The 115,343-nt window shown below is 38.8% G+C and carries 103 protein-coding genes and 1 tRNA gene (2 of these 104 running past the window's edge); 35 read left to right on the top strand and 69 right to left on the bottom strand.

Going from position 1 to position 115,343, the window contains the following annotated elements; genetic code table 11:
• Positions 1-498, bottom strand: the 5' portion of a protein-coding gene (locus ADHAQ_RS26540; RefSeq protein WP_157433477.1) for a hypothetical protein. It extends 30 nt beyond the left edge of the window; only the first 498 of its 528 coding nucleotides appear in the window; it begins with the start codon at positions 496-498; the stop codon falls past the left edge of the window.
• Positions 499-976: 478 nt separating this feature from the next.
• Between ADHAQ_RS26540 and ADHAQ_RS0120720 the strand changes: the two genes are divergently transcribed.
• The 4 genes from ADHAQ_RS0120720 (at position 977) to ADHAQ_RS27410 (ending at position 7,766) form a co-directional block, all read left to right on the top strand.
• Positions 977-1,810: a prephenate dehydratase gene (locus ADHAQ_RS0120720; protein WP_026464564.1), complete on the top strand. Its 834-nt coding sequence runs from the start codon at positions 977-979 to the stop codon at positions 1,808-1,810.
• 1 nt (position 1,811) lies between these two features.
• On the top strand, positions 1,812-2,984 hold the full coding sequence (locus ADHAQ_RS0120715) for a pyridoxal phosphate-dependent aminotransferase (protein ID WP_034256970.1): 1,173 nt from the start codon (positions 1,812-1,814) through the stop codon (positions 2,982-2,984).
• A gap of 79 nt (positions 2,985-3,063) precedes the next feature.
• Positions 3,064-4,167 (top strand): chorismate mutase, encoded by a 1,104-nt coding sequence (locus tag ADHAQ_RS0120710; RefSeq protein WP_051360064.1) that lies wholly within the window; start codon positions 3,064-3,066, stop codon positions 4,165-4,167.
• A 350-nt stretch (positions 4,168-4,517) separates the two neighbouring features.
• Positions 4,518-7,766, top strand: coding sequence for a S8 family serine peptidase (locus ADHAQ_RS27410; protein ID WP_051360063.1), 3,249 nt, complete (start codon positions 4,518-4,520; stop codon positions 7,764-7,766).
• Positions 7,767-7,807: 41 nt separating this feature from the next.
• Here ADHAQ_RS27410 and ADHAQ_RS0120700 read toward each other — a convergent pair whose 3' ends face one another.
• Positions 7,808-9,421 carry an alpha-amylase family glycosyl hydrolase gene (locus tag ADHAQ_RS0120700; protein WP_026464561.1) on the bottom strand — a complete coding sequence of 538 codons (1,614 nt, stop codon included), beginning with the start codon at positions 9,419-9,421 and terminating at the stop codon, positions 7,808-7,810.
• Positions 9,422-9,662: 241 nt separating this feature from the next.
• Between ADHAQ_RS0120700 and ADHAQ_RS0120695 the strand changes: the two genes are divergently transcribed.
• The 5 genes from ADHAQ_RS0120695 to ADHAQ_RS26530 all read left to right on the top strand — a co-directional run bounded on the left by ADHAQ_RS0120695 (position 9,663) and on the right by ADHAQ_RS26530 (position 14,353).
• Complete coding sequence (locus tag ADHAQ_RS0120695; RefSeq protein ID WP_026464560.1) at positions 9,663-11,231, top strand: NAD(P)/FAD-dependent oxidoreductase; 1,569 nt, start codon at positions 9,663-9,665, stop codon at positions 11,229-11,231.
• Between the two features lie 77 nt (positions 11,232-11,308).
• Positions 11,309-11,671 carry a CoA-binding protein gene (locus tag ADHAQ_RS0120690; protein WP_026464559.1) on the top strand — a complete coding sequence of 121 codons (363 nt, stop codon included), beginning with the start codon at positions 11,309-11,311 and terminating at the stop codon, positions 11,669-11,671.
• 260 nt (positions 11,672-11,931) lie between these two features.
• A complete protein-coding gene (locus tag ADHAQ_RS0120685) occupies positions 11,932-12,465 on the top strand; it encodes an RNA polymerase sigma factor (protein ID WP_026464558.1) in 534 nt (177 codons plus the stop codon).
• A 3-nt stretch (positions 12,466-12,468) separates the two neighbouring features.
• Positions 12,469-13,239, top strand: a complete 771-nt coding sequence (locus ADHAQ_RS0120680; RefSeq protein ID WP_026464557.1) for a hypothetical protein — start codon at positions 12,469-12,471, stop codon at positions 13,237-13,239.
• 10 nt (positions 13,240-13,249) lie between these two features.
• Complete coding sequence (locus tag ADHAQ_RS26530) at positions 13,250-14,353, top strand: outer membrane beta-barrel protein (protein ID WP_051360062.1); 1,104 nt, start codon at positions 13,250-13,252, stop codon at positions 14,351-14,353.
• 46 nt (positions 14,354-14,399) lie between these two features.
• Here ADHAQ_RS26530 and ADHAQ_RS0120670 read toward each other — a convergent pair whose 3' ends face one another.
• On the bottom strand, positions 14,400-15,146 hold the full coding sequence (locus ADHAQ_RS0120670; protein ID WP_026464556.1) for a TrmH family RNA methyltransferase: 747 nt from the start codon (positions 15,144-15,146) through the stop codon (positions 14,400-14,402).
• 14 nt (positions 15,147-15,160) lie between these two features.
• Here ADHAQ_RS0120670 and tamL point away from each other — a divergent pair, with 14 nt between their 5' ends.
• From tamL to ADHAQ_RS0120655, 3 genes are all read left to right on the top strand, one after another.
• On the top strand, positions 15,161-17,611 hold the full coding sequence (tamL, locus tag ADHAQ_RS0120665) for a translocation and assembly module lipoprotein TamL (protein ID WP_026464555.1): 2,451 nt from the start codon (positions 15,161-15,163) through the stop codon (positions 17,609-17,611).
• A gap of 88 nt (positions 17,612-17,699) precedes the next feature.
• Positions 17,700-18,593: an oxygen-dependent coproporphyrinogen oxidase gene (gene hemF, locus ADHAQ_RS0120660; protein WP_034256967.1), complete on the top strand. Its 894-nt coding sequence runs from the start codon at positions 17,700-17,702 to the stop codon at positions 18,591-18,593.
• A 4-nt stretch (positions 18,594-18,597) separates the two neighbouring features.
• Positions 18,598-19,173: a phosphatase PAP2 family protein gene (locus tag ADHAQ_RS0120655; protein WP_026464553.1), complete on the top strand. Its 576-nt coding sequence runs from the start codon at positions 18,598-18,600 to the stop codon at positions 19,171-19,173.
• Between the two features lie 34 nt (positions 19,174-19,207).
• On the opposite strand, the gene ADHAQ_RS0120650 is transcribed toward ADHAQ_RS0120655, so the two are convergent.
• The gene (locus tag ADHAQ_RS0120650; RefSeq protein ID WP_026464552.1) at positions 19,208-19,795 is read right to left on the bottom strand and encodes a riboflavin synthase; all 588 of its coding nucleotides are present in this window, start codon (positions 19,793-19,795) and stop codon (positions 19,208-19,210) included.
• 433 nt (positions 19,796-20,228) lie between these two features.
• On the opposite strand from ADHAQ_RS0120650, the gene ADHAQ_RS0120645 reads away from it, so the two are divergent.
• The 3 genes from ADHAQ_RS0120645 to ADHAQ_RS0120635 all read left to right on the top strand — a co-directional run bounded on the left by ADHAQ_RS0120645 (position 20,229) and on the right by ADHAQ_RS0120635 (position 22,023).
• Positions 20,229-20,879 (top strand): protein-L-isoaspartate(D-aspartate) O-methyltransferase, encoded by a 651-nt coding sequence (locus ADHAQ_RS0120645; protein ID WP_026464551.1) that lies wholly within the window; start codon positions 20,229-20,231, stop codon positions 20,877-20,879.
• A 71-nt stretch (positions 20,880-20,950) separates the two neighbouring features.
• Positions 20,951-21,469, top strand: a complete 519-nt coding sequence (locus ADHAQ_RS0120640; protein WP_026464550.1) for an acyl-CoA thioesterase — start codon at positions 20,951-20,953, stop codon at positions 21,467-21,469.
• A 5-nt stretch (positions 21,470-21,474) separates the two neighbouring features.
• Positions 21,475-22,023 (top strand): hypothetical protein, encoded by a 549-nt coding sequence (locus ADHAQ_RS0120635; RefSeq protein ID WP_026464549.1) that lies wholly within the window; start codon positions 21,475-21,477, stop codon positions 22,021-22,023.
• Between the two features lie 50 nt (positions 22,024-22,073).
• On the opposite strand, the gene ADHAQ_RS0120630 is transcribed toward ADHAQ_RS0120635, so the two are convergent.
• The 11 genes from ADHAQ_RS0120630 to ADHAQ_RS0120580 form a co-directional block, all read right to left on the bottom strand.
• Positions 22,074-23,219 carry a tetratricopeptide repeat protein gene (locus ADHAQ_RS0120630; RefSeq protein ID WP_026464548.1) on the bottom strand — a complete coding sequence of 382 codons (1,146 nt, stop codon included), beginning with the start codon at positions 23,217-23,219 and terminating at the stop codon, positions 22,074-22,076.
• A gap of 45 nt (positions 23,220-23,264) precedes the next feature.
• Positions 23,265-25,817, bottom strand: coding sequence for a DNA gyrase subunit A (gene gyrA / locus ADHAQ_RS0120625; RefSeq protein ID WP_026464547.1), 2,553 nt, complete (start codon positions 25,815-25,817; stop codon positions 23,265-23,267).
• A gap of 78 nt (positions 25,818-25,895) precedes the next feature.
• Positions 25,896-26,150: a hypothetical protein gene (locus tag ADHAQ_RS0120620; protein ID WP_026464546.1), complete on the bottom strand. Its 255-nt coding sequence runs from the start codon at positions 26,148-26,150 to the stop codon at positions 25,896-25,898.
• Between the two features lie 195 nt (positions 26,151-26,345).
• Positions 26,346-26,729, bottom strand: a complete 384-nt coding sequence (locus tag ADHAQ_RS0120615) for a DUF3037 domain-containing protein (protein WP_026464545.1) — start codon at positions 26,727-26,729, stop codon at positions 26,346-26,348.
• A complete protein-coding gene (locus ADHAQ_RS0120610; protein WP_425393690.1) occupies positions 26,707-27,510 on the bottom strand; it encodes a HipA family kinase in 804 nt (267 codons plus the stop codon). The genes ADHAQ_RS0120615 and ADHAQ_RS0120610 overlap by 23 nt, the downstream gene beginning before the upstream one ends.
• A 73-nt stretch (positions 27,511-27,583) precedes the next feature.
• On the bottom strand, positions 27,584-28,567 hold the full coding sequence (locus tag ADHAQ_RS0120605; protein ID WP_026464543.1) for an ABC transporter ATP-binding protein: 984 nt from the start codon (positions 28,565-28,567) through the stop codon (positions 27,584-27,586).
• 199 nt (positions 28,568-28,766) lie between these two features.
• Complete coding sequence (locus ADHAQ_RS0120600; protein WP_026464542.1) at positions 28,767-29,237, bottom strand: ankyrin repeat domain-containing protein; 471 nt, start codon at positions 29,235-29,237, stop codon at positions 28,767-28,769.
• A gap of 84 nt (positions 29,238-29,321) precedes the next feature.
• On the bottom strand, positions 29,322-30,962 hold the full coding sequence (locus ADHAQ_RS0120595; protein ID WP_084523925.1) for a catalase: 1,641 nt from the start codon (positions 30,960-30,962) through the stop codon (positions 29,322-29,324).
• A gap of 255 nt (positions 30,963-31,217) precedes the next feature.
• Positions 31,218-31,520: an SH3 domain-containing protein gene (locus tag ADHAQ_RS0120590; protein WP_157433476.1), complete on the bottom strand. Its 303-nt coding sequence runs from the start codon at positions 31,518-31,520 to the stop codon at positions 31,218-31,220.
• A 685-nt stretch (positions 31,521-32,205) separates the two neighbouring features.
• Positions 32,206-33,051: a helix-turn-helix domain-containing protein gene (locus ADHAQ_RS0120585; RefSeq protein WP_026464539.1), complete on the bottom strand. Its 846-nt coding sequence runs from the start codon at positions 33,049-33,051 to the stop codon at positions 32,206-32,208.
• A gap of 268 nt (positions 33,052-33,319) precedes the next feature.
• The gene (locus ADHAQ_RS0120580) at positions 33,320-34,033 is read right to left on the bottom strand and encodes a dihydrofolate reductase family protein (RefSeq protein WP_026464538.1); all 714 of its coding nucleotides are present in this window, start codon (positions 34,031-34,033) and stop codon (positions 33,320-33,322) included.
• 520 nt (positions 34,034-34,553) lie between these two features.
• Between ADHAQ_RS0120580 and ADHAQ_RS0120570 the strand changes: the two genes are divergently transcribed.
• Complete coding sequence (locus ADHAQ_RS0120570; RefSeq protein WP_169728022.1) at positions 34,554-35,111, top strand: heme NO-binding domain-containing protein; 558 nt, start codon at positions 34,554-34,556, stop codon at positions 35,109-35,111.
• Positions 35,112-35,219: 108 nt separating this feature from the next.
• On the opposite strand, the gene ADHAQ_RS0120565 is transcribed toward ADHAQ_RS0120570, so the two are convergent.
• A complete protein-coding gene (locus tag ADHAQ_RS0120565) occupies positions 35,220-36,077 on the bottom strand; it encodes a prephenate dehydrogenase (RefSeq protein ID WP_026464536.1) in 858 nt (285 codons plus the stop codon).
• Between the two features lie 481 nt (positions 36,078-36,558).
• Between ADHAQ_RS0120565 and ADHAQ_RS0120560 the strand changes: the two genes are divergently transcribed.
• The 9 genes from ADHAQ_RS0120560 (at position 36,559) to argH (ending at position 46,175) form a co-directional block, all read left to right on the top strand.
• Positions 36,559-37,335 carry an N-acetyltransferase gene (locus tag ADHAQ_RS0120560; RefSeq protein ID WP_051360060.1) on the top strand — a complete coding sequence of 259 codons (777 nt, stop codon included), beginning with the start codon at positions 36,559-36,561 and terminating at the stop codon, positions 37,333-37,335.
• 90 nt (positions 37,336-37,425) lie between these two features.
• Positions 37,426-38,616, top strand: coding sequence for an argininosuccinate synthase (gene argG / locus ADHAQ_RS0120555; protein ID WP_026464534.1), 1,191 nt, complete (start codon positions 37,426-37,428; stop codon positions 38,614-38,616).
• On the top strand, positions 38,603-39,604 hold the full coding sequence (gene argC / locus ADHAQ_RS0120550) for an N-acetyl-gamma-glutamyl-phosphate reductase (RefSeq protein WP_026464533.1): 1,002 nt from the start codon (positions 38,603-38,605) through the stop codon (positions 39,602-39,604). The genes argG and argC overlap by 14 nt, the downstream gene beginning before the upstream one ends.
• 154 nt (positions 39,605-39,758) lie before the next feature.
• The gene (locus ADHAQ_RS0120545; protein ID WP_026464532.1) at positions 39,759-40,898 is read left to right on the top strand and encodes an aspartate aminotransferase family protein; all 1,140 of its coding nucleotides are present in this window, start codon (positions 39,759-39,761) and stop codon (positions 40,896-40,898) included.
• Positions 40,898-41,860 (top strand): Rossmann-fold NAD(P)-binding domain-containing protein, encoded by a 963-nt coding sequence (locus tag ADHAQ_RS0120540; RefSeq protein WP_026464531.1) that lies wholly within the window; start codon positions 40,898-40,900, stop codon positions 41,858-41,860. Before ADHAQ_RS0120545 ends, ADHAQ_RS0120540 begins: the two co-directional genes overlap by 1 nt.
• A complete protein-coding gene (gene argB, locus ADHAQ_RS0120535; protein ID WP_026464530.1) occupies positions 41,860-42,657 on the top strand; it encodes an acetylglutamate kinase in 798 nt (265 codons plus the stop codon). Before ADHAQ_RS0120540 ends, argB begins: the two co-directional genes overlap by 1 nt.
• A 23-nt stretch (positions 42,658-42,680) precedes the next feature.
• A complete protein-coding gene (gene proC, locus ADHAQ_RS0120530; protein WP_026464529.1) occupies positions 42,681-43,499 on the top strand; it encodes a pyrroline-5-carboxylate reductase in 819 nt (272 codons plus the stop codon).
• Positions 43,500-43,518: 19 nt separating this feature from the next.
• Positions 43,519-44,640, top strand: coding sequence for a M20 family metallo-hydrolase (locus tag ADHAQ_RS26525; protein WP_034256965.1), 1,122 nt, complete (start codon positions 43,519-43,521; stop codon positions 44,638-44,640).
• 200 nt (positions 44,641-44,840) lie between these two features.
• A complete protein-coding gene (gene argH / locus ADHAQ_RS0120520; RefSeq protein WP_026464528.1) occupies positions 44,841-46,175 on the top strand; it encodes an argininosuccinate lyase in 1,335 nt (444 codons plus the stop codon).
• Positions 46,176-46,402: 227 nt separating this feature from the next.
• Here argH and ADHAQ_RS0120515 read toward each other — a convergent pair whose 3' ends face one another.
• From ADHAQ_RS0120515 to ADHAQ_RS0120495, 5 genes are all read right to left on the bottom strand, one after another.
• Positions 46,403-47,056: an HD domain-containing protein gene (locus ADHAQ_RS0120515; protein ID WP_026464527.1), complete on the bottom strand. Its 654-nt coding sequence runs from the start codon at positions 47,054-47,056 to the stop codon at positions 46,403-46,405.
• Position 47,057: 1 nt separating this feature from the next.
• Positions 47,058-48,221: a hypothetical protein gene (locus tag ADHAQ_RS0120510; RefSeq protein WP_026464526.1), complete on the bottom strand. Its 1,164-nt coding sequence runs from the start codon at positions 48,219-48,221 to the stop codon at positions 47,058-47,060.
• A gap of 92 nt (positions 48,222-48,313) precedes the next feature.
• Positions 48,314-49,198 (bottom strand): DMT family transporter, encoded by an 885-nt coding sequence (locus ADHAQ_RS0120505; protein ID WP_026464525.1) that lies wholly within the window; start codon positions 49,196-49,198, stop codon positions 48,314-48,316.
• A 77-nt stretch (positions 49,199-49,275) separates the two neighbouring features.
• A complete protein-coding gene (locus tag ADHAQ_RS0120500; protein ID WP_026464524.1) occupies positions 49,276-51,849 on the bottom strand; it encodes a phosphoenolpyruvate carboxylase in 2,574 nt (857 codons plus the stop codon).
• A 407-nt stretch (positions 51,850-52,256) separates the two neighbouring features.
• Complete coding sequence (locus tag ADHAQ_RS0120495; RefSeq protein ID WP_026464523.1) at positions 52,257-52,730, bottom strand: hypothetical protein; 474 nt, start codon at positions 52,728-52,730, stop codon at positions 52,257-52,259.
• A gap of 389 nt (positions 52,731-53,119) precedes the next feature.
• Between ADHAQ_RS0120495 and ADHAQ_RS28225 the strand changes: the two genes are divergently transcribed.
• Together ADHAQ_RS28225 and ADHAQ_RS0120485 are read left to right on the top strand one after the other, a co-directional pair.
• Positions 53,120-53,278, top strand: coding sequence for a hypothetical protein (locus ADHAQ_RS28225; protein ID WP_157433475.1), 159 nt, complete (start codon positions 53,120-53,122; stop codon positions 53,276-53,278).
• A 518-nt stretch (positions 53,279-53,796) separates the two neighbouring features.
• Positions 53,797-53,949 carry a hypothetical protein gene (locus ADHAQ_RS0120485; RefSeq protein WP_157433474.1) on the top strand — a complete coding sequence of 51 codons (153 nt, stop codon included), beginning with the start codon at positions 53,797-53,799 and terminating at the stop codon, positions 53,947-53,949.
• Positions 53,950-54,083: 134 nt separating this feature from the next.
• On the opposite strand, the gene ADHAQ_RS0120480 is transcribed toward ADHAQ_RS0120485, so the two are convergent.
• The 7 genes from ADHAQ_RS0120480 to ADHAQ_RS0120450 all read right to left on the bottom strand — a co-directional run bounded on the left by ADHAQ_RS0120480 (position 54,084) and on the right by ADHAQ_RS0120450 (position 61,466).
• Entirely contained in the window at positions 54,084-55,253 is a 1,170-nt protein-coding gene (locus ADHAQ_RS0120480; protein WP_026464521.1) for a zinc ribbon domain-containing protein, read from the bottom strand.
• Between the two features lie 645 nt (positions 55,254-55,898).
• Positions 55,899-56,294 carry a phage holin family protein gene (locus tag ADHAQ_RS0120475; RefSeq protein WP_026464520.1) on the bottom strand — a complete coding sequence of 132 codons (396 nt, stop codon included), beginning with the start codon at positions 56,292-56,294 and terminating at the stop codon, positions 55,899-55,901.
• A gap of 82 nt (positions 56,295-56,376) precedes the next feature.
• A complete protein-coding gene (locus tag ADHAQ_RS27405) occupies positions 56,377-56,835 on the bottom strand; it encodes a hypothetical protein (protein ID WP_051360059.1) in 459 nt (152 codons plus the stop codon).
• Between the two features lie 6 nt (positions 56,836-56,841).
• Entirely contained in the window at positions 56,842-57,909 is a 1,068-nt protein-coding gene (locus ADHAQ_RS0120465; RefSeq protein WP_425393689.1) for a bile acid:sodium symporter family protein, read from the bottom strand.
• Positions 57,910-57,989: 80 nt separating this feature from the next.
• Complete coding sequence (locus tag ADHAQ_RS26515; RefSeq protein WP_034256963.1) at positions 57,990-59,264, bottom strand: carboxylate-amine ligase; 1,275 nt, start codon at positions 59,262-59,264, stop codon at positions 57,990-57,992.
• Positions 59,233-60,726 (bottom strand): RimK family protein, encoded by a 1,494-nt coding sequence (locus ADHAQ_RS0120455; protein WP_026464518.1) that lies wholly within the window; start codon positions 60,724-60,726, stop codon positions 59,233-59,235. Before ADHAQ_RS0120455 ends, ADHAQ_RS26515 begins: the two co-directional genes overlap by 32 nt.
• 20 nt (positions 60,727-60,746) lie before the next feature.
• The gene (locus ADHAQ_RS0120450; RefSeq protein ID WP_034256962.1) at positions 60,747-61,466 is read right to left on the bottom strand and encodes a cysteine peptidase family C39 domain-containing protein; all 720 of its coding nucleotides are present in this window, start codon (positions 61,464-61,466) and stop codon (positions 60,747-60,749) included.
• A 390-nt stretch (positions 61,467-61,856) separates the two neighbouring features.
• Between ADHAQ_RS0120450 and ADHAQ_RS0120445 the strand changes: the two genes are divergently transcribed.
• The 3 genes from ADHAQ_RS0120445 (at position 61,857) to ADHAQ_RS0120435 (ending at position 65,275) form a co-directional block, all read left to right on the top strand.
• Positions 61,857-63,338 carry a circularly permuted type 2 ATP-grasp protein gene (locus ADHAQ_RS0120445; protein ID WP_026464516.1) on the top strand — a complete coding sequence of 494 codons (1,482 nt, stop codon included), beginning with the start codon at positions 61,857-61,859 and terminating at the stop codon, positions 63,336-63,338.
• 105 nt (positions 63,339-63,443) lie between these two features.
• Complete coding sequence (locus ADHAQ_RS0120440) at positions 63,444-64,391, top strand: alpha-E domain-containing protein (protein ID WP_026464515.1); 948 nt, start codon at positions 63,444-63,446, stop codon at positions 64,389-64,391.
• Positions 64,392-64,411: 20 nt separating this feature from the next.
• Complete coding sequence (locus ADHAQ_RS0120435; RefSeq protein ID WP_026464514.1) at positions 64,412-65,275, top strand: transglutaminase domain-containing protein; 864 nt, start codon at positions 64,412-64,414, stop codon at positions 65,273-65,275.
• Positions 65,276-65,289: 14 nt separating this feature from the next.
• Here ADHAQ_RS0120435 and ADHAQ_RS0120430 read toward each other — a convergent pair whose 3' ends face one another.
• From ADHAQ_RS0120430 to hisG, 9 genes are all read right to left on the bottom strand, one after another.
• Positions 65,290-65,559 carry a hypothetical protein gene (locus ADHAQ_RS0120430; protein ID WP_026464513.1) on the bottom strand — a complete coding sequence of 90 codons (270 nt, stop codon included), beginning with the start codon at positions 65,557-65,559 and terminating at the stop codon, positions 65,290-65,292.
• A gap of 256 nt (positions 65,560-65,815) precedes the next feature.
• On the bottom strand, positions 65,816-66,427 hold the full coding sequence (hisIE, locus tag ADHAQ_RS0120425) for a bifunctional phosphoribosyl-AMP cyclohydrolase/phosphoribosyl-ATP diphosphatase HisIE (RefSeq protein WP_026464512.1): 612 nt from the start codon (positions 66,425-66,427) through the stop codon (positions 65,816-65,818).
• Positions 66,424-67,179, bottom strand: coding sequence for an imidazole glycerol phosphate synthase subunit HisF (gene hisF, locus ADHAQ_RS0120420; RefSeq protein WP_026464511.1), 756 nt, complete (start codon positions 67,177-67,179; stop codon positions 66,424-66,426). The genes hisIE and hisF overlap by 4 nt, the downstream gene beginning before the upstream one ends.
• Entirely contained in the window at positions 67,173-67,895 is a 723-nt protein-coding gene (hisA, locus tag ADHAQ_RS0120415) for a 1-(5-phosphoribosyl)-5-[(5-phosphoribosylamino)methylideneamino]imidazole-4-carboxamide isomerase (RefSeq protein ID WP_026464510.1), read from the bottom strand. The genes hisF and hisA overlap by 7 nt, the downstream gene beginning before the upstream one ends.
• On the bottom strand, positions 67,892-68,473 hold the full coding sequence (hisH, locus tag ADHAQ_RS0120410; RefSeq protein ID WP_026464509.1) for an imidazole glycerol phosphate synthase subunit HisH: 582 nt from the start codon (positions 68,471-68,473) through the stop codon (positions 67,892-67,894). Before hisH ends, hisA begins: the two co-directional genes overlap by 4 nt.
• Position 68,474: 1 nt before the next feature.
• Complete coding sequence (gene hisB, locus ADHAQ_RS0120405; protein ID WP_034256960.1) at positions 68,475-69,578, bottom strand: bifunctional histidinol-phosphatase/imidazoleglycerol-phosphate dehydratase HisB; 1,104 nt, start codon at positions 69,576-69,578, stop codon at positions 68,475-68,477.
• Positions 69,579-69,625: 47 nt separating this feature from the next.
• Complete coding sequence (gene hisC / locus ADHAQ_RS0120400) at positions 69,626-70,678, bottom strand: histidinol-phosphate transaminase (RefSeq protein ID WP_034256959.1); 1,053 nt, start codon at positions 70,676-70,678, stop codon at positions 69,626-69,628.
• Complete coding sequence (hisD, locus tag ADHAQ_RS0120395) at positions 70,671-71,969, bottom strand: histidinol dehydrogenase (protein WP_026464506.1); 1,299 nt, start codon at positions 71,967-71,969, stop codon at positions 70,671-70,673. The genes hisC and hisD overlap by 8 nt, the downstream gene beginning before the upstream one ends.
• Complete coding sequence (gene hisG, locus ADHAQ_RS0120390; RefSeq protein WP_026464505.1) at positions 71,969-72,820, bottom strand: ATP phosphoribosyltransferase; 852 nt, start codon at positions 72,818-72,820, stop codon at positions 71,969-71,971. The genes hisD and hisG overlap by 1 nt, the downstream gene beginning before the upstream one ends.
• Before the next feature lie 396 nt (positions 72,821-73,216).
• On the opposite strand from hisG, the gene ADHAQ_RS26510 reads away from it, so the two are divergent.
• Entirely contained in the window at positions 73,217-74,089 is an 873-nt protein-coding gene (locus ADHAQ_RS26510) for a DUF2911 domain-containing protein (RefSeq protein ID WP_034256958.1), read from the top strand.
• Here the strand turns inward: ADHAQ_RS26510 and ADHAQ_RS0120380 are convergent.
• From ADHAQ_RS0120380 to mnmA, 5 genes are read right to left on the bottom strand one after another with little or no spacing between them, the layout of a single operon-like run.
• Entirely contained in the window at positions 74,086-76,536 is a 2,451-nt protein-coding gene (locus ADHAQ_RS0120380) for a TonB-dependent receptor (protein WP_084523923.1), read from the bottom strand. The two genes, ADHAQ_RS26510 and ADHAQ_RS0120380, sit on opposite strands and share 4 nt — an antisense overlap.
• A gap of 14 nt (positions 76,537-76,550) precedes the next feature.
• Complete coding sequence (rpe, locus tag ADHAQ_RS0120375) at positions 76,551-77,207, bottom strand: ribulose-phosphate 3-epimerase (RefSeq protein ID WP_026464503.1); 657 nt, start codon at positions 77,205-77,207, stop codon at positions 76,551-76,553.
• 47 nt (positions 77,208-77,254) lie between these two features.
• On the bottom strand, positions 77,255-78,895 hold the full coding sequence (locus ADHAQ_RS26505) for a S8 family serine peptidase (RefSeq protein ID WP_034256955.1): 1,641 nt from the start codon (positions 78,893-78,895) through the stop codon (positions 77,255-77,257).
• 6 nt (positions 78,896-78,901) lie between these two features.
• Positions 78,902-79,591, bottom strand: a complete 690-nt coding sequence (locus tag ADHAQ_RS0120365; protein WP_026464502.1) for a hypothetical protein — start codon at positions 79,589-79,591, stop codon at positions 78,902-78,904.
• A gap of 3 nt (positions 79,592-79,594) precedes the next feature.
• Positions 79,595-80,704, bottom strand: coding sequence for a tRNA 2-thiouridine(34) synthase MnmA (gene mnmA, locus ADHAQ_RS0120360; RefSeq protein ID WP_026464501.1), 1,110 nt, complete (start codon positions 80,702-80,704; stop codon positions 79,595-79,597).
• 235 nt (positions 80,705-80,939) lie between these two features.
• Between mnmA and trpF the strand changes: the two genes are divergently transcribed.
• On the top strand, positions 80,940-81,560 hold the full coding sequence (trpF, locus tag ADHAQ_RS0120355) for a phosphoribosylanthranilate isomerase (RefSeq protein WP_026464500.1): 621 nt from the start codon (positions 80,940-80,942) through the stop codon (positions 81,558-81,560).
• A gap of 76 nt (positions 81,561-81,636) precedes the next feature.
• Here the strand turns inward: trpF and trmB are convergent, their stop codons facing one another.
• From trmB to holA, 9 genes are all read right to left on the bottom strand, one after another.
• Positions 81,637-82,293, bottom strand: a complete 657-nt coding sequence (trmB, locus tag ADHAQ_RS0120350) for a tRNA (guanosine(46)-N7)-methyltransferase TrmB (RefSeq protein WP_026464499.1) — start codon at positions 82,291-82,293, stop codon at positions 81,637-81,639.
• A gap of 3 nt (positions 82,294-82,296) precedes the next feature.
• Positions 82,297-83,589 carry a bifunctional folylpolyglutamate synthase/dihydrofolate synthase gene (locus tag ADHAQ_RS0120345; RefSeq protein ID WP_026464498.1) on the bottom strand — a complete coding sequence of 431 codons (1,293 nt, stop codon included), beginning with the start codon at positions 83,587-83,589 and terminating at the stop codon, positions 82,297-82,299.
• A gap of 12 nt (positions 83,590-83,601) precedes the next feature.
• Positions 83,602-84,468, bottom strand: coding sequence for an energy transducer TonB (locus tag ADHAQ_RS26500; protein WP_034256953.1), 867 nt, complete (start codon positions 84,466-84,468; stop codon positions 83,602-83,604).
• Position 84,469: 1 nt separating this feature from the next.
• Positions 84,470-84,871 (bottom strand): ExbD/TolR family protein, encoded by a 402-nt coding sequence (locus tag ADHAQ_RS0120335; protein WP_026464497.1) that lies wholly within the window; start codon positions 84,869-84,871, stop codon positions 84,470-84,472.
• A complete protein-coding gene (locus ADHAQ_RS0120330) occupies positions 84,871-85,572 on the bottom strand; it encodes a MotA/TolQ/ExbB proton channel family protein (RefSeq protein ID WP_034256951.1) in 702 nt (233 codons plus the stop codon). Before ADHAQ_RS0120330 ends, ADHAQ_RS0120335 begins: the two co-directional genes overlap by 1 nt.
• Before the next feature lies 1 nt (position 85,573).
• Positions 85,574-86,791: an HU domain-containing protein gene (locus tag ADHAQ_RS0120325; RefSeq protein ID WP_026464495.1), complete on the bottom strand. Its 1,218-nt coding sequence runs from the start codon at positions 86,789-86,791 to the stop codon at positions 85,574-85,576.
• 6 nt (positions 86,792-86,797) lie between these two features.
• Entirely contained in the window at positions 86,798-88,495 is a 1,698-nt protein-coding gene (locus ADHAQ_RS0120320) for a TonB-dependent receptor (RefSeq protein ID WP_026464494.1), read from the bottom strand.
• Between the two features lie 24 nt (positions 88,496-88,519).
• Entirely contained in the window at positions 88,520-91,570 is a 3,051-nt protein-coding gene (locus tag ADHAQ_RS26495; protein WP_084523921.1) for a tetratricopeptide repeat protein, read from the bottom strand.
• A gap of 176 nt (positions 91,571-91,746) precedes the next feature.
• Complete coding sequence (holA, locus tag ADHAQ_RS0120310) at positions 91,747-92,790, bottom strand: DNA polymerase III subunit delta (RefSeq protein ID WP_026464493.1); 1,044 nt, start codon at positions 92,788-92,790, stop codon at positions 91,747-91,749.
• A gap of 112 nt (positions 92,791-92,902) precedes the next feature.
• Here holA and tyrS point away from each other — a divergent pair, with 112 nt between their 5' ends.
• Positions 92,903-94,210, top strand: a complete 1,308-nt coding sequence (gene tyrS / locus ADHAQ_RS0120305) for a tyrosine--tRNA ligase (protein ID WP_026464492.1) — start codon at positions 92,903-92,905, stop codon at positions 94,208-94,210.
• A gap of 85 nt (positions 94,211-94,295) precedes the next feature.
• On the opposite strand, the gene ADHAQ_RS0120300 is transcribed toward tyrS, so the two are convergent.
• Positions 94,296-94,487 carry a hypothetical protein gene (locus ADHAQ_RS0120300; RefSeq protein ID WP_026464491.1) on the bottom strand — a complete coding sequence of 64 codons (192 nt, stop codon included), beginning with the start codon at positions 94,485-94,487 and terminating at the stop codon, positions 94,296-94,298.
• Positions 94,488-94,587: 100 nt separating this feature from the next.
• Positions 94,588-95,826 (bottom strand): aminotransferase class I/II-fold pyridoxal phosphate-dependent enzyme, encoded by a 1,239-nt coding sequence (locus ADHAQ_RS0120295; RefSeq protein WP_026464490.1) that lies wholly within the window; start codon positions 95,824-95,826, stop codon positions 94,588-94,590.
• Positions 95,827-96,035: 209 nt separating this feature from the next.
• On the opposite strand from ADHAQ_RS0120295, the gene accC reads away from it, so the two are divergent.
• Positions 96,036-97,532 carry an acetyl-CoA carboxylase biotin carboxylase subunit gene (gene accC, locus ADHAQ_RS0120290; protein WP_026464489.1) on the top strand — a complete coding sequence of 499 codons (1,497 nt, stop codon included), beginning with the start codon at positions 96,036-96,038 and terminating at the stop codon, positions 97,530-97,532.
• A gap of 9 nt (positions 97,533-97,541) precedes the next feature.
• Here the strand turns inward: accC and bshB1 are convergent, their stop codons facing one another.
• From bshB1 to ADHAQ_RS0120245, 8 genes are all read right to left on the bottom strand, one after another.
• Complete coding sequence (gene bshB1 / locus ADHAQ_RS0120285; protein ID WP_026464488.1) at positions 97,542-98,261, bottom strand: bacillithiol biosynthesis deacetylase BshB1; 720 nt, start codon at positions 98,259-98,261, stop codon at positions 97,542-97,544.
• 5 nt (positions 98,262-98,266) lie between these two features.
• On the bottom strand, positions 98,267-99,319 hold the full coding sequence (locus tag ADHAQ_RS0120280; RefSeq protein ID WP_026464487.1) for a M23 family metallopeptidase: 1,053 nt from the start codon (positions 99,317-99,319) through the stop codon (positions 98,267-98,269).
• Positions 99,320-99,480: 161 nt separating this feature from the next.
• Positions 99,481-100,419: a thioredoxin-disulfide reductase gene (trxB, locus tag ADHAQ_RS0120275; RefSeq protein WP_026464486.1), complete on the bottom strand. Its 939-nt coding sequence runs from the start codon at positions 100,417-100,419 to the stop codon at positions 99,481-99,483.
• A 260-nt stretch (positions 100,420-100,679) separates the two neighbouring features.
• Positions 100,680-101,543 carry a sigma-70 family RNA polymerase sigma factor gene (locus ADHAQ_RS0120270; protein WP_026464485.1) on the bottom strand — a complete coding sequence of 288 codons (864 nt, stop codon included), beginning with the start codon at positions 101,541-101,543 and terminating at the stop codon, positions 100,680-100,682.
• 169 nt (positions 101,544-101,712) lie between these two features.
• A complete protein-coding gene (gene pnp / locus ADHAQ_RS0120265; RefSeq protein ID WP_026464484.1) occupies positions 101,713-103,848 on the bottom strand; it encodes a polyribonucleotide nucleotidyltransferase in 2,136 nt (711 codons plus the stop codon).
• Between the two features lie 123 nt (positions 103,849-103,971).
• Positions 103,972-104,247, bottom strand: coding sequence for a 30S ribosomal protein S15 (gene rpsO / locus ADHAQ_RS0120255; RefSeq protein ID WP_026464483.1), 276 nt, complete (start codon positions 104,245-104,247; stop codon positions 103,972-103,974).
• Between the two features lie 132 nt (positions 104,248-104,379).
• On the bottom strand, positions 104,380-105,798 hold the full coding sequence (locus ADHAQ_RS0120250) for an LptF/LptG family permease (protein WP_026464482.1): 1,419 nt from the start codon (positions 105,796-105,798) through the stop codon (positions 104,380-104,382).
• 83 nt (positions 105,799-105,881) lie between these two features.
• Positions 105,882-106,277: an START-like domain-containing protein gene (locus ADHAQ_RS0120245; RefSeq protein WP_026464481.1), complete on the bottom strand. Its 396-nt coding sequence runs from the start codon at positions 106,275-106,277 to the stop codon at positions 105,882-105,884.
• A 112-nt stretch (positions 106,278-106,389) separates the two neighbouring features.
• On the opposite strand from ADHAQ_RS0120245, the gene ADHAQ_RS0120240 reads away from it, so the two are divergent.
• A tRNA-Met gene (locus tag ADHAQ_RS0120240) sits at positions 106,390-106,463 on the top strand.
• A gap of 443 nt (positions 106,464-106,906) precedes the next feature.
• On the opposite strand, the gene rplT is transcribed toward ADHAQ_RS0120240, so the two are convergent.
• The 8 genes from rplT to ADHAQ_RS0120200 form a co-directional block, all read right to left on the bottom strand.
• A complete protein-coding gene (gene rplT / locus ADHAQ_RS0120235) occupies positions 106,907-107,251 on the bottom strand; it encodes a 50S ribosomal protein L20 (RefSeq protein ID WP_034256950.1) in 345 nt (114 codons plus the stop codon).
• Between the two features lie 69 nt (positions 107,252-107,320).
• On the bottom strand, positions 107,321-107,515 hold the full coding sequence (gene rpmI, locus ADHAQ_RS0120230) for a 50S ribosomal protein L35 (RefSeq protein WP_026464479.1): 195 nt from the start codon (positions 107,513-107,515) through the stop codon (positions 107,321-107,323).
• 68 nt (positions 107,516-107,583) lie between these two features.
• Positions 107,584-108,114, bottom strand: a complete 531-nt coding sequence (infC, locus tag ADHAQ_RS0120225) for a translation initiation factor IF-3 (protein WP_026464478.1) — start codon at positions 108,112-108,114, stop codon at positions 107,584-107,586.
• A 105-nt stretch (positions 108,115-108,219) separates the two neighbouring features.
• Positions 108,220-110,160: a threonine--tRNA ligase gene (thrS, locus tag ADHAQ_RS0120220; protein ID WP_026464477.1), complete on the bottom strand. Its 1,941-nt coding sequence runs from the start codon at positions 110,158-110,160 to the stop codon at positions 108,220-108,222.
• Position 110,161: 1 nt separating this feature from the next.
• Positions 110,162-111,187 carry a tetratricopeptide repeat protein gene (locus ADHAQ_RS0120215; protein ID WP_169728021.1) on the bottom strand — a complete coding sequence of 342 codons (1,026 nt, stop codon included), beginning with the start codon at positions 111,185-111,187 and terminating at the stop codon, positions 110,162-110,164.
• Positions 111,188-111,624: 437 nt separating this feature from the next.
• The gene (locus ADHAQ_RS26490; RefSeq protein WP_051360058.1) at positions 111,625-112,407 is read right to left on the bottom strand and encodes a tetratricopeptide repeat protein; all 783 of its coding nucleotides are present in this window, start codon (positions 112,405-112,407) and stop codon (positions 111,625-111,627) included.
• A gap of 68 nt (positions 112,408-112,475) precedes the next feature.
• The gene (locus ADHAQ_RS0120205; protein ID WP_026464475.1) at positions 112,476-115,172 is read right to left on the bottom strand and encodes a DNA gyrase/topoisomerase IV subunit A; all 2,697 of its coding nucleotides are present in this window, start codon (positions 115,170-115,172) and stop codon (positions 112,476-112,478) included.
• On the bottom strand, positions 115,165-115,343 hold the end of the coding sequence (locus ADHAQ_RS0120200) for a DNA topoisomerase IV subunit B (protein ID WP_026464474.1). It continues 1,696 nt past the right edge of the window; 179 of the gene's 1,875 nt are visible here — the last part of the coding sequence; its start codon lies beyond the right edge, outside the window — the gene reads right to left on this strand; it ends in the stop codon at positions 115,165-115,167. Before ADHAQ_RS0120200 ends, ADHAQ_RS0120205 begins: the two co-directional genes overlap by 8 nt.

The following is a 115,343-nucleotide window of genomic DNA, read 5'->3' as shown; positions in this document are numbered from 1 at the left end:
AATTTGCAGCACCAATCGGCCATCATCTTCGGCAATATAGCTTAACGTATGTTTGTCGCTGCTTAAACCCAAAGACCAGGTACTATTGCGCGCTGCACCTAATAACTGTTTAGTGTAACCATCGGCCGGAAAAACCATCACATAGTTATTAGTTTCCTCCTCGTTTCGGCCACCATACATCGAAATTTCAGCTTGGGCTCCATCCGGTCTTTTATTTTCGTGCTGTAGCCAATAACCATTTTTATCCTTCCCAAAAATAAGCGTCCGGTAAATGTTATTTCCAACATGTACCGGAATTTCAAGTCTGTTGCGGGAAGTTTTATTGACTTCTACCCAAAGAGGTTCTCCCCGAAACGGAGCCTCCTCCCCGGCAGGAAATACAATATTGCCTGGGTACTTTTTACCGGAAAATTGTTCAACGGTTTCATAAAAAGTATCAGGTTTTTTCTTTATATAAATTTTGTTAGAACAACTAATCAGGATTAGGGAAGAAAGCAAACAGATGTAAAATATTCTTAACCCTAAGAAAGCAGGCCTTGTTGTGTAAAGTAAATCCAATTATTTATTTTTTTTTAAGGTGAATTGTTCTTTTTGCAAATAAGCCTTTTTAAAAGGCGAATTACACAATTTAGGTGAGAATCATAATATAATATAAAAAGTTTCCTGACTGAGTAAGTTCTTGTTTTTATCCTAGTCATGAAAAAGAAAGCCATAGTTTCTATTATCTATTTAAATTTACCTTAAAAAAAATATTTCTTCCGCTATCATAATTTTTCTTCTCAAACATTATGATATTAAAATAAACTTTCTTAAAATTGCCGCATCAAAAAACAAATAAAGTGAGAACAATTCCGAACGTAAACTTTTACTACTACTTCTATTTTAGTACCTCCCTGGGGTGTTAAGGAATAGTATTGCGTTTAGAAACAAAATATAAATCCAGAAGCCCCGAAAATTCGGGGCTTTTTTTATTACTATGAATCCAAACTTAAAAATAGCTATTCAGGGTGGTCCTGCTTCTTTCCATGATGTAGTGGCCCAGCAATATTTTGCTCCCCAAACCATTGACATTATTCCCTGCATGACCTTTCAACGGGTTTTTGCTTTGGTAAAAAATGGTGAAGCAGATTTTGGCGTAATTGCTATTGAAAATTATTTAGCTGGTAGTATACTGGGTAATTATACTTTGCTGCACGACTACCCGGTTTCTATTGTTGGAGAAGCTTATTTGCCTATTGAACAAAATTTGCTGGCTTTGCCCGGACAAACTTTGGAAGATATCCGCATTGTACGCTCCCATCCGATGGCTTTGCTGCAATGCACTAATTTTCTGGAAGAGCATTCGTATATGCAAGCCATTGAATCGGCGGATACTGCTGAAAGTGCCCGTGAAATCAGAGAAAATAATTTATCTGGTGTGGCAGCCATAGCCAGCAGAGCGGCAGCGGCATTATATGGATTGGATATAGTAGAGGAATGCATAGAGAACTATAAAGAGAATTACACCCGCTTTATGGTTATCTCAGGCAAGCCCTTAAAAGATGTATCGGGGGCCAATAAAGCTTCCGTAAATTTTCAGTTGCACCACCGGGCAGGCGAGTTGGCTAATATCCTGGATGTGTTCCGGGAATTACACATAAACTTATCCCTGATACAATCTATTCCTATAATAAGTGATCCTAATGAGTTTACTATTTTACTGGATCTGGAGTGGGAAGATTATAATGAGTTTACTGCGGCTATTGAAAAAATCAGGCCTATGGTAGTAGAAATTAAAATACTGGGTATCTATAAAAGAGGAGTTAAATAATATGATTATCCCAAAGGCAAATCGTTTAGACCATGTGCAGGAATATTACTTCGCCCGTAAATTAGCTGAAGTACGTAACCTGATGGCTCAGGGGCATGATGTGGTAAATTTAGGTATTGGTGACCCGGATTTACCGGCTTCGGATGAAACTGTAACCGCATTAACCCAATCAGCACAAAACCCAAAAAACCATGGTTACCAACCATACAGGTCTATTCTGGCTTTGCGCCAGGCTTTTGCAAACTGGTATAGCAGCACATACAATGTTACCTTAAACCCGGAAACAGAGGTATTGCCTTTGCTGGGATCAAAAGAAGGTATTTTTCATATTGCTATGGCTTTTTTAAATCCGGGAGATCAGGTTTTGGTACCTAATCCGGGGTATCCGGCTTATGCTGCCGTAGCCAAGTTAGTGAATGCCGAACCTGTGTTCTTTGACCTGACTGAGGATACCAACTGGTTACCAGATTTGGCTGCTTTAAGAGCTTTGGATACAAGCCGGGTTAAATTAATGTTCCTGAACTACCCGAACATGCCTACCGGCGCATTGGCTTCTGAGGCAGATTTTGAAAAGATAATTGAATTTGCCCGGGAACGTGAAATTTTAATCGTTCATGATAATCCTTATAGCCTGGTTTTGAACGAAAAAGCTCCAATTAGCATTTTACATGCAGCAGGTGCTATGGATTGTTGTGTAGAGTTAAACTCTATGAGTAAATCCTTTAACATGGCTGGTTGGCGTATTGGTATGGTAGCCGGACAGAAGGAATATATTGATGCCATTATTGCCGTGAAAAGTAACCTGGATTCCGGCATGTTTCTTCCTGTTCAGCATGCAGCGGTACAGGCTTTAAGTAATTCTGATAACTGGCACCAGGAGCGCAATGCGGTTTACCGGAAACGCCGGGAATTAGTTTATGAGTTACTGGATGTTTTGCATTGTAAATATTCGAAAGAAGCTACCGGAATGTTTGTTTGGGGCCGGGTTCCGGATGATGTGGAAGATGTAGAAGCATTTTTAGATCGTATTCTTTACCAGGCAAATGTATTTTTAACGCCCGGTAAAATATTTGGTTCCAACGGGGAACGGTACGTGCGGATTTCGGTTTGTGCAACTGAAGAGAATATCCGGAAAGCAATTAAAAATGTTAAAGCTTTATTAATTAATGCTTAATTTTTTAATTAATAGAAGATAATAAAAACAATATATAATTTATAATAAGTAACTTTGAACTTTAATCATATTATTTGTCATGAGTAAACCAAGTATCGACCTGTTGCCAACTTCGGCTTTAATTAATGAAGATGGGTCACCGCTTTTAATTGCCGGCCCTTGCAGCGCCGAATCGGAAGAGCAAGTTTTACAGACTGCTCATTTAATCAAGAACAACGTGCCAGGCGTAACCGTTTACCGGGCTGGTGTTTGGAAACCACGTACGCGTCCAAATAGCTTTGAAGGTGTTGGTATTCCTGCTCTAAAATGGTTAAAGCGTGTAAAACAAGAGACTGGTTTAAAAGTAGCGGTTGAAGTTGCTAATACCCAACACGTTTATGAGTCATTAAAGGCTGGTATCGATATTCTTTGGATAGGTGCCCGTACTACAGTAAACCCATTTACTGTACAGGAAATTGCTGATGCTTTACGCGGTGTTGATATTCCGGTTTTAGTTAAAAACCCGGTTAACCCGGATTTACAATTATGGTTAGGTGCTATTGAGCGTTTAAACCAGGCTGGTATACGCCAGTTAGGTGGAATTCACAGAGGTTTTTCTACTTTTGATAATGCGCCTTACCGGAACCAACCAAAATGGAATAGCGCTATTGAGTTCAAACGTTTAGTGCCAGAGTTGCCATTAATCTGCGATCCAAGCCACATTGCTGGTAGACGTGATTTATTGCAGCCAATTGCACAGAAAGCAATGGATTTAGCTATGGACGGTTTAATGATCGAAACACACATTGATCCATCAGTAGCTTTAAGTGATGCATCACAACAAGTAACACCTGCTGATTTACATAAATTATTATCAAGCATCCGTTTCACCAAAGAAGATGCAGACGGTGAAGATCACCACCTGTTGGAAGATATGCGTCGGAACATTGACCAGGTAGATAAAGAATTAATTGAGGTGCTTGCTCGTCGTACACGTTTATCCCGTACAATTGGTCAGTACAAAAAAGATCACAACATGACCATTTTACAGGTTAAACGTTGGGACCAAATGTTAGAAGATATTTTAAACAAAGGCATAAATGAAGGTCTGGACGAAAAATTTGTTCGTGCTATTTTCCAGACTATCCATACAAACTCTATCAATATTCAAACAGAGATTGTAAACGGTAAAGTGGAAGCATAATTCCTTTTTAGCTTTAAATTAAACCCTTCCTGCCCACTCATATATTTGAGAAAGCAGGAAGGGTTTTTTTATTAATATTATATTATAAAGGAACTCTCTAATATAAGCTGAGCTAAATTATTATTTGTTTAGTGCAAAACAAATTATTCCTTTTAGTAGCTGCATCAGACCTGTTTTAAAAATAAATTGCTTTAAATAAGTTTAATCACAGTATTTAAAGCCGGTAGTGTCTGTTTAATTATTTATCACCTGTTTTTGTTTCTTAGAAAAATTAAAAAATTTTAGTATTAGGAAACTAATATGACTAAAATAAAATTACTAAGACAATAACCAGGATTTAAATATTTTAAATGCATAAATTTTTACCTTTAATTCTTCCATTTTTCATTTTCTGTTTTTTCTTAAAGCAAGATGCCTTAGGCCAACAAGGACGGATTGCTGTTACAAATAAACAGGCTTTAGAAAACATAGCTAAAGAGCAGGAAGCAAAATATAAAGCCACCCGTACTAAAGCATTAGAGAAAGCTAAAAAGTATAAATGGATCATTAATGAAACCACTCCTACTGGTGCTTCCATTTCCTTGCAGGGCCTTACCTCAACTGGCCGTCCGGTGTATTATGCCACTCACCAAAATTTATTATCTGCAGTAACTACCAATACCTCGAATGTATGGGCTGGCGGAGCATCCGGATTCTCTTTAAGTGGCGCTAGTTCATTTCTATCCGGTAAATTAGGAATCTGGGATGGTGGCGCTGTCCGTCCTTCGCATCAGGAAATGGTTGGCCGGATTGTAAACCGGGATAATTATTTAAATAACAGTGACCATGCCACCCACGTTGCGGGAACAATGATCAACCAGGGAATATATCCTTTAGCCAAAGGTATGTCTTTTGCAGCCCCAAACTTACAGTCCTGGTATTTTGATAACGACCTTTCTGAAATTGCGGCGGCGGCTAAAGAACTGTTAGTGTCCAACCATTCTTACGGGTATATAGCCGGTTGGCAATACATGGGGGGAAACTGGTATTGGCTGGGTGATGTTGAGGTAAGCCAAACAGAGGACGTTTACTTTGGGTACTACGACTATTATGCTCAGATTTGGGATGATATTGCTTTCAAAGCGCCTTATTATTTAATGGTAAAAGCCGCTGGGAACAGTAATAATATGGCAGAACCAGCTGTGGGAACTCCTTATTATCGATATAACCCGACTCTTGGAACCTGGGAATTAATAGAAACTGGTCGTACGGCTGATATGCGGAGATATTCGGGTTACGATGTAATTCCGGATCATAGTGTAGCTAAAAATATTCTAACTGTAGGAGCTATAGCTGAAATAGCTAATGGTTATACTAGTCCCACCGATGTAAAGGGAGCATATTTTAGTAGTTGGGGCCCTACTGATGATGGCCGGATTAAACCAGATTTGGTAGGCAATGGTATTCGGGTTACCTCCAGTGGAGCGGGCTCGGATGAAACGTATTATAGTGGTTCAGGAACTTCCATGGCAGCCCCAAATATTGCTGGCTCTTTGTTTCTATTGCAAGAGCATTTCGGGAATTTAAATGATGGTAAGTTTATGCGGGCTGCTACCTTGAAAGGAGTAGCTATACATACTGCCAATGAAAGCGGTTCGGCCCCAGGACCTGATTATATATATGGCTGGGGAGTAATGGATACAGGGAAGGCTGCCAAGGTAATAGCCAATTCAGGGCAAAAACATGTACTTACCGAAACTACCCTAACCCAAGGGCAGACATTTACTAAAACTGTAGTAGCTGCTGGTACAGAACCTCTGCGCATCACTATTAGCTGGACCGATCCAGCCGGACCTGTTTTACCATTGGTGCCTACCACCTTAAATAACCGGACACCCAGTTTAGTAAATGATTTAGATGTCCGGGTAATCCATGGAAGTGAAACCCATATGCCCTGGATTTTAAATCCGGATGCTCCGGCTAATCCTGCAACCAGAGGAGATAATATCCGGGACAATGTAGAACAGATTTTAATTACTGATCCGGTACCCGGAGAGGCCTATACCATTACTATAAAACATAAAAAGGAATTAAGGAACAATGCCCAGGATTTTTCGCTGATTGCTTCAGGGATCATAAATAGCTGGGCAGGATTATCTACCAATTGGCAGGACCCGCAAAACTGGACCTCAGGTATTGTACCTGACGAAAATACGGCCATTACTATTCCAGCAGGATTATCGCACTATCCAGAAATACTTCATGTGCAAAATATTTCGGTAGGGCAAATAACTCTTCACGGCCAAATAAACCAGACAGGTGGTAATTTAATTATATCCGGCAAAATTACAGGTAACGGATCCTTTGTGCAAACGGCGGGTACACTAAAGATAGGAGGAAACCTGGAGGTAAGCCTGCTCTCCCAAGGAGGATCCATAACCCTAACTGGAAATGCCACGCAGGAAATTAGGAAAGGTATATTTCAGGATTTACAACTACAGAATAAGAGCGGGATTACTTTAAAAGACCCTATTCAGGTAAACGGAGCTCTCACCCTTACCAATGGAATCTTACATACAGGAAATTTTTCAGTTACATTAGGTGCCCATGCTTCCCTGGCCGAAAGTAGTACTGCTTATATAAATGGTCAAGTTAAAGCTTCTCATGATTTTACAAATGGGGCTTTAAATCATTCCTTTCAAAATATTGGCTTAACGCTTACCCTTCCAACTGCTCCTGGCTTGGTAGAAGTTACCAGGACAACCGGAGTAAACGGAACCAGTACGATAGCTTCTATCAACCGATATTTTGATATTCAGGTTGTATCTGGGCAAAATACGGGTTTAAATGCTACTATGACTTTTCAATATCTTCCTCATGAATTAAACGGGCAGGTAAAGAATTCGCTTTACTTATATAGATCAACCGATAAGGGCAATACCTGGACCTTGCAGACTAATTCTACGGCCGACCAGAGCGAGGAGGTATACCAGGTAAAGCAAAGCGGTATTGAAGGTTTTTCCAGGTGGACGGCTGCCGCTCCTAAAGAATATACTCCCTTGCCAATAACCTTATTATCATTCCAGGCATTTAAAAAAGGGCAAGAGACCTGGCTTACCTGGGAAACAGCTGCCGAAATAAATAATGCAGGAATAGAGGTTGAGGTTTCACAAAATGGAGAAGTATACAAAAAGCTTGGCTTTGTAGCGCCTAAAGTTTCCAAAACCATGGGTGTTAAGAGTTACCGGTTTATAGATCAGGAAAAAGGAAAATCGGGGACCCGCTACTACCGATTAAAACAAATGGATTTAGATGGCACTTCTCAGTATTACGGACCAAAAGTGGTTCGCTTTTCGGAACAATTTGCACCGGCTTCTGTTTATCCAAACCCTAATAAAGGATCCTTTATGGTAACGGTAGCTGCCGATAAATCGGAAGGAAAGATAAACCTGGAATTGAAAGATGTCGCTGGGAAAGTAGTTTTCCAGGATCAGAAGTTGCTGAAGCCTGGCACCAATAACCTTGCTATTCAATTACCAGCTGGTGTTTTACCTGGTATTTATTTACTTACCGGCCATAATGCCAGCCAAACTTTTACTTTAAAATTAGCCATTCAGTAGGTAAAAATCTGGCTTTATATATTCCGAAATTTAATTCCTAGCTATCTTGCGTCATGTAACCGGACAATTACTCCTTCATCGCCACTTAAGTTTATTACATTTTTAACCATTTTGCCTTCAGGCTCAGGGTAAGTGGCCAATTCTATTTTGCCGCTAAACCGAAAGTCTTTCGGTTTAAAGTAGCATGGCCGGTGAGTTAAATTTAATACTACTAGGAATTGGGTTTTGCCATACGTTCGTAAAAAAGCTAATTGTTGCTTATCGGCATAGACCTGGGTGTAGGAGCCTACCATAAGGGCTGGTTCTTTTTGCCGGAAGGATATAAGCCTCTTGTACAAGTTTAACATAGACAAGCGCCTTCCCTCCTGCACACTTACATTTAACCTTTTGTAGTTATCTGGTAGGCGAAGCCAGGGTTTATGAGGGGAAAAGCCAGCATACCGGTATTCGCTCCATTGCATGGGTGTTCGGGCTGGGTCCCGGCTTACGTTCAGCTCCGGCATATTAAGACCCTGTGGATCTTGTACTTCTTCTTCCGGAATAGGAACATCGTGCATACCTATTTCATCGCCATAATAAATAGTGGGCGTGCCGCGTAAGGTTAGCAGAAGCATGGCGGCTATTCGGGCCTGGGCCAGTCCTACTCGGCTGGCAATCCGTACCTGGTCATGGTTGCCAAGTACCCAATTGGGCCAGCCATTAGGTGGTAGGGCGGCTTCATATTGTGTTATACTGGCGGCAATTTTATCTGCCTCCCATGGCAGGGATAACAGTAGGAAATTAAAAGGTAGGTGCACGCCTTTGTTATGCTGCCCATAATATTTCATGAGTTTGTCTAAGGGTAAATAAATCTCCCCTATCAAAACACGATCTTTATGCACGTTAGTGAGCATGCGCATCCGCCTGACAACCTCTAACACATCTGGACCATCACTGTTGTTCACCTGGATGTATTTGTTAAAGGAGGGTTGGCCCGGTCGATAATCAGGATTCACAGGATTATCCCGAAATTCAGGATCTTTCATTAAATGCCATAAAACATCTATCCGAAACCCATCAATTCCTTTATTAAACCAAAAGCGCATCACATCCAGCATGGCATATTGTACATCCGGGTTCCGCCAATTTAAGTCGGGTTGCTCCTTCAAAAAGGAATGGTAGTAATATTGGCTTGTATTTCCATCCCATTGCCAGGCACTTCCGCCAAACATAGACTGCCAGTTATTAGGTTCAGAGCCATCTGGTTTTGGATCTTTCCAGATATACCAATCCCGCTTTGGGTTATTTCGGGAAGAACGGCTTTCTATAAACCAAGGGTGCTGATCGGAGGAATGATTGGGAACAAAATCCAGAATTAATTTCATATCCCGGGCATGTACTTCTTGTAGCAACTGGTCAAAATCATTCAGGTTGCCAAACAAAGGATGAATATTTTTATAATCTGAAATATCATAACCAAAATCGGCCATTGGGGAAGGAAAAACAGGGGAAACCCAGATAGCCTTGATGCCTAATTCTTTTATATAATCTAACCTGGATATAATACCTTTTAAATCGCCAACTCCATCAGCATTACTATCCTGGTAAGATCGGGGGTAAATCTGGTAAATAATGCCTTGCTGCCACCAAAGGTATTTATTGCTTTCCGTTTTCATACAAGCTGCTTTTTAAGCTTCTCTAATATACCATTTATTTAATATTATTATACCTGAGCTCTGCTATTACTCGGCAGGTTTCATTTGTTAGGCTTCCTCCTGTTACAATTTTCTTTTATTGGCAAGGCTTGATTATGAATTTTAGTAAAATCTTATTTGTTTTATGAAAAATATCCTTCCACGAGGAGTTTGAAATTTATCTGAAACAATCGATTTAAGGCTAACTCCCTTACCGAACGAAATGAAAAAAGAAATAGAACTGGTGGTAACACCAGAAGTAGCCTATAACTCAGAACTACTTCAAGAAGAAATTATCCGTGCCTCTAGTATTCCTGCTGAATCCGTAAAGTATATTCATAAACAAAAGCGCTCGATTGATGCCAGGGGGAAACAAGTTCTTCTGCGCATTAAAGCTGATGTTTATACAGCAACCCCTCCTACTGATATAATCCAGCAGAAGTTTCAGTACCCGGATGTAAAATCTAGCAAACCAGTAGTTATTGTAGGTGCTGGTCCGGCTGGCCTTTTTGCCGCCTTAAGGTGTATTGAATTAGGGTTAAAACCCATAGTACTGGAGCGGGGTAAAGATGTTAGAACCCGCCGGCGGGATTTGGCTGCTATCAATAAAGATCACGTAGTTAATCCTGATTCCAACTATTGTTTTGGCGAAGGTGGAGCCGGTACTTATTCAGATGGTAAGCTTTATACCCGTTCCAAAAAAAGAGGCGATATAAACCGGGTGCTGCAAATCTTGGTGCAACACGGAGCCACCCCTGATATTTTATTTGATGCGCACCCCCACATAGGTACCAATAAATTACCGGTTATTATTGCCAACATGCGGGAGACAATTCTTAACGCCGGCGGAGAAATCCATTTTGATACCCGGGTAACAGATTTTATGTTACAAGGTGAAACCATGAAGGGTATTATTACCCAACACGGTGATAAAATTGAAGGGGAAGCAGTTATTTTAGCTACTGGACATTCGGCCCGGGATATTTATGAATTGTTGTTCGCTAAAAATATTACCATAGAAGCCAAGCCTTTTGCTATGGGCGTTCGGGTAGAGCACCAGCAATCACTGATTGATCAGGTACAGTATAAATGTGATAATCGGGGGCCTTACCTGCCAGCTTCTTCCTATGCGTTAGTACATCAGGTAGTACTGGATAAAAAGCAACGGGGTATATTTTCGTTCTGTATGTGCCCGGGCGGCTTTATTGTACCTTCGGCCACCGCTCCTGGCGAAATAGTGGTAAACGGTATGTCTCCAAGCCGGCGAGATTCTAAATTTGCTAATTCAGGTATTGTAGTAGCCATTGATTTAGAAGATTTAGACGTTCAGAAATACGGGCCATTAGCCGGGCTCAAAATGCAACAGGCTTTAGAACAAAAAGCTTTCCAGATGGGCGGTGGCACCCAAGCTGCTCCGGCGCAGCGTTTACTAGATTTTACCCAACAAAAAACATCTTCCAGTCTTTTAGATACTTCCTATCAGCCGGGCTTGACTTCTGTTGATATGCATCAATTACTGCCAAAACATATTGGTTATCGGTTGCAGGAAGGGTTTAAGCAATTTGGTACTAAAATGAAAGGCTACCTGACCAACGATGCTCAAATTATTGGCGTGGAAAGCCGAACTTCTTCTCCCGTAAGAATTCCACGCGATAAAGAATCGCTGGAACACGTACAAATTAAAAAACTTTATCCGTGTGGCGAAGGAGCTGGTTATGCCGGCGGAATTGTTTCTGCCGCTATGGATGGCGAACGTTGTGCTGAAATGATTTTTGCCCAGGTTCGTAAATAAGTTTAAAAACAAAGTTGTTTAGGTTGATGCTGAATTAGGTTTTAGTAGCAACCTCTAACAGTTAAAGTTAATGGAAGATGAAAAAAACAGTTGTATTAGGTGCTACCGATAATCCTTCGCGATTTGCTTATTTAGCAGCAAATAAATTAAAAAGATTTGGCCATGAAGTAGTTCCGGTTGGTATCCGGGAAGGTGAAGTTGCCGGTGAGAAAATTATTACCGACCGGCAGAAGCCTATAGAAAACGTGGATACGGTTACCTTATATGTTGGCACCCGTAACTTACCAAACTGGTACGATTATATTCTTAGCTTAAAACCTAAACGAATAATTTTCAACCCGGGAACTGAAAATAGTGAATTGGAGGAATTGGCCCGGCAAGCCAGTATAGAACCCGTATATGGCTGTACATTAGTCATGCTATCATCAGGGGAGTATTAATACTCCCCTTTTTATTTCCATTTTTTTCTTTTTCCTGCCTGGCTCACCTTTTGTAATGAGGCCTATTATTTCTATTTTTTTATTTATTCAGTACAAAAGTCTATAATTTTTAGATTTACTTATTCCTTTGCAGCTTCCCGAATGCTTTAAAATTATCATTATTTTAAATTATTTTTTTACTCCAGGCAACCTGACTACTAATGATTGCATCTAGTTAATAAAAGCAGAATAAAGTACCGGATAGAAATTTTTACAATAGCGTGAGCGAACCCGAATTATTAAAAGCTTTACGGAAAGGCGAAGGCAAAGCACAAAAATACCTCTATGAGCATTATGCAGGTATTATGCTGGGTATTTGTATCCGCTACCTAAAAAATGAGATGGATGCCGAAGAAATCATGCTGAATGGTTTTGTGCGGATTTTTCAGAATATTCATCAGTTTGAAGAAAAAGGAAGTTTTGAAGGTTGGATGAAACGAATAGTTATTAATGAAGCCTTGGGATTTTTAAGAAAAAAAGAGCCATTGCACCTGGCTATTGAAAAAGAACATATTCAGTTACCTAATGATGCTACCGTGGAAAGCGCCCTGGCCGCAGAAGATTTACTAAAGCTGTTATACGATTTGCCGGCCGGATACCGGACCGTATTTAACTTATATGCCATTGAAGGTTATTCGCATAAAGAAATAGCTGAAATGCTGGATATAACTGAGGGTACTTCCAAATCACAGCTAAGTAAAGCCCGGGCTATGTTGCAGAAAAGATTAGTAGACAACGAAACAACCGTTTATTAAAAGATGAATCCAGAAGACATAGATAAATTATTTAAAGAAAAATTGGAGAGGCTGCCCGCCGCCCCCTCGGCTGATGCCTGGGCACGGTTGCAACAAAAAATGGAGCCGCCTAAGAAAAGAGAAAATACTTGGTTGTTGTATGTGGCGGCCAGTGTTTCGGTATTATTAATCATGGGGCTCCTGTATTTTAACAAGCTGGTGAAACCCGAAACAACTTTAGTTGCCCGTAACAACCCACCCGAACAAGTCAGTACTGCTTCCCCGGAGATTATAGAACAACCTGCAGTTATAGCTCAAAACAATATATTACAAGACCAGGTAAATGAAGAGGATGCTGCTCCTATGGCAGCTTTAGCCCACGATATAGATAACCCTGAATCTACAGTTGTAGCGGCCACACAAAAGAGATTGGTACCTGACAAAAATAAGGCTAAATATTATGGGTCTGATAATAAGGCAAATGAGCTAGTAAACTTAAACCAAAGCTCTCCTATTTCAGAAGCAGTGGCAACTATAGCAGCTGAAGAGTCGGCTGTAAATATTATAGAAGTAATAATAAAACGCGACGGCTCATCAGAGAATGAATACGGAAATTCAGCCGAAGAGCTACAGCCCAATTCTAAGAAAAGTCTGCTAAAGGCAATTTATAAGCAAGCTAGGAATTTGAAAAACGGGGAACGGGTGGAATTAGCAGCATTGGGAGTAAATACAGAAAAGATGAATGCGGAAGGCAAAAACATCAAAGAAAAAATATCAAAAGTAATCTCTTTATAATAGTAAATACATGAAACGCTCAGTACTTATTCCTATACTATTTTTATTTATAGGCTTTAGCTTTTCTCTGCATGTTAAAGCTAATTCTACCACCACACCTGCTCCTACTCCTACTCAGGATACTATACTGATTAAGTTGCCGAATGGAGTTACCATGACGCTTTATGTAAAAGATACCGAGCAATTAAAATCTTTGCGGGAGTATAAATTTGATTCTTTAATGGAGTTGATGAGTAAATATGCTGAACAAGCCGAAAGAGCCTCTACCGGTCAGCAACCTACATCTAAGACCATGGTGGTAAATACTACTAAAGAAATAAAAAAAGGCGATGGGCCGGAAAAGGTTAAAATAATGGTGGTATCCAGGAGCGAACAAGTAACCAATAGCCAGGGCAATAACAGGGTAAAAGTGATGGTGGAGTATGACGAAAAAATAATGAAAGACTCCATCAGGGTTACTAAGCAACAAAAAAATAAATTAAAAAGAACAAAATTTGAATCCACTTTAGATTTAGGCTTTAATACTTTTATAAAAGATCAGGGCGCTAATGGGGATGTGAATCCAGATAATCCAGGTCTTTATGATTTAAAACCAATGGGATCGCGGTATTTTAGTTTTACTCAATATCTGCAAACGCGTGTGGGAGGCGAAAAAAGCCCTTTTTACTTCCGTCCTGGGGTAGAAATAGCTTTTAATAACTTTATGTTCGATAGAAATCATTATATAGTAGATAATAACGGCGTAACGGAAATTGTAAAAGAAACCAACCGCTCATTTGAGAAAAGTAAATTAGCTACTTCCTTTTTAAATATACCTGTTATGGGCTTACTTAAATTTCATGACCGGAATGGTAAAGAAGGATTTAAATTAGGCTTTGGTGGTTTTGCCGGATACCGGTTAGGTACCCACTCTAAATTAAAATATGATCGCGAAGGAAAAACATATAAAGATAAAGAGCGCAATAGCTATAACGTAGATGATTTTCAATATGGCTTAAGCTTCTCTATTGGTTACCGGGATCTGGAGTTATTTGCTAAATACAATTTATCGGATTTATTTAAAGAAAACCGGGGCCCAAATTTTAATGTATTAAGTTTTGGCTTTCGTTTGTAACAAATAATCAGCGGTAAAAAAAGGAGCTTTAGGCTCCTTTATTATTTTATAAATTCCGGAAAAAATTATCGGTTATAATGCCCGTAGCAGCTGCCACATTTAAAGATTCGGCTTTACCAAAACCGGGAATCTTAATTAATTTATTTACCAACTGCCTAACTTCCGGAGTTAAACCATGCGATTCGCTGCCCATTACCAGAACCCCTTTAGGTTCTAAATTAAGTTTATGCAAATTTTCTCCTTCCAGGGCCGCACCATAAATATCGGATGTATGCTTTCTTTCGTTTAAAAATTGAACCAGGTTTACATAAGAAACCGTAATACGGCTAAAAGAACCCATAGTGGCAGAGATCACTTTAGGATTATAAAAATCAGCACAGGATTGAGAACACACTATATGATTGATCCCGTACCAATCGGCAATTCGGATAATGGTACCTAAATTTCCTGGATCTCTTACCTCATCCAGGGCAATGGTAAAAGGAGTTGCAGATGGATCAAATGCAGCGGCAGGTTTAATTCTTGCAATGGCCAGGGCAGCATTATTGGATGCAAAGGTACCAGCTTTCTCCAGCTCTTTTTCCGTTGTTATTTCGTACGGATAACCCGCCTTAGAAATGGAGGGATTATGTTGGTAAAAATCTTCTGTGATAAAAAGTCTTTCAATTTTATAATCAGATTGTAATAATTCTCGTACGCTTTTAGCGCCTTCTACCAAAAAGGCTTGGTGAATAGTACGATATTTTTTTATTTGCAGGGAGTTTATATATTTTAATATAGCTTTAGATAACATTTGCGCCATTTCATTTGAGACTTCGATTTTACATATTTGTCAGTTCAATAACAATTATATTTTTTGGAAGCTGTGTTCCCACCCGATACCTGGCAGAAAATGAGAATCTTCTATATAAAATACAACTAGAAGGGGTTGAGGCCAGTGATGCTGGTAAAATTACCTCATTGTATCAGCAAAGGCCTAATCGTAAAATATTTAGGAGTACTCCTTACCTATCCATTTATTATTTCGGTCGGAGATTTTATAACCCGGATAAAATAAAAGCCAGGATAGAGCAGAAAAGGCAAAAGTATGATCAGAAAATAGAGCATGCTGGAGAGGATTCGGTTAAAACAGCCAGGTTGTTATTAAAAAGAGAGCGTAAGTTAGCCCGCCTGAACCGCCATTTGGAAGAAGGTAATGTGTTGATGAGTTTTGGCGAACCTCCTGCTATTTATGATACAGTTAAAACAAAAGCTACGTTGCAGCAAATAACCACTTATTTAAATACCATAGGTTATTTTAATAATAAGGTAGGTCATACAACCGAAATCAATAATAAAAAGGTAAAGCTGCGGATAAATGTGGTGGAGAATGCTCCTTACACTTATTCCCAGATTACTTACTCTGTACCCGATACCGCCATTAAGGCCATCATTGACTCTACCAGAAGCCAATCAGTAGTAAAACTAGGCCAAAATTACAATGAAGAAAACCTGGTGGCTGAACGGGAACGCATTGAATCCTTACTTAAGAATTTAGGCTATTATGAATTTAATAGCCGGTACATTACGGCAGAAGTAGATACCAGTTTTGGTCATAACAGCACCAGGTTAAATATTATTATTGCGAACAACGCGGACAACCGACCACACCAGGCGTTCAGACTAAAAAAAGTAAACTTTATCGGGGATGCCAACTTTACCCGGTTTGGTTTAAAACGCGATACCATTTTATTTAACAGAATTTATTACCTGGCTTACGTTCATAAAATTTCACCCCGTATTCTGGATAAAAAAATCCAAATCCGCCCAGGACAGCTTTATAGTTTAAATAAAACGCTGGCTACCCAACGCCAATTAGGTGGTTTAGAAATGTTCCGGTTCCTGAACGTAACTTACCTGGCTGACGATACCACCAATGCCGGTTTACTAACGGCTAATATCAATGCTTCGCCGAGTAAAAGATTTCAGGAATCTACAGAAGGAGGGTTAAGTTACAGTGCTAATTTGCCTGGCCCCTTCGTCAACTTAAGGTATACTGCCCGAAATCTATTTAGAGGGGCCGAAATATTAGAACTTGGAGTAAGAGGTGGTATTGAAGGGCAATTTAGCGCTCTGGAAAGAAGAAGCAACCGCTTAAAAGGAATTTATGCCCGGCAGTTAAGTGGCAATATGGGTATTATCTTTCCGCAGTTTCTAGTACCATTTAACGCTAATAAATATTTTGCCAATTATAATCCCCGTACCCGTCTTAATTTTGTTTATACTTTAATCTGGCGGGAAGAATTTGACCGAACTAACCTGGAAGCAACTTATGATTACATTTGGCAAAAATCGCCACGCTTACAATTTGTTTTTACACCAATTGATATAAGTATTAACGATACCCGTAACCGGTCGCCTTTATTTGTGGAGAGTTTAAGGCAGGCCAGGTTAGATCCCAATAAAGAACAGGAGACGCTATACGAAAGAAGTTTAAGGCCAGCTTTTGTACCCAGTATAGATTTCTCTATTCTTTATAACAGCAATAATTATAACCATACCTTAGATGCCAGTTACCTGCGGGTTCATGTTGAAGAAGCGGGGTCATTAACAGAACCTTTACTAAGAAACCTGGCTGAAGATAAATTTAATTTAACTTTCTTCAAATACGGAAGAGTAAACCTGGATTATAGAAGATATTTGAAACTTAATTCCACCAATTTCTTTGTTTCGCGAGTAAATTTTGGCATTGCCAAATCCTGGCGGAACGATGATGTGTTGCCTTACGATAAGTATTTCTATGCTGGTGGAGGTACCAGTGTTCGGGCTTTTTTGCCGCGTAGGTTAGGTCCCGGAGCTTACAGTTCTCCCAGTACAATTGTTGCAGGAAGCAATCGCACCCTAACCCCCGAACAGCAAGGAGATTTATTGATGGAGGGGAGTTTAGAATATAGGTTTAATATTTATTCTTTAATGAATGGAGCTTTATTTTTAGATGCCGGTAATATCTGGTCGCTAGCATCCAATGAAGCTCGCCCCGGGGCTAAATTTGAGGTGAACCAATTTTATAAACAAATTGCCGTTGGTACAGGTATTGGGTTCCGCTTCGACTTTACTTTCCTGATTGCAAGGGTAGATTTTGCTACCAAAGTGTACGACCCGGCTATTGATTTAACCCAGCCACAAACCAGTAATTTTGTATTGGGTAAAGAAGGATTTGGTAAAATATTTTCGACCCGGTATTCTACCATAAATTTGGGTATCGGCTATCCTTTCTAAAAAGAGATTCTTTTCATAGCAAATCTTTTTATCCTAAATAAGGTATTCCTTCTGAAATTGAATAATTTTGCCCGGATTAAATAAATCTATGAAAGCAGAAATAGAAGCCTGGTTTAAAGCATTTCAGGATAATTTATGTAATGCGCTGGAAACTTGTGATGGCGGCGCGACCTTTAAAGAGGATGTGTGGCAACACCAGGAAAGTGGTGGTGGGAGAAGCCGAATTATTGAAAATGGTAAAGTACTGGAAAAAGGCGGCGTAAATTTTTCGGCGGTTAGTGGCTCTTTGCCAGATAAAGCTGCTGCAGCTTTGTTATTACCGGATAATCATTTTTTTGCCACTGGAGTGTCCGTTGTGATGCATCCACATAGCCCAATGGTACCCATTACGCACATGAACGTGCGGTATTTTGAAGCCGGTAATGGCATGGCCTGGTTTGGGGGTGGCATAGATTTAACACCAATTTACGTTGATACAGCACAGGCAAAAGCATTCCACGAAGCTTTAAAGGTCGTATGCGATAAGCATAACGTTACTTATTATCCGGAATTTAAAGATTGGGCGGATAACTATTTTTACATACCCCACCGGCAGGAAACTCGTGGCGTAGGTGGTATTTTTTTCGACCGCCTTCAGGAAACAGCTGAGATATCTATTCGGGACCGGTTTAACTTTGTAAAGGATGTAGCCCTCGCCTTCGCGCCTGTTTATACCCGTATAATAAACGAAAACCGAGACTTAAGTTTTAATGAAGCCCAGAAACAATGGCAATACCTAAGACGGGGCCGGTATGTTGAATTTAATCTGGTGAATGATAGAGGAACTAAATTTGGGTTAGAAACCAATGGCAGAACAGAATCTATTCTAATGAGTTTGCCTCCTCAGGCCTCGTGGATTTATAATTTTAAAACAGAAGAAAACAGTCCAGAAGCAACAACATTGCAATACCTGAAAAAAGGAATAGACTGGGTTAAAGCATAAAATAGTGTTGCAGTATTTATTAAACCTGGATAAAGATTTATTTCTTCAAATAAATGGCCAGCACCACCCTTTCTGGGATGTGGTTATGGTTTGGGTTTCCAATAAATTTTTTTGGATTCCATTTTATATTGGGCTGGCAGCTTTTCTTGTTTATTTATTCAGAAAAAAAAGTGCCGGCCTGGTGGCCATTATTGGTTTGGCTATTGCTTCCGCTGATTTATTCTCTTCTGCTTTTTTAAAGCCTTATGTGGGCCGGCTTCGTCCTTGCAAAGACGCTACCTTGGAGGGTTTAATTAATGTGGTGGATGTATGTGGTGGCAAGTATGGTTTTGTTTCTTCCCATGCCGCCAATAGCTTTGCTTTGGCCATGATTTTGGCTTTAGTACTGCACCCCAAATACACTTGGTTAAAAATACTTTTATTAATCTGGGCGGTGGTGGTTTCTTATAGCCGTGTTTATTTAGGTGTTCATTACCCCGGCGATATTTTAGGCGGGGCTTTACTAGGTAGTATGGTTGGCTATTTGTGGGCTTCTCTATTTAAAAAATTAATCATCAGAAAAAACACACCGGCCCTTTAGCTCCATAATAAAATAAATCAACCCATTACCTTGTTTATTTTTTATTTAAAAGCCGAGCTACGTATTTGCCAAAAATATCGAATTCCAGATTTACCAGATCGCCAGGTTTTACATTTTTCAGGTTTGTGTGTTCAAAGGTATAGGGTATAATGGCTACTGAAAATTTATTATCCTGAGAATTAACCACTGTTAAACTAATACCATTTACAGAAATAGAACCTTTCTCAACGGTAATATTTCCTATAGTGGCATCATAACTGAAGGTAAAAATCCAGCTCCCGTTCTGATCTAATACTTCTTCACAAAGTCCGGTCTGGTCTACGTGGCCTTGCACGACATGCCCGTCAAAACGGCCATTAGCCGACATGCATCTTTCGAGGTTAACAATATCGCCAACTTTTAAAGCATGTAAATTGGTCTTTTTTAATGTTTCGTTTATTGCTGTTACCGTATAACTTTCACCTGTTATTTCTACAACTGTTAAACACACCCCATTGTGGGCTAAACTTTGATCTATTTTAAGCTCCTCTAAAAATGGACAGGAAAGTTTGAAATGTTTATTGGTTCCTTCTTCCTGAACTGCCAACACTTTGCCTTGAGCCTCAATTATACCTGTAAACATAATGTAGATTTTGCTTAGTACTTATTTTTATGTAAAGGTACTACCTATCTTTTTAAATTTATTATTCTTATCACTTACCCAAAAGTAACGGATTATTTAGCCTTGAATATAGGTTAGGAGGAACAGTATTCAGATGGGCATTTAAAGTTTATAATTTCCCTTTTAAAAGTATGATAGTTAAAAACACCTGAAGTATAACCACGGGTGTATTATTATAATGATATTATATAATACTTCTTATACCTAATTTGCAAAGAATAGTAAAACCTGAATAAAAGAAAATAATATTTATTTTTCAAGCAGGTAAAATTGCTCCTATCTTTCTAATTTAGCAGATAAGTTAAATCAGGCTGCTATAAAAACTAATACAGTTTTAAAAATAAGTAAAGCGGAAGAAATTTAAGACTTAAAGCTTAATAATAAAAGTACAACAATGGAGGATAGTTATAAACACAAAGGAATGCGAAAGGGGCTTGTAAAATTGCTCCGTGAGAAAGGCATTCGCGATGAACGTGTGTTGAAAGCTATCGGTGAAATTCCCCGTCATTTCTTTTTCGATAAAGCCTTTTTAGAACATGCTTACCAGGATAAAGCTTTTCCCATTGGTGAAGGTCAAACTATTTCCCAACCCTATACTGTAGCCTACCAAACAGAATTATTAGACTTAAAACCTACTGATAAAGTATTAGAAATAGGAACCGGTTCCGGGTACCAATGTTGGGTTTTATTGACTATTACGTCACATGTTTTTACCATAGAATACAACAAAGTCTTATTTAATCGGGCTAATCAGATGTTTAAAGCCTTAAATCTAAAGCCTCAGACTTTTTTAGGCGATGGTTCATTGGGTTTACCGGCCTTTGCTCCTTACGATAAAATTTTGGTTACAGCTGGTGCACCGGTAGTACCTAAAAGTTTACTGGAGCAGCTAAAGATTGGCGGTATTTTAGTAATACCGGTGGGAGACGAAAATTTACAGAAAATGGTACGGATAGTAAGGGAAACCGAAACAGAGTTTACCCGCGAAGAATTTAATAATTTTAAATTTGTTCCTCTTTTAGGTAAATCTGGCTGGAACCTCTAAAGTCGATTTCACCTTTCCTTTCTTACTTATAGATTTAATCTTTTAACTTTACGTTAAAGAATAATTTATTCATGAAAAAACAGAAATACGTAAAGGATTCTTTCACTATTATGACGGAGCTAGTACTCCCGAATGACACCAACACGCTTAATAATTTGATGGGTGGCCGCATGATGCATTGGTTGGATATTGTATCGGCTATTGCGGCTCAGAAACACTCTAACCGAATTGTAGTTACTGCTTCCGTAGATAATGTTTCTTTTAAACAAAGTATAAAATTAGGTAGTGTAGTTACATTGGAGGCGCAGGTAACCAGAGCCTTTAATTCTTCTTTGGAAGTACACGTAAATGTTTGGGCCGAGGATATCCCTTCCGGAACCCGGATAAGGTCTAATGAAGCATTCCTTACTTTTGTTGCAGTAGATCAATCAGGCAACCCAATAGATGTGCCGGAGGCTATACCGGAAACCGAAGAAGAAATTAAACTATACGACGGCGCCTTACGCCGCCGACAATTACGACTAGTTTTAGCCGGACGCATGAAGCCACACGAGGCAAATGAATTAAGATCTATTTTTAATTTAGAATAATATAAGTGGAACCAGATTTATCTTTTTTTCAGCATTTTTTTACCGAAACCCTTTTTCTGGTACCTGAACAACAAACTACTACTGCCTCACTTCCCCCTTTGGAGGCGGTGCCAAAGCCTACTCCCCTTACCGAAGTTATTACCGGAGATACGCCCAAGCCTAGGCAGTACCAGGTAGTAGGTGAAAATAAAAAAGGGTTAATAATAGTAGTATCGTTATCGGAACAGGATTTTAGAAGCTTGCCTAATAACGTATTTTTATCTAAGGTTTTAGGGGCTATTCAGCATGGCCCCGGAGATGTAGGGTTTGTAAATATATCGCGCGGCCAGCGGTTAAGCATTTATGATTTATCTAAAGAAAATAACGTTAAGCACCTAATTGCTTTTGGGCCGGGGCTGCTAGACCTGTCTGCAGATTCTAAAGTAAATTTATATAAACCTGCAGCAATTGGTCAGTATCCTTTGTTGGTTGCTGAGCCCTTGGAAAATATTGAAAATGATATTACCAAGAAAAAGTTGTTATGGAATGGGTTACAAACTATATTTTTAAAATAAAAAAAGGGAAGTAATTTACTTCCCTTTTTTTATTTTAAAAATACTTAAAACTATTTGTTTAAAGCATCCGCTTTTTTATTCATGGCTTCTGCGTCTTTAGTACGACCTACCTGAATGTAAACCTTTGCTAAAGTTTCAATAGTAGAAGCATCTTGTGGGTTAGCCCGGTGAGCAGCTTCAAAGTAAGGTAAAGCATTATTGAAATGCTTTTTAATATCCGCTGTCATTTTTGCACCTGAAGATTTTTGAGCAGCAGAACTCATGGCATTAAATTTACGACTTAATTCGGCTGCACTGTTGTAATGAATAACACCTAAGTTAAAATTAGCATCAAAATTATTTGCTTCTACTTTCAAAGCTCTTTCATAAGATTGTCTGGCTAAATCTCTTTTACCAGCCTGATCGTGTAAAGAACCTAAAACATTGTAAAGGTTTACATTATTTGGATCTGCTTCAATTGCTTTTTCTAATTTAGCAATTGCCTCAGGGCCTTTGCCAGAAGCCACAGCATTGTTTAAATCCTCTAACATGAACTCTTTGTTGTTTGGATATGCAGCAATGGCCTGAGATAAGATTTCTTGTGCTTTGGCATTATCTTTTGCTTCTTTAGCAAAATGATATAAACGCTGATAAGCAATCATTGGCTTGTTACCAGGAATATTGGCTTGTAATAACTTGTTATAATGCGTAGCTGCCGTTGCAAAATCTTGTTTTCCTTCTGCCGAGAAAGCCGCATATAAATAACCAGTGGTATCAGTTGGCGCTAATTCCTGTGCTAAAGAAAACGCAGTAATGGCTTCATCAAAGCTTTTGGCTTCAAAAGCTTTTGCACCTGCGTTTATAGCATTGCCATAAAGCGCTTGTTTTTTCTCAGTAGCCTGTGTAGCAAACTGCCCACCTGGCTTGTCTAAAGAAATAGCTTTGTTATAAGACTCAACTGCTTCTTTTATTGGATTGTCAGATAATTTGCCAAAGATTGGATTATCAATCATGGTAGCATAAACATCACCTCTTACAGACCAGGCTTTGGCACTATTAGCTGTTTTTTCGTGTACTACAGCTTTATCAATTTCAGTTTTAGCTTTGTCCAGGGTACCGTTTTTTAAATGTACGGCCGCATTGGTTACAGCTGAATTTTGAGCAAAAGCCAACTGCATGCCAAGAGCTGCAACTGCTGTTAACATTAACTTTTTCATAAACAGTTTTTGTTTGTTTGGATTTTAAGTTAAAAGTAAAAAGAATTAATTTTCATTTATCAAATCCGGATCGGTTAAGTCCGGATTAAGGGATTCATCAGCGGGTAGTTCTGACTGAACCAATACTATTTCTTCCGCAATCTCATCGGCTTTTTCTTCATTTTCAATTTTTGCCACCGAAGAAATTTCATCCCCATCGTTTAGTTTAATTAACCGAACACCTTGCGTTGCCCGACCAATTACCCTTAAATCTGCTACCCGTAGGCGAATGGTAATACCAGATTTATTAATAATCATTAAATCATCGGTATCTACTACTCCATGAATAGCAACTAAATGACCGGTTTTTTCCGTGATATTTAAAGTTTTAACACCTTTACCACCCCGGTTAGTTATACGGTATTCTTCTATAGCAGATTTCTTGCCAAATCCTTTTTCCGATACCACCAGCAGGTTCATATTTTCATCATGCAGACAAACCATGCCCACTACCTTGTCTTCTTCATCTGCCAGGGTAACGCCGCGTACACCCGCTGCATTCCGTCCCATAGACCGAACTTTTTCTTCATTAAACCGCACCGCCCGGCCAGATTTCAAGGCTAAAACAATATCGTTAGAACCATTGGTTAACTGTACATCTAATAAACGATCCCCTTCATTAATGGTAATAGCATTAATACCATTTAAACGCGGACGTGAATAAGCTTCTAAAGGAGTTTTCTTAATGATACCTTTTTCAGTACAGAATATCAGGTAATTGTTCAGCACATAATCCGGATTTTTCAGGTCCTGGACATTAATAACCGCCCGAACTTTATCTTCTTTTTCTATTTGAATCAGGTTTTGGATAGCTCTTCCTTTGGCTGTTTTGCCTCCTTCCGGAATTTCATAAACCTTGAGCCAAAATACCCGACCCAGTTCTGTAAAGAACAACATGTAGTTGTGGGTATTGGCAATAAATAAATGCTCGGTAAAATCTTCCTGTTTGCCTGCTGAAGCCCCACGGGAGCCAACTCCACCCCTGCCTTGGCTGCGATATTCCGTTAAAGCTGTCCGCTTTATGTACCCTTCGTGCGAAATGGTAATAACCATGGTCTCATCCGGAATCATATCTTCCATAGAGAAATCACTGGCTGACATTTCTATGTCAGTACGGCGCTCATCGCCATAGCGGCTTCTTACCTCGTTCAGCTCATCTTTAATAATTTGCATCCGAAGTTCTTCGCTGGCTAATATGGCTTGTAATCGGGAAATCAACGCTTGAATTTCTTCGTATTCTTTTATAATTTTATCCCGCTCCAGACCTGTTAAACGCTGCAGACGCATATCCAGAATTGCTCGCGCCTGAATATCAGATAAATTAAAGCGCTCAATTAAACCGGCACGGGCTATTTCCGGATCCCGGGAAGAACGGATTAAGTTGATAACTTCGTCCAGGTTATCTAAAGCAATTAATAATCCTTCTAATATATGAGCTCTTTTCTTAGCTTCTTCTAATTCGTATTCAGTACGGCGAACGATTACTTCGTGCCGGTGATTTACGAAATGCATAATCAAATCCTTCAGGTTAAGTGTTTCTGGCCGGCCATGTACCAGCGCCACATTATTTACCCCGAAAGAAGATTGTAATTGTGTGTATTTATAAAGATTGTTCAATACCACGTTTGGCATGGCATCACGTTTCAGATCATACACAATGCGCAAACCATCCCGGTCCGATTCATCGCGCAAATCTGAAATTCCTTCTATTTTCTTTTCATTAATTAAAGCAGCCGTTTTTTCAATCATTGCTGCTTTGTTTACCATATAAGGAATCTCCGTAACAATAATTTGTTCTTTACCAGATGGGGTAACCTCAAAGGTTGCTTTTGCCCGAACAATTACCCGACCCCGGCCTGTTTCGTAAGCCGATCTTACCCCCTCATATCCATAAATGGTACCACCAGTCGGGAAATCCGGAGCAGTAATAAACTCCATTAATTCAGCTATGGTAATTTCATTATTATCAATGTAGGCAATAATGCCGTTTATTACTTCAGTTAAGTTATGCGGAGCCATATTGGTGGCCATACCTACTGCAATACCCGAAGTACCATTTACTAATAAATTAGGTATTTTGGCTGGTAATACACTTGGCTCGCTTAGAGAGTCATCAAAGTTAGGAACAAAATTAACGGTGTTTTTTTCTAAGTCAGCAAGTAGTTCATCCGCAATACGCTTTAACCGGGCTTCGGTATAACGCATAGCAGCTGGGGAGTCGCCATCAATTGAACCAAAGTTCCCCTGCCCGTCTACTAATGGATAACGCAATGACCAATCCTGAGCCATCCGTACCATGGTGTCATACACAGAGGCATCACCGTGCGGGTGATATTTCCCTAATACCTCCCCTACAATTCTTGCTGATTTCTTGTACGCTTTGTTATAGGAAACACCCAACTCCGACATACCATAAAGTACCCGGCGGTGCACAGGCTTTAAACCGTCACGTACGTCCGGTAAAGCTCTCGAAACGATAACGGACATCGAATAATCGATGTACGCGCCACGCATTTCATCTTCAATATTTATGGGAATTATTTTTTCGCCTTCAGCCATACTTGGTCTGTAAAAACTATATATTGTTTATTCGCTATAAAGCCGCAAGTTACGCAATTTTCACCTTTTCCCCTAGTATTATTTCTTCTTCCGGAGCTCTTTTTGCTGGGTAGCCTGGTTATCCTGAGGCATTTTTTTTGGCATTTTCTCACCAATGTGTGGGTTTTGTTTTTTCCAGATTGGCTGACCCCGGAATTCTTTTCCTCCGTGAATATGTACCTTTCTGGTATGGCAGGAAAAAATTGGGCAAGCTGGTTTACAGGATGTGAAACTTATTATTATCAGAAAGCAAAAAAGAAAATAGTGTTTTAACATACCCCTATAAGGCTCCATTTTTTTATTCTTACAGTAAAGTACTGGTTAAATTTCTTTTAACGCCCAAACATACTAAATTATTTTACGAGCAGTAAAATGTAGCTTATCTTTTGGACTAAATGAACTGTATATTATTCCACTGGCAGTTGAAGTTATTTATGGCCTGCTAAGCGAGTAGTTTATTAGGTTATATAGTAAAAACATTTAAAAGTATCAATAAACTAACTGCTTAAACAACCGGTCTAAGGTTGCTTTGGCATCACTGCATAAACCCGGGTGCACGGCAGAGGTTTGCACTACTGTGCTTCTGGCAGAGGTTAACCACCTAAACCGTGAAGCTATGGGTAATTGGCCTATCACACCTCCTTCCTGTCGTCCGGCACAAATGCGATTAAAGGCTTGCAGTCGTTCCTGTAGTTCTTCCATGTCTAGTTTAGAAGAGAAGGCCTTTAACCGGTCTTCATTCAGGTGGCAAGCGGTTTGCAAAAATCCCTGAGAGGCACAGTAAAGTATTACCCCCACATTTAAAAACTCCTCGCGTTCTACACACGGAACCACGCGGATTACGGCATACTCAAACAATTGCTTTTCTGGCATGTTGTGCTTCATTAACAAAGGTTTCAGCATTAGCTATGCGTATTTCTAAAAACCGGGCATACACTTGCCGGTATTCTTCTGCCGTGGCAAAAGGCGAATCTGCGGTTAAAAGCCATTCATCCGGAATTAAACTTACAACAGCCTGTATTTTGTCGGGAGTAAGGATTTCCTTAAATTTTGTATTAATTATATCTAATTCGGTGGCTCGGGGTAATAACACGTGATCTTTTATTTGCGGGAATGGCCGTTTAGCCTGTTCTTCCCAATTTTGCCAGTTATGATGAAAATAAAATGCGGCTCCATGGTCAATCAGCCACAGTTCCTTGTGCCACATGAGCATATTGGTATTGCGGGCCGTTCTATCTACATTGGTAATGAGGCAATCGAGCCAGACAATTTTAGAAGCCAGTTTAGCATCTACAGAATTAACAAGAGCATCATATGTAATGGCCCCGGAAAGATAATGCAATCCTAAATTTAATCCTTCACTGGCTCGCAATAAGTCCTGAATTTCCTCATCCCCTTCTGTTCTGCCAAAGGCTTCATTTAGTTCGGCAAAAACAATCTCCGGCATCTTAAAACCTAATAATCGAGCTAATTCTCCTGCAATTAGTTCGGCAATAAGTGCTTTTACGCCTTGTCCGGCACCTCTAAATTTAATTACATACAAGAAATGGTCGTCGGCTTCCACAATAGCCGGTAGCGAACCGCCTTCGCGCAATGGCGTTACGTATCGGATTACTTCCACCGTCCGGAGTTCGGGTGGGTTATAATTAATCATAGACCTTTGCTTTTAAATTTTTACAGCTATACGAAAAAGGTTTAAAATATTTATGGAAGCAATTTTTTGACCGTCAAACATACCAAACGGCTTCTTTAGCGAGTGTTATATTAACGGAATCATTCACTTTAAAATAATTCTGATTGGTTCGGGCCAAGATACAGGTGCCATTTAGGGTAATTTCAATTTCGTAAAAGCTACCATAGTAGTTTACCTGGGTTACTTTTCCCGGTATTCCTGGTTCTGTTCCAGTAGCAAACTTCAAGTCTTCGGGGCGGATCACCATGTTTTTATAGCTTTCCTCTACATTCAGAAATTGGGTTATTATTTTAGATTGCTCTGGGGTAAGCAGGTTGTAATTACCAAACAGGCCGGCTATATAGGTGGTAGCTGGTTGCTGATAAATTTCCTTAGGTGTTCCTTTTTGAATAATCTGCCCGTCGTGCATTACCATTATTTGGTCGGCCCAAGAAAGCGAATCCAACGGGTCATGCGAAATTAAAATAAGGGAAATTTCTAGTTCTTCGGTTATATCACGGATGACTGATTTTAAAATTTGCTTGTGCGTCATGTCCAGATTAGAAAATGGCTCATCCAGCATTAAAAGCTTTGGTGCAGTAAGCAACAACCGGGCTAAAGCTATGCGTTGGGTTTCTCCCCCTGATAAATGATCGGTGCGGCGTTTTAGTAAATGATTTATGCGGCAAACGCTATAAAGCATTTCAGCTTCCTCCCCGGGTAGGGTATTTGCATACCGCAATGCCTGTTCAACCCTTAAGAACTTGGGCAGTTCAAATTGTTGCGACAAATAAGCAACGCCCGGATGGCCAGGTATTAACTGATCCTGCGGGCCTTTTACTTTTTTTCCAGCGAATTTTATTAATCCCGCATCAGGCTGGATAAGACCTGCAATGGTTTTTAATAAAGTGCTTTTTCCGGAACCGGTTTCCCCGGCAATGGCCACTTTCTGAAAAGCCTGTTGGGTAAAGTTTATATTTTTTAAAACAAATTTTCCTTCTTCCTCAATAGATAAGCCGGCTACTTCCAATAAATCCATCAAATCAGAAAGTTTTCTTTATGATATTCATGCAAACAATTCTTCTTGAAAACAAAAGTAAACTTTATTTCCGGGAAGTTTAATAGTATAATTTTATTATCCGGTCAGGCAACTACAAGTTATTTACTTTAGGTAAAGATTGCCTTCATAAAAAAAGCTTTCCTATTAGGGAAAGCTTCTGAATTTTTTTATTCGTTGTTTATTGCAATAACACTACCGCTTCTACATTTCCTTGCTGAACCGCTAAGTCCAGTGCGGTGAGTCCGCGTTGTTCTCTGATTTCTTTATCGGCGCCGTATTTTAAAACTGTTTCAATTAAATTATTTCGGCCAAACATAGTGGCAAACATCAAGGCTGTTCCGCCATTACCGTGCTGCAAGTTTAAGTCTGCTCCATTGGTAATAAGTAGTTCGGCAATATCCTGGTATCCTTTAAAACAAACTCCCATCAAAGCCGTGTTGCCTCCAAAATCCTGGGCATTAACATCGGCATTAGCTTCAATTAATACTTTAGCGGCTTCTAACTGTCCATTATAACAGGCAATTATTAAAGGGGTATAGCCCCTGTCGTCGTGAATGTTAACATCGGATATTTGAGCTATAGCATTTTTAAGAGTGGGAATATCTCCCTGCCGGGCAGCATTGAAAAGTATTGTAATAATGTTTTCCATTTGTAATTGGTTTTTACCTGAGTTTATACAAAATAAAACCGCTTCCAACCTTAAGCCGGAAACGGTTTATTTTGTTATTTGAAATTAATAAGGTTTAGATTCAGTAGAAACATTCTGGGCTTGTTCTACGGCTTGATGAGATTGAGTAGATCCAATAGGGCCTTTATCAATATTCATGGATGCGGCTTTTTGTAATCCTTCTGCCACTCTCCGGCCATAGTCCTCGTCGCATTGGGTAAACAGTTCTACCATTTTCTCCTGAATATGCTTCTGAACCGGAGCCAAGGTATTTACGAGGTTATTAATCAAGTCATCCCGTTCCCAATCTTCAAAGTTTCGGTAGGTTTCGCCGGCCTGATTAAAATTGTTCTGGCGGCTAATTTTTTCCCGAACCAGCATGGCATGATACATAGGAGTATGCTCTGCCCCGGCCCGTGGAGCTTCTTTTAATCCACCTAAAGTAGACGGCTCATAATTAACGTGCGGGTTTAATCCTTTTACAATGTCCTGACGATAAGCCATTTGGCCGTCGCGTTGGTTTGTTGCCACTGCTTTTCTGGGGGCATTAATTGGTAGTTGTAAATAATTAGTTCCTACCCGATAACGTTGGGTGTCTGAATAAGAAAAAGTTCGGCCCTGCAACATCTTATCATCTGAGAAGTCTAATCCATCTACCAGTACGCCGGTACCAAAGGCTGATTGCTCTACTTCCGCAAAATAATTAACCGGATTGCGGTCCAGGGTCATTTTACCTACCGGATACCACGGGAATTGTTCTTTTGGCCACAGCTTTGTGTCATCCAGCGGATCAAAATCCAGTTCCGGATGTTCACCGTCTTCCATTATCTGCACATTAAGCTCCCACTGCGGATATTCACCTTTTTCAATAGCTTCATATAAATCCTGGGTGGCGTGATTAAAATTTTTGGCTTGAATTTCTTCGGCTTGGGTCTGGGTTAAATTCCGGATTCCTTGTAATGGCTCCCAGTGGTATTTAACCAGCACAGCTTCACCGGCTTCATTCACCCATTTGTAGGTATTTACACCTGAACCTTGCATTTGGCGGTAATTAGCCGGAATACCCCATGGTGAAAACAGAAAAGTAATCATGTGCATGGCTTCGGGGGTATTGCTTATAAAATCAAAAATACGTTCCCCGTCCTGAATATTAGTTACCGGATCTGGTTTAAAGGCATGAACCAAATCCGGAAATTTCATGGCATCCCGGATAAAAAATATTTTAAGGTTATTACCCACCAAATCCCAATTTCCATCCTCAGTATACATTTTAACCGCAAAACCTCTGGGATCGCGTAAAGTTTCCGGAGAGTGTCCACCATGAATTACGGTAGAAAACCGAACAAATAAAGGCGTTTTTTTGCCTTCCTGAAAAACCTTAGCCCGAGTGTATTTAGAAACCGATTGGCCATTGAGGGTGCCATAAGCCTCAAAATACCCATGAGCGCCAGCTCCTCTGGCATGTACTACCCTTTCCGGCACCCGTTCCCGATCAAAGTGTGACATTTTTTCCAGGAACTGATAATTTTCAAGGGTTACCGGGCCTCGGTTACCTACAGTACGCACATTTTGGTTGTCGTAAACCGGATGTCCTTGGCGGGTGGTTAAAATTTCAGATCCTTGCGTAGGAGTGTTTTGCTCATTGCCTGGTATAATCTGTGATTTTTCATTTCCAGAACCAAATAGGCCATTTTGTTGGTTGCTCATAGAATAATTATTAGTGGATAAATAAATTACCTTTCCAATACTGGCACCTTACTGATATAATTGAAGAAACTCCCAGTTTAGTATATTCCAACTTTTTTCTACTATAATTCTATGTTTTTGGTTTGGTTAAAATTAGATAATTAATCTTATCTATCCTTTTTAGGTAATTGCATTAACCTAATTTTTCATCCACCACAAAAGGTAAATTAAACAGAAAAGCATCTGGGTAGATGCTTTTCTGTTTAAGAAAACTAATTATTTTTTGCTTTTATGCAGGGCTAGTGTTTGTACAGAAGGATTTCTTAATTCTGAATGTAAAACATAACCTACCTGGTTGTTTATAGTAACAATGGTCCAGGTGTTATTGAAACGGCGGACAACAACCATTCTATCGGTACTGTTCAGGCTCCTGAGTACCTCAGTAGACGTGCCGGGTTGGCGATACATTTTTACCCCTTCGCAACTGGCTTGGGCTATTATTTCATTGCCACTAAAGGCATTAAAACAAATTATGGCTTGTAGTAATAAAGCTACAAACGTAAATAAAATTTTTTTCATGGTTTTGGGTTTTAAATAAAAACTAGCGGATTCAACAACATTAAAATCTACTATATGGCAGCAAAAATAAACATAAGGTTTAGGCATTTACCTTAGTGGAATAGATTATGATTTTATCCTTCTCGAGATAGTATTTACCATCGTTTTTCCTCCTCCCGGTTTAAATAAAAACCAGGTAAATCAGAGGAAAATCAAGAGAGTAAGGAAATCAGAAGCAGCTCACATTTCCAATAGAAACCTTTAGTAAAGCTTGTTGTAAAGATTTTCTTTCGGCCTATTATCATCTTCTTAAAGTGTAGCTAATAAGGTTTTATATTATTAAATAATATCCCAGCCCTTCCGGCTTTTTTACATCAGCAAAAAGTATAGAAGAAGCATTAGCAATGGCGGTGATAAACCCACAAGTAGCAACAGTCCCTCTTCTGAACAGAACTACTAAGCAGCTTTAGGAAAGCAAATAAATTAGTCAATATTGTGTATTTATATAAACCTGTATACCAGGTAGCAAAGGAGAGCAGCCAATGTTGTTACATTAGCAAATGAGAGGTGGAAGTAGGTTAAATAATTCGATATATTTTAAAATCGGCCTATTCCTTTACCAGTCTAGAGTTACCTACTTTTAGTTTCTTTAGTGTTTCAAATTTACCTATTTTATCTGCTAGAAAAATAGTAAAAAAACGACAATTTATTCTGTACCCACCCGGGCCGTATAAATTTCTTCGCGCAATGGTGACAGATTATAACACATGGAAGGACTGCTACCGGCAAACTTTTTAAACTCTTTTATCAGGTGCATCTGGTCAAAATAACCACATTGGTTGGCTATTTCTGTCCAGCTTTTTTTCGGGTTTTCTAATTTTATCTTGAAAGCTTTATTAAACCGGGTAACACAGCAAAATAATTTAGGGGATAATCCTACTTGTTCAGAAAAATGCCGCTCAAAATTTCTTTTACTCATGTTGGCTTCCTTGGCGAGTTGATCTACATTAACATGCCCTGCATTTTTAAGAATAATAGTAGAAATCCTGGTAATATTATCCGGGGCAGTGGGTAGTTTTGATTTTTGAAGGCAATCTTGTAGAAAGGTATTGGTTAAGTTTACCATTTCGGTAAGGGAGGATGCCTCACCTAATTTTTCATAAAATTCTCTTACTGCCCTGCCAAATACATCATCCAAGTTAATTACGTAATTCGTAAACTCCTGAGGGAGCAACCTAAATATTTTATGAAAACCAGTTGGGTTGAATACTATTTCAAAAAAGGAATAACAGCCATTAAAAGCCATATCTCCGTTAAACTGAGTGCCTAATCCTGTTACCCCACCAAAGCAGCCACCTTGCAAAAACTGTCCGGTTTGCGGATTTATAAAATGCACCGGTTTATCTTTAAAAAAGAAAACCATTGTAATTTCGTGAGCAGCAAACCAAGGCTTTCTTAAGTCGGAACCATGGGTATTAAATTCCCGGTAGGTATAGCAGCGTACATAAGGTATTAATTCAGGAGAAGGTGCTGCTTCAGAAGTTATAATCATTTTTCTGGCTGAAAGAATTATAACCAAGCGCTTATAGGAACAACTTTACCAAACCTTTTCAGGATGCTTTGATAGGTAAAGCAGGAGAATAAGCCTTTAAAGACTTTAGTTCTATTATCTTTAATAAAAGATAAAGAACACGTAGCGTCTTGTTCCTTAAAAGGATACAGCTTTTGTTAAACTACTTATTTAAAGTACCAATAAATTATACCTTAGATAAGTAGTTTAGTTTACTTTTTTAATCTTTTTATTTAAATACTTATAAATTTTAACGGTTGGTATCAGTTTCTTTTATTACCTGATAACGAATCCAAAGAAAGTCATCATAAATCTGCTCAACAGATTTTATTTTAAATTGAGTAGCTTTTCGGTTTTCGTAGCCTTCAGCCACTTCAAATACGGTGGGCGAACCTATAGCGCCATCTGCAACCGGAGCTAGTACAAGGCTAAATTCATCTATTAAGCCTGCCTGCAAAAACGAACCATTTACATGGCCACCACCATCTATCCGAACTGTCTTAATCTGGAAAAGGTGGTATAGTTTCTTTAATACCAAATCCAGGTCAAGTTCTTCTTTTCCGCCAAATATATAGGATACATTTTTGCTCCTTAAATGCTCCAGGTAACCAGTTGGCACTTTTTCTGTCAGCACTTCTATTACATGTTCAGTCGATACCATATTGGTATCCCAGAAACATTTACCGGACGGGTCTATGACTACGGCAAACGATTTAACCGGCTGGTCAGCCACATAATCTATTTTAGGAATGTGGGTTCTGTCTGCTTCAATAGAATATGTATTCTTGCTGGAGAACTCCTGCATGGTAACCCGCCCTACCAGCCAGGCATCGGCAGTTATTTTTTCGGCAGTTTCCTCAAAATACTTATGATGATCTTTAAAACCCCAAATGTTTTGCTTTATGCGCCCATCTACTGAGCCCAGCATATGACAAATAACATAAGGTTTTTCAGTATTTAACATCACTTTAATATTAAGTAATTATATAAAAATTGCTTTTACACCAGAGGTAAAACTTTACAATATTACTTAATCCGAAAGAAAAATTAATAGGTAATAAAACTTTATTACTGTAGTTGCTAGTTAATTCTTTCTTACTTTACATTTTAAGCGTATATGATTTGCTTAATTTTAAGTGAAATTTGTTGGTTTTTGCTTTCCGTTTATCTTTGCTGAAGTGAAAATAATTTATAATGGCATTCTGTTCTTCCATTATTGGTATACCTGCCCCTCTCTGTACCAAAAAGAAAGTAGTATCTCCTGAAAGATGGATGGTATGAAACTTAGTTAAATAAGATTCTCAAATATTTAAATTGTTTCGCTCTTATTAAACTTTTTAAACCGTTCAAGTTTATTATAACGGTTTAAGCATGGTTTATAAAATTTTTAATCAAGTATATTTACTTGAGGCTGCTGGGTTAAGGCAACCAGCGTTATACATTAAATAAATTCCCAGAGCTTTATGGGGATTGTTAGTAAAAAGATGAATAAACAAAATTTAATGCATGGTTCTATTTTTGTAATGCTTCGGAAATTTGTAGAGAGCAATTATGATTATAGTACATGGATGGATTTACTTAAAAAAGTTGGAGTTGAAAGAACTTCTTATCCCATGCATGGCATGTATCCAACGGATGAACTATTCGCTATTGTGCACGAGGTAGCCGAAAAAATGGAGATTCCGGTTTATGACTTTATGGAAAAGTTTGGCGAATTTATGGTGCCAGACTTGATTGAAATGTATAAAGATTACCTGGATCCTGCCTGGTGCACCTATGAGATGTTAATCTACACGGAAGAAAAAATGCACGGTGCTGTAAAGTCGCAGGATAAAAGGACCTCGCCACCCAAATTATTGGTAACCAAGCAAGGAGAAAAACGACTGATAATTAATTACACTTCTAAACGCCGCATGTCGGGCGTAGCGGTAGGCATTATTAGGGGCATTGCCAGGTATTACCAAGAAAGCGATAAAGTTACTGTAATTCGTCTTTCTCAGCCCGCTGCCGAAAAGGTCCAGATTCTGGTTGATTTCGAATAATTAGTACATAACCATTTTTCATCGCTAGGCAGTTTTACCTGGTTATTTCCAAATACCAGTAAAACTGCCTAGCGATGAAAAGCTTTATTTTTATTGATAAAAAGTAAATTACTTTTTATCAATACCATTTAAAATCCTTCGGATTTCATTTGTTTTCTGCATTAGTTCGTAACTAGCACTTTCGTTTTGGGTATCAATAAATTCTTTAAACTCCTGTAACTTTTTAATGTAACTATCGAGGGCTGCCGAGATATTACGACTATTTTGTGTAAAAATAGGTGCCCACATATCTGGCGAGCTTTTAGCTAACCTAACGGTAGAAGAAAAACCGGACCCTGCCATATTAAAGATGTTTTCCTCATCGCGCTCTTTTTCTAATACAGTAGCTCCCAAAGCAAAAGAACTAATGTGGCTCAGGTGCGACACATAAGCCAGGTGCAAATCATGCGAAATAGAATCCATGTAACTCAGACGCATATTCAGGTCGCGACATAAGGCTTCTACCAATGCTACAGAACCAGGCAAGCATTTCTCCTGATCACATAAAATCATAATCTTCTGGTGGAGCAGCTCTGCAAAGGCCGCTTCCGGTCCGGAGTTTTCGGTACCAGCTATGGGGTGTACCGGCACAAACTGGTTTCTTTTAGGGTGGTTTTCCGCGGTTTGAGAAATTAATTCTTTTGTAGAACCAAAATCTATAAGGGTGGCATCGGCCGGAAGTAAATCCAAAACTTTAGGTAACAAAGCAATAATGGCATTTACAGGTATGGCCAGTACAATCAATTGTGATTTTGCAACCGCTTCTTCCAAAGGCAATATTTCATCAGCCAAGCCAAGTTCAAGCGCCTTGGCAGCGTGCTGTGGGTTATTATCTACGCCAATAAAAAATAAATCTTTTCGCTTTTCTTTTAAACCTAAGGCAAAAGACCCACCTAATAAGCCCAGGCCCACAATACAAATATTCATGGTGCTAAATGACACACTTCTTGATTAATTTCCAAATCCTGATAAAATAACAAAAATATAATATGCGTTTTAAAGGTTTTAAACCATTATTTTGAACTAAAATAACCTATATTTTTTTATAGTTTTGATGTCTGAAAGCCAGCTATTTTTCGTTGGCAATCAGGGGTAAAACTAAATAAAATTTTATTTTAACAAATTTTTAAAAACAAGCGTTTTGAAAATAAGAAATTTTATTACTTTTGCCGCGAATTTAACCTCAATGGAGAACCAAATCCTATATCGCAATATGTTAGCTGCCCTGCGTGTGTTAGTGGCTGTTGCGACTCCATTATATAGTCCTGCATATAGACAGGTGTACCCCTTGCGGGCATAATCTGTTGTTGGTGGCTTACGTAGTCGCTGTCTTTTCCCGAACTTCTTTTTAAATTTTTAGTATTCCTTAGCAGGATTTTTATTCATTTTTAAATATTTATTTAATCTAATGTTTGAAAAAAATAAATCTGTAACCTCTCAACCATTGGTTCCGCCAACAGTTGATGCAGATTTTATCATACAAGTGGCTACTGCCGACCACTTCCAGTTTGCCCAAATTATTGTGGATGAAATGGAGTCTTCGGCAAAATTACGTGGCACCGGTATAGCCAAGCGTTCTCCTGAGTACATTAAAGAAAAAATGGCGGAAGGGAAAGCGGTTATTGCTTTAAGTCACGACAACGTTTGGGGTGGTTTCTGCTATATTGAAACCTGGGGACACGGTGAGTACGTGGCTAATTCTGGTCTAATTGTTTCGCCTAATTTTCGCCAAAGTGGACTGGCAAAGCGTATCAAAGAAAAAGTATTTGAACTTTCCCGGAAAAAATATCCGGAAGCTAAAATATTTGGGTTAACCACTGGCCTGGCTGTCATGAAAATTAACTCTGATTTAGGATACCGCCCGGTAACTTATTCGGAGCTAACTGATGATGATGCTTTCTGGGCAGGCTGCAAAAGCTGTATAAATTACGAAATTTTAACTATGAAGGAGCGTAAAAACTGCTTATGTACTGCCATGCTTTACGATCCGGCACAGGAAAACAAACAGAAAAAAGAAGAACCAAAACAAAAAGAATCTCCTGATAACCTTGTAAAGGAAGAAGGCTCGGTTGAATTTGTAAAAAGTGGCGGCATACTGGAAAAGTTAATGTTGTTTAAAAAACAGGTATTAACCGGCAACCCAAGCAAATTCTCCTTAAAATTTTTCCTGGCCAATTTACTGTAGCTATTATCTGAAATTAAGTGGTGGATATTAAAATCTACCGCTTAATTTTGGCTCTTAATAATAAAACAATAAAATTTTAGCTTTCCGAAAATGAAAAAAGTGGTATTAGCCTTTAGTGGCGGCCTCGACACCTCGTACTGTGTTAAATATTTAGCGAATGAGTTGAATTTAGAAGTTCATTCGGCCATTGTAAATACCGGTGGTTTTTCTGCCGAAGAATTACAGGAAATAGAAAGACGGGCCTATAACCTGGGCGTGGCGAAGCACCTTACTATCGACGAAACCGACGATTATTACAACAGCTGTATTAAATACCTTATTTTTGGAAACGTTCTAAAAAATAACACTTATCCACTTTCGGTTAGTGCCGAGCGGGTTTACCAGGCATTAGCTATTGCCCGTTATGCAAAAGAAATTGGAGCAGATTATGTAGCCCACGGTAGTACCGGAGCCGGTAACGACCAGGTGCGTTTTGATATGATCTTTAACATTATGTGTCCGGATGTGGAAATTTTAACACCTATCCGGGACATGAAATTATCCCGCCAGGAAGAAATAGATTACCTGAAGAACCTGGGTGTGGAAATGAATTTTGAAAAAGCTGCTTATTCCATAAACAAAGGCTTGTGGGGCACCTCTGTTGGTGGAAAAGAAACCCTTACCTCCTTTGGTTATTTACCGGAAGAAGCCTGGCCAACTCAGGTAACCAAACAAAATCCGGAAGAAGTAAAATTGATTTTTGAAAAAGGCGAATTGAAAGGTGTAAACGAACAACGTTTCGATAACCCGGTTGAAGCCATTCAGAAATTAAATGAAGTTGCTGCTCCTTTTGGAGTGGGACGTGATATACACGTAGGCGATACCATTATTGGCATTAAAGGTCGGGTTGGTTTCGAAGCTGCTGCCCCTATGATTATTATTAAAGCGCACCACGCTTTAGAGAAACACACACTTACTAAATGGCAATTGTACTGGAAAGACCAGTTAGCAGTTTGGTACGGTAATTTATTGCACGAAGGCCAGTTCCTGGATCCGGTAATGCGCAACGTGGAAAAATTTTTGGAAGATACACAGACAACTGTATCGGGTACGGTTACCGTTGGTTTAGCGCCTTACCGTTTCTACGTGGTAGGTATCGAATCAGAGCACGATTTAATGTCGTCTAAGTTTGGTTCTTACGGCGAAATGAACAACAGTTGGACTGGTGAAGATGTTAAAGGCTTCTCTAAAATATTTGGTAACCAGACCATGATTTACCACAAAGTTAATGGCCATTCTTAATACGGGGTCTAAAATACGTGTTGGTATAGCCGGTGGTGCCGGTTATACCGGCGGGGAGCTTGTACGTTTGCTTCTGAACCACCCAAACGCCGAAATAACTTTTGTTCACAGCTCCAGTAACGGTGGCAAATATTTATACCAGGTTCATACCGATTTATTAGGCGAAACGGAGTTAACCTTTAGCACCGAATTCTCCACCGACATTGATGTATTATTTTTGTGCGTAGGTCACGGAGCGGCTAAGAAATTTTTAACCGAGCAAAACTTTCCTGCTTCGGTTAAAATTATTGACCTTAGTCAGGATTTCCGGTTGAACGATACGGCTAATTTTGAAGGTCGTGATTTTGTTTACGGCTTACCAGAATTGCAGCGCGACGAAATAACCAAAGCCAATAATATTGCCAATCCAGGTTGTTTTGCTACCTGTATTCAATTGGCTTTATTGCCTTTGGCGAGCAAGAATGGTTTAACATCAGCGGTACATATTAGTGGAATAACGGGTTCTACCGGGGCCGGACAAAGTTTAACCGAAACCAGCCATTTTAGCTGGCGGGATAGCAATGTTTCAACTTATAAGTTGTTCAATCACCAGCACTTACAGGAGATCAGGCAAAGTTTAGGTTTATTACAATCAGAAACCTTACCGGCCATTCATTTTGTACCTTACCGGGGCAATTTTACCAGAGGTATTATCACAACTTGTTATTTACAAACTAATTTAAGTCTGGAAGAAGCCAGGAATATTTACGAAGCGTTTTTTGCCAATCATCCCTTCGTACATATTTCCAAAGTTAATCCGCACCTAAAGCAGGTAGTAAATACAAATAAAGGCATTGTTTACGTAGATAAAGTAGACGATCAATTAGTTATCATCAGCATGATTGATAATTTATTGAAAGGTGCCTCCGGACAAGCGGTACAAAACATGAATTTATTATTCGGTCTGGAAGAAACTACTGGCTTAAGGATTAAACCATCTGGTTTCTAAGATAATAAAGTAAGACAACTAAACTATATATGTCATTTAGGAGGAAACTTGTTTGCAATCAATGAACAAGTTCCCTCCTAAGTGACAATAGTGAATTAGTAAGTCTTTCTCCTCTCTAAACTTATAACGTAAAACGTCTAACGTACAACGTACTATGAAATTATTCGATGTTTATCCCCTCTTCGATATCACCCCTGTAAAAGCCCAGGGTTCTTATGTTTGGGACGATAAAGGAACAAAATATTTAGATTTATACGGTGGCCATGCGGTTATTTCTATTGGCCATACACACCCGCACTATGTGCAAAAATTAACCGATCAGATAAATCAAATTGGTTTTTACTCTAATTCTGTTCAAATTCCGCAACAACAGGAATTAGCCGATAAAATGGCTGAATTATGCGGTTACCCGGATTATAGTTTATTCCTGATAAACTCCGGTGCCGAAGCCAACGAAAACGCTTTAAAGGCTGCTTCTTTCTATAACGGTCGGAAAAAAGTAATTTCGTTTAACAAATCTTTCCACGGACGTACTTCGGCTGGTGTAGCCGCTACCGACGATAAATCTATTCAAGCACCCATTAACAAGGGGCATGAAGTAATATTTCTGCCGTTAAATGATGCAGAAGCCCTGCAAAACGTAGAGAATCCGGAAGAAATTTGTGCGGTCATTATTGAAGGTATTCAAGGAATTGGCGGTGTTTATACCCCTACCAATGAGTTCTTGACTCAAATTCGCCAGTTCTGCGACCAGCATAATATTGTATTGATCTTAGACGAAATTCAGTCTGGTTACGGACGTTCCGGTAAATTCTTTGCCCACCAATACTCTGATGTGAAAGCCGATATTATTACCATGGCCAAAGGTATGGGCAACGGTTTCCCGGTTGGTGGTATTTTGCTAAGCCCGAAATTTCAGCCTAAATACGGCCTGTTAGGTACTACTTTTGGTGGCAATTATTTAGCTTGTGCGGCTTCTATTGCGGTATTAGACGTAATCAAAGAAGAAAATCTAGTAGAAAATGCTGCTGAAGTAGGTAATTACCTGATTGAGCAATTACGCCAGGTAGAAGGTGTGGTAGAAGTACGTGGCCAGGGCTTAATGATTGGCGTGGAAATGGCATCACCAATAGCTGAATTACGCAACGAATTACTGAAAGAGCACAAGATATTTACTGGTTCGGCTTCTAATAAAAATACCTTGCGCATTTTACCGGCGCTTAACCTGAAAAAAGAAGAAGCAGATATTTTCCTGCAAGCCTTTACGCAAGTACTTTCTAAAACACTGGTTTAATGAGACAATTTACTTCGGTTAAAGATGTAGCTGATATTTCGGCTTTAGTAACAGAAGCACTGGTTTTAAAAAGAAACCCTTTTGCTTATAAAGATTTAGGTCGGAATAAAACCTTAGGTCTGATATTCCTGAACCCTAGCTTACGCACCCGTTTAAGTTCGCAAAAAGCAGCGGCCAATTTGGGAATGGAAGCCATTGTCATGAATATTGACAAAGAAGGCTGGGCATTGGAAACGCAGGATGGTGTAATTATGAACGGCACTACCGTAGAGCACATCCGTGAAGCAGCCGGGGTTATGGGACAATATTTTGATATATTGGCTATCCGCTCTTTTCCGGGTTTAAAGGACCGGGACGAAGACTACAGTGAAGATATCCTGAATAAATTTATTAAATTTTCCGGTATTCCACTGATTAGTCTGGAATCTGGTACCCGGCACCCGTTACAAAGTTTAGCCGATTTAATTACAATAACCGAAAATAAACCGGAAGGCCGTCGGCCAAAAGTGGTATTAACCTGGGCACCGCACGTAAAAGCTTTGCCACAGGCTGTACCTAATTCTTTTGCCGAATGGATGTGTGCCGCCGAGGTAGATTTTGTGATAACCCACCCGGAAGGCTATGAACTGGATACTCAGTTTACCAATGGAGCGACCATTACTTACAACCAGGAAGAGGCTTTAGCTGATGCTGATTTTATTTATGTAAAAAACTGGTCGTCTTTCCAGGATTATGGCAAAGTGTTAAGCACCGATCAAAGCTGGCTCTTAACCCAAGAGCGTTTGGGTGTTACCAATAATGCCAAAGTAATGCATTGCTTACCAGTACGCCGGGGCATGGAATTAAGCCACGATATTCTGGATGGGCCAAACTCTTTAGTAATTCAGGAAGCTGGCAACCGGGTATGGGCGGCGCAGGCAGTATTAAAAAGAATGCTTGAAACAAATTTTTCTCCGGCTTAATGAAAAAAGTAGTGAACGTCATTAAAATAGGCGGCAATATAATTGACAATGAAGCCAAGTTAAACCAGTTTTTGCATGATTTTGCCCAGATTACCGGCCCTAAAATATTGGTACACGGGGGAGGAAAAATAGCGACCGAAGTTAGCAAAGGTTTGGGCATTGAAGCTAAAATGGTGGATGGTCGCCGCATTACCGATGCCGAAACGTTACGCGTGGTGACGATGGTATATGGCGGCTTGGTAAACAAGAATATTGTCGCTAAACTGCAAGCCTATAATTGTTATGCTATTGGTCTAACTGGCGCCGATGCCAATTTAATTCCAGCTACCAAACGTCCGGTTAAAGCTATTGATTACGGGTTTGTAGGAGATATTGCCGAAGGAGCAATTGATGGGCAAAAGCTGGCTTTGTTTATTGATAATGGCATGACACCGATTTTTGCGCCGCTTACCCACGATGGTCAAGGCAATTTATTGAATACCAATGCCGATACCATTGCCTCTACCCTGGCAGTAGCTATGTCCGATATTTATGAAACCAACCTGACCTATTGCTTCGAGAAAAAAGGCGTGTTGGCAGATATTGAAGATGATAATTCAGTAATCAATAAAATTACACCTGATAAATACCAGGAACTAAAGCAAGATGGTACCATTGTGCAAGGCATGATCCCAAAACTGGATAATGCTTTTAACGCTATCAATGCCGGAGTAAAATCGGTATTTATTTGCCATGCCGATGAGGTTTTAAATATTTTAGAAAAGAAAGAAAAAGCCGGTACTGAATTATCTGCTTAATAATACTATTTAGTATATAAGTTATGACAACTTCCTCTGAAACTATTGCCATTCTGGGTGGCGGTAATATGGGTCTGGCCCTAGCCAAAGGCTTGGTAAAATCTGGTAAATATGCGCCTAATCAAATAATTATTACCCGTCGTACCCTAACGGCCCTCTCCTCTTTTGCTCAGGAAGGTTACCAGATTACTTCGGATAATGCGCAGGCAGTAGCGCAAGCCAACATTGTGGTTATTGCTGTTTTGCCGCAACAACTAAATATTTTATTAGATGCCATCAAGGAAGAAGTAAATCCGGAGAAGCATCTATTAATTTCCATTGCATCCGGCGTAACCGTTAAAGATGTTACCGACCGGGTTGCCAAACCAGTTCAGGTAGTGCGGGCCATGCCCAATACGGCTATCGCTATCCAGGAATCCATGACCTGTTTAGCTACCAGCAATGCCTCCTTGGACAACATGGAGAAAGTAAAAGATATTTTTGATACGGTTGGCGACACGGTAGAAATTCATGAAGAATTAATGACTTCGGCTACCGCCTTATGTGCTTGTGGTATTGCTTTCTTTTTGCGGGCCATTCGGGCGGCTTCTCAGGGGGGCGTTGAAATCGGGTTCCATGCGGCCGAAGCCTTACACATGGCGGCGCAAACCGCTAAAGGTGCCGCTTCGCTTTTATTAACTAACGGTAGTCACCCGGAAAACGAGATTGATAAAGTGACCTCTCCTAGAGGTTGCACTATTGCTGGCCTCAACGAAATGGAACACGAGGGCTTTAGCTCAGCATTAATAAAAGGTATTCGCTTATCTTCGGTAAAAGCAGGTAATTTATATACCAAAGAATAACAATTCAAGAGAATTCAATATGGTTAATCCCTTCAATTCTAATAATAATGTTGTAAGTGCAGAGCAACTCGACACACTTTATAACGAAGCCTTAGATTTATTGAAGGGATTAATTTCCATACAATCGTTCAGCCGGGAAGAAGATCAGACTGCCGAAAACATTAATGCCTTTTTTATGCGGCATGGCATTTCGACTTACCGGGAGAAAAATAATGTTTGGGCTTTTAACCAACATTTTAATTCCGAACTACCCACTATTTTACTTAATTCGCACCACGATACCGTAAAACCCAACAAAGGCTGGACAAAAGATCCTTTTCTGCCCCAGGTAGAAGATGGAAAACTATTTGGGTTGGGCAGCAATGATGCCGGCGGGTGTTTGGTTTCTTTAATCGCCACTTTCCTTTACTTTTTTCCGCAGGAAGATTTGGCTTACAACCTGGTTCTGGCAGCTACCGCCGAAGAAGAGGTATCTGGTTTAAATGGCCTGGAATTAGTATTTCCGAAACTAGGCAATATTGAATTTGCCATTGTAGGTGAACCTACCGAAATGCATTTGGCTGTAGCCGAAAAAGGATTAATGGTTCTGGATTGTACGGCCTACGGGAAGTCCGGGCATGCGGCCCGGGAAGAAGGTGAGAATGCTATTTATAAAGCCATTCAGGATATTAGCTGGTTTCAAACTTACCAGTTCCCGAAAGTATCCGAATACTTAGGTCCGGTTAAAATGAGTGTGACCATTATTCATGCCGGTTCCCAACACAACGTAGTGCCAGACCGCTGCGAATTTACCGTTGATGTTCGGGTAACCGATAGCTATACAAACGAAGAAGTATTGGGAATTATTCAGGAACACGTTGCTTCAGAAGTTAAGCCACGATCCGTAAGGTTAAAATCTTCCCGCATTGATAAAGACAGCCCAATCGTCCAAGCTGGATTAGCTCTAGGTCGGACTACCTACGGCTCTCCTACTACTTCGGACCAAGCTTTGATTTCTGTACCATCGTTAAAAATGGGCCCGGGCCAATCCGGTCGCTCCCACACCGCTGATGAATTTATTTACCTCCACGAAATCAAAGAAGGTATAGATATTTACATCAAGCTGTTGAGTCAAGTTGTTTATGGAAGTGTTTATTTATAAGTGGTAAGTTTTAAGTCTTGAGTTTTTAAAACTTTTACCTTGATATAAATTTTATAAAAATTTTAGCTTGCCTGTTGATTAACCTTGTTGTAAAACTTAACCTGACTAACTTTACCACGCGATTTAATTAAATACCAATATAGGGTTAAGTAATAAAAATAACCTATTACTTACCAATTAAAACTTATTACTTATAAGGCATGAAACTTTGGCAAAAAGATACTCAAGTGAAACAAGAAGTAGAGCAATTTACGGTTGGCAAAGACCGGGAATTGGATTTAATGCTTGCTCCTTTTGATGTATTGGGTTCTTTGGCGCATACGCGCATGTTAAATTCCATAAACCTGTTACCGGACGAAGACTTGGCTCTGGTACAGAAAGAGCTAAAGCAAATTTACCGGGAAATAGAAAACGGAAATTTTACGATAGAAGAAGGTGTTGAAGACGTTCATTCTCAGGTAGAAATGCTTTTAACCCGCCGGGTGGGTGAAGCAGGTAAAAAAATCCACAGTGGCCGCTCCCGTAACGACCAGGTTTTGCTGGACCTAAAATTATTTGTCCGGCACCAGATACAGGTAACCGTTTCAGGAGTACAAGAGCTGTTTAACCAATTAATATCTTTAAGCGAGCAGCACAAAGAAAAATTACTACCAGGTTACACGCACCTGCAAATTGCTATGCCTTCTTCTTTCGGGCTTTGGTTTGGCGCCTATGCCGAAAGCTTAGTAGATGATTTAATTCTTTTACAAGCGGCTTATAAAATCAGTAATAAAAACCCATTGGGATCAGCCGCTGGTTATGGCTCCTCATTCCCACTTAACCGGCAGTTGACTACTGATTTATTGGGGTTTGATTCTTTAAATTATAATGTAGTATATGCTCAAATGGGCCGGGGCAAAACCGAACGGAATGTGAGCAGTGCGCTGGCTTCTGTAGCTGCTACGGTTGGTCGTTTAGCAATGGATGCCTGTTTGTACATGAACCAGAACTTTGGTTTTATTTCGTTGCCTGATGACTTAACCACCGGTTCCAGCATCATGCCACATAAGAAAAATCCAGACGTATTTGAAATAATTCGGGGAAAGTGTAATAAACTACAAGGTTTACCAAATGAAATTGCTTTAATTATTGGTAATCTTCCTTCTGGTTACCACCGCGATCTACAGTTAGTAAAAGAGAGCTTCTTGCCAGCTTTCCAGGAATTAAATAGCTGCCTCGAAATGATGACCTTTATGCTGAAGAATATTATTGTAAAGGAAAATATTCTGCAGGATGAAAAGTATAAATATTTATTCAGCGTAGAAGTGGTAAATAACCAAGTACTTCAAGGGATTCCTTTCCGTGAAGCCTATAAAAACATTGGAGCTGATATTGCCAATAATACTTTTAACCCGCCCACCGAAGTAAATCATACCCACGAAGGCAGCATTGGTAATCTGATGAACGAACAGGTGTCAGCTATGATGGATAAGGTACTTGCCAGTTTTAATTTTGATATAGTAGAAAAAGCTGTAAAAGAGCTTGTTGCTGATTAAAAAATTTAAGTATTAAATTTTAAATAAAGAAAGGGGATTTGTTCCCCCTTCTTTATTTAATAAACCTGATAAGGTAAACATCCTTGTTTGATTATTTTTATTCCTTTTAAAAAGTGATTTAAACTCTTAAGCGTTAAAATCACTTTTTAAAAGGGTGTGCCAACTCCGCATACTTTAGAAGTTGTAAATAATATTTAATAATTATTTCTAATTAAATTTTTTAATTCTTAACCAGAAATATGCCACTCGCGGTAAAACTGATCTAGAAAGTTAACCATGTATTCGTGGCGCTCTTTTGCTAAGGTTTTTCCGGTTATGGTATTCATCCGATCTTTCAACAGCAATAACTTCTCGTAAAAATGATTGGTGGTTGGTCCAGCATTCTTCTTGTACTCTTCGAAACTGGCGTGTAGTTCAGGTTGAGCTTCTGGGTTATGAATTTCACGGCCTTTGTAACCGCCATAGGCAAAGGCCCGGGCTATACCTATTGCGCCAATTGCTTCTAACCGATCTGCATCCTGCACAATTTCTCCTTCCAGGGAACTCATAGGGGTATTTACCCCAGCTCCTTTATAAGATATTTCCTGAATTACCTGGCAAATATTACTTATGGTAATTTCTGGTACCTGTAGCGCTTCCAGATAATGGCGGGCAGCTTTTTCTCCGGCGTATTCATCTCCGTCATGGAATTTCCAATCAGCTACATCGTGGAGCAAGGCTGCTAATTGAACTACAAATAAGTCAGCCTTTTCAGTTCGGGCAATGTACAAAGCATTTTGCCACACCCGGTATACATGCCACCAATCATGACCCGAACTTTCGCCGGAAAATTTACTTTTTATAAATTCTGCAGTTTGAGAAATGATTTCTTCCTGGTTCATACTAAATAATCGGTAACCGCTTAAATTCCTTTGTTTCGTCGAACAGTTTACGATAAGTATGGTGCGTTTTATAAACCCGGGAACCTATTTGCTCGCAAACCCGCAGCATTTTTGGATTAAAATCACCAATCCAGTTCATGATAATTTCATCGTAAGGAACTTTGCCATTAAAATAAACAGCTTCCCCGGAAGCTACAATCATGGCAGCCTCTACTCCTTTCCGCTGGTGTTCCGGCGTAATGCCAAAGACAATACCAGTGGCCCGGGTACAAGCACCCCGCCACTTATGAAACACAAATTTAAGTTTACCTATCCAATCCAACTTACCATTAACATAACGGAACAGCTGGTTTAACTCGGGAATAGCAATGAAAAAACCCACTGGTTCACCTTTATAATAAGTGTACCAAACAATTCTTTCGTCAAGTACAGGCTTCATGCTTTTAAACAGCATTTTAGCCTGAGCGGCCGGCATCTCCTTTACCCCCTGGTGCTTTACCCAGGCTTTGTTATAAACAGTCCTAAAATCTTCCGCATACTTCTCCAGATCTTTCATATCTACATGGCGAAAAGTATAATCCGGGTTACTTAAAATTTGACGCGCTTTTACGGCGTACCGTTCCTCTAAAGGTTGGCGGGTATCCCGGATGTAGGTAAGTTGTTTAAAAAAAACCTGAAACCCGTAAGCTTCGAAGAGCTTCTGGTAATAAGGAAAATTATAATTGGTGGTATAAGGTGCCGGCGAAAATTCTTCTACTAATAATCCCCACCACTTATCCCGGTCACCAAAGTTAATGGGGCCGTCCATGGCCTCCATTCCATTATCCTGCAGCCACTTTTTACAGGCATCGAATAAGGTAAAAGCAGCTCTATGGTCGTTGATGCATTCAAAGAAGCCCATGCCTCCAGTAGGTTGTTCAAAGCTTTTAGCGGTTTGGGCATTAATAAATGCCGCCACCCGGCCAATACTTTCTCCCGTTTCGCTCTTTAAAACCCACCTGATAACCTTACCAGCACGTAGTAATTTATTTTTTTTCGGATCAAATACCTCTTCAATGTCCTTATCTAAAGGTCGGATAAAATTAGGATCATTTTTATAAAGCTTTACCGGAACCAAAATAAATTCCTTAGCTAACTGGGGAGTTGTTACTTCTATTAATTGCATAGTATGGGAAGTAAGCCTAATCACTCTTCTTACTTTTCTATTTCGTCTAAAAGGAAGAAAATTAATTTAAGCCTAGCCTTTGAATAAAAGAATTACCGAACCTTTACTTTTTGAGTAAATTTTTCGCGTTGTGCTAAATATAAACCGCCAATAACCAAGCCGGTTCCAGCAAAAGTATAGAAAGTTATGGGTTCGCCCAATAAAAACCAGGAATAAATAAACCCGAATATAGGGCAAAGAAATAGCCAAAGAGATGCTTTTACAGCATCTTGTTTTACCAGGAAAAACCATAACTGCAGGGCTACCACCGATACTGGAATTATTAACCAGAATACAGCTCCCCAAAATCCTAAAGACCAGTTAGTATCTTTTATTTCGGAGGCATATAATGTAAATGGAAATAAAAAAAGGCCACCTAACATTACCTGCCAGGCATTTACCGAAATACTGGGTAAATGCCAGGTAATACGGGCATAATAAACCGTAGCCGCTGATACTGATAGCATTCCAATCAACAGAATAATAAGGCCACTAATTGTTGCATAACTGTTGCCCAATAACGGGTAAGTAGCTAAACAAACTCCTGTTAAACCTAAAATGATACCGGCTATTTCGTACCAGCGCATTTTCCGGCGTAACCACACAGCAGAAAGTACCATGATAAATAAAGGATTGGTGGCCGTAGATAAACTGCCAATTCCGGCAGAAACTTCTTTTAGGGCTAACACAAAAGCCCCTAAATAAATTGTAGTATTCAGGAGTGAGAAAATTATAAGCTGTAGCCATTCTTTGCCTTTGGGTAAGCGGTGGTTGGTAGGTTTCAGAACATAAACATACAACAACATTAAACCTCCGGCAATAAAAAAACGGGTGTTAGCTAATATAAGCGGATGAGTAAATTGAACACCAATTTTGGTGGCTACTGAAGCAGAAGCCCATAACATAGCATAAAGCAACCCCGGAAGTACCTGGCGCATGATCTTAAGCAAAATTTAAAAAGAAAAAGCTCTGATCAGGAATTATGACCAGAGCTTTGTTCTGTTAAAGACAGTTTTTAAGCAGAGTTTCGCTCGGCATTTATAATTCCAAAAGAGCAACGCATTACCAGTTTTTCGTAGATTTTCTTGTCTTGTCCGTCTACGCCGCTTTCCTCCATTTCCCGGATTTTAGTTAAGGCATATTGCTGAATCACCACTAAAGGTAAAACAATTCGTTGCCGTAACTGGATAGAAAGCTGATCAATTGGCTTGTCGGCCATTAATTCAGAGGCTCCTGATAACTTCAGCACGTATTTTTTCGTCCGCTCGTATTCTTCCCGCATCAGGTTCCACAATTCCCCGTATTTCGGGTGATCAGCCAGATAAGCCGTAACCGGGAAGCAGCATTTATTCATGGCCATCTCACAGTTATCCAATAAAGTTTTAAAGAATAAGGATTCCTGATACATTTCTTTTACCTGGTCCCACTTACCGGCTGCATGCATTTTTTCCAAGGCCTGGCCAACGCCAAAGTAACCGGGTACATTTTGTTTTAACTGGCTCCAGGCTCCTACGTAAGGAACAGCCCGTAAATCATTCAGGTTTAAGGTTCCGCTCTTTCGTTTAGATGGGCGGCTACCAATATTAGCTTCGGCATAATACCGCAATGGGCTTACATAGTTTAAATACTCTAAAAACTCCGGGTGCTCTTTTAGGGTGCTGTAAGCTTCATAACTTTCTCTGGCCAACGTTACTAATAGGTCTTCTTCAGCGTCAGTTAAGGTTTTCTCTTTGGTAGAAAAAAGGGCGTTACTGATACCAGCATTAAGAAGTTGCTCTAAATTAAACCGGGCGGCATCTATGGTGCCAAAGTTAGAACTAATGGTTTGCCCCTGAATCGTTAATTGAATTTCTTTAGTAGAAATATCCCGCCCTCTGGAGGCATAAAACTGGTGCGTTTTACCACCACCTCTGGCTGGAGGCCCACCCCGGCCATCAAAAAAGACCACCTCTATGCCGTATTGTTGCGACAGGTAGCTTAAGGTTACCTTCGCTTTATAAATACTATAATTAGCCATTAAGTAACCACCATCCTTGGTACCATCTGAGAATCCCAGCATAATGGTTTGAATATTTTTACGGCGGTTCAGGTGTTCGCGGTAAACTTTATTTTCATAAAGCTTCTGCATAACATCAGCGGCATTTTTTAAATCTTCAATGGTTTCAAAAAGTGGAACAATATCTATGGAGATTTCTTCTTTTTGGTAACCACTTAACAAAAACAAGCTATAAACCTCCAGTACGTTTATAGCGCTGGTGCTGTGGCTAATGATGTAGCGGTGGCAACCCTCTTCGCCATTTGTTTTCTGGATGGTTTTTATTGCCGGAATGGTTTCTAAAATATCCCGGAATAGCTCATTTTCGAAAAAAGCAGGATCTAAGGTTTGGTTAACATTCAGAAGCAGTTCAATTTTTTCTTCCTCTGGTAGCTCTTTGTAATTATCAGGTAAAGCCGGGGTATATTCTGAAATAACTTCAATTAAATGGTTATGTACCGAGCTATCCTGGCGAATATCCAGAGAAGCAAAATAAAGACCGAACAGCTCTACTTTATTAATCAGGTTATCTACTTGGTTAATAAATAAACCATTATGCAAGCGAATAATAGTTTCCCGAATTTCTTGCAGGGTAGCTATAATTTCTTCTTTGGTTATATCAGTTTTGAAACCCGGAACAAAAATATTGTTGTACAGCTTTTGTTCTAATTCGGCTAATACCGGGGCTACCCGCTTAAATGTCAACCTTTTTTTCAGCTTGCGCACATCCATGTAATAGGATTTGATAATGCCGCCCCTTAATGCTTCAGCTACATTTAAAGTAATTTCTGCATTTACAAATGGATTACCATCGCGGTCGCCGCCTGGCCAAAAGCCCATTCTGATAATTGAATTCTTATCAATAGCGTTAGGGAATTGGTTTTTAAAGTATGATAGAATTTGGCCAGCAGCCGGATAAAACACATTTTCCAGGAACCAGATCAGGTTTACCGCTTCATCGTATGGGGTAGGTTTTTCTTGTTTAAAGAAAGGAGTCTTCCCCAATTGTTGTAGGTAAGAATTGGCCAAGGCCGTATTATCACTATCCAAAGCCTTAGATAAGTCATTAATAATGCCTAATACTTCGCTTGGGTAAAACTGAGTGGGATGAGCCGTTAAAACCAAACGAACGGCAAAATCTCTTAACTTGGCTGATAATAAACCTTGTGCCCGGTTCTGAATTACATTACCTTCCAAATGCTTAATTGTTCCGATACCTTGCATATCGTTTATCTGGTTGAAAGCAGCATCCTCCAGGGCATCAAACAATACCACCTGGCGTTCAGCAAACTGAACAAACCGGAAAAGTAAATCAATTTTTTCCTGATCGGTTTCGAAGCCGGTGTATTGCTGGAAAAACGAATCTATTATTTCATTGGGGCTGGAATGTTTGACTAAACCGTCTTCGCAATGAAGTAAAAATAAAGACAATAATACACCTGTTTTCTCTACCCGGTAAAAGGGAAGCGAAGAAAAGAGGCTGTTATACATTTCGTACTTAAACCCTACTAGCGTTTTAAATACTTGTAAGGGATTATTGGCGTAAGGATTCATTATTAACTTTGTTTTTCCTGAACAAAACTACCTCTTTCTTATAATTTTTGAAATAAAAAGAGACAATTTTTAAATTAAATTCAACTAGAACATTTGAAAATCTTTATAATTTAAATAAATTTTCTCCAATGTAGCTTATTCTCAGAATATTACCTTTAAAAAAGGTTTGTATTGATAATCAATAATGTACATTTTACAATATCCTTTCAACTCCTTTAAACCAGTTCTATTTAAATCATTTCCGGCGCTTTTTATACCAGTAGAAGTTGCTGTTTTATAGTTCTGTTCTTATTATTAACATCACTAAATCAAAAAGCCACTAATAAAAGTGGCTTTTTGATTTAGTGATGTTTTAGTTATATACAGCTATTAATTTGGATGCTTTTTTTATCAATACATCCTTAAGCTTAACTTATTTGAAATTTGGCCAGCGTAGCAAAACTTTCCTTATTAGTAATATCTGGATTGATTTGTAACTCTAAAGCTTTCAAGTTTTGTAAACCAACAGAATAATCTTCTGATTCTGTTATAGAATCAGGTTGATTGAAATTGAATTGTTGTCTTACGATTTCTCTGTAAGCCTGGTTATTTGCCGGTAACCAACGCAACTGAAATTCTTGGGTACGGGTTTGGTCCTTTTCACAAAATTTAAGTCTAATCAACTTAATGTCCTGTGGTTCATCAAAAATAATTCTTATCGTTTGCTTTCCTGATTTACCAGCCTTCCAGCCTGCTCCTTCGGTATCAGAAAAAGAATTTTCAATGGGAAAGGCTTCATCTTCTGATGTTATTTCAACCAATGCCTTTTGCTCCAGGTTGAGCCAACTCAGCTGGACTTGGTCTTTATTAGAGACAACCTGATCTATTATTCGTTTTTGCATAATCTTGAATTAAAAAATTTAAAGTTTAGCTTCTATATATTGACTAATAGGTTGAGCAGGGTAAATTCGGGAGGATTTCAATAGGTTTTATATGATGTACTCTAAACCAGGAATTTAGTTCTGACTAACTATAACACCTATTCAGGAAAAAATAGAATAGGTGTTATAGGTGATCAAAAAATACTATAATAAAATAGGGTTAAATAAAATTTAATTTAGAAAATAATTGTGTGTATTTTTGACAGACTTAGTTGAAGAGGTGCTTTTTTAGAAATTTGCATAATAAAAGATAAAAATTCTTAGAAAATATCTAAGTGTTTTTACAAGTACCACGTATAACTACGGGAATGTAAGTCATGATTTAAGTATTAATTTAATACTAACCCCTTATGGAGCCATTAATATTTTCGGTTAACTATTTTGATGGCCATTTAAACAAGGTTTGGCGGTTTACTCATAATGCAACCTGTGCTTATAATAAATCAAATAAGTTTAAGGTAGTAGTAGCTAATACGCTCTGGGTTAAGAAAGGGAAATTTGGGTTTTAAGCTATTGCAACTTTAGTGATTTTATTTATTAAATAAGCTTTAACTGTACCTTAAAAAATTATCTGGTTTATTTACATAAACATGCAGATAATTAGTTTATAATAAGTAATTTAAGTAGGTTTTTCTGAAATGAGATAATTGCCGGATTCCAGACTACATAGTATCAATTACTTTTAAAATACTCTTTGTTGATGGGCACGTAAAATTAAAACAACTAATAATAATTAACCTATAATTCCATGTGGTGAATAAGATAAATTAACTAAATGAATTCACTTACATGAGTTATACTATTATAATTTCTCCATTCCTAATTAAAACAGATTTGAATAAACGAAAGGAAGTCAATGTTTGGAGAAAATACCCGAAGCTTCTATTAGAAATAGGTTTATAATTTAGACCTCTCTATTTGAACCAATGAGAACAGATTAAAGAAAGTGCTTTACTCAATTTATCGAGATTTAAACTTTCCTGCTTATAAAAACGCCTATAACTTAAATTTAACTTATAAACTCAAGATGGAATCTTTACAATTATTAAACTTTATTACCCTGTTTCTTTTTATAGGAGCTGTTATTATTTTTATAAACGGGCAGGTAAAAGCCTCTAAAGAAAGAAACTTTGTGCGGGAAGAAGCACGGAAGCTAAAAGCCAGAATAAATAATTGTTAATATTATTTATTCTGGCTTTTAAAATAACCGTAACCTTTTTACCAAACCAAATTTAAGGTTCTTGAATATACTTATTATACAAATTTTATTTTATTTATTATGTTAAATTATGTAGCTCTGAATCTTCAGGTATTTTAATTAAACTGCGGAAGTTTTTCTTCTACATAAATTTCCGCTTGCCTGGTTAACCGCCAGCCACTCTTGCCTCCTTCTGTTACTCGCTGAAACCAAACGCGGTCATTCTTTAGGTTTATAATAACCTGTTTCAAATGCACTGGTTTTCCTCCCAGGTTCAGGATGCGGTAAGCAAAATCAATGTTACCTTCGGTAAAATAAGGTTGCTGATTAATTTTAGTTATATAATAGGCAATTGTAATGATTCGGTTAGGGTTGCCACTTCCAGGTCTTTTCCGGGTAAAGAAACTTTCCAAAGATTCCTTATTATTTGCCTGATAAATATCAAATGGTTCCTGATGAATGGTGTTGGCTACAATTTTCCGGGACACCGGGGAATTTCTGGGGCCAGTTCCTTTTTCCCAGTTTATACTTCCATACTTTTTGTCAGAAGTTCCGCTTCTGTCATCATTACTAGGATTAAGTAAGTTTTTAACTTTATCCAGTCCCTGTGGGGTAATTCGAAACTCATTCTCTTTTACTGTAGAAATATATTTTTTAAATAAACTTTTCCAGTTAGTACCTAAATTTTTAAACCTCGTCTCGGTTTTCCGTTTATCTTTATAAAGGGTCCAGACTTTATCTTTCGAAAATGTGGTGGTACCAAAATCCGAAAGGTAAAAAGCAAAGAGTAATATCCATTCATTTTCCCGGCACTCCAGATTTAATTCCAAATCATTCAAATGCGGATAGGGATTACTTTCTTCCTTTGCAGTATATGCTGTCAATTTTTCTTTTTCCGGTAAAGGATCATTTTCTACAACAGGTGATTTTAAAAGAGGGTTATTTCGGATCTCAACCGGCAAGGCTACTGGCTCCGCTGGTAAATATATTTTATTCTTTAGTATGTCGGCTAAAACATCTTTAATCTCTTTCCCGACATCATTAGTAAATTCTATTTCATACGAACGTCCTTCTTTATCTTCTTTAAACTTTATTGTATTAAAAGAGCGGGTAACTTCTGAATCGTAAGTTTTTCCTACCGCAACGCCACAACCAATACAATGCTTCGCTCCCGGAACAATTAACTCCTGGCATGCTTTACACCTTACTTGATGCCCACAGTTTTGACAAAACACTGCCCCGGTAACCAAGCCTTCCTGGCAATTTATACAATTAGCTTCTACCATACTATACCTTAATAAATGGGATAAATTAACACTGTAAATATAAGACAGTAAATACTAAATATAAGAATTGTGAATAAGAATTTTATTTTATGGATAACTATAGGTTTTCCACATGGTGGAAAACTTGCCTTTATCTACATCAAAAAATACTTAATATTTATCTTTAAAGAAATCTTATATTTATCTTATTTATCAAGTCATGAAATTTAAGAGCGGTTTAATATATGGGTATTTATAAGATATGGTTCTTTTGTTTGATCTAAAGATGTTTTCCTCTATAGTCCTTATTTGACTGTGTTTGATATTAAAATATCTATTAAAATAAGACTGTCTTGTAGTGTAATTTAGTGATGTTTTTATAATGATGTTGCTTTGTTAATTGCTGTAATGTATTAGTGTATTTTACTGCGGATAAGGAGGGATATTTAACTTACTTTATATAAGAGACAAAATTTGATTTGATATCAATCTATTAAAGGTTATGATTTTTTGTAATTATTAGTTGGTGTTACCCTCCCCCCCTACCCTACTTGCGAAACAGAATAATATATATTGAAATTATTTTTCCCAGCAGTAAAAGGATTAAAAACAAAAAAGCCTGAATCGAATTTGATCCAGGCTTTTTATTTTTTAATTAGTGCTTACTTAGGTTAGTAACAACTCCTGTTTATTTACAAGGCTTTCGTAGCCATATTCACTTTCATCTGTCCGGGCCCGGTCTACTAATGTACTAGCAATGGCTAGAGCAATGGCTAATATAAGTGCAGGCCAAAACCCATCCACTTTAAAGTTCCGAACTAGTTTATCTACTATTTTAATAATAACAGCCGTTACTATTAACCGGACTACAAACTGTAATAAGAATAATGTAACCAGGTTAAGTGGCAACCGAAGCAAAAAGCCAATAGTAGCATTAAAAATACCAATGAGCAATGCTACCCAAAGTGCCGTGGCAAAGCTTTTTACATGAATTTGCGGCATGGCATACGATAGTAATAAAAGGACACCAGCGCTTACAAGCAGGTTGATAATAAAATCCATAGTTTTAAAGGTTTAGTTCATAATTAAAAAACTTATTACGGTGATTAGGAATTTTGGATGAGCGCCTTTTGTGAGTATAAAGTTAAGAATCAAACTTTCTAAATTTATTCTTGCTCAACTCATAGCTTATGATGGCAGGAATATAAAAGGTAATATCAGCTATAAACTTAGCCAGAAGTACCCCCCAGGTTAAATTTTCAAAATATATAGGTAAAAAAAACATTAAAAAAGGCCGGATAAAAAAGCTATCGGCTACTTCAGCCAAACCAAATTCTAGTACTAAAGCTCTGAGGTTTTTTAATAAGGTTTTAGTGCTGTACAACCGTCCTTGCTCATACAACATTCTTTTTGTTGCCAAAACATCTGCAACTAAAATATATCCAAAATAACCCAGGTTGCCACCCCAGGTGCCCGCCAAAGCGGTAGTTAAACCGTTTTGGGTAATGTGATGAGCTAGCCAGGCCGCTGTCAAGGTTGAAATAATGGATAATAACTCTGCGGGCAAATAACGCTTAAGCCACTCTTTTACCTTCGCCTGCATGTTTGCTTATTGCGGTAGGCTTTTTCTTGCCATGGATTGGGCCATCGCACTCGCATAAATTAATTGCAACGCGTGGTAAAGCATTAAGGGCAACAATATAATACCAACCACACTGGTATCCGGAAATAATACTTTAGACATAACCGTACCGTGTACCATAGATTTTTTGGAGCCACAAAACATAGCCGTAATCTGATCGGGTTGGGAAAGGCCTAAAAACTTACCAATGAGCTGCACCAAACCCAGCACTAAGAAAAACAAGGCTGACATTGCCAAAGCCAGTAAAATTATATCTAAGGTGCTATAACCGGCAAATAGATTTCGAGCAAATGAATCGCAAAAAGCGGTGTAAACAATTAATAAAATAATACTTTGGTCAAACAGCTTAAGTCGGCTTTTATGGCGTTCGGCAAAACCACCTAATCGGGAATGCATTAAAATACCTACTATTACGGGCGCCACTACTTGTATCATTAATTTGCCTATAACAGAGGCAAAATCAAATTCAGTTGAATTACTTTCTAATAAAAAGCTCATCCAGAATGGGGTCAGAAATACCCCCAGTAAGCTGGAAATACTAGCATTGAAGATAGCAGCAGGCAAATTGCCTCCCGCAATAGAAACCATTACCACGGAAGATGAAACAGTGGAGGGTAAAGCGCCCACGTAACATATTCCTAGCCATAACAGCTCCTCTTCTTGATTGGCAAATAAAGACCTTGCTCCTAAAAGTAACAAGGGAAATAACAGGAAGGTGGTGCATTGTACCAGCAAATGCAGCCGCCAGTTGGTTAAACCACTTTTTAGCTTTTCCGGACTTAGCCTTAAACCATAAAAAAAGAAGATTACAGATACACCAACAGTTCCAATTTGGGCTAATGGTAAAGCACTTTCTTCTGCTCCTAACTGGGGCCAGGCATAAGCGAGTATAATAATACAAAGCAGGGCCAGTAAAAAACCATCAAATCCGGCTCTGGCAGCTATGGTTTTTGTTTTTACCCAAAAAGAAGCATTTCTGTTTATTAAAACAGCTTTTTGTGGAGTATTTGGAGTGTTTTTTGAATTAGGTTGCACCAATTGTAGTCTTAATTTATTTAAATGTAAGCTAAAATATATAATATAAATTCAGCAGTTTTTTAGAAGTCGATTTTTGTTCAGGAAGTAGATTTATGATTTTGGTATTTAGCTAAGGAAAACACCTCTCCTTTTTCCAGGCAGTCTGCCAGGTGGCCATACAGGTTTTTTATTGCCTCCGGCGAAATATCGGAAAGTAAAGCAGCTGTAATGCGTTTAGATAAGTTGCCTTCAGTTAACATAATATGCGCAACAGAGGCCACTGGGTCTGAAAGTAGATTATTTTTTAGTAGTTGATCTACCAGGTGCTTCCATAAATCTCCGGCCTTACATTCCAATCCTTTCTTTATGCCAAAACAACTAATATAAGACCAGTTATGAATAATGGCATCCTGTCCTTTTTCTATTACTTCCAATAATATTTCGGATAATTCTTCCTGATGCCAGCTTTGCTGTTCTTTCAGGCTTACCCATTTTTCCTGCACCAAAAGTTTAATAACGCAGGTTATAATTTCAAGGATTGCCAAATCTGCTACCGGACTTTCCTGAATATCTAGTAGGCGAATTTCAATTGCGTTCCGGCTAAACCGGGCAATAGCTCCCCGGGAGTTTAAGAATTCATCCTGCAGCATCCCCTCTGGATCATGAGGAGCAATATCTTTGTATATTTTTTTTAAAATGGTGTCTTCGTAAGCTTGCCGGGTAAATACCGCCTCCGGAATTATACTGCCTGCAATAGACGGAATTTTTTGTTGATTGGATCGGTAAACGTCCAGCCTGGTATCGGCTATTCCTGTTACCTGTTCTTCTTTTATAGGAGTAGATGCACTTAAAGCCGGGATAATTGGTAATACTAAACGGATGGCCGCATGTAATCGTCCAAATTCTTCCTCATTAGCGAAAGGTAAGTTCAGGTGGGTACTTTGTAAATTTGCCCAACCATGCCCCTTACAATCAAATATTTTATTGTAAGCTTCATAAACGGCATTGTAGTCGTGAGGCCATATTTTAGTTTCGGTATGAGGATCCATAAAAGGATGCATACCGGTAGGTAATAATTTAGCTTCGAATTTTTCTAAAATTTGATTTATTTTCCGGACATGCTCCTGAAATAAAGCGGCTAAAGAAGTTAAATCTTTGGCTGGGCCATTGGTTTTAAGTTCCAGCACATGTAACACCAATTCATTAGACCAGGCAATTGATCCAAATTCAACATCTGATAAATAGGCTCCTACTTCTGAATAAATTACCTGGTCTGCAATAGGTTTTACCTGGAGCGAATGAGCATCCACAATCATGTATTCTAATTCTACCCCAAAGGCTTCAAACAGATGCAGGCTGTTCTTGGTGCTCATCTTTACTTACTTTTTTACGGTCCAATCGTTTTTTTATGGATTTCATAATGGTGAGGTATAAATCCTTTTTCAGGATCTGGTCTTCCCACCCGTAATCTATACTGGGATTATCATTTACTTCAATAACATAAGCCTTGTCGCCAATTACTTTCAAATCAACTCCGTATAAGCCGTCTCCAATTAAATTGGCTGCTTTTAAAGCAGTATGCATCACAAAGAAAGGCACGCTTTCCATGGGTAGGGTTTCTACGTTGCCTACAGTATCATTTTTTTTGCCTTCCCAGTTGTATATCTGCCAATGATCTTTAGCCATGTAATACTTACAGGCATAAAGTGGCTGCTTATCCAGTATGCCTATTCGCCAATCATAATCAGTTGGCATAAACTCTTGCCCGATTATCAGCTCCGATGTCAAAAGCATTTTTTCCAATTCCCGATCCAGATCTGCTTCAGTTTTTACTTTTACCACCCCCTGTGAAAAAGAACTATCGGGTTTTTTAAGTACACAGGGCAAGCCCAGTTCTGCAACTACCTGTTCCCGGTTATCCTTATGGATGATCATGGTTTTGGGAATAGGTACTTTGGCTTTGGTTAATAATTCGGCCAGGTATACTTTATTTGTGCATCGTAAAATACTGGCGGCATCATCGATAGAAACCAGTCCATCAGCCTCTGCCCTACGGGCAAAACGGTAAGTATGATGATTTACTGAGGTAGTTTCCCGGATAAATAAAGCATCAAATTCAGATAAGCGCCGGTAATCGTCTTTGGTTATAAGTTCGGTATAAAATCCCACCGATTCGGCAGCACTAATAAATAACTCCATAGCCTTTTTATTTGAAGGCGGAGCCGTTTCCGAAGGATTAACTAAAATTGCTAAATCATAAACGGTCTTATTGGTTCGAACCGTAGAAAATCTGTTTTTGGCAAAATAAGCTTTCGCAAACTTCACTACATACCGTTTGTGCTCTTCCGGAACTTCGTTCAGGGGTATTGGCTGGATGCTTTGCAATATCCATTCTTTATTATAAATAAAATGCGCTCTTAATAAAGGTGCCTGAAATAAGGTGTGCAGTTGCTTACTAAGTTTTTCATATTGCTTGGCTACATTCTGCCCAAAGTAAATACTCAAAACAAAATTCTTGGATTTTAAGCGAGATAAGCTTTTTTGGATTAAATCATTCAGCTCTTCGGTAATGGCTCTTACAATGGTCTGGGACTTTAAATCTTGGATGGTGGTAACACTGGGAATGGCTTTGTGCCCCCGGGCCTCCGCCAAAAGAGATACATAATACCCGGTGCTTTGGTATTTATATGACCGACAAAGATTAAATACCCGGGCATTGCGAATTTCCATAATAGCTAAATCCGTAAGATAGGTTTTGGCAGAAACTACCTCTACGTCGTCCATATTACTAAACCCCCAATCTTCCTGGGTATTCACTACAACTATTTTGCGCATTTTAGTTTTTCGGATCTACTTTAAGCGGGTTCTATTACCAATAAATTAGCGTCATAAGTTACTATGCCTAACATAATGGCATTTATAAGCCGGGTTATTTGTACTTCATAATAATTATTCTGATAAAAAGGATTTTCCTGGTAGGGATCGGCCACAATTATATGTTTCCGATCAGCACTTAAACCAGACAAAACCACAAAATGGCCTAACGGATAACCTCTGATGTCGTCGTATACACTTTCATTGTTACTGTTTACTCGCTCCCGGGCACAATTGTACAAGTAGGTAGCGCTTAACCCTGTAAGTACAGGTATTCCTTTTTTAAAGTACTTCTTCAAAAGAGAAATTGTTAGATCATCACATTTTAATTCTCCGCCCAATTGTAGAAACTCAATATAAGCTTGGGATGCTTTCCGGAATTTTGGTTCGTCCTTGTACAGCAGTTGCTCCTGCAAGTTCATAATAATCTTCGCATTGTCTTCCCGAAACCAGGTCGGATCAAACATATGAAGATTGTATGTGTAAATTTTGGCACGATACCCTCTTTTTAAGGCATGACATCCCAAAAAAACAGCCAATGTTCCTCCTTCTTCTAAGAAATGTACCTCAGAAATTACCTGCTCTAAAGGAATATCATCATCAAAATATTGATAAACCGCATGCAAACTGGTAGGGCCGCAGGTGGAGTCATCTGGTTGGGTTAAAATTTTAAGTTTATTCAGGAGCTTAACCGGAAGCACTTTTTTGCTTTTTATGTTATCTAAAAGATTTTTAATATATACGTATGGTTAAACTTTAGTTATAGGGGGTATGCAACTGTAAATTGTTGACGAAACAAAATCTGCTATGGCCTAAAAATAGAACTGCATGTAAAAAGCTCCCTTTGTAATTAAGGTTCTGTCAAGTGTTCCCCGGACCATGCTGTAATTCCATTTATTCTATATAGTCTAAAATCTAATAATGTAGCTCCATTTTTTAACCTTGATTATTAAAAAATAAATAAAATATTTATAAATGGGTATAAAATTTAATATCATATATTCATTTTTACTTAAATTTTTTTACAAATAGCTTTTTTATGAAGGCAGTATTCCTTAATTTGTTTCAGATTTAATTATATACAGGTTTTTATGGGGCAGACTTATAAATCAGAGGTTTTACCAGGAGTTTTTAAAAATTATGAAGTTATCCAAAACTTTTTGGATGAGGTGTTTTTACAGGACGGACAAGTAAACAATCATTACCGGAAAGTTATTGACCTTTTTTGCAAATATTCTTCTGCCAACTTCAATGAATTAAAAGAACATGCTAACCTTTCTTTCTTTAATCAGGGAATTACGTTTGCTGTTTATTCGGATGAGAACCGGGGCGTAGAACGTATTTTTCCTTTTGATTTGTTTCCCAGAATAATTACGGCGCCGGAATGGGCTCAATTAGAGAAAGGCCTGATTCAACGAAACGAAGCCATAAACTTGTTTATACATGATATATACCATAAAAAGCAAATTTTAAAGGATGGTGTTGTGCCGCCCGAACTTATCTTTAGCTCCAAGCACTACTCCAAAGCCATGATTGGCGTGAATCCGATTGGCGGCATCTATAATCATATTTCGGGAACCGACTTAATTAAACACAGTGATGGCGAATATTATGTTTTAGAAGATAATATTCGTAGCCCTTCTGGTGTGAGCTACGTGCTGTCTAACCGGGAGACCATGAAAAAAACTTTGTTTAACCTTTTCCGGAAATACAATATTCAATCAGTACAAGAATACCCGCAACAGCTACTGAATACCATGCAATCGGTAGCACCGGATGGGGTTGATTCGCCAACTTGTATTATTCTTACGCCCGGGGTATACAACTCGGCTTATTATGAACATGCTTTCTTGGCTTTAAGTATGGGAATTTCATTGGTTGAAGGACGGGATTTATTTGTAGATAAGAATTTTGTTTACATGAAAACCATTCATGGCCCTAAACGGGTGGATGTTATTTACCGCCGGATTGATGATGAATTTCTGGACCCGTTGGCTTTCAACCCAAATTCTGTGTTAGGAGTGCCGGGTTTAATGGGGGCTTACCGCGAAGGCAACGTTACTATTATAAACGCACCAGGAACCGGAGCCGCTGACGACAAGGCCGTTTATTCTTATGTACCCGATATTATTAGGTATTATTTAAATGAAGAGCCCATCCTCAAAAATGTTCATACGTACCGCTGCGAGTTAGATAGTGATTTTAAGTATGTACTGGAGAACATGGAAAACCTGGTTGTTAAGCCAGTGGACGAGTCAGGCGGATACGGCATCTTAATAGGCAGTAATTCTACCAAAGCTGAGCGCGAAGAATTTAGGCGGTTAATTACTGCTGACAGGCGAAAATACATAGCGCAACCAATTATGGGGCTCTCGGTGCATTCTACTTTTATTCAGGAAACAAGCCAGTTTGAACCCCGGCACATTGATTTACGCACCTTTACCTTATTAGGAAAAGACAAAAAATTTGTACTACAAGGCGGACTTTCCAGGGTGGCACTAACAAAGGGGAGTTTAGTAGTTAATTCTTCTCAGGGAGGCGGATCTAAAGATACCTGGGTACTGGCAGAATAACTGGCTTTTCTTTTTGTAAATTTTAAAGCCTTATAATTCAGCACTTATACTACCAGCGCTCAATTTTATTACTATCTACATACACTTTATAATTTTTAAATTTCCATGTTATCAAGAATTGGTAATAGTTTATTCTGGTTGGGTCGTTACCTGGAGCGCGCCGAGCATGTAGCCCGTTATACCAAAGTGCAATATGTTTCGTCTTTAGATGCGCCGCTTGTACAAAGCAAAGAATTTGTTCTGGAGTCAATCCTGAACATGACGGGGATGTACAGCAATTACTTTAATAAATTTGACGCTTTATCGGATGATGATGTATTATATTTTGTTACTCTTAGTAAAAGTAATCCATCCTCTATTGCGGCTTGTATTGCTTATATTCGCGAAAATGCCCGCGGTGCCCGCGATTCTATTTCTTCTGAATTATGGGAGGCAATTAACCGGTTTTACCATTCAGTAAATTCTTTTACCGAAACCAAATTTCATAACGAGGGAATATTCAACTTCTCTCAAATGATAGAAAACAATAGCTCGGTTATAAAAGGTTATATAGATAACACATTAATTCGAAACGAAGTATGGAACCTGATTGGTTTAGGCGTACACATAGAACGTGCCGCTCAGGTAAACACTATTATCTTAACTAAACTTAATGATATAGAAAAACACGTAATTAAAAAGTACGAAAGCTCCTTGGAAAACTACCAGTACAATACCATGCTTAAAAGTGCGGAAGCATTTGATATGTTTAAGAGGCTGTACAATACCAATACCAATAGGAAGCAATCCCTGGAGTTTTTGATATTTAATCCAAAATTTCCGAAATCCATTGCCTATAATTTAATTTTATTCCAAAAAAATATCCAGGAACTGGGGTTTCCAGAAAACGGTAATATCCAATCCTTAAATTTTTGGGCAGGTAAATTAGCGTGCAATTACCAGTATAAAACTATTGAAGAAGTTGAAGGTGATATTAAAGAATTTTTAAAACAGAGTTTATCCAACATTTTTGAACTAGCCACTAAACTAGAGAACAAATATCTAAAATTTTAACTTACTTTTGTTCCCCCAAAATGGCTACAGAATATCAGATTAATTATTTTACCCACAACCATTACGAAGCACCTGTTACAGAAGCTTTGTTTGAATTTGTTGTGGCTCCTTGTAAAAATAAAACGCAGGCAATAACCAGTATTGGGTTTACCAATTCCTTAGGCGCAGATGTTTTCTTTTACAAAAATCTATTTGGTTTTCAGGTAGCTCGGGTTCGTTCTACAAAACCTTTTCAGGATTTTCAGTTTACGATGAATGCGGTGGTTGAAAAAACGGATGTTATTGTAAAAGAATATGATTCTTTTTCTTTAGCGGAAGAAAGAACCATTTACACTTCCCGCGAATTTTACGTGGATTATCATTTGTATTTGGAAATTACCAAATATACTACTGTTCAGTCCGATCTGTCTTATTTGAATAAAGATCCAGATCAATCTATTTATTATTATTTAAGAGACCTCAATACAGCAGTGCATAACTTATTAGGTTTTGATCCGGACCCGACTGATGTCCATACCACTGCCGGAGAAGCTTTAGCCCTGGGTAAGGGCGTTTGCCAAGATTATTCCCACTTATTTTTATCTATTGCCCGACGCAACGGAATACCATGTCGGTATGTATCAGGCTACTTAAACCAAGGGGCAATCTTATTAGGGGCCGCGGTAATGCATGCTTGGGTAGAGGCGTATATACCCGGTATGGGTTGGTGTGGTTTTGATCCTACCAATAATTTGTTAGCCGATCATAACCATATAAAGGCTGCCCACGGAATAGACTATAGTGACTGCAGTCCTATAAAAGGAGTACTTAAAACCAGTGGCAAAAACCAAACTGCCTATGAGGTTAAAGTTATTCAAAATCTATTAGAGGCCGAAGCTCAATAAGCCTCTGATAAGTTTTATTCAACTGCTTTTAAATAAGCTAATCCTTTTTTGGAGGTGATGTATTGCTGTACATTGGACCGTGGATTGTGCGGTATGGTATACTGCAGGTACCGGTCTTCTACCAATCGAGAAATATATTTTTTATAATTATAAGGCCTTAATTCTATGCCTATGTGTTTAAGGATATTTTCTTTGGGTTGAGCTGCCTTACAGAATTCCAGAATCTCTAGTTTAACTTCTTCAACTTCAGGTGATTTCTCCTGCAAATTCATATTTATTTCCATAATGCTAAAATTATTCTTACTTACTTTACCTGTTGACTAACTTGTTTAAAGGCTTGAAAAAAGTGACCTATTCTTATTAAATAGTATTAAATAACAGAATAACAGGGCAAAGGCTAAAATGTTTAACTAACCTGAAATGCACTGGCAGAGGGTAAAATAATGAACTAGGATTTATGGCTTTTTCCCCACTATAAAATAAAAAAGCCCATTGATGGTTTTACATCAATGGGCTTTTTTGCCGGAAGTTTTTTAAATTTTACTTTTTATGTCGTTCTTCCAATACACCAATTACATCGCTTAATTTCATATCGGACGCGGCCAGCAAAACCAGCAAGTGAAATAATAAATCAGCTGCCTCGCCTTTCATGGTATCTTTTTTACCGGCTACCGCATCAATAACTACTTCAACGGCTTCTTCTCCTACCTTCTGAGCTATTTTCAATAAGCCTTTTTGAAATAAGGTATTGGTGTAGGAAGTAGATTGCGGATTTTTTTTACGGTCGTTAATTAACTCTTCTAAATATTCTAAAAAAGCTGCGGAGCCTGTCTTGCTAAAATTTTCTGGTTTATCTGTAAAACAGGAAATAGTTCCGGTGTGGCAGGTAGGCCCATCTGGATTAACTTTTATGAGTAAGGTATCCTGATCACAATCTTCCTGAATGCTTACCACATGTAAAAAGTTATTTGAGGTTTCGCCTTTAGTCCAGAGACGGTTTTTGGTTCGCGAGAAGAAAGTTACTACTTTTTCCTGCTGCGTCCGCTCAAGGGCTTCCTGGTTCATAAAGCCCAGCATTAATACCTGACCGGTAGTATTATCCTGGATAATGGCCGGAATTAATCCACCGGCTTTTTCAAAATCTAAATTCATAAACGAATAGGTAAATGCTGGGAGGCTAAATAATCTTTTAATTCGGGAATTGGTACTTCACCAAAATGGAAAATACTGGCGGCTAAAGCAGCATCGGCATTGGCTTTTACAAAAACTTCAGAAAAATGCTCCTTAGTACCAGCACCTCCGGATGCAATAACCGGGATACTTACCTGCCGCGAAACATCACCGGTAATATCTAAAGCAAAACCACTTTTGGTGCCATCATTGCTCATCGATGTCAGTAAAATTTCACCGGCTCCTAAATTAGCTACTTCTTTTGCCCAGGACAACGTATCCCATTCGGTCTCTACAGTACCGGCCCGGCTAAATACTTTCCAGCCTTGTTGGGTTAATTTGGTATCAATAGCAACTGTAATACATTGACTACCAAACCGTTTAGCTAATTCTTCTACTAAAGACGGATATTTAAGCGCAGATGAATTTACCGAAACCTTATCGGCACCTTCGTGCAACAATAGTTCTACATCGGGTATGGTACTAATGCCGCCCCCAACTGTAAAAGGTATATCAATGTGGCGGGCAATATCCCGAACCAGGGAAGCAAAAGTTTTCCGACCTTCATTGGTAGCAGTAATATCTAAAAATACCAATTCATCCGCTCCTTGTTTGGCATACTCTGCTCCCAAGGCAACCGGATCTCCGGCATCCCGGATATTTTCAAACATAACTCCTTTTACCGTACGCCCGTTTTTTATATCTAGGCAAGGAATAATACGTTTGGTTAACATAAAAATCGGTTTAAATCTTTAAATGAAATTGTACCTTCGTAAATGGCTTTTCCTATAATGGCGCCACTTAAGCCAGCTTCCTGCAGCTCCGCTACATCCTGAATAGTAGTAACGCCGCCGCTGGCAATTACAGCTGCTCCCGGATACTGTTGTACTAATTCCCGGTAAGTAGCTGTGGCTGGTCCTTGTAACATTCCATCCTTACTAACATCGGTACAAATAAAGGTAGTGCCTCCTGTTAACAGGTAATCGGCTATAAAATCTTTCAACTGCAAATCAGATTGATCAGCCCAGGCATTGATGGAAATGGTGTTGTCCCGGAAATCAGCTCCAATGATAATGGCATCTGAGCCATAGGTTTGCAGCCATTGCTTTACCGTTTCCGGTTCTCTAACAGCAATACTACCGGCAGTAATTTGTTTGGCTCCGGCGGCAAATACCTGCTGAATGGATTCATCGGATTGGATGCCACCGCCAAAATCAATGTGTAAATTAGTATTAGAAGCAATTTTCTCCAGTACGGCTAAATTAATTGGTTTACGCGCTCTGGCTCCATCTAAATCTACCAGGTGCAAACGTTTAACCCCATTGTCTTCAAAGCGCTTGGCAACTTCCAATGGATTACTATCATAAGTTTTCTGACGCGAAAAGTCTCCTTCCGATAAGCGCACACACTGGCCGTTAATTAAATCTATTGCCGGAATTATTTGAATCATAAATCGAGAAAATTCTTTAAAATTTTAGTACCGGTTGTGCTGCTCTTTTCGGTATGAAATTGCATGGCATAAAAATTCTTATATTGCACCGCAGCACTAAAAGGTTCCGGGTAATCAGCCGTTGCTATGGTATATTCGCTTACCGGCACAAAATAACTATGCACAAAATAAACATAGTCTTTTTCATTTAACCCCTGCATTACTGGGTTGTTCAGGTTATATATATTATTCCAGCCCATGTGGGGCACCTTCAAATCGGTTTGAAACCTTTTTACATCTAAAGGAATAATATTTAGCATAGGCGTATCATTCTCTTCGCTATGCCGGCAAAGCAATTGCATACCTAAACAAATGCCCATAAAGGGCTGCTTAAGTGTTGGGATTACCTGATCTAAGCCATCTGCCTTTAATTGACGCATAGCCGAATTTGCTTCGCCTTCACCCGGAAAAATTACTTTATCCGCTTTTTGTATTAGTTCTTTATCAGAAGTTAAAGTAGCATGAACCCCCAGCCGCTCCAAAGCAAACCGCACCGACTGCACATTGCCACCTTTATAATCTATGATAACTACATTCATTTTACAAAAGTCCTTTGGTGCTTGGCAACTGCATGTTATTTACATCCCGTGCTACCGCCATTTTAATAGATTTGGCAACCGCTTTAAATATAGCCTCTATTTTATGGTGTTCGTTGGCTCCTTCTGCTTTTACATTCAGGTTGCACTTAGAGGCATCACTAAACGATTTAAAGAAATGATAAAACATTTCAGTAGGCATATCACCTACTCTTTCACGTTTAAATTCCGCCTCCCACAGAAACCACGGCCGTCCGGAAAAATCAATGGCTACCTGGGCTAATACATCATCCATTGGTAATAAATAACCATAACGGCTAATGCCTAGTTTATCCCCTAAAGCTTTGGAAAAAGCTTCGCCTATGGCAATCCCCGTGTCTTCAATGGTATGATGTTCATCTATATGTAAATCACCATCTACGGTAATCTCCATATCTACCCCTGAATGCTTACTTAACTGCTCCAGCATGTGATCGAAGAAACCAAGGCCGGTATGAATTTTCATTTGGCCTTTCCCATCGAGGTTAATATTTACTTTAATTTTAGTTTCGTTCGTGTTCCGGACTATACTCGCTGTCCGATCTGGTAACCGGAGAAAGTTATATATATCGTCCCAACTGGTAGTAGTTAAAGCCGCTCTATCATTTATCTGGTCCTTTAGATAAAGGCATTTAGCACCCAAATTATCAGCCAGTTGTATGTCCGTAACTCTATCGCCAATTACATAAGAATTAGCTAAATCATAAGCCTCTGTAAAATACTTCGAAAGCATACCAATACTAGGTTTGCGGGTATGCAGGTTTTCGTGCTCAAAGCTGCGGTCGATATGGATGTTGGCAAACTTAATTCCTTCGCCTGCTAGGATTTCCAGCATTTTATTCTGGTAAGGCCAGAAAGTTTCTTCCGGGAAAGAACTGGTGCCCAAGCCGTCCTGGTTAGTTACCATTACAAATTCATAATCTAATTCATTATAAATTTTATATAGGTTACGGATTACTCCCGGATAAAAAGCAAATTTCTCAAAAGAATCAATCTGGAAATCGATAGGTGGTTCTAATATAATGGTACCGTCCCGGTCGATAAATAATACTTTCTTTTTAACAGACATTTTAAAAACTTTACGCAGAGGTTTTACGGCTACGCTTTAATTTAAATTTATTCAGAGAAAGCGTTTAACGCTTCTAATAATGCTTCGTTTTCTGCACGGGTACCTACGGAAATCCGCACACAGTTATGGCAGCCTGGTTGTGTGGTTCGATTCCGGATAACAATCCCTTTTTCCAATAAGTAATGATATACCTTATCCGCATCGGTAACTTCTACCAGTATAAAGTTAGCATCCGAAGGATAAACTTTTTTTACTACCGGAAGCTTAGGTAAGTCTTCCATTAGTTTATTCCGGCTTTGGTTAATTTCCTTTACCATCTCGGGTAATCGATTGGCATTGTCTAATGCTTCTAAAGCCAGTGACTGGGTAGCCTCATTTATGTTGTAAGGTGGCTTTATCTTATTTAAAAAACTAATAATTTCCGGAGAGGCAAAGGCCATTCCTAATCTAAGCGCTGCCATGCCCCAGGCTTTAGAAAAAGTTTGCAACACCACCAGGTTCGGGAACTCCGCTAAACGGGAAGTCCAGCTTGGTTCACTGGCGAAATCAATATAGGCTTCATCTATCACCACCAGCCCATCAAAGTTTCTGAGAATATACTCGATACTTTTGGCATTGATTAAATTACCGGTTGGGTTATTAGGCGAACAGATAAATATAATTTTAGTATTAGCGTGTATCTGACCCTGCAAGCTTGCAATCTGCAACTGGAAATCCTGGTCCAGCCGCAGTTGGCGCAGGTGTACATCATTCAGATTAGCTGACACATCGTACATACCATAAGTAGGGCCAAAAGCTAATACTTCATCGTGACCAGGTTTACATACCAGCCGGATCAATAAATCTATAGCTTCGTCACTACCATTACCTAAAAATATTTGCTCTGGCTTTACTCCTTTTATGGGAGCTAGTTTAGTTTTTACCTTATGTTGGTAGGGATCTGGGTAGCGGTTAAAAGATTGATCTTTGGCTAAGCTGCCTAAATTATTTTCATTGGCATCAACAAAAATACTGGCTTCTCCTTTAAACTCATCGCGAGCAGAAGAATAAGCTTTCATAGCCAGAATATTGGCCCGCACCAGCGTTTTAATATCAAACATCAGTACTTTGTTTTAATTGGTTTAACCGCACAGTAACCGCATTCTTATGGGCATCTAATCCTTCAGCAGCTGCCATGGTTTCTACAACGCTTCCCAGGTTAGTTATGCCCTGGTTAGTTATTTGCTGATAAGTTATTTTCTTTACAAAACTATCCAAAGAAACTCCACTATAAGCCCGGGCATACCCATTGGTGGGCAAGGTATGGTTGGTACCGGATGCATAATCGCCAAAGGATTCCGGGCTGTAATTACCTAAGAACACAGAGCCTGCATTGGTAACGCCCTCTCCTATTTCCTCAAAATTTTTGACCGCCAAAATTAAGTGTTCCGGGGCATATAAATTAGAGAACTCCAGCATTTGGCCAGCGTCCTTAAGTACCACAGCAAAACTGTTTGATAGTGCTTTTTTTGCTATCTCCTGGCGCGGTAAAAGGCTTAATTGTTTTTCCAGTTCAACTTCAACATTATTAACAAAAGCTTCTGATTCTGAAAGGACTATAACTTGGGAATCTGGTCCATGTTCGGCTTGTGACAATAAGTCAGCTGCTACAAATTCCGGGTTTGCTGTCTCATCCGCCATCACTAAAACTTCTGAAGGCCCGGCTGGCATATCTATAGCTACTCCTAGTTTGGTAACCATTTGCTTGGCTACAGTTACGTATTGGTTACCCGGTCCAAAAATTTTATAAACGGCCGGAATGCTTTCGGTACCAAATGCCATAGCCGCTACGGCTTGGGCACCACCCGCTTTTACTATTTTGGTAATACCTAATAAGGAGGCCGTGTATAAAATGGCTGGATGTACTTCGCCTTGTTTATTAGGAGGCGTGCATAAAATTATTTCTTTACATCCCGCTAATTTGGCCGGAATGCCTAACATTAATAAGGTTGAAAATAAAGGGGCCGAACCTCCGGGAATATATAAACCAACCCGGTCTATGGCCACACTTTTCCGCCAGCAAAAAACACCAGCTATCGTTTCTACTTTTTTCACCGCTTCTCTTTGCTGCGTATGAAAAACCTCAATGTTCTGAGCCGCTTGTTTCACCGCCGCCATTAATTCAGGAGAAACTTTATCCAGAGCAATTTCAATTTCTGCTTCAGATACAAATAAATTTTCCAGGACCACACCATCCAGCCGAGCGGTTATTTCTTTTAGCCCAGCATCACCTTTTTCCCGTACCTGGTCAAAAATTTGTTGGATAACCGGTTCAATGGCTTCCAGCTTTTGCACCGGACGTTTAACCAGATCAGGCCAGGTAGCTATATCTGGATTGATTACCTTCCGGATCATAAAATCATTTTTTCAATCGGAACAACTAATATACCCTGCGCTCCAGCGTCTTTTAACTTTTCTATAATTTCCCAGAAATCATCTTCATTCACTACAGAATGTACAGAACTCCAGCCTGCTTCGGCTAAGGGTAAAATAGAAGGAGCTTTCATGCCCGGTAATAACGATTTTATTTTTTCTATTGAATCGTTAGGAGCATTAAGTAAAATATATTTTGATTTTTGTGCTTTCTGAACCGACTGAATCCGGAATAAAAGTTGTTTTATGATTTGCTGTTTTTCTTCCGATAAATTCTGGTTAGAAATAAGAACCGCTTCGGATTTAAATACATGTTCTACTTCCCGTAAGCCATTACTGATAAGCGTACTGCCGGAACTTACTATATCACAGATAGCTTCAGCCAGGCCAATACTGGGAGCAATTTCTACTGAACCGCTAATGGTATGAATTTGCGCCTTTACATTATGCGCTGCTAAATAGTTGCCTAATATATTCGGGTAAGAAGTAGCTATATTTTTGCCATTTAAATCTGCAATAGAATTAAAGGTATCGGTTTTAGGAACCGCAATAGACAACCGGCATTTAGAAAAGCCTAAGGCCTGCACTTCTAAGGCTTGCTGATTGGCCTCCACCAGTACATTCTGCCCTACTATACCTATATCAGCTACGCCATCTGCAACATATTCCGGAATGTCATCATCGCGAAGAAACAATATTTCAAGCGGGAAGTTGGTAGCTTCGGTTTTTAATTTTAAGGAACTATTAACAAAAGAAATGCCGCATTCCCGAATTAGTTTAAGCGAATCTTCACTTAATCGTCCGGACTTTTGAATGGCTAATCGAATCATAGGTTTAAAATAAAATCAAAGATATAACTCAAACACGAATTTTGTGTTGTGATTCGGGAATATTCCCGAAAAAAGACGATTTGTTATGTTTATTCCCCGTGCGAGGAATGGTGCAAGAAAATATGATGCCCAGTATAAAAAGGGCTATACAGGTTTGCGATGGAAACCAAGTGCTTGATACTATGTGAAGTGCTATTATTCATGAGTATGCTGCAAAGGTAAGTTTCCTTTTTAAAATTCAAAATTAAATTAGTGGGAATGGATAAAATTTAAAAATTTGTAATAGTTTTTGATATATTTACTAATTTTGCAATTCGTGGCATTATTTTTACAGGGATCTTGTTTATTGAATTACCTGGTTGCTATAAAGTAAAAATTCATCCAAGCGATTGCATTATGAAAAAGTCGTTTATTTTAACATTAATTTCGTTCCTGTTTATATTTTCTGTTGAAGCTCAACTGAGATTACCACAATCTAGTCCACAAGCTGCTGTTTCTCAGACTATTGGTTTAACAGATGTTTCCATTACGTATCACACTCCGGGTGTGAAAGGCCGGGTAGTTTGGGGAAATTTAGTTCCTTACGGGCAAATTTGGCGATGCGGTGCTAATGAATCAACTTTGATAAGTTTTAGTGATGATGTAAAAATACTAGGGGTAACATTACCAGCAGGTACCTATTCATTATTTGTTTTGCCGCAGGAAGACAAAAATTGGCAACTTATTTTTAATAAAAACACTAAATTATGGGGCACTGAAGGGTATAACAGTGCAGAAGATGCGTTGCGGGTACCTGTAAAACCAATAGAATCTTCTTTTCATGAAAACCTGCAATATTCTTTTAACAATCTAAGTCCCAGAGCTGGCACCTTATTTTTGAGCTGGGAAAAATTATCTATTCCGGTTACCATTGAAGTTGAAGTATTTGCTAAAGCCTTGAGTAACATTAAAGCTGATTTAAGTGCTGCTAAGGCCGATGACTGGACTATTTACGCCCAGGCGGCTCAGTTCTTAATTCAGCATAATACCGAACATCAATTAGCTCTGGATTGGATCAACAAAAGTCTTCAGATAAAAGAGAACTTCTATAATAGCTGGTTAAAAGCGCAGTTACTAGCTCAAAAAAATGAATTTGAGCAAGCTGTTAATTTAACCAAGAAAGCATTAAAGCTTGGTAAAACAGACGAAAAAAACTTTACCAAGCTGGGACCTGAAATTGAAAGGTCTTTAGAAGAATGGCGGGTAAAAAGCAATACAGTTCAGAACTAGAACCGGGCAATAAACCTCAAATTTATCAACCGCGAAGACAAGTAATTAGGAACCGCATAAGTGGTTTGGTTGATGTCCGATATGTAGTTATAGGAAACCACATTATTAGCATCTAATAAATTAAGTACCTCTAAACTTAACCAAAGGCTTTCTAATCCTTTATTATGATCAGTAGGATCATGTAAGGTAATTAGTTTTGAAAATCCGATATCTACCCGCTTGTAGTCTGCCATATTGAATTTATTCCGAAGAGCTTCATTGCCCGGAGGCCCAAATGGCAAACCAGATCCGTATACTAAATTCAGGTACATCTTAATAGTTGGGTCATTGGGTATGTGATCCTGAAAAAATATACCCAAAGTAACCCGTTGGTCGGAAGGGCGTCGGATGTATTCAATGGCCTTTTTTCCTATTATAGCTTTAGTTACCGGGTCTATATTAACAGCTGAATCGCCTGCAATATTTTCTTTAGTAGATAATAATCCCAAACTAAACCAAGATTCTGCTCCTTTTATAAATTCCCCATTAACCCGGGCATCTAATCCATAGGCATAGGCTTTAGCATTATTCTGAGCAAAATACCGCAGCCTTACATTCTCTACTTCATAAGGTACAACGTTCGTAAGATTTTTATAATAGGCTTCGGTAATGAATTTGAAGTCTCTGTTCCAGGCTTTAAAATTGTACTCACTACCCGCAATAAAATGTAGGGAACGTTGCGCTTTAAGTTGGGGATTTAAATTTCCGGCCTGATCGCGTAATTCACGATAAAAAGGAGGTTGATAATATAAACCTACGGCAGTTTTAAAAGTAAGGTCTTTATTACCAGGAGCGGCAAAAGCATATTGTACCCGCGGACTAATTAAAAATTCTTTGTTGTAGTCCCAATAGTTTCCCCGTAAACCATAAGTAAGTGTTTTACCGTTGCCAAACCCGTGGGTATGTTGTAAATACCCAATAAGGCGGTTTGTTCTTAACCCAATATTTGTTCTATAAGAATAATTCAAAGAAACATAATCGGCAGAATCAGTAAAGCGGTATTCATTTAGTTTATCATCTATATGTTCCCGGCTCCATTTTATACCGCCGCGCAATAAGTTATTTTCAGAAGATTGAAAGGTATAGCGGTTTTCCAGCGCAAATACCCGGGCCAGCATAGTATTTCGGGAATAGTCAAAACTGGAGCCTACCTCCCGTACCCGTACCTGCTCATTGTTGGTGGCAGCAGTATTATTTAAATCCACATCACTAAAGCGATAAGCCGATTCTATATTGCGGTATTCACCTTCCCGCGAATGAAGAGACGAAACAATCAGTTCGCCTGCCAACTTTTCATTAAAGCGGTGCTTTAAATTTACCCCCCCCTGAAACGAATTATATTGCATCCGCTCATGACCTTCGTAGTTAACGAGCAGCCGGGTAAACTGCCTATAGGTACCAAATGTAGTTTCTCTCCGGGAAGGTATTACTAAATATTTATTATTGGCCAAGGTAGCCAATAAACCTAAAGTGGTTTTGCCACGATCTTTTGCCTGACTTAAATCATAAGTCAGGTATGTTTGGAAATCACTGAATTTTGGTTGGTAATTGCCACTGGTTTGAATGGCCTTATTAAACAATAACTGAGCGTTTTTGTAACGGGTACCAGCTAAATAGGTAAATCGTTTGTTGGCAGAAGTTCCTTCTACGTGAACTCCCCCGCCCATTAAACTGCCCGTAACCGAAGCACCGAACGCCTGAGGCTTTTTGTAATCTATATTTAAAACGGAGGAAAGTTTATCGCCATATTTAGGTTGCCAACCACCTGATGAGAATTCTATATTTCCTACTAAATCGGGATTTACGGTGCTTAAACCTTCTTGTTGGGCATTGGTAACTAAAAACGGACGGTAAATTTCAATGCCATTAATGTAAACCAGGTTCTCGTCGTAATTGCCCCCTCTTACCGAATAAGTAGAGGTTAATTCATTATTACTAATTACCCCCGGCAACGTAGATAGTATTTTATTAAATTCATTAAAGGGCGATGGAAACTCTTTAGTGATTTTCGGATTTAACCGCATGATGCTTATCTCCGAACGGGTACTACTGGAATCGCGCCCTGTAATCGTAACTGCCTGTAAAGCGGCAGCTGTACTGGATAAGGTTATGGTAATATCTTTGGTCTGGCCATTTTTTAGTTGGACGGTATAAAATTGTTCTTTAAACCCAATAAATCGGATAATAAGAACAACGTTTTGGTCGGCAGGTATAGTTAATCTAAAAAATCCCTGATTGTTGGTAAGTGCTCCCTGGCTACCGGCCTGTACTCCTACCGAAGCGCCCTCTAAGGGTTGCCTTTCAGGAGATAGCACCTTACCAGTTACGGTGGCCGTTTGCGCATATCCGGCAAAAAAAGCGCAACATAAAAATAAAGTTATAACAGTCCGTAAAGGTTTAAAATGCATCCGGTATGTTTAAATCAATAAACGACTTCTTTTAAACTGGAAATCGTTTTAATGGGATCTGGAGAACTGAAAACAAAACTACCGGCAACTAAAACATCAGCTCCGCTTTGCAGTAACATAGCGGCATTTTCCTGATTTACGCCACCATCAATTTCTATTAAGGTTTTAGAGCCAGCCGCCTCAATCAACTGTTTTGTTTCTTTTACCTTCCGATAAGTATTTTGAATAAATTTCTGGCCTCCAAAACCCGGATTAACCGACATTATCAGGACTAAATCTAATTCTTCAATTACATTTTCCAGCACCTGAATAGGCGTATGCGGATTTAGCGCCACCCCGGCTTTAACTCCTAAATCTTTTATTTGCTGAATATTACGGTGCATATGGGTGCACGCTTCCGCATGAACTGTGATAACATCGGCGCCGGCATTTTTGAATTGGGTAATATAACGACCCGGGTCGGCAATCATGAGGTGCACATCTAGAGTTTTTGTTGCGTGCTTATGTACTGCTTCTAAAATGGGAAACCCAAAGGAGATATTAGGAACAAATAAACCATCCATTACATCAATGTGTATCCACTCCGCCTGGCTTTGGTTAAGCATTTCAATTTCGGACTGAATGTTAGCAAAGTCGGCAGCAAGAATGGAAGGCGCAATTATTGGTTTCACGGCGAAGTATTATATTCAAATATTTTAATTCAAAAGTAGAATTAAAATTATAACCTGAGAAATTTTAATGTTTGATTTGCTGAATTACCTGAAATTCTGCAACCATACAAACCCGGGTAGAGCGTAGATATATCTAACGAAATAACCTCATTCTTGCGAGGTAAAAAGGTTTTAGATAATACTTTCTGCGCAATCATATTAAAAACAGTAACGGTAACCTGTTTTTCAAAAAAGGCCGGAGTTAACTTGAAATTAATTTTTTGTCCTGGAACAGGATTGGGAAAAAGGATAATGTTTTCATTATTTTCATTTACCAGACCTAAGGCTTTTGTCCCGTTTGGTATGCCGTAACCAAACAGATTATCAGGGTTTGCGGCCTTAGAGGCACTTCGTTGCAGGTAATCTATTACCTGCATATTGGTAAGATGGGGGTTGGCCTGCCAGAAACATACTGCCATACCGGCTAAAATTGGGCTGGCAAATGAGGTGCCGTGTGATCTTGAAACGGCTCCTGTTCGGGTTAATACAGCGGAAAAGATACCTTGAGCCACCAGATTTGGTTTTATTCTGCCATCAAAGGTAGGACCAACTGAACTAAAAGATGCTAAGCGGCCCAGAGAATCTACCGCGCCCACTGTTAAAATTGAATCTGCATCTGCCGGAGCACTGATGTAACGCCACGGCTTATTTCCTTCGTTCCCTGCACTATTTACCACCAGCATTCCTGTAGAAGCGGCATAATCAGCTGCCCGGGTTATCAAGGCATTACGCCCATTCATATCCTGATAAGTATAATCCACTGAAGGTGCATCAAAATCATCATACCCCAAAGAAGAATTGATAACATCCACTCCCACACTATCGGCGTATTCAGCGGCCAGGAGCCAATTAATTTCTTCAATCTGTTGCTCTCCCTGGGAGTCTTCGGTTATAAATAAAAAATAATTTGCTTTAAATCCGGTGCCAATAAAGGTGCCAGGCTGATAGGCAGCCATCGTAGACAAAACATTGGTACCATGGTTATCTTTTTCAAAAACGTTTTTGTCTTTATCAACAAAATCGAAAGTACCTTTTAACCTATTTTCCTGGAATAAATGCGCAAAAGCAGGTTGCTGATCAACGCCGGGAAATCCTCCGTCAAATACGGCCACAAACATATTTTCACCATGGTAGCCCTTATTGTGTAAATCAACTGCTCCTATCATATTGGCTTGATTAAACGCCAATCCATAATCTTTCCGGTCTAAGGTGGTACGCAAACGGACATTTTCGCTAATTTTTGCCCCATTACTGTTACCTGGTCGAGGTACAGTTGCTTTTCGGCTAAGTGTTTTGCCGGATCTAACAAAAGGAAGTTTAGTTAAACGGGCTAAAATCGTTGAATCGCAATACACAACAGCCGCATTAAACCATTTGGAGGTGTACCAGATTTCGGCTCCGCTATTCTTTAAACCGGCCACATACGTTGGATTAACCGGAAAATCTCTTTTGGTTAAAGTGATATTTTGTTTCTGCCGGCGGGCAATGGCGCGGCCAGATAGGTATTTTTCTGGTTGACTAGTTGAGAATGGTGTATTTTCTTTGTCCTTAAAATAAATTAAATGTTTTCTGGCCCCACTTCCGGGTTGCTGAGCAACTGCAGGTACGATCAGGTAAAACAATAAAAACAAAAAAAATAAATTCTTCATGAACCCTTAGTTTCCTGATTGAAACGAATTTAGTTTGTAAATTCGTTTTAATCCCCTTACAATTATATTACGATCAAACCTGCCACTAACGTTGTAATATTCATAAAGCTGCTGCTTTTTATATATTAGCCCTGTTCTGGGGGCATAAACCTCATAGGAGTCTTCCAGTTTTATATCGTCCGCTTCAGCTTGCCGCACCGTTAAGGTTGAATCATAAACAATATTATTAAGTTTGAAAGAAGCATTAACCTTTTCAAACATAAATTCCTGCTCTTCACTACTGTTAAAGGCGTTTGAATTCCAGGTTTTACCTTCTTTTACCGGGAATATTAAGGCAATTACTTTTTTATTGTTTTTAGTAACCCGGACATTGTTTTGATATTTGTTAATTAAAACAACCGTGTCTTTCCCCCAAGCTTCACTGGCATTTACTCTTCTGGATTGTATTACCTGATAAGTAAGTTCATTTTCTAAATTGGTAAAGGTGTCAGTAATTAAATTCCTCACCTGGTATTTAACCGAAGAATCGGCCACATTATTAGAAACCTTAGTTTCACTAACATCATAAATCCAATAGCTCCCTACCTTTACAGGATAATACTGTTGGTCAGTTTTTACGCCAGAAAATTGAATTTCTTCCGCACAACCCCAACAGATCAGGCTTAAAAATAGGAAGGCTATTAAATTTCTAAACATATATTATTCATCGATTTTGTAGCTGGCTTCTATCCAACCACCGCCAATAACATCGTTGCCCTCATAGAAAACTGCTGCCTGTCCGGGTGCAATGGCGTGTACCCCTCTGTTAAAATTCACCAGCATTTTATCTTCAACCTGCTCAATTACGGCTTCCGTACCCGGATCGTTGTAACGTACTTTTGTAATGGAAGACGTAGGACGGCCTAGTAAATCAACATATTTACCCATATTTAATTTACCAACTCGCATGCCGTTTTTGGCCAAGTCGTCATAGTTTCCTAAAACCACCCGATTGTTTTCTTTTTCAATACGGGTAACATAAGCCGGAAAACCTAAAGCAATACCTAACCCCTTACGTTGACCAATTGTATAGAAAGGGTAGCCTTCGTGTTTCCCCACTACCGTTCCATCCTCCATCACAAATTCACCGCCAGCTACTTCTGCTTCCAGGCCAGTTACCCGACGCTTAAGAAACCCTCTGTAGTCGTTATCCGGAATAAAACATATCTCATAAGATTCAGGTTTTTGCACCAATTCATTAAAACCGCGTTCTATAGCCATTTCCCTAATTTGGGTTTTTCTTAAATTACCCAAAGGAAACATAGTACGGCTCAAACTTTGCTGAGAAATTCCCCAAAGCGCATAAGACTGGTCTTTATTTTCGTCTAACCCTTTAGAAATAACAAACCGATCATTCTCTTCCCGCAGGTTAGCATAATGCCCAGTAGCGATAAATTCACAATCTAATTTATCTGCCCGACGCAATAAAGAATCCCATTTTATATGGGTATTGCATAACACACACGGATTAGGAGTCCTTCCGGCAATATATTCGTCTGTAAAATGATTAATTACATAATCTCCAAATTCTTCCCGGATATCAATAATGTAATGCGGAAAACCTAAACTTACTGCAATATTACGGGCATCATTAATAGAATCTAGGCTACAGCAGCCAGTTTCTTTTTTATTTCCACCAGAAGAAGCATAATCCCAGGTTTTCATGGTCATTCCTACTACTTCGTATCCTTGTTCATGAAGCATCACGGCAGCTACTGATGAGTCTATACCTCCACTCATAGCTACCAATACCCTTCCTAACTTACTCATGTATAAAAACTTAAATTCTTAAATTCAATTAAAACAAAGTGCAAATATACCAACAACGAATGAGTAATATAGGTTTAACAACATCTTTTTAATTTTTGAAAAGCTTTCGGGTTGGTTTTTCTTAAAGTAAATTATATTTTTTTATTTAAATAAATCAATACTATTTTACCTTTACCAGGCAAAAGCAACAATTATATTAAACTAAAGTATTACTTAAACAGAGAAATATAAAACAATGGCATTAAAGACATTAGTAGCTGTAACAAATATTAACAATTTAAGTGATGCACGTTATTGTGCCGGTATGGGAGCCGACATAATCAGCTTTTGCCTGACCGAAGGAAAAGAAGGTTTCTTAAAGCCAACTGAAGTTAAAGAAATTGCTGGTTGGTTGGCCGGCGTACAATTTGCTGGTGAGTTTGAAAAAGTACCTGTAGAAACCATAAACGAAATAGCCCAATCCTGTGCTCTTGACATGGTTCAACTTAATTCTACTTATTTTCTGGATGATATAGTTAATATAGAATTACCTATAATTCAGCGGATTTTGATTGACAAGGATACCATTGAAACAGATCTAATGGAGATGCTAGCTCTTTACCAGAGCCATGTAGATTATTTTTTACTTGATTCTAAAGATTTTGAAGAGATAGACGAAACCAACATTCAGTTGTTAAAGGATTTAGCAAACGAATTTCCTATTTTACTTGGGTTTGGCTTGCACAAAGAAAATGTTTTTACAGTGTTAGAAAATATTAACCCAAGAGGTTTGGCATTAAAAGGCGGGCATGAAATAAAACCAGGCTTAAAAAACTTTGATGAATTAGCTGATATTTTAGAATTACTGGAAGAATAACCTTTTCAAGGAAAAAATCTTTAAAATATTTAAAATAATAAAAGCCCTTTTCTCCGGAAAAAGGGCTTTTATTATTTTAAATATTCGTGTATTGCAGGTACTTAATGGTTAAACCTTCAGCTAAAAACTTTTTCTCATAAGTTGTCTGGATACTAAGGGTATGGTGCTGCAAATCGGAATTATATAAGTCAAAGGTAAATAAGAGATTTTTTGCTTTACGCTTTTGCAACAGCTCCAGGGTAAACTCAAACAGCTCCTGGTTGTCCGTTTTAAAATGTATAATTCCTTCTGGTTTTACTAAAGCTTCATAAATTTTTAAAAATCTTTCAGAAGTTAAACGCCTTTTTTCATCCCCTTTTTTAGGCCGTGGATCTGGAAAAGTAATCCAAAGTTCATCAACTTCTTGGGGGGCAAAACTTGCTCCTAAATTCTCAATAAAATTCCGGAGGAAAGCCGCATTATGTAAACCACCTTCTTCCGCTAATGTACTGCCCTTCCACAACCGGGATCCTTTTATATCTACTCCAATAAAATTCTTTTTCGGAAACAGGTTCGCCATTCCGATGGTATAATCACCTTTCCCACAACCGACTTCAAGCACTAGCTCATGGTCATTTTTAAAAAATTCGGATTTCCATTTACCTCCTAATTTTTCAAAAAGCTCTTTACCCGGCTCTATTATATTATCCCGTTCTGCAATAATTTTAAATTTTTCTAATTTCGATCGTCCCATTTTTTACAATCCATCAATTTCGGCTACCACAAAGGTACTTCCGCCTATAAAAATAATATCTCCCGGGCCGGCCATTTCCTCAGCGGCAATCCGAGCCTGATTTACATCCGGATAACTTTTTCCTATTAAATTAAATTCCCTGGCTAATTCTTCCAATTCACTGGCTGGCATTGCTCTTGGTATAGTGGCCTGGCAAAAATAATACACATAATGATCAGGTAATAATTGTAGGATGGTAGTAATGTCTTTATCTTTTACCATTCCCAAAACCATATGCACCTGTGGAGCTTGTAAAAGATTTAGCTGTGCAAGTACCTGTTTAATTCCGTCCTCATTATGTCCTGTATCACAAATAGTTAAAGGGTTGTTCGACAAAATTTGCCAGCGCCCTTTAAAGCCTGTTAACTTCAGAATATTTTTTAATCCATCCCTGATATTTTCTTCGGAAACCGCATAATTAAAATTATTCAAATGCGAAGTTACCTGTAAAACACCGGGTAAATTGAACTGCTGGTATATTCCGCTTAGGGCAACTTCTAAATCAGATAAATAAAGCTTTTCCTGGTTATAAACATCAATAACTTGTGAATGCAGGTAATTAGCCTTAGGTACTACTTTAAAAACTTCATCAGCAAATGTTATGGCTGCATTTTTTGAAGCCGCTACTTTTTGAAAAACCTCTGCTACCTCAGGTTGCCGTTTACTAATAACTACTGGTATTTCAGGTTTAATGATCCCGGCTTTTTCTCCGGCTATGGTAGTCAAATCGTTACCAAGTAAATTCTGGTGGTCCAGGCTGATATTAGTAATAAGCGAAACTAAGGGTGTTATAATGTTAGTTGAATCTAAACGCCCACCTAAACCCACTTCTATAATGGCTATATCCACTTGCTCATCAGCAAAATATTGAAAAGCCAGGGCTACCGTCATTTCAAAAAATGACGGTTGAATTACTTCAAATAAATTCTGCTGTCGGGCAACAAAATTTACCACATAATCTTCTGGAATATCTATTCCATTAATTTTTATGCGCTCAGTAAAGCTCTTTAAATGTGGGGACGTATATAAGCCCGTTTTATAACCGGCAGATTGCAGGATAGCCGCGAGCATGTTGGAGCTACTACCTTTTCCGTTTGTGCCGGCAATATGAACAGATTTAAATCTATGTTGAGGGTTCTCCAATGCCGCAAGTAATGCTACAGTATTATCTAAGCCTTTCTTAAAAGCACTACTGCCCACGCGGTGAAACATGGGCAGTTGGTTGTATAAGTATTCTATACATTCCTGGTAAGTCATATACTAAATATTTTACCGGGAGCGAATGATAAATGTTATGGTACCAGTTGCTCCCCGATCGGTAGGAGTTTTGCTGCTTGTTCTACTAAAAGAGGTTTTGTAAACTTCATTGCGGTACCATTGTACTACCTGAGGAGCCACGTTACTTTCTACAACCTGAAGGTTTTCGATATCGCCATTGGAGTCTATGGTTATCCGGAATACAATTTTACCCGATTCGTTTTCGTAAGGGTCTTCTTTCGGACGAACATCATAGCGCCAGCCGGGCATATTCAGGCTGGGACCACCGCCCCCGCCACCCGGTTTGCCATATAAGTTTCGCGCATCTACTTTGCCTTCCGGATCACCTTTATCACCAACAGCTCCGGCATCGTCCCCGTTATTATTACCAGTTGGTTTATTACTAACTCCGGCAGAACCATTACCACTGGTTTCTGTTTTAGTTTTTCCGGAATATAAAGCAGCTGGTTTCTCAACCACTTTTACTTCTTCTTTTTTAGGAGGCTCTGGCTTAGGCTTGGTTTCCTCTTTTTTAAAGGAAACTTCATTGTCGTTATTGGCCGTTACTACCGGTTCTGGCTGAGCCTTTGATACACTTGGTTGAGGTTGTACTTCCGGTTTTACCGGATCTACTGTTTTGGGAGCGGGTTTGCTATCTTCTCTGTTCGGAGACTCGTTAGCAGTTGCCGTACTTTGCAATTCGCCACTTCCCATTGCATCTGTACCAAAATTCATTTCTATGCCATATTCCTCTAACGGAGGATTTGGGGCACGCCAAGCAATCAGGTAAAACAACAACAATAGCAGTAATGCATGAAAAATAATGCTTACTGCTAAAGCGGTGCGTTTATCTTTTTTTTCCTGGCTGGTAATTTCCATATTATTCTGTTGGCAAAGTAGCCAAGGTTACTTTCGCTTTTAATTCCGTAGCAATACCAGCTACTTTTACTAAATGTTCAACTGGTACCGTCTTGTCTACGTGTAAAACAACAACTCCTTCCCCTTGTGCAGTTCCCGTTAATAAGTTTTGTAATTCTCCTTCTATATTTTCTAATGGAACTGGTTTTTCATTAACATAATACTTGAGGTCAGGTGTAATGGTAACACTGATTTTTTGCATTACAATAGCAGATGCCTTACTAGAAGGTAAACTAACCGGTAAACCAGAAGGTGTTACAAAACTGGAAGTCAGCATAAAGAATATCAATAACAGAAATATAATATCTGTCATGGATGACATACTGAATTCCGGATTAACTCTATTTTTAGACCTAAAATTCATTATAACTGTGGTTCCTGAAGTAAATCCATAAATTCTATAGCGCTGTATTCCATGGAATGAACAATTTTATCCATTTTAGAAACCAGGTAATTATAACCTACATAAGCCGGTAAACCAATTATTAAACCAGCGGCTGTCGTTACCATTGCTTCGTAAATACCGCTCGATAATAATTTAGGACTAACCGAACCTTCTGCCTGAGCTATGGCAATAAACGCCTGGATCATACCCGTTACAGTGCCCAGGAAACCCATCATAGGCGCCGCTCCAGCTACTGTAGCTAAAGCCGAAAGATTTTTTTCTAAAGCACTAACTTCAATTTTACCTACATTTTCAATAGCTGCTTCAATATCTTTTAAAGGATTACCTATTCTGGAAATACCTTTACTTAACATCCGGGATACAGGTGTATTGGTTTGGGCGCACAATAACCGGGCTCCGGTAACATCCCCTGCCAAAACCATACCTTTAATTTTGTCAACGAACATGGTAGAACTGGAAGATTCTGCCTTTTTTAAGGCCAAAAAACGTTCCACAAAAATGTAGATGCCTGCTATAGACAAAACTACTAATGGAATCATAGCCCAGCCACCGGCCATAGCTAAATCTAAAAGGGAAATAGGCTCCGGTGCCGCATTACCGGCAGTAACAGAATTTGTGCTATCGGCTCCGGTAGCAATTTGTAATAAAGTGAAGTGCATATTAGTAATTAAGTATCCAAATATTATTTCCGAATTTTTTTCTTAAAGTAGGTAGGCTAGCCAAGGCCAGGTCTTTCTGGGAAAAATCAGCTACGGAAACACGATGTAATTTGCCTCCGTGAAATGGTAAAATTATTTTACTCGCTTCAGGGCTTCCAAAAATATATTTCCGGCTTCTTTCGGCATTTTTCAAGCTTGAATAACCACCGGCAATAATATAGAAACGAGAAGTTTCTTTATTAATTATAGGAATAAATGGCTTTTCTGATTTTTTAACTTCAACCAGACTAGCGTTTTCTATATTACTAATTCTTGTTTGTGTATTGATTCCACTTAAACCTGTTTCTGGAGTAATTTTCTCAGCAGAAGCTATTTCTTGAGGCTTATCTGAAACTTCCTCTTTTTTGACAGGAAGTAATTCACTTTCTGTTGCAGAAGGCAGTAATGCTGCCGAATCTGCCAGAGCTTCTGTTGGAAAGACTTCTTCCACTTGAGGTAACTCTTCCGGAAGTTTAACCATATTGGAAGCTGATTCAAGATCTGGTAAAACTGGAGCGGCCTTCGTTAAGGCAGGTTCGTTAAAACTGTTGAAAGCAGTTAAAAAGTTTAATGAACTTAAATCATAATCTGTTTGAAGCGATAAAAAATATAATGCTCCAACGGTTAAACCTGATATAGCCATAACAGCAGCCATGTCGTACAACCTGCGCACGCGCCGGCGTAAGGTAGGTTTAGTTGTAGAGGTAGCCTCTTGGTTTTGTTTTTCTTTTAATATAGTCCGTAAACCCGTTGTAACATCAGTAGATATAACCGGCTTAGATAACAACTCTGGTAAACCAAAACTATCTTCTAAAAAATTATCAGAAGGTATGTAATCAAACTCTAGTTTATGCTCCGAATTAAGTTTAAAGATACCGATACCTTTGAATTCAAACCGCTGATTTTGTTTTAACTCTTCCTGAATATTAAAAACAAATTCACTTACCCTATTATGGGCGTCTTCCGGTGAAAGATGTTTATCATAAGCCAAGGTGCTGATTAATAAGCCATCGTTCAGTTTTAGCTTTTCATTAAAAGCAATTCTTTTGGAAGGTGGTAAAAAGGTATGCTTTATAGGGTGAATCCGGGCAGGTTCATAATGCGTTATTAAACCACCAAAATCTGGTATAATAACACAATCATGTTCAAACAACAATTTATGAATATGCTCCTGGATCATGCTTTACTAAAATAAATAAGATATACCGGCTATTACTTGAAAACCTTTATTTGGATAATTGACAAACCGCTGGTACGATTGTCCCAGAATATTATTTGCCATTACAAATGTTGAAAATTTATCTGAAAAACGGTAATCTGCTTTTAAATTTAAATCAACAATATCATCCGTTTCTTTCAGCACTGTGGTAGGAAGTATTGAATTTAAATTCCTTACTACCTGCCCAAAGGTACTGCTAATATAGTAAAGATCTGCCTGAATATTTATTTTATCATTAAGATTATAGGTACTATATAAATTACCCTGGAAAGTCGGACGATGGAATGGTTTTACAAGTAAATCGGTAGTATATTGGTTTATAGCTGCTTTAACCCCCATACGGAAACGGTCTGACTGGCTATAGGTTAAATCACCGGAAAAGCTAATAACTTTGGTAGTACCATTATCATAAACCAAGTCAAATTTTGCAGAATCAACCGGGCTATTATTAAAGAAATATAAATTACGATAACTCTGGTAAGCAGCCCGTCCTGCAAACTGAAAGCTGCTGCTTAAACTACCGGTTATACCACCGTAGAAATCAAGCACTTTATTTACATCAGCTACTGCTACATTTTGGTTTAAGAAAGGATTTTCCTGTGTTAAACGAAATAAAGAAACTCTTTCTAAATCACCGCCCACTCCGGCAAAAACCTGGAATTTATCATCAACCAGCTCATAAGCCACCCGCACATTCGGATAAAGGTTAAAACTACGGGTTGTTTTTAAGGTATCATTCGTATAACCTACCGTGGCACCCAAAGTCAAAATCAGGTTATCCGTGGTGCGCTCATAAACGGGCTTTAATCTAAAATACGAACGGTTTTGGCTGTTTACATCTTTATAATTAATAAAAGAAGCATCTGCATCTATTTTAATAGCTGAGGATTTGTCCAGCGCATACGTGGTACCTAAATCAAACTTTATATTACTTTCTCTGGCTGAGTAGTAGTTACTGAAGTAATCAAACCCTAATCCTCCTGAAAGGCGGAATGGGCCACCTGACTGATTATTGTGAAAATAAAGGCCAGTTCCTATCCGGTTAAACCTTTGTTTAATATCTTCTTTATCTATGGTTTCATTTAAAGGAGAATAGCCATAAAAATTATAACGGTCATGGCTGTAGGCTAATTTGCCACCAAAGGTTAAATCTTTACTAAAACTTTCTCCTGATAAATTGATGCCTGAATTGCTGACCCCGGAATTTTCTACAGGACCGCGAAGAGAAGAAACATGGGAAACATCAGCTCCATACGAATATTGATTATCCCGCTTGTTATGGAAATAGCCTTTTACATAGGAAGTGCCATAATTACCTACGCCTAACTTTACATAGTTGCCATAAAGTTTCGCTAGTTCTTCCTGGCGAATGGTTAAAACCCGTATAGGTAAGTTAAGGCTTAAATCAGCAAGTTTAAAATCATTAAATTTATAGGCAACTGGCTGCGGCTTCCGCTCAATTGGGGAAATTCTGAATTTTTCGAAATTACGATTGGCTTCAGGCAATTCATTTACCCGGTTTTTCTCCACCACAATTTCGGCATCTTCTAATTTATTGCTTTCGCCCCAATTGCCGCTCCGCTGCTGAGCCACCGCTGGTAAACTCCAGAATATACCCAGGCTACATAAAGCGGCCAGTCCGGTAGTACGTAATTTATTATTCATTTTAAATTTATTGCTAGGCATTACTTACTTCTTTGCTGGTTCCTTGGTAGTATTAGTAGTAGTAGTAGTGGTTGGTGCTGCAGCTTCAAGAGCAGCTAATTTAGCTTTTGCTTCTTCCACTAGTTCCGGAATGCTGGCATTCTCTATGATAGAATTTAGAGTAGCCTTGGCCTGGAAAGTTTCTTTCTGTGCAGCATAAATATCTGCAACCAAAATAAAGGATTTTACTACCCAGTAATCATAAGCAGCAAATGATTTATTTACTTTTAAAGCCTCTTCTTGTGCTTCCTTGTATTTATTTTGTTTGAATAAAATTTCAGAAATCAGGTATTGAGCCTCTGCCCCATTTACATCAGTAGCTGATGTAGCCGCAGCCTTTAGATCTGTTTGGGCCTCAGCTAAATTACCCTGGGCGTAACTGGCTTTTCCTTTGTGTAATAGGGCTGGGTTGTATGCATTTAAAATGGCGTTACCCTGGGCAATCAGCTCATTGGCTAATCGTTTGGTATTTTCGTAATCAGCTATTAAAAAATAACTGCGCATCATACCTACCATGGCATTTGCCTGTTCTTTTTTGTTAACAGAAACTGTCCTTAACCGGTCATAAAACTTAATAGCTTCCTGGTAATTTTTATTTTCGAATTCAAGTTCAGCTACCCGTAAAATTGCCCGGTTTAAATATTCAGATTTATTTTCAGTTACTACTTCCCGGAACCTGGCTAACGCGGTTGTTTTGTTATTTTGTCTTAAATAAGAGTCGGCCAGGAAATAACGGGCCTCACTAGAAAATACATTATCCGGATATGTTTTTATATAAGCCTCTAATTTGGTAATGGCTTGTGCGTACTTTTCATTGAAGTAAAGAGCTTTAGCCGACTCGAACTCAATACTTTCTACAGCATTGTTGTCTGGATTTGCAGACTTAAACCGTGCTACATAAGGGTCAATGCTTTCGGATTGATTATTTGCGGCTAACGACTCCTGCAAACTAAATAAAGAGTTTGGGGCAATTTTGGATGTAGGAAAATCAGTTAAAACCCGTTTAAAATCGGCAATAGCCTCATTCGATTTTCGCAGGTTATTATAAGCCAAACCTCTTTTTTGTAAGGCATTTGGTACCAACCGGCTAGAAGGTTTATTATTTATTAAATCTGAGAAACCTGCCACAGCTGCGGTATAATTTCCAGTTTCAAAATCTAATTGTGCCCGTTGGTAAATAGCTTCATCCGCATATTGGGATTTTGGGTATTTACTTAATAAAGTTCGTAAACTTTCCGTTGCCTGTTCGCGGCGGTTTGTCAATCCGAAAATAACACCTCTTTGGAAGTAGGCATAATCGGCATCAATGGCATTCTGAGAAATAGCTTTTTCGTAAAGACTTAATGCCTGCCCGTAATCCTTGGCTATATAATAGCAATCGCCTAACCGGATAAGAGCATCGTTCACATTTGGATTACCTGCTTTCCCTTCATTTTCGGAAACGTAGGCTCTAAAATGCGGAATAGCTTTATCATATTGCTTACTGTTGTAATAAGCATACCCTATTCCATATCTTGTTTTAGAATAATAGTCGGTCTTATTGGAATTGGCAGTCCGGAAAACAGAAGCATAACTATTAATAGCATCGTTATAGCGCTGAGCGATAGAATAAGCTTCTCCTTTCAGGAAATAACTGGCAGCTTTTATTTCATTGTCATAAGAATGTTGTAAAGATTTATCCAGCATGGCTACTGCTTCCTGAAACCGGCTGTCGTTAAATAAATTTACAGCCTGGTAATAAGTAACCCGTTGGTAAGTCTGGTTAATGCGGTCGCTCCGGTGGCTTAAACTTTCAATGTGCCGGATGGCCTGCGGATAATCATTAGAGTTTAAATAAGATTCACTTAAAATATCATCGGCCTCTCCAGCTAATTTAGACTTAGGAAATTTTTTGTTAAATTCAGCCAAAGCGGCAATTACTTCATTATACCTGCCCAATTCGTAGTTTAGTTGGGCATATTTCAAATAAGAAGATTCAGTAAGATTTTTATCAAATTCTAGTTTCCGGCTTTGGTCAAATGCAGTTAAAGCAAAAGGTTTGTTGCCTTCTTTTAAGTAACTTAAACCCAGATGGTAAGCAGCATTTTGTCCGGTTAAATCTTTTTGTAAGGCTACATTTTTTAAGTAATTGATAGCCCCCGGGTAATCCCCAACTTTATAATCAGTAAAGCCTAATTTGTATTCAATGGTGTTTTCTATACTACGTTTGCCTTTTGCGTATTCTTTAAAATAAACATTAGCCTTTGCATAATCATTTCGCTGAAAATAAGCATCTCCTACTAATAAGCGAATCTCATCGGCACTCTGCGGCTGGGCTTTTCCCGACAAAGTTTGCTCCCCATAAGAAATTACCTCGTTTAGATTTCCTTCCTTGTAAAGAATTTCGGTAAGCATAAAAGGGACGACCTGTTTGTAAGCAGCATTTTTTTCAGCTACCCGTAAATCCTTTTTAGCGTTGGCATAATCCCCGTTACGGTAAGCTATGTAACCAGCATAGTAATTAGAGGCATATACATAGTTGTGTTCGCCGGTTTTATTCCGATCGAAAAGCACTTTGGCTTTTTTAAAATCCTTATTAGTAAAATAAGAATAAGCCAGTTTAAATTCTGCTTCTCGTACTTGTTTGGCATCTAATTCTTTTAGAGGTACCTTTTCCAGGTATTCTATGGTTTTATTGTAATTCTTTTTATTAAAATGATAAAGCCCTAACTCATAAAAAGCCAAAGTTGCTTTGGGATGAGTGGGGTGCGCAGTGGCAAAGGCTAATATCAAATGCTCCGCATCGCCATGTAAAAGGTGTAACCCACTTACGGCATAATAATACTGGGCATCAACTGTTCTGGCATCACCTTTCGTCAGGCTTACATAATTGGCAAAAGCTTGCTGTGCAGCTCCATATTGCTGCCGGTCAAACAATTCTAAACCTTCCTGAAAAAAACGTTCTTGTGAAGTAAAAACCTGAGTATGCTGCGCCTGAGCAAAATGCGCTCCGCTTACCAAGGCCGATGTAATAATAATTTTATGGAATTTATTCATACCAAAGATTAGGGCTTAATCCGGCTAGAAGCCAACAATGCTTTCAAAAATAATAAAAAAAAGAACGCTGAATAGCAGTTTTATTTGTTTTGTCGGCTCCTGGAGGAAAATAGTTATCAACAACTAGGTTAGAAGCCGATCTGGCAATATAACGGTTGGCAAGTATATAATATTGGCTATTCAGCTAAAACATCTGTCGGAATAGGATGTAATATTTTAAAAACTAATTCTTTTAAAATATCGCCTTCGGAAAGGTTGCCGCCTTCTATCCCTTTGCTTTGCAAATCGGCTATCCGTAAAAAATGTATATTTTGCACGGTTCGGGCGTAGTTATATATACGCATGGCTTGTAAATACTCTTTTACTAAAAAGCTGCGGTTACCTAAGCTTTTACTGATGGCGCTTTCTGACTTATCGGGTGAGGCATGCAAACATAATAACTTGGTAAAGAATGAAAACAGCAGCGTTATATTGGGTATAAGGGGATTATTCTTGGGGTTAGCTTCAAAATAATTTACAATCCGGTTTGCTTTTAAAACATCCTGATTTATTAAAGCAGTCTGCAATTCAAAAATATTGTAGTCCTTACTTATACCAACATTCTCTTGTACCAGGTGTTCATCAATAGTTTGACCAGCTTTTAAATTGATGGCTAGTTTATCTATTTCATTTGCCAATCTGGAAATATCAGCTCCTATGTATTCACTCAGCAACATGGTGGCCTTTTGGCTGATCTGCAGGCTTTGGGATTTTATATAACTGTTAATCCAGGCCGGCACCTGATTATCATACAGTTTTTTGGTAGTTAATAAAACAGCATGTTTGTTTACTGTTTTGGCAAACGATTTCCGGCCATCCAGCACCTTATGTTTGTAACAAAAAACCAGTATGGTAGAGGGTAACGGATTTTGAAAATAAGCCTCTAACTGTTTAATTCCAGCTTCTTTATCAATATCAGAAATGGTCTGGGCTTCTTTTACAATAACAACCTGCCTTTCTGCCATCATTGGGTAACGCTTGGCTTGTAATAAAACCGTACTTACCTCTACATCCTTTCCGTACAGAACAACTTGATTAAATCCTTTTTCGCTTTCAGAAAGTACATTTGCTTCAATATAATTGGCTATTAAATCTATATAATAAGGTTCCTCGCCTTGTAAAAAATAAATGGGTGCGTATTGCTTGTTTTTTAGCTTCTGTAATATTTCTTCTGCCGTCATAAAACAAAATTATACCAAGGCCTTACAACTAACAAATAAAGACTAATATCTTTGTACCGTTAATTTGTAATAAATAAATGTGCAGGGGTATTCTCCTGTTTAAATACTTTACATGAACCTAATTGAAGAATTAAGATGGCGGGGCATGCTGCATGATTTCATGCCAGGCACAGAAGAACAACTCGCCAAAGAAATGACCACCGGGTATATAGGTTTCGATCCTACGGCAGCCTCTTTGCATATTGGAAACCTGGCAACTATCATGCTTTTGGTGCATTTGCAAAGAGCCGGACATAAACCCATAGCGCTGGTAGGTGGTGCCACCGGTATGATCGGCGACCCCTCCGGTAAATCAGCGGAAAGAAATTTATTATCCGAAGAGATACTACAAGCCAATCAGGCAGGAATCCGGAAACAACTTGAGAAGTTTCTGAATTTTGAAAGTGGTGCCAACTCAGCCGAAATTGTAAATAATTACGATTGGTTTAAAGAATTCAGCTTTTTAGGTTTTTTACGGGAAATAGGTAAACACTTAACTGTAAATTACATGATGAGCAAGGATTCTGTTAAAAAACGGATAAATGCTGACGAAGATGGAGATCGGGCGGAAGGTTTATCCTATACTGAATTTGCTTATCAGTTAATTCAGGGGTATGATTTTTACCATTTGTACAAAAACAAAAACGTACTGCTGCAAATGGGTGCTTCTGATCAATGGGGAAATATTACCACGGGTACCGAATTAATTCGGCGGATGGATGGTGGGAAAGCCTATGCACTAGTAGGCAAACTGGTTACTAAATCTGACGGTACGAAATTTGGAAAATCGGAAGGCGGAAATATTTGGTTAGATCCTAATTTAACTTCGCCCTATAAATTTTACCAGTTCTGGCTAAATTTATCGGATGAAGAAGCAGAGAAACTTATTAAAGTTTATTCCCTGCTAACCAAAGAAGAAATAGATGCCATTACAGAAGAGCATCAAGCAGCCCCTCACCTGCGACTATTACAAAAAGCTTTAGCTAAAGATGTAACCATTCGGGTACATTCTGAGGCAGATTATCAGGGCGCAGTAGATGCTTCTGAGATTTTATTTGGTAAAGGTGATATTCAGTCCCTACGTAATTTATCAGAGGATATCCTTCTTTCGGTATTTGAAGGTGTTCCTTTTATTCAAATTTCCCAATCAGCTTTTACTAATGCTACCGGGGTTACTGAATTACTTTCGGAAACAACAGGAAGTAAAATATTTGAATCCAAAGGGGAAGCGAAACGCATGGTTCAAAATGGCGGGGTGTTGGTAAATCGTAAAAAAGTAGAATTAGCTGAAGCCGTTAATGATTTTGAATTGTTGCACGGCAAGTACCTGGTCGTACAAAAAGGAAAAAAGAACTATTATTTAGTATCTGTAGAAGCGTAATTCACTACTCCTACTCAAGTTAAAATAAAAAAGTGACCATATTCTGGTCACTTTTTTATTTGTGAGGAATGTTAATCTTTCTAACTTATTCGCTTTTAGCGTTTTTCATGTCTTGCACTTCTTTTCTCAAATCCTGAGATAAGTTTTTCAGATCTTGTAAGCCTTTACGGATCCGAGTTCCTGCAGCAGAATTGCCTTTTTCATAGAACTTTTCAAAATCACCTTCTAAAGACATTACTAAATCTTTTACCTGGCTAAACTTGTTAGGGTTGCTCATTCGTTTTTAATTATGTGTGGAACAATGTATTTAATCGCTCTAATATAGTAAATATTGAATTAGAAGCAAAAAATACGTATTTTTTTACCCTATTCTACGGTTAAGCAGGCACTTGAGATTTAGAATATAACCCTTTATCTAACTTTTGAGCAATTTTTTCGAATGCCAAGATTGTCTCTTCTACATCTTCCAGTGTATGAACAGCAGTAGGTATTAACCGCAACATAATAACATCCTTAGGAACAACCGGGTAAACTACTATAGAACAGAAAATATTGTAATTTTCACGTAGGTCTAAAGTTAAAGCAGTTGCATCCGGAATCTGGCCTTTTAACAGAACCGGAGTTACACACGATTGAGTAGTACCTAAGTCGAAACCACGAGCCCGCAAACCATCCTGTAAGGCATTAGTAATTTCCCAAAGCTTGTCTTTTAGTTCTGGCTGGGTCCGGAGTAATTCTAAACGTTTTAAAGCGCCTACTACCAAAGGCATTGGTAAAGATTTGGCAAAGGTTTGAGAACGCATGTTATACCGTAAATACTCTATAACCTGCTCCGGACCAGCTACAAACGCTCCAATACTGGCCATTGATTTAGCAAAAGTGGAGAAGTAAATATCTATTTGATCCTGAACCCCAAAATGTTCGCCGGTTCCAGCGCCTGTTGTGCCCTGCGTTCCAAAACCGTGCGCATCATCAATCATTAACCGGAAATTATACTTTTCTTTTAAAGCTACTATGGCCGGCAGGTTACCTAAATTACCTGACATCCCGAAAACACCTTCGGTAATTACCAATATAGCTCCACCTGTTTCTCCAACTAAGCGTGTAGCCCGTTGTAACTGTTTCTCAAGATTCTCTATATTATTATGAGTGTAAACAAATCTCTTTCCTTGATGTAATCTTACGCCATCAATAATACAGGCATGTGATTCAGCATCATACACAATTACATCATGACGATCTACCAGGGCATCAATAATAGAAACAACCCCCTGGTAACCAAAATTCAGTAAGAAAGCATCTTCTTTTTGTACAAAGCTGGCTAATTCTGCTTCTAATTTTTCATGTAAATTAGAGTTACCAGACATTATACGGGCCCCCATGGGTAATGCCATTCCGTACTGAGCCGCAGCCTCTCCATCCACCCGGCGTACTTCCGGATGATTTGCTAATCCTAAATAATTATTTAAACTCCAGGTAAGAACCTCTTTCCCTCTAAAAATCATTCGGGGCTTAATCTCACCTTCTAATTTTGGGAAAGTAAAATATCCATGAGCATAATGTGAGTGGCTTCCTAACGGGCCGCGGTTGGCTAATAATTTTTCAAATAAATCCACTATGTATTTTTTCTTATGATAATGAAAGAATTTATAACTGTACGAAACAGATAGTACTGATAAAATACCAACAACAAATTTAGAGCTTAAATACCTAATTCCAAACCAGGTAGTCGAGCTTTATTCATATGTGGCCGATTTATTTCAATATACTCCTTTTTACTTTAGTTTAAATACCTTTATTTGGAGAATAAACGTAAGCTAGCACCATGATAAAAAAAATTTTAGTTGCTAACCGGGGCGAAATTGCTTTGCGGGTAATGCGATCAGCTAAAGAAATGGGCATCAAAACGGTAGCTATTTTTAGCGAGGCCGACCGAGGAGCGCTACATGTGCAGTTTGCCGATGAAGCTGTTTGCGTAGGAGGACCTAAATCTGCCGATTCTTATTTACGCATTGAAAAAATTCTGGAAGTAAGTCTGGATTTACAAGTAGATGCCATACACCCTGGATATGGTTTTTTATCAGAAAATGCGCTATTTGCTCAACGGGCAGAAGCTGTTGGTATAACTTTTATAGGACCATCACCAGCATCCATAGACTTAATGGGTAACAAACTAGCGGCAAAAGCTGCTGTTGCTAATTACAACATTCCCATGGTTCCAGGCACGAAGGAGGCTATTACAAATATAACAGAAGCAAAAAAAATTGCACAGGAGGTGGGTTTTCCTATTTTAATTAAAGCTAGCGCAGGTGGTGGTGGTAAAGGCATGCGTATTGTAACGGATTTAGGTGATTTTGAAGAACAAATGCAACTAGCTGTAAGTGAGGCCGTCTCGGCTTTTGGAGATGGGGCTGTTTTCATTGAAAAATATATTGGTTCTCCACGTCATATAGAGGTTCAGGTACTTGGTGATAAACACGGTAATATTGTGCACTTGTTTGAGCGGGAGTGCTCTATTCAGCGGCGCCACCAAAAAGTGATTGAAGAAGCACCTTCTTCGGTATTAACGCCGGCACTAAGAGAAGAAATGGGCCAGTGTGCCGTAAATGTTGCCAAAGCTTGTAATTATATTGGCGCAGGTACCGTTGAGTTTCTGGTAGATGAAAACCTGAATTATTATTTTCTGGAAATGAATACCCGATTACAGGTGGAACATCCCGTAACCGAACAAATTACAGGTCTTGATCTGGTAAAAGAGCAAATCAAAGTAGCCCAAGGGGAATCATTATCTTTCAAACAAGGGGACCTTAAAATAGAGGGGCATGCTGTTGAACTAAGGGTATATGCAGAAGATCCTAGAAATAATTTCCTGCCCGATATTGGAAAATTGGTTTCTTACAAGCGTCCGCAAGGGCCTGGGGTCCGGGTGGATGATGGTTTTGAAGAAGGTATGGAAATTCCGATTTACTATGATCCTATGATTGCCAAATTAGTAACCTTTGGCCAAAACCGTCAGGAAGCCATAGACCGGATGATACGAGCTATTGATGAATATGAAATTACCGGTATTGAAAACACCCTCGCTTTTGGCAAATTTGTCATGCAGCATGAGGCTTTCCGGTCTGGCAACTTTGACACCAAATTTATTCAGAATTATTATAATCCTGAATTATTAAGTTCTCCTCCTGCACAAGAGGAAGCTGAGGTTGCTGCCGTTTTAGCTGCTTTTTTATACAAAACAACCAAACCCAAAACTACTACTACTTTTGCTGCTACCTCCGTCTCTACGTCAAACTGGAAGAAAAATCGGAGTCAGCTGTAACCAAATTAATTAAATAAGGTCAAATAAGTTTTTTACGCCTATATGTTTTTCTTTAGTGAAACCTTCGCCAAAAGTAGTACCTATGGCATGGCCCATTTCGCGAGCCCGCGATTCAATAAATTTTAAAAAATCAGGATTAGAAATATACGTATTGGGAGTAGTATTGCTAGGATCGTAAAATTGGGATTTAAATGCTTTGATAGTCGCTACCTTTTGGTCCCAATAATCTGTAATGTCCACTATTAAATCTGGCTGAATATACCGGTCCTGAATATAATGATACATATTTTTAGGCCGCCAGGCTTCTTGGTCTGCTCCAGTCTCCTCCTGCGTTTTAATTTGTTTTAAACCAGCTAAGAAACAAGCCTCTCTAACCAAATCAGAGCCCCTTCCATGATCAGGATGGCGATCATGAATGGCATTCATAATCACTATTTCAGGCTGAAAAGTTCGGATAACTTTTACCACCTGTAACAAGCTTTCTTTATCCGAACGGAAAAAACCATCGGCCAGTCCTAGGTTTACCCGCGCATGAATTCCCAAAAGCTTGGTAGCTGCTTCAGATTCCTGTAACCTGATTTCAGGTGTTCCTCTGGTGCCTAATTCTCCTTTGGTTAAATCAACCACACCCACCTTTTTACCCAGTTTTATGTGAGAAATCAACGTGCCAGCACACCCCAATTCTATATCATCCGGGTGTGCCGCAAAGGCTAATATATCAAGTTTCATAGTTATTATTTTACGCGCAATTTGCGACCTGGCCGCAAAACTGCCTTAGCTGACATGCCATTTAATTTGGCAATTTGAGAAACAGTTACCCCGTATTTTCTGGCAATTGATCCTAAAACTTCCCCACTCCGTACGGTATGGTAAACACTGGTACGGGCTTTTATTTTTCTTACCTGATTGTAATAATTAAATAAAGCCGCCGTAATTTTAAATTGTTCCGACATTAATATATAATCCGGAAAATCATAAATTCTTTCCGGATCCAGGGGATTACCCATATACCGGACTTCGAAATGTAAATGAGGGCCTGTACTACGCCCGGTACTTCCACCCCAGCCTATCAACTCGCCGGCTTTTACCAACTGACCTGTCTGCACCAACTGTTTGCTTAAATGGCCATACAGCGTTTCAAGCCCGTTATAATGCCTTACTACTACATAATTACCATACCCCCCGCCGTCGTATTTCACAATACGTACTACTCCATCAAAAGCAGTTCTTACCGAGTCGCCAGTATCTAAATCTAAATCTGTTCCATAATGCCAGCGATAGCCCCGAAAACCAAAATCCGAGGTAACAGGAGTAGTAACCAAGGGCATCTTATAAGACCGGTTATTGGCTTCATCTACTAATTTTATCGGAATTTCATCTTTGATTTCCCGACCATCCATGCGATAGGGATTAATGTTCCGGGTATCCCAAATTGAAAAATAGCCGGCCACTTTAATCCAGGTACTATCTATTTGTACTTCTTCAGAAACCTCTACAATGCTTTGTTCACCTAAGTTAATGGAGGAAGTATCTTCACTAACGATTGATAACTTTTTGGCCGGATTAAAAGGCACCGATCGGTTTGCATCCGATTTGGAATCGGGCATATCCTGCGACTCAATTAAAACGGTAGTATCAGGCCTCACATATTGTATTTTGGGCGCCTTAACTTTAAAAAAGTCTTTCGACTTCGATTTTGGTTTATTTTGCGCCCAACTGCTGGTAACACCCAATAAAACAAACCAGAATAGAAAAAATATTTTTATGTTGGATTTTCTTAATAGCATTCTTCTAAAATTTAGCAGCACACGCTTTTCTTTTTAAGGGCACGACTTTAAAAGCGTATAAAATCTAATTTTAAACCCATTGCTGCTACTTTTATTGTATCTGTATTTAAGATATAACCCCAGCCAGAAAAAAATAATTTCACGCTGGGGTATCCTTTTTATTAATGTAACTCCTCGTCCACCAAGTAACGTTCTGCATCTAAGGCAGCCATACAACCTGTACCCGCTGCTGTTACTGCTTGCCGGTAAACGTTATCTTGTACATCCCCACAAGCAAACACACCATCTACATTGGTCTTTGTAGTACCCGGAATAGTTTTTAAATAACCTTGTTCGTCGTGGTTAACATATTTTTGGAAAATTTTGGAATTAGGCTCATGTCCAATGGCAACAAAGAAGCCTTTTACTGGAACCTCTTTTAACTCACCGGTTACTATATTCTTAACACGAACTCCTTCTACGGCGAATTCACCTAAAACTTCATCGGTTACAGAATTCCATAAAATTTCAATTTTAGGGTTTTTCATTACCCGATTTTGCATGATCTGAGAAGCTTTCATTTCACCTCTTCTTACAATCATATACACCTTTGAGCAAAGATTAGCTAAATAAGAGGCTTCTTCACAAGCTGTATCGCCTGCTCCTACTATGGCCACTTCCTGTCCGCGATAAAAGAAACCATCACAAACCGCACAAGCAGAAACTCCGCTGCCATTTAAGCGGGATTCAGATTCTAAGCCTAACCATTTGGCAGAAGCACCGGTAGCTATAATTACCGTGTGCGCCTCTATTTCTTTATTCTCATCAATGGTTACCTTTAGCGGTTTAGATGAAAAATCAACATCGGTAGCAATACCATACCGTACATCTGTACCGAAACGTTCTGCCTGCTTGCGTAAATCTTCCATCATTTGTGGGCCATTTATACCATCTGGATAACCCGGAAAATTCTCAACGTCATTAGTGATGGTTAATTGACCACCTGGTTGTAACCCTTGGTACATAATTGGTTTAAGACCTGCTCTGGCGGCATAAATAGCTGCTGTATAGCCCGCTGGGCCCGAACCAATAATTAAACACTTTATATTTTCAGATTCCATTATTATAACTGCACTATATTTTTCAGGCTGCAATATTACAAAACATTTGCCAGTTTATCAGGTTAAGTTCCAGATAAACTCAGGAGCTATTGTAATCAGGTAAAAGGCTTCATTCATTGCACCTGGTACCTTTTGTATTTAATTCTAAGAAATTTTATGTTCTGCCAGTCAGGCAGCTTAGCTTGTACTATAAAAGAAAATGTATAAAATAAAAAACCCTAACCGGTTGGGCTAGGGTCTTTACTATTTCTTACTTATAATTAACCTAAATAAGGTTTTAAAGCTTTGCTACGAGATGTATGACGTAACCGGCGGATAGCTTTCTCTTTAATCTGGCGTACCCGCTCACGGGTTAAATTAAATTTTTCGCCAATCTCTTCAAGGGTTAAAGAGTGCTCTCCATTTAAGCCAAAGTATAAAGTTATAACATCCGCTTCCCGTTTAGTTAAAGTAGATAATGCTCTTTGTACTTCTTTACGTAAAGAATCATTCATTAAACCGGTGTCAGGAGATTCTTCATCTTCGTTTTCCAGTACATCTAATAAACGGTTTTCTTCACCTTGGACAAAAGGCGCATCAACTGATACGTGACGGCCAGAAATTTTTAAAGTATCAACAACCTCTGAAGTAGTTAATTCTAATACTTCCGCAATTTCCTCCGGAGATGGTTCCCGTTCAAATTTTTGTTCTAACTCAGAGAAAGACTTAGAAATTTTATTTAAAGAACCTACCCGGTTTAAAGGTAAACGTACAATACGGGATTGTTCAGCTAAAGCTTGTAAAATAGACTGACGAATCCACCATACGGCATAAGAGATAAATTTAAAACCACGTGTTTCATCAAAGCGTTTGGCGGCTTTAATCAAACCTAAGTTTCCTTCGTTAATCAAATCACCTAATGACAGTCCCTGGTTCTGATACTGCTTAGCAACCGACACCACGAAACGAAGGTTAGCTTTTGTCAGTTTCTCCAATGCAAACTGATCACCTTCCTTGATTCGTTGAGCCAACGTTACTTCTTCGTCGGGAGTAAGCAAATCAACCTTGCCAATTTCCTGTAAATATTTATCCAGTGATTGGCTTTCCCGGTTGGTAATTTGTTTACTGATCTTAAGCTGTCTCATTAGAGTATTTTTGGAATAATTTTATAAATATAATTTTTTAACAATCAATGTAATTACTAAGTACCCTGTTTATTGAAAAATGTAAAGCAAAAGAAGCATTTTACTTTAATCCTACAGGGTACTTAATAGTAACTGCAATTTGGCTTAAATTAGTTCGCTAATGTTCAGCTTATTTTTCAGTAGCTTCTGGTTTTGGCAATAAAACTTTACGGGATAATTTAAATTTGCCAGTTTTTTTATCAATATCCACCAGTTTAACTTTTACTTCTTCTCCTACTTCTAAAACACCTTCCATGTTTTCTAAACGTTCCCATTTAATTTCAGAGATGTGAAGTAAACCATCTTTACCTGGCATAAATTCGACGAAGGCACCGTATGCTTGGATGGATTTAACTTTACCAACATATACTTCACCAATTTCCGGTACCGATACAATAGCCTTAATTTTGCTAACGGCTTCTTGCATGGCTTCCTGGTTAGTAGCAAATATATTTACGTAACCTTTTTCGTTCTTTTCTTCTATTTGAATAGTAGCGCCGGTATCTTTTTGGATTTGCTGGATTACTTTACCACCTGGTCCGATAATAGCACCAATGAATTCTTTATCTACAATTAAGTTCTGAGAACGTGGCGTGTGTGGTTTATAATCAGAAGCTGGTTCGGTAATGGTTTTAGCCATTTCACCTAAAATGTGCAACCGGCCTTGCTTTGCCTGACCTAAAGCCTGTTGTAACACCTCGTTACTTAAGCTTAAGACTTTAATATCCATTTGGCAGGCAGTAATACCTTCTTTAGTACCCGCTACTTTAAAGTCCATATCGCCTAAGTGATCTTCGTCCCCTAAAATATCCGAAAGAACCGCAAAGTTTCCGGTTTTTGTATCAGTTATTAAACCCATTGCAATACCAGCAACAGCTCCTTTAACTTTTACACCAGCATCCATCAAAGCTAAACTTCCAGCACAAACCGTAGCCATAGAAGATGAACCATTGGATTCTAAAATATCAGATACAATCCGGATAGTATAAGGGTTTTCTTCTTCTGCCGGCAATACTTGTCTTAATGCCCGCATTGCCAGGTTACCATGACCTACTTCCCGACGGCCCGGACCACGGTTAGGTTTTACCTCACCGGTAGAGAAAGCTGGAAAATTGTAATGCAGGATAAATTTGTTGTAACCAGAGAACATGGCCCCATCTATCATCTGCTCATCCAGTTTGGTACCTAAAGTAACCGTTGTAAGCGATTGGGTTTCGCCGCGGGTAAATATAGCCGAACCATGGGTAGATGGTAAATAATTAACTTCTGACCAAATTGGACGAATCTGGTCTAAATTACGGCCATCTAAACGACGACGCTCATTTAAAACCACATTCCGTACCGCATCTTTCTCGGCATCATGATAATATTTGGAGATAAGTTCATTATTGATCTCTGTTCCTTCCGGTAGTGATTCAATAAATTCTTGCTTAATGGCTGCAAAAGCTTTTTTACGCTCGGCTTTGCTGGCGTTACCGCTTAAAGCAACTTGGTAAGCTTTCTCATAAACCGCCTGATATAACTGTTCTTTAAGTGCTTCATCATGGGTCTCGTGAGAATAGGCACGTTTTTCAGTAGAACCTAATTCCTGAGCAAAATCAATCTGAGCCTGACACTGAACCTTAATAGCTTCATGAGCAAACTGAATAGCTTCCAGCATTTCCTCTTCTGAAACCTCATTCATTTCACCTTCTACCATGGCCACCCCTTCCATAGAAGCGCCAACAATCATATCAATATCTGCTCTGTTTAAATCAGATAAATTTGGGTTGATAATAAACTGACCATCTATCCGGGCAACTCGTACCTCTGAAATAGGACCGTTGAAAGGAATATCAGAAACCATGATAGCCGCAGATGCAGCTAAAGCAGCCAGGGCATCCGGTAAAACTTCAGCATCTGCTGAAATTAAACTAATTAAAACCTGGGTATCAGCATGGTAATCATCCGGGAACATCGGACGCAAAATCCGATCTACTAACCGGCTAATAAGAATTTCGTAATCTGATAACCGTGCTTCTCTTTTTAAGAAACCACCAGGTATTTTTCCGGAAGAGGCAAATTTTTCCTGATAATCAACTGATAAAGGCAGAAAATCTACACCGGGTTTCGCATCTTTAGCAGAAACAACTGTAGCCAGTAACATGGTATTACCCATTCTTACTACTACGGAGCCATCTGCTTGTTTTGCCAGTTTACCTGTTTCCAGGGTAATCTCGCGACCATCAGCCAATTGGATGGTTTTATTTATAGCTTTATATGACATTCGTTTTAAATTAATAAACCAGGCCCTGGGGCCTGGAATAGGTACGATTAAAGAAGGGATTATGGGAACGAAAAGGTATAAAAATAATTAGGGAACCCTTGTTTTGAATTCCCTAATTGCTTTTTATTTTCTAATACCTAATTCGCTGATAATGGCCCGATATCTTGAGATATCAGTTTTAGATAAGTAATTTAATAATCTTCTTCTTTTACCAACCAGCTTTAAAAGACCCAGACGAGTAGAAAAATCTTTCTGGTTTGATTTTAGGTGATCAGTCAGGTGATTGATACGGTGTGTGAACAATGCAATTTGCGATTCTGGAGAGCCAGTATCGGTTGTAGTTTTGCTCAGACTGTTTTTTTCAAAAATTTCTTGTTTCGCTTCGGTTGTTAATTTCATCGGGTAATAATACTTATCTGTCTTTTTTTCCAGGTGTATATTCTATATAAAGCGCAAAGTTAAAAAATTAATTCCTTTTTGGAAAGAAATATATACTTTTTAATTAATAAATATATGCTTAAAAGTTTAACTTTATAAGTTGTTCTTTTGCAGCTTCATTCTTAAATTTTTAAAGAAATCAAATTCTAACAGGTTAGAATCATTTCTGGCCTGGTATAAAAAAAACATACCAATGGGAAGCAAAATAAAGTTAGCTGCCCACATACCTGCCGCCACATACACTAAGCCCTCTCTCCCCCATTTTTCACCTAATATGGTAAGTACATAAAAAATTATAAAGAACAGAATAGAAATAATTACGGGCATACCTAAACCGCCTTTTTTAATAATAGCACCTAAAGGGGCGCCAATTAAAAACATAATCAAACAGGCAAAAGACTGGGTGTATTTCCTAAAAATTTCAATCTCAAAATTATTAGCTTCCCGGAAGGTTAGTTTCAGCTTCTCAGAATAAGCCGTGGTAAAGCTTCGAACATTCCGGGCTTTGTTAGCCGCCATGGAATAAACATCCAAGGTTGGGGCCGGAACTTCTTTTTTAGCTATTTTGGGTAATTTGGCATTTGCCTTTAAAATACTTGAATCAGGCTTAAAATAAGAATAGTATGGCATTAACTGACTTGAAACGCTTCTTTTATCATTACCCAGTTGTTTGCGTAAGGAGTCTGTTACATTTCTTAATTCTTTAATATTAAGCATCATTTTGCTACCTTTAAACAAATCCTCCCGGGTTCTGTCTAGGTTAAACGATGATAAATTAAATAGCAGATTATTCTCTTTAAATTTTTGCCTCACAAAACCAGTTCCTGCACTGGGTTGATAATTCATGGAACTTTGGCCTTCTTCTGCAAAAATCTGACCGCTATATAAGTCAAGCGCCAGAAACTGCTCGTTATATTTCATGTACATCCTGCCCGAATCAGCTAGAATGACGTTGGTATTGCCTGAAGCATTAGAATGGTCGTAAATCATTACACCTTTCAAAAAAGTGCCATCTTCCAGTTTCTCCTCTATTTTTATACTATAACCCGGAATACCATTGTAAAATACGTTTTCTTTGATATCCAAAGAAGGTTTCTTTTGCCGGATATCCCAAAGAAGGCTATAAGCTTTCAAATTAGCCTTAGGAACTACTTTTTCATTAAAAAGGAAGGCTCCTATAGAAAGAAAAACTGTAAAAATAAAAAGTGGCCTAAGTATTCTTAATAAAGATATTCCGGAAGTTTTAATGGCTGTTAATTCGTGGTGCTCTCCTAAATTACCAAAAGTCATCAGGGATGAAATTAAAACAGCCAGCGGCAATGCAACCGGCGCCATATTCAAACTAAAATATCCTAATAATTGAATAATAACCTGTATTCCTAAATCCTTTCCCACCAGGTCGTCCAGGTATTTTAACATATATTGGGTAAGCAGAATAAATTCAACTACCGCAAAAGTTAAAAAGAAAGGACCTAAAAAAGATTTTAAGATTAGCTTATCTAATTTTTTCATGAAAATTAAAGCAACAGAAAAAAGTTGCCTGGGCAAATTTAAGCAGTTTTTAATTCATTAAGGATTTTATTCCTTAACGAAATCTAGCCGCCAATAATTTCACGTAAGCTGATTATTAAACCATCCCAAAGTTCTGACATTTCTTCCATATCGTCTTCCTCAGAATAATCTATTACCCGCAGGTATTGTTCCTGAGTCAGCTCACTTGTTTCAATGGTAAAATCCATGTAACTCGAATCTGGTCCATGTTTCTTATTTTCGTCCAGAAAAATAAAGCGTACCGACTTATTTGTTCTGTGATTAGTCATTTCGGCGAAATGATTATTACTATCCCAAATAAAATTATAATGACGGTCTTCATTAATTACAACCTTATCACAAAACCATTGCTCCAAACCAGAAGGGCTTGTTAGATAAGGATATATCATTTTAGGGGAAGCATTGATGGCGTATTCGCAAATAAATTTATGCTTATTCATAGCACGGTATCAGGTAAAGAAGGTTTAATTCCCTTCAAATAAATTAAAAATTTTATTTTAAAATGTTGTGTTTCTTAAATTCAAATGCATACATTTGCACCACAATTCAGCTGGCGGGGTAGCTCAGTTGGTTAGAGCACAGGATTCATAACCCTGAGGTCAGGGGTTCAACTCCCCTCCCCGCTACAAGAGCCTTAAGTTTTATACTTAAGGCTTTTTTTATGATTGTATTGGCACATAACATACTCTTTCTCCTATTGTTTAAACCGCAAGATACAATTAATTAATCCCCTTCCAAGCCCTTATAATTACCAATATCTTTAAATTGGTATATTATTTTACTATGGGTACTAAAGCATTATAGAGCCTTATAAAGCCTCATAAATGGTATTACCTATAAACTATAGCCGTACAGGAAATTTTGGCAATAATGCCTGTCTTAGCATTGGTGGCACTTAGAGTTTTCCAAGTATGATGAAAGAATATTTAAAAGTCAAATAAATATCTTAAATTCCCTATTTAAGGTATCGCCTTCCGTCTTTTGGTCTGGCTCGTAGCCTGAATCAAAAATATTAAAATAAAAAAAGCCTGGTATTGCTACCAGGCTCTCTTAATCAATCAAATATTAACTATTTAACTTTCTCAATTATTCCTTTGAAAGCAGCCGGATTGTTCATGGCTAAATCAGCTAAAACTTTACGGTTCAAATTAATGTTCGCTTTTTTAAGGGCTCCCATAAATTGTGAGTAAGATAAACCATATTCACGAGCACCAGCGTTGATACGCTGAATCCATAAACCACGGAAATCTCTTTTCTTTTGCTTTCTATCGCGGTAAGCGTATACTAAACCTTTTTCTACTGCATTCTTGGCAACGGTCCAAACGTTTTTACGACGTCCGAAGTAACCCTTAGCCAGTTTCATTATCCGCTTTCTTTTGTGTCGAGCAGCTACGACGTTTACTGATCTTGGCATTTCATTAAATTTTTGGGGATAGGTGATTTTTTCAAATACTTGTTACCCGGCCCCGGGTGAAAAATAATTTTAGATGTTAAGCATTGCTTTTACACGTTTGGTGTCAGCATCGCTAACAAGACCAATGTGGGTTAAAGCTCTTTTTTGCTTAGTAGTTTTCTTAGTCAAGATGTGGCTCTTGAAAGCGTGTTTACGCTTAATTTTGCCAGTACCTGTCAGGGAAAACCGTTTTTTTGCACCTGATTTAGTTTTAACTTTAGGCATTTTGGATATAGTTGTTTAATTGATTTAAACTTAAACTTGGTTAAAAAAATTCAACCAAGCGTAATTCTTTATTTTTTAGCCTTAGGAGAAAGGAATAAAAACATGCGTTTTCCTTCCAGTTTTGGCAGTTGCTCTACTTTGGCTACATCTTCTAATGCCTGCGCAAATTTAAGCAACAACACTTCTCCTCTTTCTTTAAAAACAATAGTACGGCCCACAAAATGAACGTAGGCTTTTACTTTGGCACCATCGTTCAAGAATGTCCGGGCGTGTTTAACTTTAAATTCAAAGTCGTGATCATCGGTATTAGGACCAAAACGAATTTCCTTCGTTACAACCTTTACGGTTTTGGCCTTCATTTCCCGCTGCTTTTTCTTAAGATCGTATTTAAACTTAGAGTAATCTACCACACGGCAAACAGGCGGCTCTGCAGTAGGAGAAATCTCTACTAAATCCAGATTCTGCTCCCGCGCCATGCGCAAGGCCTCTTCAGTGGAATACACACCTGTCTGAACATTATCACCAACTAATCTTACCTGCTTCGCAAAAATTCGATTATTAATTTTGTATGGTTCCTCAACGGCACCACGCTGCGGCATTCGTCTGTTAGTATTATTCGTATTGATAGTTCTATCCTCCTTTACTTACTTTTTACAATCAAGTCGCGAATATCGGACTTTTTCCTATATTTTAAAAATAAAATTCTAATTTTTACTGAAAATATCTTCCAGTATCTGCTTGAAATTCTGAATAAAAGCTTCAACGGTCATACTCCCCATATCGCCTTCTCCATGTTTCCGGATGGATATTTCTCCATTCTCCTGTTCTTTTTCTCCTACAATTATCATGTAAGGTACTTTTTGAACTTCCGCATCTCTGATTTTTCGGCCTATTTTTTCATCCCGATTATCTACAAAACCTCGGATATCCTCCTGCAACAGTTTTTGGTAAACTTGTTCGGCATATTCGTGGTATTTTTCCGAAATTGGTAAAATAGCAAATTGTTCCGGGCTCAGCCACAGCGGGAATTTGCCAGCGCAATGCTCAATTAGTACGGCCACGAAACGCTCTAAGGATCCAAAAGGTGCCCTATGCAACATTACTGGACGCTGTTTGGTGTTATCTGGTGCTGTATACTCTAACTGGAAACGCTCCGGCAAATTATAATCTACCTGAATTGTTCCTAATTGCCATTTCCGGCCTAGCGCATCCTTCACCATGAAGTCCAGCTTTGGTCCGTAAAACGCAGCTTCGCCGTATTCAGTTACAGTTGGCAAACCTTTTTCTGTAGCTGCTTCAATAATAGCACTTTCAGCTTTTTCCCAGGCTTCGTCAGATCCTATGTACTTAGCCCGGTTCTCCGGATCACGCAATGAGATTTGAGCCGTATAATCTTCAAAGCCTAAAGCTTTAAAAACATAAAGTACTAAGTCGATAACCTTTGTAAACTCCTCTTTTACCTGGTCCGGACGGCAGAATATATGTGCATCATCCTGGGTAAACCCTCTTACTCGGGTAAGTCCGTGTAATTCCCCGCTTTGTTCATACCGATAAACGGTACCAAATTCAGCTAATCGAACCGGTAAATCGCGGTAAGAACGCGGCTTGGTTTTGTAGATCTCGCAGTGGTGCGGACAGTTCATTGGTTTTAAGAAAAACTCCTCCCCTTCGTTAGGTGTCCGGATCGGCTGGAATGAATCGGCTCCGTATTTTTCGTAATGACCAGATGTAATATATAATTCTTTATTGCCTATATGGGGCGTTACTACCTGCTGATAACCGGCACGGGTTTGGGCTTTTCGCATAAAGGTTTCCAGGCGCTCCCGCAGCATAGTGCCTTTCGGTAACCACAAAGGTAAACCCATACCCACCTTCTCGGAGAAAGCAAACAACTCCAATTCCTTACCTAATTTCCGATGGTCACGACGTTTTGCTTCCTCCAGGCGCTCCAGGTATTCGGTAAGTTCTTTTTGTTTTGGAAAAGTAATAGCATAAACCCGGGTTAATTGCTTGCTCTTTTCATCGCCTCGCCAGTACGCTCCGGCAACGTTCATTAATTTAGCAGCCTTTATAAAACCTGTATTAGGAATATGTGGTCCCCGGCAAAGATCCACAAAATTTCCCTGGCTATAGAAGGTAATGCTACCATCTTCCAGGCCTTCTAAAAGGTCTAATTTATATTGATCGCCTTTTTGTGTGAAATAGGCAATAGCTTCGTCTTTGGGAACCCGGCGCCGAACATATTCGCTTTTGTTCCGGGCAAGCTCCAGCATTTTTTGCTCAATAGCAGCAAACTCATCTTGAGATAAGGTACGGTCTCCTAAATCAATATCGTAATAAAACCCATTTTCTATGGCCGGTCCAATTCCAAACTTAACCCCAGGATATAAAGCTTCTAATGCCTCTGCCATTAAGTGAGCAGAAGAGTGCCAATAGGTGGCTTTTCCTTCTGTATCATTCCAGGTCAATAACTGAACTTGGGCATCTTGTTCAATAGGGCGGCTCAGATCCCAAACTTCTTTGTTTACTTTTACAGCCAACACATTTCGTGCTAACCCCTCACTGATGCTGGCAGCGATTCCCATTCCGGTTACGCCACTTTCGTATTGCCGAACTGAACCATCCGGTAAGGTTATATTTATCATTTTAAAAGTTAAAATTTGTTGTATCTTCTTCTAACGTATAAATCTGGTTACCAGCTTTTCTTAAGCTGTCGCGTTTTGTTTTATATATAGCGTAATTAGAGCGCCGAACACCCCAACCAGCCCATATGTCACCCGGATTTTTATTTAATATTTTATTGTACTCTTTTATTGCTAAATTATATTGTCCTGATTTCTCCAGGCTTTCAGCCAATATTTCCCGAATCCTGTTTAAGTTTTCTGATTGCGTAATTGCTGCTGCCATATGTGTGGCTGCACCCGCATAATTTTTCCGGTTAAACTCTAACAAACCTAACTGGTAATGCGCCAAATAAAGGTTTTTATCTTTAGCAACTGCTTTGCTTAAACATACAAAGGCACTATCAATCTGCTTTAAAATTTTATATCGTATTCCTTTCTGGAACCATAAAAAGCTATTGTTATTATCTAATTTCTCGGCGTTTTTAATATACCGCTGCGATAGATTAAAATCTTTTTTAGCATTATAGATACTAGCTAGCTGCAAATGCGGGCTAATAAAAGCAGGCGCATTTTTTATGGCTCTCCTATAATTTATCACGGCAAAAGCAGTATCACCTTTTTCTGCCTGAGCAAAACCTTTATAGAATAAAGCAAATTCATTAAAAGGAGCTGATTCGAGCGCAATATTAACCTTTTCTAAAGAATTGCTATAGTTTTTAAGCCTTATAAATAATTCTGATTGCAGAATAAATACTTCAGGACCTTTATAACCAAGGTTTTCCGCCTCCTCGGCAGCCTCCAGGGCTTGTTCATCATTTCCTGCATCCCGTAAGATTAAAGCTTTTCTAAAAAGAAATTCGTTGTTGTTCGGGTCCAACTCCAACGCCCTGTTTATATCGGCTAAAGCTTTGGCATACTTTTTTTCTTCCTGGAAAAAATTAGCTCGCTTGGCATAAAGAAGCGGATTATTATTTTCCCGACTAATGGCGTAGTTTATGTCGGTTATTTTAATAGGTGTTTTCCCCGAGGTCTTTTTTAGATTTACCATTTGGTCCCGGTTTACAGTTTCCGAAGTACACCCTCCTACAAGTAAACAAAAAAGAAATATGAAATAGTGGAATTTTGGCATCCCAAATAAAACTAATACTTTAGGCAAAAGTACTACTTTAATATTATATAATAACAATAAACCAAATTGTCCTACCTGCTTCCTGTGATAGTGAAACCTAAAATAATAGGGTAACCCACAACCATAGTTAAACTCCTTTCTATTATGTAGGTTATTCTATTCTGTTAGCAAATTTATATATAATGCATTACGGACGAAACAACAAGCCCTTATTACTAAAATCATTATTCCTAATAATAAAAATAAAACCAGTTTTGATTAACTTTTAAGCAGGAAAGGAATTTACCCTATATTCTATATTGTACAAGATGTATTTGATCTGCCAGATTACTATTGTATCTAATATAAAATATACATTATTTGGCATTGGTAACTTTAGGAAAAGCTACTCCACCTAAATCATGTAATAAGGATTTACATCGGCGGTTAATTTCCAAATCTTCAGCCGTTACCAGATCCAGCTTGATGGCTTCCTGTAGAACTGCTATGGCTGCTGATTTATTTTTTACATCCCGGTATATCAAGGCTAAATCTAAATACCCATTAATGTTCCCAGGATTTAAGGTAATAGCCTGACGCAAAGCTTCTATAGCCAGCTCATTCGTAGCTCCTTCTGGCAATCCACCTGTAATTAATTTTGAAAAAGTACATTCCAGAAAGGTTAAATTAGCAGCTTTGTAATACCATCTTCCCAATAATTGCCAAGCAGAGGCGTGTTCGAATTTAAGCGCAATGGTTTTATCTATATGAAATTTTATTAGTTTCAGGTTAGAAACACGTTCTTTAACCCCCATAACCATAGATAAATTATTAAGGGCTAATGCCAGCGTGTAATGGGCATCGGCTCCTTCTGGAGAAATAGCCACTGCTCTTTCGGCATAATCTCTTGCAGCAGCAAAAAAATCTAATTTCTCAGTTTCATCAGAGTATCTGGAGCCAATGCGTAATTGCAAAAGACTCATTTTCCATAAAGCCTCATAATTTTGTGGCTCAGCGTTTAAAACCTGTTGATATTTAGATAAGGCCTCCCTGTCTTTAAATTGGTTAAATAACTGGTTAGCTTCTTTTATCAAATCATCGGCAGGAACAAAAGCTAAGGTTTGCCCTATACTGATAAGGCAAACCGTTAGTACAATCATTAACTTTTTGAATAATATCATTCCCACCCAGTACAGATTTATTCAATTATTAAAAAGTTAACCTTGTATTAAAACAAGTTTAACTGCTTTTTTTTCGGCTTTTCTTCCGGTTGAGTGGTTTTACTTGTTTCTAAAGAATAGGTTACTCCTTGCTCCAAAATGCCTTCTGCATTTTCAGGCAATGAAACTGGAATTGGCTTCGGTACCTTTTTAGTGGATTTAGCAATTGGTTCCGGTTGAGGTGTTTCTTCTGTATTCAGAATCTGAACACTATGCACCTTAAAGTAATTTAATTTATTACCGGTTGCTTTCCAGCCTTTTACATCAATAAAGGCACTAAGGATAATGGTTTCGGTTTCCTTGTCACTCTTCTTATCCTTTTGGGACTTCACTTCGGCCATTGGTTCGGTTTGCGTGGAAATAGCAATTAACTTAGAACCTTTAGAGTCACTTAAATAGGAGAATTTTTTACCTACTGTGCTGGTCTCAATGCGGAAACGCTTTACGTAGTAGTTTTTATTCTCACCATCATAATGTACCGCTGTTATCACCTTTTCAGCATCAAACTTCTCAATGATTTCAATATTAGCTACATCGTAGTGGTTGGTCAACTCAAACGAAGTTTGCTCATACGAACCATCTTTATATAGCACCAGGATTGTATCGTCGGTGTTGAAGCTGCCTAAATAACGTCCGCGCGATTCCGTATTTAAACGACCAATTACTTCGTCGTAGTAAATTTCCCGTCCGCCCAGAGTTGATTCGCCGCGGCTTTTCTGCACTACTTTTTTAACCGGGTATTTGGTTACCATGTTACCCATAGAGCCTTTGCCTTTGATCATCAATTCGGCAAAATCGTAATCGAAAGCTTTTACGCGAGCTGTAGAAGCAGGCGAAAGATTTACCGTTACAATTTCCGATTCGCTGTTGGGATTGGCGGTTAAGTAATGAACTTTAGAACCTTTGGAACCTTTGGTTAAATCGTATTCTTTGTCGCGGGTAATACCATTTACGGAGAAACGCTTGGCGTACGATATACCTGACTGGCCGTCCACGTAAATCATGTTGTACACCATGTGTTCATCATTTTTACTGTAGATGCCAGCGTAAATAATATCCTTGCCCACAAAGGTTTTCTCAGCAATCCGGGTTACCCTGAATTTACCGTCTTTTGTAATGGCAATAATATCGTCCATGTCAGAGCAATCTGTCACAAACTCATCTTTTTTAAGGCCATAGCCTACGAATCCGTCGTTGCGGTTAACATAAAGCTTCTGATTAGCAATAGCTACTTTTTGTGCCGAAACCACATCGAAGGTCCGAATCTGGGTTTTACGGTCGCGGCCGGCGCCATATTTCTTCAGCAAGTTCTCGAAATAAGCAATGGCAAAGCGCACAATATTAGCTAAGTTATCCTTCGTCTCCTCCATCTCCTCTTCCAGCTTCTTGATGTACTCGTCGGCTTTAAAAGCGTCAAATTTAGAGATTCGCTTAATCCGGATTTCAGTCAGGCGAACAATATCTTCCTGCGTTACCTCCCGGCGCAACAAGAGCTTGTATGGGTCTAAACCTTTGTCAATGGTTAATAATACATCTTCCCAGGTTTCGCATTCTTCAATATCGCGGTATATCCGATTCTCGATAAAGATTTTTTCCAGTGACGACATGTGCCACTTGTGCTCCAGGTCGGCCAGCTTAATCTCCAGTTCACGCTGCAATAAATCAACTGTTTTCTTAGTTGATATTTTCAGCACGTCGTCTACTGCTAAGAAGTGCGGTTTATCCTCAATAATCACACAGGTATTAGGCGACATTGAAACCTCGCAATCAGTAAAGGCATAAAGGGCATCAATGGTTAAGTCAGGCGAAACGCCAGGGGGCAATTGCACGTGAATTTCCACGTTGGCCGCCGTATTATCGATTACCTTCTTAATCTTGATTTTATTGTTCTCGCTTGCCTTTACAATCGACTCCATTAAAGCCGTTGTCGTGGTTCCGTAAGGCACGTCCCGGATAATCAATAAAGATTTATCTACCTTTTCAATAGTTGCCCGGATGCGGATACGGGAGCCGCGGGCGCCTCCTTTGTAATCTGTAACGTCAACCATACCACCAGTCGGAAAATCCGGGAATAGCTGGGTTGGCTTATTCTTCAGCACATCAATAGAAGCTTTAATCAACTCCTTAAAGTTGTGTGGCATTATCTTGGTCGATAAACCTACCGCAATACCTTCTACGCCTTGCGCCAGTAATAGCGGGAATTTAACCGGTAAGGTAACCGGTTCGTTTTTCCGACCATCGTAAGATGCTTGCCAAACCGTGGTATCCGGATTATAAACTACATCTAACGCAAATTTAGATAAACGTGCCTCAATGTAACGGGCGGCCGCGGCACTGTCGCCGGTGCGCACATCGCCCCAATTACCTTGGGTTTCAATTAATAAATCTTTCTGGCCCAGGTTTACAATGGCATCACCAATAGAAGCATCACCGTGCGGGTGGTATTGCATGGTTTGCCCGATTACGTTGGCCACTTTATTAAAACGACCATCGTCCATTTCCTTCATGGCGTGCAGGATACGGCGCTGAACAGGCTTTAAACCATCTTCAATGGCCGGTACTGCCCGCTCCAAAATTACGTAAGAAGCATAATCCAGGAACCAGTTTTGATAAAGACCATCTACGGCTGTTATCGTATGTATTTTTTCGTCGCCTTCTTCAAATGAGGCGCTCAACAAATCTTCGTTATCTATATCGTTAAGCATAAACTTCTTCCTCTACATCCTCAACAATGTCTTTCTCAATTTTGAGGTTATCAATAATAAAATTCTGGCGTTCCGGTGTATTCTTACCCATAAAATAGCTTAAAATTTTAGGGATAGAGTTTTCAGCATTTAAAATAACCGGCTCTAACCGGATATTATCACCAATAAACT

Source organism: Adhaeribacter aquaticus DSM 16391 (genome assembly GCF_000473365.1).
GTDB classification, from domain to species: domain Bacteria; phylum Bacteroidota; class Bacteroidia; order Cytophagales; family Hymenobacteraceae; genus Adhaeribacter; species Adhaeribacter aquaticus.
This window is presented reverse-complemented; position numbering and strand designations above follow the sequence as displayed.

Bases quoted from the DNA above. Each gene is read 5' to 3' on its own strand.
- ADHAQ_RS0120715 (WP_034256970.1), top strand. From the start codon at position 1,812: ATGATTATCCCAAAGGCAAATCGTTTAGACCATGTGCAGGAATATTAC.
- ADHAQ_RS27410 (WP_051360063.1), top strand. From the start codon at position 4,518: ATGCATAAATTTTTACCTTTAATTCTTCCATTTTTCATTTTCTGTTTT.
- pnp (WP_026464484.1), bottom strand. From the start codon at position 103,848: ATGTCATATAAAGCTATAAATAAAACCATCCAATTGGCTGATGGTCGC.
- ADHAQ_RS0120680 (WP_026464557.1), top strand. From the start codon at position 12,469: ATGAATCCAGAAGACATAGATAAATTATTTAAAGAAAAATTGGAGAGG.
- ADHAQ_RS26505 (WP_034256955.1), bottom strand. From the start codon at position 78,895: ATGAAGAATTTATTTTTTTTGTTTTTATTGTTTTACCTGATCGTACCT.
- ADHAQ_RS0120605 (WP_026464543.1), bottom strand. From the start codon at position 28,567: ATGGATTTATTGGAAGTAGCCGGCTTATCTATTGAGGAAGAAGGAAAA.
- mnmA (WP_026464501.1), bottom strand. From the start codon at position 80,704: ATGAGTAAGTTAGGAAGGGTATTGGTAGCTATGAGTGGAGGTATAGAC.
- ADHAQ_RS0120485 (WP_157433474.1), top strand. From the start codon at position 53,797: ATGGAATCTTTACAATTATTAAACTTTATTACCCTGTTTCTTTTTATA.
- ADHAQ_RS0120545 (WP_026464532.1), top strand. From the start codon at position 39,759: ATGAAATTATTCGATGTTTATCCCCTCTTCGATATCACCCCTGTAAAA.
- ADHAQ_RS0120515 (WP_026464527.1), bottom strand. From the start codon at position 47,056: ATGAACCAGGAAGAAATCATTTCTCAAACTGCAGAATTTATAAAAAGT.
- ADHAQ_RS0120445 (WP_026464516.1), top strand. From the start codon at position 61,857: ATGGGGCAGACTTATAAATCAGAGGTTTTACCAGGAGTTTTTAAAAAT.
- ADHAQ_RS26530 (WP_051360062.1), top strand. From the start codon at position 13,250: ATGAAACGCTCAGTACTTATTCCTATACTATTTTTATTTATAGGCTTT.
- ADHAQ_RS0120380 (WP_084523923.1), bottom strand. From the start codon at position 76,536: ATGCATTTTAAACCTTTACGGACTGTTATAACTTTATTTTTATGTTGC.
- hisIE (WP_026464512.1), bottom strand. From the start codon at position 66,427: ATGAATTTAGATTTTGAAAAAGCCGGTGGATTAATTCCGGCCATTATC.
- ADHAQ_RS0120580 (WP_026464538.1), bottom strand. From the start codon at position 34,033: ATGTTAAATACTGAAAAACCTTATGTTATTTGTCATATGCTGGGCTCA.
- ADHAQ_RS0120650 (WP_026464552.1), bottom strand. From the start codon at position 19,795: ATGTTTACAGGTATAATTGAGGCTCAAGGCAAAGTGTTGGCAGTTCAG.
- bshB1 (WP_026464488.1), bottom strand. From the start codon at position 98,261: ATGAAACTTGATATATTAGCCTTTGCGGCACACCCGGATGATATAGAA.
- ADHAQ_RS0120435 (WP_026464514.1), top strand. From the start codon at position 64,412: ATGGCTACAGAATATCAGATTAATTATTTTACCCACAACCATTACGAA.
- trpF (WP_026464500.1), top strand. From the start codon at position 80,940: ATGGCATTAAAGACATTAGTAGCTGTAACAAATATTAACAATTTAAGT.
- hisF (WP_026464511.1), bottom strand. From the start codon at position 67,179: ATGTTAACCAAACGTATTATTCCTTGCCTAGATATAAAAAACGGGCGT.
- ADHAQ_RS0120700 (WP_026464561.1), bottom strand. From the start codon at position 9,421: ATGAAAACGGAAAGCAATAAATACCTTTGGTGGCAGCAAGGCATTATT.
- ADHAQ_RS28225 (WP_157433475.1), top strand. From the start codon at position 53,120: ATGGAGCCATTAATATTTTCGGTTAACTATTTTGATGGCCATTTAAAC.
- ADHAQ_RS26500 (WP_034256953.1), bottom strand. From the start codon at position 84,468: ATGGAAATTACCAGCCAGGAAAAAAAAGATAAACGCACCGCTTTAGCA.
- argH (WP_026464528.1), top strand. From the start codon at position 44,841: ATGAAACTTTGGCAAAAAGATACTCAAGTGAAACAAGAAGTAGAGCAA.
- ADHAQ_RS0120505 (WP_026464525.1), bottom strand. From the start codon at position 49,198: ATGCGCCAGGTACTTCCGGGGTTGCTTTATGCTATGTTATGGGCTTCT.
- ADHAQ_RS0120565 (WP_026464536.1), bottom strand. From the start codon at position 36,077: ATGAATATTTGTATTGTGGGCCTGGGCTTATTAGGTGGGTCTTTTGCC.
- ADHAQ_RS26510 (WP_034256958.1), top strand. From the start codon at position 73,217: ATGAAAAAGTCGTTTATTTTAACATTAATTTCGTTCCTGTTTATATTT.
- ADHAQ_RS0120345 (WP_026464498.1), bottom strand. From the start codon at position 83,589: ATGACTTACCAGGAATGTATAGAATACTTATACAACCAACTGCCCATG.
- rpmI (WP_026464479.1), bottom strand. From the start codon at position 107,515: ATGCCTAAAGTTAAAACTAAATCAGGTGCAAAAAAACGGTTTTCCCTG.
- ADHAQ_RS26515 (WP_034256963.1), bottom strand. From the start codon at position 59,264: ATGAGCACCAAGAACAGCCTGCATCTGTTTGAAGCCTTTGGGGTAGAA.
- ADHAQ_RS0120720 (WP_026464564.1), top strand. From the start codon at position 977: ATGAATCCAAACTTAAAAATAGCTATTCAGGGTGGTCCTGCTTCTTTC.
- ADHAQ_RS26525 (WP_034256965.1), top strand. From the start codon at position 43,519: ATGGTTAATCCCTTCAATTCTAATAATAATGTTGTAAGTGCAGAGCAA.
- ADHAQ_RS0120215 (WP_169728021.1), bottom strand. From the start codon at position 111,187: ATGGTAAATCTAAAAAAGACCTCGGGGAAAACACCTATTAAAATAACC.
- hemF (WP_034256967.1), top strand. From the start codon at position 17,700: ATGAAAGCAGAAATAGAAGCCTGGTTTAAAGCATTTCAGGATAATTTA.
- ADHAQ_RS0120270 (WP_026464485.1), bottom strand. From the start codon at position 101,543: ATGAGACAGCTTAAGATCAGTAAACAAATTACCAACCGGGAAAGCCAA.
- trxB (WP_026464486.1), bottom strand. From the start codon at position 100,419: ATGGAATCTGAAAATATAAAGTGTTTAATTATTGGTTCGGGCCCAGCG.
- ADHAQ_RS0120590 (WP_157433476.1), bottom strand. From the start codon at position 31,520: ATGAAAAAAATTTTATTTACGTTTGTAGCTTTATTACTACAAGCCATA.
- ADHAQ_RS26490 (WP_051360058.1), bottom strand. From the start codon at position 112,407: ATGATTGTACTAACGGTTTGCCTTATCAGTATAGGGCAAACCTTAGCT.
- ADHAQ_RS0120480 (WP_026464521.1), bottom strand. From the start codon at position 55,253: ATGGTAGAAGCTAATTGTATAAATTGCCAGGAAGGCTTGGTTACCGGG.
- ADHAQ_RS0120690 (WP_026464559.1), top strand. From the start codon at position 11,309: ATGAAAAAAACAGTTGTATTAGGTGCTACCGATAATCCTTCGCGATTT.
- ADHAQ_RS0120510 (WP_026464526.1), bottom strand. From the start codon at position 48,221: ATGCAATTAATAGAAGTAACAACTCCCCAGTTAGCTAAGGAATTTATT.
- ADHAQ_RS0120205 (WP_026464475.1), bottom strand. From the start codon at position 115,172: ATGCTTAACGATATAGATAACGAAGATTTGTTGAGCGCCTCATTTGAA.
- holA (WP_026464493.1), bottom strand. From the start codon at position 92,790: ATGACGGCAGAAGAAATATTACAGAAGCTAAAAAACAAGCAATACGCA.
- ADHAQ_RS0120440 (WP_026464515.1), top strand. From the start codon at position 63,444: ATGTTATCAAGAATTGGTAATAGTTTATTCTGGTTGGGTCGTTACCTG.
- ADHAQ_RS0120365 (WP_026464502.1), bottom strand. From the start codon at position 79,591: ATGTTTAGAAATTTAATAGCCTTCCTATTTTTAAGCCTGATCTGTTGG.
- ADHAQ_RS0120600 (WP_026464542.1), bottom strand. From the start codon at position 29,237: ATGGAAAACATTATTACAATACTTTTCAATGCTGCCCGGCAGGGAGAT.
- ADHAQ_RS0120640 (WP_026464550.1), top strand. From the start codon at position 20,951: ATGAAAAAACAGAAATACGTAAAGGATTCTTTCACTATTATGACGGAG.
- ADHAQ_RS0120560 (WP_051360060.1), top strand. From the start codon at position 36,559: ATGTTTGAAAAAAATAAATCTGTAACCTCTCAACCATTGGTTCCGCCA.
- ADHAQ_RS0120695 (WP_026464560.1), top strand. From the start codon at position 9,663: ATGAAAAAAGAAATAGAACTGGTGGTAACACCAGAAGTAGCCTATAAC.
- thrS (WP_026464477.1), bottom strand. From the start codon at position 110,160: ATGATAAATATAACCTTACCGGATGGTTCAGTTCGGCAATACGAAAGT.
- ADHAQ_RS0120570 (WP_169728022.1), top strand. From the start codon at position 34,554: ATGAATAAACAAAATTTAATGCATGGTTCTATTTTTGTAATGCTTCGG.
- ADHAQ_RS0120455 (WP_026464518.1), bottom strand. From the start codon at position 60,726: ATGCGCAAAATAGTTGTAGTGAATACCCAGGAAGATTGGGGGTTTAGT.
- ADHAQ_RS0120710 (WP_051360064.1), top strand. From the start codon at position 3,064: ATGAGTAAACCAAGTATCGACCTGTTGCCAACTTCGGCTTTAATTAAT.
- ADHAQ_RS0120250 (WP_026464482.1), bottom strand. From the start codon at position 105,798: ATGAAAAAATTAGATAAGCTAATCTTAAAATCTTTTTTAGGTCCTTTC.
- ADHAQ_RS0120335 (WP_026464497.1), bottom strand. From the start codon at position 84,871: ATGAATTTTAGGTCTAAAAATAGAGTTAATCCGGAATTCAGTATGTCA.
- hisA (WP_026464510.1), bottom strand. From the start codon at position 67,895: ATGATTCAAATAATTCCGGCAATAGATTTAATTAACGGCCAGTGTGTG.
- rplT (WP_034256950.1), bottom strand. From the start codon at position 107,251: ATGCCAAGATCAGTAAACGTCGTAGCTGCTCGACACAAAAGAAAGCGG.
- proC (WP_026464529.1), top strand. From the start codon at position 42,681: ATGACAACTTCCTCTGAAACTATTGCCATTCTGGGTGGCGGTAATATG.
- hisH (WP_026464509.1), bottom strand. From the start codon at position 68,473: ATGAATGTAGTTATCATAGATTATAAAGGTGGCAATGTGCAGTCGGTG.
- argB (WP_026464530.1), top strand. From the start codon at position 41,860: ATGAAAAAAGTAGTGAACGTCATTAAAATAGGCGGCAATATAATTGAC.
- ADHAQ_RS27405 (WP_051360059.1), bottom strand. From the start codon at position 56,835: ATGCAGGCGAAGGTAAAAGAGTGGCTTAAGCGTTATTTGCCCGCAGAG.
- ADHAQ_RS0120430 (WP_026464513.1), bottom strand. From the start codon at position 65,559: ATGGAAATAAATATGAATTTGCAGGAGAAATCACCTGAAGTTGAAGAA.
- hisC (WP_034256959.1), bottom strand. From the start codon at position 70,678: ATGTTTGATATTAAAACGCTGGTGCGGGCCAATATTCTGGCTATGAAA.
- ADHAQ_RS0120670 (WP_026464556.1), bottom strand. From the start codon at position 15,146: ATGTTATCTAAAGCTATATTAAAATATATAAACTCCCTGCAAATAAAA.
- ADHAQ_RS0120320 (WP_026464494.1), bottom strand. From the start codon at position 88,495: ATGAATAATAAATTACGTACTACCGGACTGGCCGCTTTATGTAGCCTG.
- tyrS (WP_026464492.1), top strand. From the start codon at position 92,903: ATGAACCTAATTGAAGAATTAAGATGGCGGGGCATGCTGCATGATTTC.
- ADHAQ_RS0120595 (WP_084523925.1), bottom strand. From the start codon at position 30,962: ATGAGCAACCAACAAAATGGCCTATTTGGTTCTGGAAATGAAAAATCA.
- argC (WP_026464533.1), top strand. From the start codon at position 38,603: ATGGCCATTCTTAATACGGGGTCTAAAATACGTGTTGGTATAGCCGGT.
- argG (WP_026464534.1), top strand. From the start codon at position 37,426: ATGAAAAAAGTGGTATTAGCCTTTAGTGGCGGCCTCGACACCTCGTAC.
- ADHAQ_RS26495 (WP_084523921.1), bottom strand. From the start codon at position 91,570: ATGAATAAATTCCATAAAATTATTATTACATCGGCCTTGGTAAGCGGA.
- ADHAQ_RS0120645 (WP_026464551.1), top strand. From the start codon at position 20,229: ATGGAGGATAGTTATAAACACAAAGGAATGCGAAAGGGGCTTGTAAAA.
- trmB (WP_026464499.1), bottom strand. From the start codon at position 82,293: ATGGGACGATCGAAATTAGAAAAATTTAAAATTATTGCAGAACGGGAT.
- rpsO (WP_026464483.1), bottom strand. From the start codon at position 104,247: ATGAAATTAACAACCGAAGCGAAACAAGAAATTTTTGAAAAAAACAGT.
- ADHAQ_RS0120245 (WP_026464481.1), bottom strand. From the start codon at position 106,277: ATGAATAAGCATAAATTTATTTGCGAATACGCCATCAATGCTTCCCCT.
- infC (WP_026464478.1), bottom strand. From the start codon at position 108,114: ATGCCGCAGCGTGGTGCCGTTGAGGAACCATACAAAATTAATAATCGA.
- hisB (WP_034256960.1), bottom strand. From the start codon at position 69,578: ATGTCTGTTAAAAAGAAAGTATTATTTATCGACCGGGACGGTACCATT.
- ADHAQ_RS0120495 (WP_026464523.1), bottom strand. From the start codon at position 52,730: ATGCAAAAACGAATAATAGATCAGGTTGTCTCTAATAAAGACCAAGTC.
- ADHAQ_RS0120330 (WP_034256951.1), bottom strand. From the start codon at position 85,572: ATGCACTTCACTTTATTACAAATTGCTACCGGAGCCGATAGCACAAAT.
- ADHAQ_RS0120585 (WP_026464539.1), bottom strand. From the start codon at position 33,051: ATGATTATAACTTCTGAAGCAGCACCTTCTCCTGAATTAATACCTTAT.
- ADHAQ_RS0120475 (WP_026464520.1), bottom strand. From the start codon at position 56,294: ATGGATTTTATTATCAACCTGCTTGTAAGCGCTGGTGTCCTTTTATTA.
- ADHAQ_RS0120300 (WP_026464491.1), bottom strand. From the start codon at position 94,487: ATGAGCAACCCTAACAAGTTTAGCCAGGTAAAAGATTTAGTAATGTCT.
- gyrA (WP_026464547.1), bottom strand. From the start codon at position 25,817: ATGGCTGAAGGCGAAAAAATAATTCCCATAAATATTGAAGATGAAATG.
- hisG (WP_026464505.1), bottom strand. From the start codon at position 72,820: ATGATTCGATTAGCCATTCAAAAGTCCGGACGATTAAGTGAAGATTCG.
- ADHAQ_RS0120610 (WP_425393690.1), bottom strand. From the start codon at position 27,510: ATGATTAATTATAACCCACCCGAACTCCGGACGGTGGAAGTAATCCGA.
- ADHAQ_RS0120615 (WP_026464545.1), bottom strand. From the start codon at position 26,729: ATGCCAGAAAAGCAATTGTTTGAGTATGCCGTAATCCGCGTGGTTCCG.
- ADHAQ_RS0120540 (WP_026464531.1), top strand. From the start codon at position 40,898: ATGAGACAATTTACTTCGGTTAAAGATGTAGCTGATATTTCGGCTTTA.
- ADHAQ_RS0120500 (WP_026464524.1), bottom strand. From the start codon at position 51,849: ATGAATCCTTACGCCAATAATCCCTTACAAGTATTTAAAACGCTAGTA.
- ADHAQ_RS0120630 (WP_026464548.1), bottom strand. From the start codon at position 23,219: ATGAAAAAGTTAATGTTAACAGCAGTTGCAGCTCTTGGCATGCAGTTG.
- ADHAQ_RS0120280 (WP_026464487.1), bottom strand. From the start codon at position 99,319: ATGCTATTAAGAAAATCCAACATAAAAATATTTTTTCTATTCTGGTTT.
- ADHAQ_RS0120620 (WP_026464546.1), bottom strand. From the start codon at position 26,150: ATGGAGCCTTATAGGGGTATGTTAAAACACTATTTTCTTTTTTGCTTT.
- accC (WP_026464489.1), top strand. From the start codon at position 96,036: ATGATAAAAAAAATTTTAGTTGCTAACCGGGGCGAAATTGCTTTGCGG.
- ADHAQ_RS0120325 (WP_026464495.1), bottom strand. From the start codon at position 86,791: ATGATCCAGGAGCATATTCATAAATTGTTGTTTGAACATGATTGTGTT.